This is a genomic window from Natronoflexus pectinivorans, assembly GCF_004345615.1.
Lineage (GTDB): Bacteria > Bacteroidota > Bacteroidia > Bacteroidales > Marinilabiliaceae > Natronoflexus > Natronoflexus pectinivorans.
The window spans coordinates 1-115,343 of record NZ_SLWK01000012.1; the positions used below are offsets into that span (position 1 = coordinate 1).

91 protein-coding genes, 1 tRNA gene, 1 other RNA gene and 1 riboswitch (1 of these 94 running past the window's edge) are annotated in these 115,343 nt (G+C 39.7%); of the genes, 72 read left to right on the forward strand and 21 right to left on the reverse strand.

Annotated features, from left to right (window positions below):
* Positions 1-97: 97 nt before the first annotated feature.
* The 3 genes from EV194_RS13545 to EV194_RS13555 all read left to right on the forward strand — a co-directional run bounded on the left by EV194_RS13545 (position 98) and on the right by EV194_RS13555 (position 3,993).
* A complete protein-coding gene (locus EV194_RS13545; protein WP_262708676.1) occupies positions 98-736 on the forward strand; it encodes a DUF5020 family protein in 639 nt (212 codons plus the stop codon).
* A 25-nt stretch (positions 737-761) separates the two neighbouring features.
* Positions 762-2,054 (forward strand): NCS2 family permease, encoded by a 1,293-nt coding sequence (locus EV194_RS13550; protein ID WP_132434578.1) that lies wholly within the window; start codon positions 762-764, stop codon positions 2,052-2,054.
* Between the two features lie 139 nt (positions 2,055-2,193).
* On the forward strand, positions 2,194-3,993 hold the full coding sequence (locus tag EV194_RS13555) for a MutS-related protein (RefSeq protein ID WP_132434579.1): 1,800 nt from the start codon (positions 2,194-2,196) through the stop codon (positions 3,991-3,993).
* 14 nt (positions 3,994-4,007) lie between these two features.
* Here the strand turns inward: EV194_RS13555 and EV194_RS13560 are convergent, their stop codons facing one another.
* Entirely contained in the window at positions 4,008-4,973 is a 966-nt protein-coding gene (locus EV194_RS13560) for a pectinesterase family protein (protein ID WP_132434580.1), read from the reverse strand.
* Positions 4,974-5,145: 172 nt separating this feature from the next.
* Here EV194_RS13560 and EV194_RS13565 point away from each other — a divergent pair, with 172 nt between their 5' ends.
* Positions 5,146-5,895: a DNA alkylation repair protein gene (locus EV194_RS13565; protein ID WP_132434581.1), complete on the forward strand. Its 750-nt coding sequence runs from the start codon at positions 5,146-5,148 to the stop codon at positions 5,893-5,895.
* A gap of 5 nt (positions 5,896-5,900) precedes the next feature.
* Here EV194_RS13565 and EV194_RS13570 read toward each other — a convergent pair whose 3' ends face one another.
* A complete protein-coding gene (locus tag EV194_RS13570; RefSeq protein WP_132434582.1) occupies positions 5,901-6,722 on the reverse strand; it encodes an ABC transporter permease in 822 nt (273 codons plus the stop codon).
* Positions 6,723-6,746: 24 nt separating this feature from the next.
* Positions 6,747-7,709: an ATP-binding cassette domain-containing protein gene (locus tag EV194_RS13575; protein ID WP_132434583.1), complete on the reverse strand. Its 963-nt coding sequence runs from the start codon at positions 7,707-7,709 to the stop codon at positions 6,747-6,749.
* Between the two features lie 230 nt (positions 7,710-7,939).
* Here EV194_RS13575 and EV194_RS13580 point away from each other — a divergent pair, with 230 nt between their 5' ends.
* Both EV194_RS13580 and EV194_RS13585 read left to right on the forward strand, forming a co-directional pair.
* The gene (locus tag EV194_RS13580; RefSeq protein WP_132434584.1) at positions 7,940-8,404 is read left to right on the forward strand and encodes a DUF1905 domain-containing protein; all 465 of its coding nucleotides are present in this window, start codon (positions 7,940-7,942) and stop codon (positions 8,402-8,404) included.
* Positions 8,405-8,531: 127 nt separating this feature from the next.
* Positions 8,532-9,548 (forward strand): pirin family protein, encoded by a 1,017-nt coding sequence (locus EV194_RS13585; RefSeq protein ID WP_132434585.1) that lies wholly within the window; start codon positions 8,532-8,534, stop codon positions 9,546-9,548.
* A 7-nt stretch (positions 9,549-9,555) separates the two neighbouring features.
* Here EV194_RS13585 and EV194_RS13590 read toward each other — a convergent pair whose 3' ends face one another.
* A complete protein-coding gene (locus EV194_RS13590) occupies positions 9,556-11,946 on the reverse strand; it encodes a DUF5686 family protein (protein ID WP_207916053.1) in 2,391 nt (796 codons plus the stop codon).
* A gap of 15 nt (positions 11,947-11,961) precedes the next feature.
* Entirely contained in the window at positions 11,962-12,804 is an 843-nt protein-coding gene (locus EV194_RS13595; RefSeq protein ID WP_132434587.1) for a pseudouridine synthase, read from the reverse strand.
* A gap of 373 nt (positions 12,805-13,177) precedes the next feature.
* Here EV194_RS13595 and glmM point away from each other — a divergent pair, with 373 nt between their 5' ends.
* From glmM to EV194_RS13645, 10 genes are all read left to right on the forward strand, one after another.
* On the forward strand, positions 13,178-14,563 hold the full coding sequence (gene glmM / locus EV194_RS13600; RefSeq protein ID WP_132434588.1) for a phosphoglucosamine mutase: 1,386 nt from the start codon (positions 13,178-13,180) through the stop codon (positions 14,561-14,563).
* A gap of 571 nt (positions 14,564-15,134) precedes the next feature.
* Positions 15,135-16,556: an efflux RND transporter periplasmic adaptor subunit gene (locus EV194_RS13605; protein ID WP_132434589.1), complete on the forward strand. Its 1,422-nt coding sequence runs from the start codon at positions 15,135-15,137 to the stop codon at positions 16,554-16,556.
* 42 nt (positions 16,557-16,598) lie between these two features.
* The gene (locus EV194_RS13610) at positions 16,599-17,948 is read left to right on the forward strand and encodes an ABC transporter permease (protein WP_132434590.1); all 1,350 of its coding nucleotides are present in this window, start codon (positions 16,599-16,601) and stop codon (positions 17,946-17,948) included.
* 49 nt (positions 17,949-17,997) lie between these two features.
* The gene (locus EV194_RS13615; protein WP_132434591.1) at positions 17,998-19,491 is read left to right on the forward strand and encodes a TolC family protein; all 1,494 of its coding nucleotides are present in this window, start codon (positions 17,998-18,000) and stop codon (positions 19,489-19,491) included.
* Positions 19,492-19,535: 44 nt separating this feature from the next.
* On the forward strand, positions 19,536-20,789 hold the full coding sequence (locus EV194_RS13620) for an efflux RND transporter periplasmic adaptor subunit (protein WP_132434592.1): 1,254 nt from the start codon (positions 19,536-19,538) through the stop codon (positions 20,787-20,789).
* 438 nt (positions 20,790-21,227) lie between these two features.
* Positions 21,228-22,157: a malate dehydrogenase gene (gene mdh, locus EV194_RS13625; protein ID WP_132434593.1), complete on the forward strand. Its 930-nt coding sequence runs from the start codon at positions 21,228-21,230 to the stop codon at positions 22,155-22,157.
* A 259-nt stretch (positions 22,158-22,416) separates the two neighbouring features.
* Entirely contained in the window at positions 22,417-22,896 is a 480-nt protein-coding gene (locus EV194_RS13630) for a hypothetical protein (RefSeq protein WP_132434594.1), read from the forward strand.
* Positions 22,897-22,960: 64 nt separating this feature from the next.
* Entirely contained in the window at positions 22,961-23,704 is a 744-nt protein-coding gene (locus tag EV194_RS13635) for a head GIN domain-containing protein (RefSeq protein WP_132434595.1), read from the forward strand.
* Positions 23,705-23,898: 194 nt separating this feature from the next.
* The gene (locus EV194_RS13640) at positions 23,899-25,356 is read left to right on the forward strand and encodes a hypothetical protein (RefSeq protein ID WP_132434596.1); all 1,458 of its coding nucleotides are present in this window, start codon (positions 23,899-23,901) and stop codon (positions 25,354-25,356) included.
* Positions 25,357-25,367: 11 nt separating this feature from the next.
* Positions 25,368-26,414, forward strand: coding sequence for an endonuclease/exonuclease/phosphatase family protein (locus tag EV194_RS13645; protein WP_132434597.1), 1,047 nt, complete (start codon positions 25,368-25,370; stop codon positions 26,412-26,414).
* Here the strand turns inward: EV194_RS13645 and EV194_RS13650 are convergent.
* Both EV194_RS13650 and EV194_RS13655 read right to left on the reverse strand, forming a co-directional pair.
* Positions 26,401-26,922 (reverse strand): TrmH family RNA methyltransferase, encoded by a 522-nt coding sequence (locus EV194_RS13650; protein ID WP_132434598.1) that lies wholly within the window; start codon positions 26,920-26,922, stop codon positions 26,401-26,403. The two genes, EV194_RS13645 and EV194_RS13650, sit on opposite strands and share 14 nt — an antisense overlap.
* Before the next feature lie 12 nt (positions 26,923-26,934).
* Positions 26,935-28,347 (reverse strand): CCA tRNA nucleotidyltransferase, encoded by a 1,413-nt coding sequence (locus EV194_RS13655; RefSeq protein WP_132434599.1) that lies wholly within the window; start codon positions 28,345-28,347, stop codon positions 26,935-26,937.
* 281 nt (positions 28,348-28,628) lie between these two features.
* Here EV194_RS13655 and trxA (EV194_RS13660) point away from each other — a divergent pair, with 281 nt between their 5' ends.
* The 3 genes from trxA (EV194_RS13660) (at position 28,629) to EV194_RS13670 (ending at position 32,773) form a co-directional block, all read left to right on the forward strand.
* A complete protein-coding gene (gene trxA / locus EV194_RS13660; protein WP_132434600.1) occupies positions 28,629-28,988 on the forward strand; it encodes a thioredoxin in 360 nt (119 codons plus the stop codon).
* Between the two features lie 246 nt (positions 28,989-29,234).
* Positions 29,235-29,699 carry a thioredoxin gene (gene trxA, locus EV194_RS13665; RefSeq protein ID WP_132434601.1) on the forward strand — a complete coding sequence of 155 codons (465 nt, stop codon included), beginning with the start codon at positions 29,235-29,237 and terminating at the stop codon, positions 29,697-29,699.
* A 521-nt stretch (positions 29,700-30,220) separates the two neighbouring features.
* A riboswitch (TPP riboswitch) is annotated at positions 30,221-30,315 on the forward strand.
* A 46-nt stretch (positions 30,316-30,361) separates the two neighbouring features.
* Positions 30,362-32,773 (forward strand): TonB-dependent receptor, encoded by a 2,412-nt coding sequence (locus tag EV194_RS13670; RefSeq protein ID WP_132434602.1) that lies wholly within the window; start codon positions 30,362-30,364, stop codon positions 32,771-32,773.
* Between the two features lie 75 nt (positions 32,774-32,848).
* On the opposite strand, the gene EV194_RS13675 is transcribed toward EV194_RS13670, so the two are convergent.
* From EV194_RS13675 to EV194_RS13695, 5 genes are all read right to left on the reverse strand, one after another.
* A complete protein-coding gene (locus tag EV194_RS13675) occupies positions 32,849-34,234 on the reverse strand; it encodes a TolB-like translocation protein (RefSeq protein WP_207916055.1) in 1,386 nt (461 codons plus the stop codon).
* A gap of 39 nt (positions 34,235-34,273) precedes the next feature.
* On the reverse strand, positions 34,274-34,957 hold the full coding sequence (locus EV194_RS13680; RefSeq protein WP_132434603.1) for an RluA family pseudouridine synthase: 684 nt from the start codon (positions 34,955-34,957) through the stop codon (positions 34,274-34,276).
* A 158-nt stretch (positions 34,958-35,115) separates the two neighbouring features.
* Positions 35,116-35,934: a 3-methyl-2-oxobutanoate hydroxymethyltransferase gene (gene panB / locus EV194_RS13685; protein WP_132434604.1), complete on the reverse strand. Its 819-nt coding sequence runs from the start codon at positions 35,932-35,934 to the stop codon at positions 35,116-35,118.
* 242 nt (positions 35,935-36,176) lie between these two features.
* Positions 36,177-36,449: a cupin domain-containing protein gene (locus EV194_RS13690; protein WP_132434605.1), complete on the reverse strand. Its 273-nt coding sequence runs from the start codon at positions 36,447-36,449 to the stop codon at positions 36,177-36,179.
* A 181-nt stretch (positions 36,450-36,630) separates the two neighbouring features.
* Positions 36,631-38,439, reverse strand: coding sequence for a hypothetical protein (locus EV194_RS13695; RefSeq protein ID WP_132434606.1), 1,809 nt, complete (start codon positions 38,437-38,439; stop codon positions 36,631-36,633).
* Between the two features lie 509 nt (positions 38,440-38,948).
* Between EV194_RS13695 and EV194_RS13700 the strand changes: the two genes are divergently transcribed.
* Entirely contained in the window at positions 38,949-41,453 is a 2,505-nt protein-coding gene (locus tag EV194_RS13700; RefSeq protein WP_132434607.1) for an endonuclease MutS2, read from the forward strand.
* A 163-nt stretch (positions 41,454-41,616) separates the two neighbouring features.
* Positions 41,617-45,984, forward strand: a complete 4,368-nt coding sequence (locus EV194_RS13705; RefSeq protein ID WP_132434608.1) for a M6 family metalloprotease domain-containing protein — start codon at positions 41,617-41,619, stop codon at positions 45,982-45,984.
* Here EV194_RS13705 and EV194_RS13710 read toward each other — a convergent pair.
* A tRNA-Thr gene (locus EV194_RS13710) sits at positions 45,976-46,047 on the reverse strand. The two genes, EV194_RS13705 and EV194_RS13710, sit on opposite strands and share 9 nt — an antisense overlap.
* Before the next feature lie 425 nt (positions 46,048-46,472).
* Between EV194_RS13710 and EV194_RS13715 the strand changes: the two genes are divergently transcribed.
* From EV194_RS13715 to EV194_RS13735, 5 genes are all read left to right on the forward strand, one after another.
* The gene (locus EV194_RS13715; RefSeq protein WP_132434609.1) at positions 46,473-47,324 is read left to right on the forward strand and encodes a LytTR family transcriptional regulator DNA-binding domain-containing protein; all 852 of its coding nucleotides are present in this window, start codon (positions 46,473-46,475) and stop codon (positions 47,322-47,324) included.
* Positions 47,325-47,578: 254 nt separating this feature from the next.
* Positions 47,579-48,085 (forward strand): YfiR family protein, encoded by a 507-nt coding sequence (locus EV194_RS13720; RefSeq protein WP_132434610.1) that lies wholly within the window; start codon positions 47,579-47,581, stop codon positions 48,083-48,085.
* A gap of 379 nt (positions 48,086-48,464) precedes the next feature.
* The gene (locus EV194_RS13725) at positions 48,465-48,851 is read left to right on the forward strand and encodes a hypothetical protein (RefSeq protein ID WP_132434611.1); all 387 of its coding nucleotides are present in this window, start codon (positions 48,465-48,467) and stop codon (positions 48,849-48,851) included.
* Positions 48,852-48,909: 58 nt separating this feature from the next.
* Entirely contained in the window at positions 48,910-50,016 is a 1,107-nt protein-coding gene (locus EV194_RS13730; protein ID WP_132434612.1) for a GRAS family protein, read from the forward strand.
* Between the two features lie 26 nt (positions 50,017-50,042).
* Positions 50,043-50,468 carry a hypothetical protein gene (locus EV194_RS13735; protein WP_132434613.1) on the forward strand — a complete coding sequence of 142 codons (426 nt, stop codon included), beginning with the start codon at positions 50,043-50,045 and terminating at the stop codon, positions 50,466-50,468.
* On the opposite strand, the gene EV194_RS13740 is transcribed toward EV194_RS13735, so the two are convergent.
* On the reverse strand, positions 50,460-51,149 hold the full coding sequence (locus EV194_RS13740) for a Crp/Fnr family transcriptional regulator (protein WP_132434614.1): 690 nt from the start codon (positions 51,147-51,149) through the stop codon (positions 50,460-50,462). The genes EV194_RS13735 and EV194_RS13740 overlap by 9 nt on opposite strands.
* 245 nt (positions 51,150-51,394) lie before the next feature.
* On the opposite strand from EV194_RS13740, the gene EV194_RS13745 reads away from it, so the two are divergent.
* The 10 genes from EV194_RS13745 (at position 51,395) to EV194_RS13790 (ending at position 66,462) form a co-directional block, all read left to right on the forward strand.
* On the forward strand, positions 51,395-54,250 hold the full coding sequence (locus EV194_RS13745) for a PAS domain S-box protein (protein WP_132434615.1): 2,856 nt from the start codon (positions 51,395-51,397) through the stop codon (positions 54,248-54,250).
* Positions 54,251-54,274: 24 nt separating this feature from the next.
* Positions 54,275-56,587 carry a hybrid sensor histidine kinase/response regulator gene (locus EV194_RS13750; protein WP_132434616.1) on the forward strand — a complete coding sequence of 771 codons (2,313 nt, stop codon included), beginning with the start codon at positions 54,275-54,277 and terminating at the stop codon, positions 56,585-56,587.
* A 273-nt stretch (positions 56,588-56,860) separates the two neighbouring features.
* On the forward strand, positions 56,861-57,250 hold the full coding sequence (locus EV194_RS13755; protein WP_132434617.1) for a response regulator: 390 nt from the start codon (positions 56,861-56,863) through the stop codon (positions 57,248-57,250).
* Between the two features lie 114 nt (positions 57,251-57,364).
* Complete coding sequence (locus EV194_RS13760; protein ID WP_132434618.1) at positions 57,365-59,440, forward strand: chemotaxis protein CheA; 2,076 nt, start codon at positions 57,365-57,367, stop codon at positions 59,438-59,440.
* A 99-nt stretch (positions 59,441-59,539) separates the two neighbouring features.
* Positions 59,540-60,085: a chemotaxis protein CheW gene (locus EV194_RS13765; RefSeq protein ID WP_132434619.1), complete on the forward strand. Its 546-nt coding sequence runs from the start codon at positions 59,540-59,542 to the stop codon at positions 60,083-60,085.
* 34 nt (positions 60,086-60,119) lie between these two features.
* A complete protein-coding gene (locus EV194_RS13770; RefSeq protein WP_132434620.1) occupies positions 60,120-62,186 on the forward strand; it encodes a methyl-accepting chemotaxis protein in 2,067 nt (688 codons plus the stop codon).
* 367 nt (positions 62,187-62,553) lie between these two features.
* On the forward strand, positions 62,554-63,411 hold the full coding sequence (locus EV194_RS13775; RefSeq protein ID WP_132434621.1) for a CheR family methyltransferase: 858 nt from the start codon (positions 62,554-62,556) through the stop codon (positions 63,409-63,411).
* Between the two features lie 31 nt (positions 63,412-63,442).
* Entirely contained in the window at positions 63,443-64,525 is a 1,083-nt protein-coding gene (locus EV194_RS13780) for a protein-glutamate methylesterase/protein-glutamine glutaminase (RefSeq protein ID WP_132434622.1), read from the forward strand.
* Positions 64,526-64,864: 339 nt separating this feature from the next.
* The gene (locus tag EV194_RS13785) at positions 64,865-66,013 is read left to right on the forward strand and encodes a PAS domain-containing sensor histidine kinase (protein ID WP_132434623.1); all 1,149 of its coding nucleotides are present in this window, start codon (positions 64,865-64,867) and stop codon (positions 66,011-66,013) included.
* A gap of 101 nt (positions 66,014-66,114) precedes the next feature.
* On the forward strand, positions 66,115-66,462 hold the full coding sequence (locus EV194_RS13790) for a hypothetical protein (RefSeq protein ID WP_132434624.1): 348 nt from the start codon (positions 66,115-66,117) through the stop codon (positions 66,460-66,462).
* 285 nt (positions 66,463-66,747) lie between these two features.
* Here the strand turns inward: EV194_RS13790 and EV194_RS13795 are convergent, their stop codons facing one another.
* Positions 66,748-67,554 carry a type 2 periplasmic-binding domain-containing protein gene (locus EV194_RS13795; RefSeq protein WP_132434625.1) on the reverse strand — a complete coding sequence of 269 codons (807 nt, stop codon included), beginning with the start codon at positions 67,552-67,554 and terminating at the stop codon, positions 66,748-66,750.
* 292 nt (positions 67,555-67,846) lie between these two features.
* On the opposite strand from EV194_RS13795, the gene ssrA reads away from it, so the two are divergent.
* Positions 67,847-68,247: a transfer-messenger RNA gene (gene ssrA / locus EV194_RS13800) on the forward strand.
* A gap of 53 nt (positions 68,248-68,300) precedes the next feature.
* Here the strand turns inward: ssrA and rpe are convergent.
* Together rpe and EV194_RS13810 are read right to left on the reverse strand one after the other, a co-directional pair.
* A complete protein-coding gene (rpe, locus tag EV194_RS13805; protein WP_132434626.1) occupies positions 68,301-68,954 on the reverse strand; it encodes a ribulose-phosphate 3-epimerase in 654 nt (217 codons plus the stop codon).
* Positions 68,955-68,990: 36 nt separating this feature from the next.
* Complete coding sequence (locus tag EV194_RS13810) at positions 68,991-69,857, reverse strand: sigma-70 family RNA polymerase sigma factor (protein ID WP_079558523.1); 867 nt, start codon at positions 69,855-69,857, stop codon at positions 68,991-68,993.
* A 729-nt stretch (positions 69,858-70,586) separates the two neighbouring features.
* Between EV194_RS13810 and rho the strand changes: the two genes are divergently transcribed.
* The 5 genes from rho to def all read left to right on the forward strand — a co-directional run bounded on the left by rho (position 70,587) and on the right by def (position 78,043).
* Positions 70,587-72,353, forward strand: coding sequence for a transcription termination factor Rho (gene rho, locus EV194_RS13815; RefSeq protein WP_132434627.1), 1,767 nt, complete (start codon positions 70,587-70,589; stop codon positions 72,351-72,353).
* A gap of 328 nt (positions 72,354-72,681) precedes the next feature.
* Positions 72,682-73,692: a dihydroorotate dehydrogenase-like protein gene (locus EV194_RS13820; RefSeq protein ID WP_132434628.1), complete on the forward strand. Its 1,011-nt coding sequence runs from the start codon at positions 72,682-72,684 to the stop codon at positions 73,690-73,692.
* Positions 73,693-74,049: 357 nt separating this feature from the next.
* Positions 74,050-76,761 (forward strand): pyruvate, phosphate dikinase, encoded by a 2,712-nt coding sequence (gene ppdK, locus EV194_RS13825; protein WP_132434629.1) that lies wholly within the window; start codon positions 74,050-74,052, stop codon positions 76,759-76,761.
* A gap of 139 nt (positions 76,762-76,900) precedes the next feature.
* Positions 76,901-77,314, forward strand: a complete 414-nt coding sequence (gene ruvX / locus EV194_RS13830; RefSeq protein ID WP_132434630.1) for a Holliday junction resolvase RuvX — start codon at positions 76,901-76,903, stop codon at positions 77,312-77,314.
* Positions 77,315-77,488: 174 nt separating this feature from the next.
* Positions 77,489-78,043, forward strand: a complete 555-nt coding sequence (gene def, locus EV194_RS13835) for a peptide deformylase (protein ID WP_132434631.1) — start codon at positions 77,489-77,491, stop codon at positions 78,041-78,043.
* On the opposite strand, the gene EV194_RS13840 is transcribed toward def, so the two are convergent.
* The gene (locus EV194_RS13840; protein WP_132434632.1) at positions 78,040-79,197 is read right to left on the reverse strand and encodes a lipid II:glycine glycyltransferase FemX; all 1,158 of its coding nucleotides are present in this window, start codon (positions 79,195-79,197) and stop codon (positions 78,040-78,042) included. The genes def and EV194_RS13840 overlap by 4 nt on opposite strands.
* A 3-nt stretch (positions 79,198-79,200) precedes the next feature.
* Positions 79,201-80,343 carry a lipid II:glycine glycyltransferase FemX gene (locus tag EV194_RS13845; protein WP_132434633.1) on the reverse strand — a complete coding sequence of 381 codons (1,143 nt, stop codon included), beginning with the start codon at positions 80,341-80,343 and terminating at the stop codon, positions 79,201-79,203.
* A 391-nt stretch (positions 80,344-80,734) separates the two neighbouring features.
* On the opposite strand from EV194_RS13845, the gene EV194_RS13850 reads away from it, so the two are divergent.
* From EV194_RS13850 to EV194_RS13860, 3 genes are all read left to right on the forward strand, one after another.
* Entirely contained in the window at positions 80,735-81,517 is a 783-nt protein-coding gene (locus EV194_RS13850; RefSeq protein ID WP_132434634.1) for a hypothetical protein, read from the forward strand.
* A 127-nt stretch (positions 81,518-81,644) separates the two neighbouring features.
* The gene (locus EV194_RS13855; RefSeq protein ID WP_132434635.1) at positions 81,645-82,706 is read left to right on the forward strand and encodes a GNAT family N-acetyltransferase; all 1,062 of its coding nucleotides are present in this window, start codon (positions 81,645-81,647) and stop codon (positions 82,704-82,706) included.
* Between the two features lie 38 nt (positions 82,707-82,744).
* The gene (locus EV194_RS13860) at positions 82,745-83,815 is read left to right on the forward strand and encodes a GNAT family N-acetyltransferase (RefSeq protein ID WP_132434636.1); all 1,071 of its coding nucleotides are present in this window, start codon (positions 82,745-82,747) and stop codon (positions 83,813-83,815) included.
* Here EV194_RS13860 and EV194_RS13865 read toward each other — a convergent pair.
* A complete protein-coding gene (locus EV194_RS13865; protein ID WP_132434637.1) occupies positions 83,812-84,981 on the reverse strand; it encodes an NAD(P)-dependent oxidoreductase in 1,170 nt (389 codons plus the stop codon). The two genes, EV194_RS13860 and EV194_RS13865, sit on opposite strands and share 4 nt — an antisense overlap.
* 546 nt (positions 84,982-85,527) lie before the next feature.
* On the opposite strand from EV194_RS13865, the gene EV194_RS13870 reads away from it, so the two are divergent.
* The 27 genes from EV194_RS13870 (at position 85,528) to EV194_RS14000 (ending at position 112,716) form a co-directional block, all read left to right on the forward strand.
* Positions 85,528-87,324 carry an ABC transporter ATP-binding protein gene (locus EV194_RS13870; RefSeq protein ID WP_132434638.1) on the forward strand — a complete coding sequence of 599 codons (1,797 nt, stop codon included), beginning with the start codon at positions 85,528-85,530 and terminating at the stop codon, positions 87,322-87,324.
* A gap of 88 nt (positions 87,325-87,412) precedes the next feature.
* Positions 87,413-87,808, forward strand: a complete 396-nt coding sequence (locus EV194_RS13875) for a sugar 3,4-ketoisomerase (RefSeq protein ID WP_132434639.1) — start codon at positions 87,413-87,415, stop codon at positions 87,806-87,808.
* Positions 87,780-88,229: a sugar 3,4-ketoisomerase gene (locus EV194_RS13880; protein ID WP_132434640.1), complete on the forward strand. Its 450-nt coding sequence runs from the start codon at positions 87,780-87,782 to the stop codon at positions 88,227-88,229. Before EV194_RS13875 ends, EV194_RS13880 begins: the two co-directional genes overlap by 29 nt.
* Entirely contained in the window at positions 88,216-89,130 is a 915-nt protein-coding gene (locus tag EV194_RS13885) for a DegT/DnrJ/EryC1/StrS family aminotransferase (RefSeq protein ID WP_132434641.1), read from the forward strand. The genes EV194_RS13880 and EV194_RS13885 overlap by 14 nt, the downstream gene beginning before the upstream one ends.
* The gene (locus EV194_RS13890; protein ID WP_132434642.1) at positions 89,127-89,624 is read left to right on the forward strand and encodes an acyltransferase; all 498 of its coding nucleotides are present in this window, start codon (positions 89,127-89,129) and stop codon (positions 89,622-89,624) included. Before EV194_RS13885 ends, EV194_RS13890 begins: the two co-directional genes overlap by 4 nt.
* Before the next feature lie 4 nt (positions 89,625-89,628).
* A complete protein-coding gene (locus EV194_RS13895; RefSeq protein WP_132434643.1) occupies positions 89,629-90,111 on the forward strand; it encodes an acyltransferase in 483 nt (160 codons plus the stop codon).
* A gap of 10 nt (positions 90,112-90,121) precedes the next feature.
* A complete protein-coding gene (locus EV194_RS13900; protein WP_132434644.1) occupies positions 90,122-91,063 on the forward strand; it encodes a GNAT family N-acetyltransferase in 942 nt (313 codons plus the stop codon).
* The gene (locus tag EV194_RS13905; RefSeq protein WP_132434645.1) at positions 91,054-92,163 is read left to right on the forward strand and encodes a DegT/DnrJ/EryC1/StrS family aminotransferase; all 1,110 of its coding nucleotides are present in this window, start codon (positions 91,054-91,056) and stop codon (positions 92,161-92,163) included. The genes EV194_RS13900 and EV194_RS13905 overlap by 10 nt, the downstream gene beginning before the upstream one ends.
* Before the next feature lie 6 nt (positions 92,164-92,169).
* On the forward strand, positions 92,170-93,111 hold the full coding sequence (locus EV194_RS13910; protein WP_132434646.1) for a glycosyltransferase: 942 nt from the start codon (positions 92,170-92,172) through the stop codon (positions 93,109-93,111).
* Between the two features lie 27 nt (positions 93,112-93,138).
* On the forward strand, positions 93,139-94,041 hold the full coding sequence (locus tag EV194_RS13915; RefSeq protein ID WP_132434647.1) for a glycosyltransferase family 2 protein: 903 nt from the start codon (positions 93,139-93,141) through the stop codon (positions 94,039-94,041).
* Positions 94,038-95,027 (forward strand): glycosyltransferase family A protein, encoded by a 990-nt coding sequence (locus EV194_RS13920; RefSeq protein WP_132434648.1) that lies wholly within the window; start codon positions 94,038-94,040, stop codon positions 95,025-95,027. Before EV194_RS13915 ends, EV194_RS13920 begins: the two co-directional genes overlap by 4 nt.
* A 183-nt stretch (positions 95,028-95,210) precedes the next feature.
* On the forward strand, positions 95,211-96,242 hold the full coding sequence (gene neuB / locus EV194_RS13925) for an N-acetylneuraminate synthase (RefSeq protein ID WP_132434649.1): 1,032 nt from the start codon (positions 95,211-95,213) through the stop codon (positions 96,240-96,242).
* Positions 96,243-96,257: 15 nt separating this feature from the next.
* Positions 96,258-97,391, forward strand: coding sequence for a UDP-N-acetylglucosamine 2-epimerase (gene neuC, locus EV194_RS13930; RefSeq protein ID WP_132434650.1), 1,134 nt, complete (start codon positions 96,258-96,260; stop codon positions 97,389-97,391).
* Positions 97,392-97,422: 31 nt separating this feature from the next.
* Entirely contained in the window at positions 97,423-98,166 is a 744-nt protein-coding gene (locus EV194_RS13935) for an acylneuraminate cytidylyltransferase family protein (protein WP_165921900.1), read from the forward strand.
* Between the two features lie 32 nt (positions 98,167-98,198).
* Positions 98,199-99,620, forward strand: a complete 1,422-nt coding sequence (locus tag EV194_RS13940; protein ID WP_132434652.1) for a glycosyltransferase family protein — start codon at positions 98,199-98,201, stop codon at positions 99,618-99,620.
* A gap of 3 nt (positions 99,621-99,623) precedes the next feature.
* The gene (locus tag EV194_RS13945) at positions 99,624-100,769 is read left to right on the forward strand and encodes a glycosyltransferase family 4 protein (RefSeq protein ID WP_132434653.1); all 1,146 of its coding nucleotides are present in this window, start codon (positions 99,624-99,626) and stop codon (positions 100,767-100,769) included.
* 12 nt (positions 100,770-100,781) lie between these two features.
* A complete protein-coding gene (locus EV194_RS13950) occupies positions 100,782-102,194 on the forward strand; it encodes an O-antigen ligase family protein (protein WP_132434654.1) in 1,413 nt (470 codons plus the stop codon).
* 15 nt (positions 102,195-102,209) lie between these two features.
* Positions 102,210-103,340, forward strand: a complete 1,131-nt coding sequence (locus tag EV194_RS13955) for a glycosyltransferase (protein ID WP_132434655.1) — start codon at positions 102,210-102,212, stop codon at positions 103,338-103,340.
* Positions 103,337-104,437 carry a glycosyltransferase gene (locus EV194_RS13960; RefSeq protein ID WP_132434656.1) on the forward strand — a complete coding sequence of 367 codons (1,101 nt, stop codon included), beginning with the start codon at positions 103,337-103,339 and terminating at the stop codon, positions 104,435-104,437. Before EV194_RS13955 ends, EV194_RS13960 begins: the two co-directional genes overlap by 4 nt.
* Positions 104,434-105,513, forward strand: a complete 1,080-nt coding sequence (locus tag EV194_RS13965; protein ID WP_132434657.1) for a glycosyltransferase family 4 protein — start codon at positions 104,434-104,436, stop codon at positions 105,511-105,513. The genes EV194_RS13960 and EV194_RS13965 overlap by 4 nt, the downstream gene beginning before the upstream one ends.
* Complete coding sequence (locus EV194_RS13970) at positions 105,503-106,789, forward strand: phenylacetate--CoA ligase family protein (RefSeq protein ID WP_132434658.1); 1,287 nt, start codon at positions 105,503-105,505, stop codon at positions 106,787-106,789. The genes EV194_RS13965 and EV194_RS13970 overlap by 11 nt, the downstream gene beginning before the upstream one ends.
* Positions 106,786-107,823, forward strand: a complete 1,038-nt coding sequence (locus tag EV194_RS13975; RefSeq protein ID WP_132434659.1) for a glycosyltransferase family 2 protein — start codon at positions 106,786-106,788, stop codon at positions 107,821-107,823. Before EV194_RS13970 ends, EV194_RS13975 begins: the two co-directional genes overlap by 4 nt.
* Before the next feature lie 135 nt (positions 107,824-107,958).
* The gene (locus EV194_RS13980) at positions 107,959-108,843 is read left to right on the forward strand and encodes a DUF488 domain-containing protein (RefSeq protein ID WP_132434660.1); all 885 of its coding nucleotides are present in this window, start codon (positions 107,959-107,961) and stop codon (positions 108,841-108,843) included.
* Positions 108,843-109,670, forward strand: a complete 828-nt coding sequence (locus EV194_RS13985; RefSeq protein WP_132434661.1) for a hypothetical protein — start codon at positions 108,843-108,845, stop codon at positions 109,668-109,670. The genes EV194_RS13980 and EV194_RS13985 overlap by 1 nt, the downstream gene beginning before the upstream one ends.
* 237 nt (positions 109,671-109,907) lie before the next feature.
* The gene (locus EV194_RS13990; RefSeq protein WP_132434662.1) at positions 109,908-110,501 is read left to right on the forward strand and encodes a sugar transferase; all 594 of its coding nucleotides are present in this window, start codon (positions 109,908-109,910) and stop codon (positions 110,499-110,501) included.
* 17 nt (positions 110,502-110,518) lie between these two features.
* Positions 110,519-111,526 carry a glycosyltransferase gene (locus tag EV194_RS13995; RefSeq protein WP_132434663.1) on the forward strand — a complete coding sequence of 336 codons (1,008 nt, stop codon included), beginning with the start codon at positions 110,519-110,521 and terminating at the stop codon, positions 111,524-111,526.
* A 23-nt stretch (positions 111,527-111,549) separates the two neighbouring features.
* On the forward strand, positions 111,550-112,716 hold the full coding sequence (locus tag EV194_RS14000) for a DegT/DnrJ/EryC1/StrS family aminotransferase (RefSeq protein ID WP_132434664.1): 1,167 nt from the start codon (positions 111,550-111,552) through the stop codon (positions 112,714-112,716).
* A gap of 296 nt (positions 112,717-113,012) precedes the next feature.
* Here EV194_RS14000 and EV194_RS14005 read toward each other — a convergent pair whose 3' ends face one another.
* A protein-coding gene (locus EV194_RS14005) for a M1 family aminopeptidase (RefSeq protein WP_132434665.1) crosses the window boundary here: on the reverse strand, positions 113,013-115,343 show its 3' portion. It continues 1,557 nt past the right edge of the window; 2,331 of the gene's 3,888 nt are visible here — the last part of the coding sequence; the start codon falls outside the window, past its right edge; the stop codon is at positions 113,013-113,015.

Below are 115,343 nucleotides of genomic sequence, written 5' to 3' on the forward strand. Positions count from 1 at the left end.
AAAAAATTAATTCCTATTTTTGAAAAAAATGCAGACCTAAAAAGTGTCCGGATAAATCCGGAATGGGTGTCCGAATAAAACAGAATGTGCAGCAAAGATCAATTCGCAAAACATTCAATTACATTATGATATGGGAAAGGATCGTGGCTATTTTACCACAACCCTTGAAATGTTTAAACCTGACCGATGGGGGAGTACCTTTTTCTTTGTTGACTTCGACTACAATGTAGGAGATGTGGAAGGAGTTTCTTTGGCCTATATGGACGTTTCAAGAGCATTGAGATTCTGGGATTCTCCATGGGCATTACAGGTGGAGTATAACGGAGGATTTGGACAATATGCACCTGGATTAGCATACCAAATTAACGATGCCTGGCTCACTGGTGCTCAATATACCTGGAATAATGCTGATTATTCAAGAATTTTCACCTTGCAGGGTTTGTATAAATATATTCAGGGTAAACATGATGCTTCTTTCCAGATAACGGGAGTGTGGACCATGCATTTTAAAGACAGAAAATTTACTTTTATGGGATTTGCCGATTTTTGGCGTGAAGACCATACTTTTTTTGGTGAGGAGGGCAGTACTAAATTTGTTTTCCTGAGCGAACCACAATTGTGGTATAACGTTAATGAACATTTTTCGTTTGGTGGAGAAGTGGAGTTGGCGACAAATTTTGCAGGTCACAAAGGATTTAAAGCATGTCCAACCATCGCGGTTAAATGGACTTTTTAGACATTAATCTTATATACTTTACACCATGTTGGAGAAGTTTTTTAAACTCAAGGAGAATAAAACCAATATCCGAACCGAATTCATAGCCGGAATCACCACATTTATGACCATGGCCTATATTTTGGCTGTGAACCCGGGTATCCTTTCGGCAACGGGAATGGATGTCAATGCGGTATTTACAGCAACTGCTTTATCAGCAGTTGTAGCAACCTTAGTGATGGCTCTTTGGGCTAAATTGCCTTTTGCGCTTGCTCCCGGAATGGGTCTGAATGCATTTTTTGCTTATACCGTTGTTATAACCATGGGGTATAGCTGGGAATTTGCTTTGACTGCGGTTTTTCTCGAAGGAATTATCTTTTTATTATTGACTGCATTTAATGTGCGGGAGTTAATAGTAAATGCCATTCCCATGAATATTAAACATGCCATTTCAGCCGGAATTGGTTTGTTTATTGCCTTTATTGGAATGCAAAATGCAGGCCTGATCGTGGCTAGTGAAGCAACCATGGTTACCCTTGGGGACATGAGTTCTCATACAATTTGGGTTGCCTTATTTGGTCTTTTACTTATTGGGGTTTTGCTTGCTTTGAAGGTTAAAGGAGCACTGCTTATTGGGATTTTTGCCAGTGCAATTATAGGAATTCCATTGGGAGTAACCACTCTTCCTGAAGGGACATTGGTCTCTCTTCCACCATCGCTGGAGCCTATTGCTTTTAAATTTGACTTTAGTCAAATTTTATCGGTTGATATGTTGATTATATTGCTCACATTCCTTTTTGTGGATTTATTTGACACCGTTGGAACTTTGGTGGGAGTAGCATCCAAAGCCAATATGATTGACAAAAATGGAAAACTTCCAAGGGTAAAGCAGGCTCTATTTGCTGATGCCATCGGAACCACTTTTGGCTCAATGATGGGAACATCGACAGTTACCACTTACGTTGAAAGTGCATCTGGTGTAGCAGAAGGTGGAAGAACAGGACTTACTTCGCTTACAGTGGCAGGAATGTTTACATTGGCCTTGTTTTTTGCTCCATTGTTTTTGATGGTTCCCGGGGCAGCCACTGCGCCTGCTCTGATTCTTGTTGGTTCTTTCATGATGTCGCCAATTCTGAAAATTAATTTTGATGACTATACAGAATCCATCCCTGTATTCCTTACCATTATCATGATGCCATTGAGTTACAGCATTGCAGAAGGTATTGTGTTTGGAATGCTTTCTTATGTAGGTCTGAAATTATTATCAGGTCGCCACAGGGAAATTTCACTGGTAATGTACATTTTAGCACTTCTGTTCTTAGCAAGTTTTTTCTTTTAGAAAAAACTTATCATGTCAGAAAAAAAGTTGTTCTCTGCATTGCAGGGAGCAACTTTTTTTATTTTTGTACAGGCTAGTAGTTTCATTTCAGCCATTATTCACTAACGATTAACACACATCTTTTTAAAATATAAAACCGATGACGCAAACTTCAATCAGCTATTATAAATCCCGAATTATTCTGTTAGAACAGGAAACAGAAAAACTCAAACGACGGTTTAAATTCCTCTTTTTTGCACGCATCGGTTTTTTCCTGATCTCTATAGTCTCTCTTGTATGGTTTACCACTCGTCCTGAATCCGCTTGGTTAATTGCTCTGTCAGTCCTGTCTTTTCTGTTGTTTCTAAGAGCGGTGGTTGTTGACCTGAAATTGGTTAAGCAACAGAAAGTTTTATCTAACAGGTTGCTCGTAAATCAGCGTGAACTTCGATTTTTATCATATGATTTTGATGATATGGATAATGGAGAGGATTTATCGAAGATAAATCCTCATTTGGCGGGAGACTTTGATTTATTTGGTGCTCATTCTCTGTTTCAGTATCTCAATCGTTCAGTTACCAAAGAGGGTCGAAAAAAGCTGGGGACATGTCTTTGCAAATGGTCAAAAAATGAAGAAGAGATTCTGCAAAAACAAAAAGCTGTCAGGGAACTATCAAAGAAGAGTGAATTTTTGGAGAATTTCCAGGCATTTGGCTTGCTTAATAAAGAAGTCGGCAATGAGCAGGATAAGCTGATAAAATGGCTTAATGAGCCTGAGTCAGGCGTAAGAAAACTCAAATGGCTGTTGATGCTCTATCCTTTTTGTGTATTTGCTTGGGTCGCATTGACCATTTTTGCTCTTTTGCCTGCATCTTCATTATGGTTGCTGGTGGGGATTGGATGGTGGTTAACGACCCGAAAATCAAAAGAAGTTCAGAGTGCTCACAATAATCTTGGTAAAAGTGCTTCAATTTTCCGCCTGTATGAGCGGTTGCTCATACAGATAGAAAATGAGAATTTTGATGCTTCATTCCTGAAGCATCAAAAAGAGAATTTAATCAATAATCATAAAAAGGGAGCCTCATTCTCTTTGAAAATCTTTTTCAGATTGCTCGAACGTTTTGATTACCGCTATAATTTGGTTGTAGGCTCTATCTTGAACATCCTGTTTTTGTTTGATTTACAGATATTGTATCGTTTAGAAAAGTGGAAGGAAGCGCATCGGGCATTGGTTCCGAGATGGTTGGAAGCCATGAACACTTTTGATGCGATGATTGGTTTTGCGCGTTTTGATTTTAACAACCAGAGTTATCTGGTTTACCCTGAAATCGCAAATGGTGATTTTAGTATTGATGCTAAAGATGTAGGCCATCCGTTAATTCCCGGTGATGAAAGAGTTTGTAATGATTTGGACATGCAGGGGCAGCCTCGTATCCTGGTGGTGACAGGCGCAAATATGGCCGGAAAGAGTACCTTTTTGCGCACGTTGGCTGTTAATTTAATTCTTGCAATGAATGGTGCTCCTGTCATGGCTCGTTTCATGCGTTTTACTCCGTGCGATATCATGTCGAGCATCAACATCCGTGACTCACTTTCGCATAAGGCGTCCTACTTTTATGCTGAACTAACCCGCATTCGTGAAATCATTGACCATGTTCAGTCTAAACCGAGAACATTGGTGGTTTTAGATGAAATACTGCGAGGCACCAATACGAAGGATAAACAGGCGGGCTCTATCGGGTTACTCGAAAAAATGATGGGACTTAATGCCGTCGTGGTTATTGCAACTCACGATTTGGTGATTGGTGAACTGGAGCAAAAATACCCTTCTGTTGTAATGAATCATTGCTTTGAGGTTGAGCTAAATGGTGACGAACTAGTATTTGATTATAAGTTAAAAACTGGTGTGAGTAAAAAGCTGAATGCATCTTTTTTAATGAAGAAAATGGGAGTGATTTAGTTTTGATTGTTGTTTTATTTGTCTGGAGTCCACTCACCAATGCCAAAGCTGAATATATTACCGATGGTGTAATCGTTTGCCTCCTCTTCGGTAAGAGCTATTACCCATTTTGCTCTGTTGGTTAAATCTGCACCTGGTCCTGTATTGCCATATTCTGCATAGAAGGCTGATTCGTCGCGGTTGGTTCCTGACCAGTTTGACCAGCCTTCAGGAAGAATGTGACTGCCAAGTTCACAATTCATAATTACTGTACGGGCATGGTCGCGCCAGGGGCGACCAAGAAAAACTTTGTCAACATTTTGATTCGCTGTGAGAGTGCAACTTATAAAAACAAACCCGAAAGGGATGTTTTTCGGAGTGCTTGCTGCAGTAATGTATGAGTTACTTTTGCTGTGTATTTGGCACTTGTGAAAAATGGCTGTTCCCTCACCAAAAATATAATCGGTCGTTCCATCAATATAGCATTGATAAAAATAATGTCTGCGACCTTCACCTGCTGAATATACTGTGTCCTGATGACCAAGCAACCGACAGTTGATGAAAGAACAACGGTCGCCTTCAACATGCAGGGCAACTGCTTGTCCAACAGGTCCGGCACTGTTTTCAATGGTCAGGTTTTTGGCCGTAAAATCATTGGCTTCCACTTTAAGCGTGTATGTATGAAAAGTACTGTTACGTCCCAGATTAATTTTATCAAAATAATTATCGTATGTGATAATGGTTTTTTCTGCTGATTCTCCTTTAAGGGTAAGTTTGGTATTCCATGAGTAAACCCGCACTTTTTCATTATAAACACCATTTTTTATGAAAATGGTGACGGGCTCATCAGGAAATGCCTGGGTGGCATTGATGGCTTCCTGAATTGTTAAAAAATCACCTGTCCCATCTTTGGAAACAATAAAGTTATAAGCTGTTTGAGAATTTGCTGTACACGAGAGCAGGATTAATATATATAAAGCGAAAAAGTATCTGGTAAGCATAGCTGTAGCGTTTTAGTTTAGTTTCTATATTTTAGTTGAGCCTGGAAGGTTATCTTCTAAATGACTTACAAAATTAGAAATATTCGCCAATAGTAGTAGCTTCTAAGTTTGTTTGAGATGAACAAACAAAAACAGATGATGTTAAATTAAATAGTTTTAAAACCATTTCAATATGCCTACAGATTATAGCATAACCAATAAATTTGGAGGAAACTTGGCCGGGATTTTGTCTGAAAAGATAAACCTTGTTTTTCCCGAATTTAATGATTCCCATTTTATCCTTAATGTAGAGAAGAAGTGTGTAGGGAAAACCTACACACAAAGGGTTGAATTGTTGGCAGATGAGTTGAAACACTTTTTACCGGATAATTATCAGCAATCGCTATTCATTTTGACGCAAATATTGGGTGAAGAAAACCCCAACGAAACAGGCATGTTCACAAATTATTACTGGATATTGCCAATTGGGAAGTTTGTTGAGAAATACGGGTTGAACCATCTGGAGATTTCACTGAATGCCATAGAAGAAATTACAAAACGCAATACTGGAGAGTATGCCATTCGGCCTTTCATCAGAAAATATCCGGAGGAGTCATTGAAGAGAATGAAGCAATGGGCGCGTTCAGATAGCTTTCATTTGCGAAGGTTGGCCTCAGAAGGACTCAGACCTAAACTGCCCTGGGCACCAAAGTTGGATGTTTTTATTGAAAAACCGGAACCGGTTTTTCAAATTCTGGATTTGTTGAAAGAAGATTCTGTGAAGTTTGTGAAGAAATCTGTCGCCAATCATCTAACCGATTACATAAAGGTGAATCCATCACCAACCAAATCATTGATAAGGCAATGGGCAAAAACTGATAATCCACATACCATGTGGATTATCAAGCATGCCACAAGAAAATTTCCGGAAATATGGGAATAGCCTATCTACTTTTTGTTTCTGAATAAAAACATGGTAATTGGACCAAAAATTCCAACCAATGTGGCCGATATGATGAGGACAATTCCGATGCCTTCAACTTCGGGTGCACCGTGCATTAATCCGCGCATTGCGGTGACAAGCCAGGTTACAGGATTTGCGCTTACAAACGCTTCGAGCCACGACGGCATTGTTTCAGGGTCAACAAAGATGTTGCTGGCAAAGGTCAATGGAAACAGAACAACGAAACTCAGAAAGAATAAAGATTCCTGTGAGCGCGCAATGAAACCGATGGATGTCCATATCCACGAGAGGCTAAATGAGAATACCAACAATAGTGCAACTGCCAGAAAAACCCCAATGAATCCGCCTTCGGGTTTAAATCCAAGAATCATTCCCAGGCTGATAACAATTGACGATGCAATGGTGTATCGGGCAGCATCTCCAAGTAATGCACCTACCAAAACCGAGGGTTGCCACACAGGCAGCGACCGGAAGCGGACAAAAACTCCTTTTCGAATGTCATTATTGACTGCCACTCCTGTGTACATTGTTATCATGGTCACTGTTTGAGCCAGAATGCCGGGTAAAAGAAATTGAAGATACTCCTCGGTGGAACCTGCAATGGCTCCTCCAAACATGTAGGTAAACAACAAAGTAAACATGATGGGGAAGGCGGTTACATCGAACAGTTGTTCGGGTACATGCTTGATTTTAAGCAGTGCGCGCCAGCCAAAAATGAGCGATGCTGTTACCGCATTTATTGGATTGGGGCGTGCTCCATGAGCAAGAAGAGACTGTATGCTTGCGGATTGGTTATTATTGTCCATTTTGTGTAACTTCAGTAAGTTGGTTTATTCTTCATTATTCTCTTCAACCGGTTTCCCGGTTAAGGCAAGAAAAACCTCGTCGAGACTTGGTTGCCCGAGCGAAAATCTGGATATTTCAATGCCTGCCGATGTAATTTCTGTTATAAGATTGGTTGCAGCCGAAACGTTCTCGGTTTGAACTGTTAGTAAATATGGGTCTGAATTGGTTTGTACATCGAGGTTTATTTTTTGTGTGATGATTTGGCGTGCTTTTTCAATTTGAGAGGCATCGTTAACGTTTAACCTCAGTACGTTTGAACCAACCGAAGCTTTTAGCTGAGATGGCGTACCTTCTGCTATGACTTTGCCATGGTCAATTACGGCAATTTTTTCTGCAAGCTGGTCGGCCTCATCCAGGTATTGAGTGGTAAGCAGCACTGTGGTTCCATCTGCAACCAGCGAGCGAATAATGTCCCAAACTTGATTACGGCTGCGGGGGTCAAGTCCTGTGGTCGGCTCGTCCAGGAAAATCAAAGCTGGACGAACCACAATACTTGCTGCGATATCCAAGCGTCTGCGCATTCCGCCGGAGTATGTTTTTACTTGTCGTTTAGCAGCATCCGAAAGTCCGAAACCGCTCAACAACTCCAAAGCTCTCTTTTTTGCGTTTTTTCCTGTGTATCCCAAAAGTTTAGCCAGAAGCAATAGGTTCTCAAGGCCGGTGAGGTCTTCATCTACAGAAGCAAACTGACCGGTAAGACTTACCAGCCGGCGGATGGTTTCTTTTTCCGTCACAATGTCATAACCCATAACTTTTCCACTCCCTGATGTGGGGTTGAGTAATGTTGCGAGCATTCTGATAAGTGTGGTTTTACCAGCTCCGTTGGGTCCGAGAATACCATAAACTCCACCTCTTTCTATTTTTAGGGAGATGCCGTTTACCGCTTTAACATCTTTAAAAAAACGTGTAATATTTTCGGTTTCTATGGCCAGAGGTATTTTGTTCATTTGTCTGTTTTTAACGTTGGGGTATATGATGCAGATTTTTGAGAATGGTTGCTCAGATGGGTTCTTCTTTTTTAGTCCTTTTATTTATAACTTACGTACCGAATTTCCCTGGGATATGTTTTAGGTACGGATTCCAATTTTGGGTATTAGTCCATTTTAATAGAGAAAAAACAGTCAAATTTAAGCAGGTTTATTAAATAGTTCAAGTGATTGAATTAAAAGGCTATTCAATGGCATCAATAAGCGAGGTAAGCGGAACATACTTGTTGCAAAAGTTTTCCGGAAAGGGAGGATGGACTTATTTGGAGGTTCCCGAAGTTGAACCTGATAAACATGCCTGGTTTGGAGAAGTAGAGGTTTCTGGTCGGATAGATAATTTCCGGTTTTCAAACCGGAAATTATTACCCATGGGCAATGGACGTCTTTTCCTGCCTGTGAATTTAAAAATCAGAAACGAAATACAAAAGGAAGCAGGAGAAACGGTTTATCTGGAACTGCAAATACATGCCAATGACGTGGTGACACCCGAGGAAATTCTTGATTGTTTTCAATACGAACCGCCAAATACATACAAGAACTACTTAAATCTCTCTAAAGAAGAGAAAAAAACATATTTAGATTTTATTCTGGAAGCCAAAAGTGATGACGTAAAAGTTCATCGCATCATTAAAATGATGAATGACTTGTCAGAGTAATGATGCTTTAATTCTATGGATAATTGCATAATAAGGTTTATCTTTATTACAACAAGAGTTCATCCATATTTGGGTGAATTGAAATGAAATCTGCTGATTTTTTATTCATCGACTAAATCAAACCAATATGTATAACAAGCTAATCACCGACATCAAACCATTAGGATTTAAATGGGAAACGCAGGACCCTTTTCTTTTTTGTGTTCATCACGATGATGATTATCCAAAAGGGAATGAGGAATTTGGACCGGATGCTTCTTTGGAAGGTCGAAATCTGGGGCAGGATTTTACGACAAAGGATGGATGGCGAATGTACCATGGCGAGAAGGTTCCCGGTTTTCCGGCGCATCCGCACAGAGGTTTTGAAACGGTAACCATTGTACTTACCGGTTATGTTGACCATTCCGATTCACACGGTGCTTCGGGGCGATATGGTGAGGGAGATGTACAATGGATGACAGCCGGTGCAGGGTTACAGCATTCTGAAATGTTTCCATTAATCCATAAAGACAAACCAAACCCCCTGGAACTTTTTCAGGTTTGGCTCAATTTACCCAAAAAGAGCAAATTTGCCGAGCCACACTATAAAATGTTATGGGCCGAGGATATTCCGCTGCATATAGAAAAGGATGAAAACGGGAAAGCCATAGAAGTGACCGTAATTGCAGGTAAAATTGGTAAAGTTGCAGCTCCTTCTCCGGCGCCTGATTCATGGGCTGCTGATTGCGATAATGAGGTTGGCATTTGGCTGATTAAAATGGAGGCAGGAAGCCAATGGACTTTGCCTTCAGCTTCGCTGGAAGTTAACAGGTCGCTCTATTTTTACAAGGGTTCGGAAATAAATATTGCCGGAATTGATGTAAATGCTTATAATTCCATTGATTTATTGGCAGACCAGCCGGTGGTGATTAAAAATGGAGATGCCGATGCATATTTATTATTGCTGCAGGGAATGCCAATCAATGAACCTGCAATTCAACACGGACCTTTTGTTATGAACACAGCAGCCGAAATTCAACAAGCTTTTTCTGATTACCGGAGAACTCAATTTGGTGGTTGGCCATGGAGTAGATACGACAATGTTCATGACAGAAATTCTGGTAGATTTGCCAAATATGCCGATGGAAAGGAGGAATCCCGGTAAAAGCAACTTAAAATCCGATTTCGGCGCCAATGGTAAAACTCCAGTTGTTAATGTCTTTATCGTGGCTGTACGGGCCATATCTGTAATGAATGCCCAACCCGTATTTTAAAATCATTTGGCGAAACAAATTCCCGAAATAGATTCCACTTTCAAAATACCCTTTGTTGAAAGTGTTAACTGTTTCTGAATATTTTGATGCGACATCACTCCAGCCTGCGGAAGTGGAAAGAGTGATTTCAGGCTTAAATCTACCCGGCCGGTTCACACGGGTAGGTATTGTTGCACCAACAAAAACAAGTCCGAATGTGTTGGCTGCAAATTCGTTGGGAGCCATGGTCGCAAATGAGTAACGTGATTCAATACTCAAGCCTCTGTTGTAGGTTCCGAAAGCACTGTATAGATGCGTTGGAGTATGGTTGCCCCACAAATGTGCTCCCGTTAACCGAAAATGCCCTTTGACGACGGGTGAAATTCTGAAGTGATGTTCAACTTGAGCTTCGGTTTTCTGGTAGGAGATGGACGCATCTGAGTTTCCATGACCTGTTGCAAAATTTGCCCAAATTGAAGGCATCTCACCTCCGGTGGAAGTCAAACCAAATCCAGTGTATGCCAACCTGATACGAGGTTGCCATTTCAGCCTGATGCCGGTTTCGTGTGCAGTGAATTCAGGAACAATTTCATCGGTAAACATGTAAGGATAGTGCATGACGGGAGTAACTTCCTTGTATTGATAAACCAGTTCTGTTTTTAGTCGACTGAAAATACGGCTTGTAAAAGCCGTATTGATTTGCCGTGAATGGTCGGCAGTTTCCATGGCCATGTTTTTAAATCGTTCCGAAGAAGTTGGTTCGTATCCATCTAAAAAGCTGAAATTACCGGTTGGTGCAAGACTCTGTTCTGCAGAAATTTTCCAGGATTGTTCATGAATCCGGTTGAACCGAAAACACAAATTTGCACCGTAATTGTTATCCCGCGATTTAAAACTCCGGGTATAAAACCCTCCTGTACTCACGTAGCGCGATACACGGTCGCTGGTTTGAAGTCCAATTCCTGCGATAAGTCCTTCGTACCTGTTGAAATCCAGCAGTTTGGATAGGTTCAGGTTGACATATCCCAACGGAATAAAGCCTTCCATCAGGTTTCTCTGGAAATTTATAAGCCGGTCCAGATTATGAACCCTCCCCAGGCTGTCGAGCAGATGATAGGTTGCCGAATCGCGTGCTGTCAAAGGCCGATATCGGTGCATGTCAATGGGTGGAGCGTTAGTGCTCCCTGATTCATCAATAAGGTACAGATTGCTGAAATCCCTTGAAGTAAACTCCGGTTCTAAATTCACCGCGGTAACCATACTTCTTCCTTCTCCTGTAACAGGAAAAGGGAATGCTTGTCCTAAAGCCGTTTCTCGCATGATTAATCGTGTTTCCAACTGTTCCGGAAACCAATGATGATGATTATACAGCTTATAATTTTGGCGTATTGATAGTTCATAAAGCAACTGGTTCTCATCGGCTGTTGCAGAAACTGTTTGTATTCCCCAGGTTGGTTCATGTATATGCAAAGAGCCTGTCATTCCCCTTATATTTGACCCCTGTCGGGGTTCAAATGAGATGTAAAAAATGGTGTCGCCATTGTTTTGAATCAGGGTGTCTTCAATAAGAAACAGATAACTTCTTAAGCCTCGGTTTGAGACGGGATTGAGAAGGTCAGTATCAAGCAGCCTGATATAGTCATCATAGAATGTGAAAGGTTGAAGCTGGCTTGGCAGAACGGCCAATGCTGGTTGTTGAAATCCGCTCACTCTACCTGATATGACTCTCTCATTGGTTCTGGAAGGCGGCATGTGTTTGCGTTCCGACACGGATTCAATCAGCAAAAGGTCGTTGTCGCGGTTAAATTCCCATAGACGACGGGTTTCTTCGTTGGTGGTTATCAGTGTATCGGGAATTTCCATCCCGAATGTCATTTTATGGTAAACAATGCAACTGTATGGTGTTTTGTTGTCAGGATTATTGTTGTTCCTGTTCTCAACGGCATTTCGAATAATCCTCAGCGCTGGATTTTCATCAGCAAGAATGGTCACCTGCTCCAATTCTATATCCACAGGTTTTATCAGAACGGTTTGTCCATTCTGCATAGTATCGGTATTGATGGTCAGGGGTGCATATCCCAGAGAACTGATTCTGATGATATTGGAAGCCGCTGAATGGGGGATGGTAAAATTTCCGTTTATATCAGATACTGTACCTTGTTGTGAATCTCCAAAAACAATGTTGGCAAAAGAAACCGGTGAATGATTTTTAGCGTTTTTTACAGTAAAGTTTAATGCGTTTTGGGAAAACGCATTAAAAATACCAAAATTTAAGAGAAAGAAACAGATTAAGGCATTTGTTTTAAGCATCATTAAATGTTTAGGTTAGAACATTCCGGCTTTTAGAAATTTTACTTCATCGGGGGTTAGAAATCTCCATTTTCCGCGGGGCAGATTTTTTTTGGTGAGTCCTGCAAACCACACTCTGTCAAGTTTTTCTACATTGTAGCCGAGATGCTCAAAAATCCTGCGTACAATGCGGTTTCTACCCGAGTGTATTTCAATTCCAACCTGTTTTTTGTCTTCCTGGTGTGCGTAACTTACCGCATCAACCTTAATTATTCCGTCTTCCAGTTCAATGCCTTTGGCAATGGCATCAATATGTGCTTTTGAGACCGGCTTGTCTGTAAAAATATGGTATATTTTCTTGATTTCCGAAGATGGATGCGTGAGTTTTTTTGAGAGGTCACCATCGTTGGTAAGCAGCAAAACCCCTGTGGTGTTTTTATCCAATCGGCCAACAGGGTAAACTCTCTCATCGCAAGCCTCTTGAACCAGGTCGAGAACGGTACGCCGGCCTTCCGGGTCTGATGATGTGGTAACCATGTCTTTGGGTTTGTTTATGAGGATGTATACCCTGTGTTCGGGGTTGAGTTTCTTTCCATCATATTTTACAACATCATCTTTACTCACTTTCAACCCAAGTTCTTTCACCACTTTGCCATTTACGGTAATAAGGCCTTTGGATATTAGCTCATCGGCATCCCGGCGGCTGCATACACCGCTGTTGGAAATGTAGCGGTTAAGCCTTATCAAGTCCGAAGTTTCTGGTTCTTCGTACTTTGGCTTTTGTACTCTTTTGGGAAGTTGATTTCGTTTTGAGAAAGGTTTTACCGTTCTGTTTTTATCCTGATTCTGTTTGTTGAAGGTGCGTTTTTGATTTCGCATTATTTTTTTATTTGACTTGTGAACTGTTTTATTTTTTTGCAAAAATGCAAAAAAATAACCGGATAAACTTATTTTTCAATAAGGTAACTAATAAAAGATTCTTCATGTGCGGTAAAAGTAAATGTTGGCATGAGAATTAATTTTATGAAGAATGGGTTGTGCCGCCTACTTTATTTTGATTTATCTTTGAAGTTTGAGATACAATAGATCGTTAGACTTTTAGATTATTAGATACAATTAAGTTTCTTATTATCAACTGATTACACAACACCATGGTGAATTCATAAACGCTTGATAATTAGGTAAATAAAAAAGATTAACGAACTATTAAGATAAAAACAGGATTAAAAATTTAATAATTCATATCGAAAAAATGGCATTAATAAAATCAATTTCAGGAATACGAGGAACCATAGGAGGCAAACCCGGAGAAGGCTTAAGCCCCATAGATGTAGTACGTTTTACTTCGGCTTACGGGATGTGGCTAAAGGAGCGATGCGGTAAGGCACAACCATCAGTAGTGGTTGGTCGTGATGCCCGTATTTCGGGTGAAATGGTAAAAAATCTGGTGATTGGCTCTTTGCAGGGTTTGGGAATCAATGTGATTCACCTTGGTTTGGCTACCACGCCAACCACCGAAGTATCCGTTGTTGAACACAAAGCCGATGGTGGAATCATTCTTACAGCCAGTCACAATCCAAAACAATGGAATGCACTCAAACTATTAAATGAAAAGGGAGAGTTTTTGAATGCAGCCGATGGAGAACGTGTTCTTGCTATTGCAGAACAGGAGGCTTTTGTTTATGCCGATGTGGATGAAATCGGGAACATGGTTGAAGATACCGATTCATTAAAAAAACATATAGAAAGTGTATTGTCTCTGGAATTGGTGGATGTGGAAGCCATTAAAAAGGCCGAATTTAAAGTGGCCGTTGATTGCGTTAATTCAGTGGGAGGTGTTGCAATACCGGCCATGCTAAAAGCGTTGGGAGTGACCGAGGTTCTTGAGTTGTATTGCGAGCCCAACGGACAATTTCCGCACAATCCGGAACCACTCCCTGAGCATCTTACAGATATTTCTGAACTCATAAAAAAAGAGAAAGCCGATGTGGGTTTTGTGGTTGACCCGGATGTTGACCGTTTGGCCATCATCAGCGAAGATGGCTCCATGTTTGGTGAGGAATACACATTGGTTGCCGTGGCCGATTATGTGTTGGCCAATACACCCGGAAATAGTGCTTCAAATTTAAGTTCGAGCAGAGCGCTGCGTGATGTCACTGAAAAGCATGGCGGAAGCTATGCCGCTGCAGCTGTAGGGGAGGTGAACGTGGTTGAAAAGATGCATGAAATAAATGCCGTGATTGGCGGGGAAGGCAATGGGGGAATCATTTATCCTGCCAGCCATTATGGTCGCGATGCATTGGTAGGCGTGGCTCTTTTTCTGACACATCTTGCCAAAACCGGTAAGAAATGCTCTGAATTGCGTAAAGAATATCCTTCCTATTTTATGTCGAAAAATAAAATTGAACTGACTCCGGAAATTGATGTGGATGGCATTCTGTTAAAAGTAAAAGAGAAATTTCAAAATGAAAAGGTTACTGATATTGATGGGGTGAAAATTGATTTTGCCGACCGTTGGGTTCATTTGCGAAAGTCGAATACAGAGCCAATCATTAGAATTTACTCCGAAGCACCTTCAATGAAAGAGGCAGAAAGCATTGCTCTTGAAATCATTGAAGTGATAAAAAGCCTGGCATAAAGTGTAATTGCAGGTTAAGTGTTGATCATAATCTGTATATGGTTGAAACAGTATAGAAAATAGGAGAGTTATAATTTGCAGAGGAGGTTTTGGAGTTAGAGAGCTCTGATGATTCGTCATGCTTTTTTAAAGTCGATTAATCCGACATCCGAGAATGTTATACTCAAATGATTTGAACCTGTTTTAATGTATAAAGGCGAACTTCGCGTCATAAATTATCGTTATGGATAATTCTTGGATGCTAGCAGGTTAGATAAATCACCTTTATAAACGCACTTTTTGATAGGATGCCTTTGTGATTATAAAGAATGACGGTTTGTGAAATTTGATATTTAAATCCTAAAAAAGGTTTTGATTAATATTTGACACGAAGTTTGTCCTTCCATGATTCGGTTAAAGTTGGTTGTGGCGTTTGTCCACATATGCAAGCAGTTATAATGATATTAATTTTGGGTTGATGATGTATTTTATGTTTTATTGATGATTTTTATCAATTAATTTTAAGGTTGGATTTAAACTTTAACTTAAACGTTGTGTCATATAGAAAAATCATATTTGTTATATATAAAGCATGCAAAACAGGAATTCTATTGTCAAGAGAGTAGCCATTGGAGCGGCAGTGGTGATTGTGTTGATTTTTGGTTTTTGGATATTTCGCGGAACAGCACTAACAGGAGATATTTTAATTGAGGCACATGTACAGCGTGGAGCCTTTGTAGCCGAAGTATATTCCACCGGACAATTACAGGCTGAAAATGCTACATTTATTGAGGTTCCCTCTGAGTTATCAAGCCGTCGTATTAATATTTTCGAAATTCAGGTTACCGACCTGGTAGAGGAGGGTACAGTAGTTGAAGAGGGGGACTTTGTAGCTTCGCTTGATCATAGTGCCATTGAGGAGTTACTCAATGACGCCAGAGATGAACTGGAGCGTTCGCTTCAGGCATTGGAGGATGCACGCATTGATACCAATATAAACATGAGTAATCTGAGGGATGGCCTTGTGAATGCTCGTGTAGCTGTTGAAGAGCGTAGATTGGTAATGGAGCAATCCATTTATGAATCACCTGCAGTTCAACGTCAGGCTCAATTGGATTATGATCGTGCTGAACGAAATCTTGCACAAGAATTAAGTAATTACAGTCTCAAGGAACGACAGGCAAGGCATAGTGTTGAGAGAGCTTTGGAAGATGTTCGTCGTAACCGTGAGAGTGTTGAAGATATTGAACGACTGTTCAATGCTCTTGATGTTCGGGCTCCCAAGCCGGGAATGGTGATATACAGTTATGACCGATTAGGAAGTAAAATCAGGGTAGGAAGTACAGTAAGTCGATGGGCTCCAAGAATAGCTGAGCTGCCTGACTTGTCATCCATGATCTCCAATACGTTCATCAATGAATCAGATATTTCCCGTATAAGACCCGGCCAAAAAGTTGTGGTTGGGGTAGATGCTTTTCCGGAAAAGCGTTTTGATGGGGAAGTTATCACTGTGGCAAACATCGGTCAGATTTTGCCCAATAGCGATGCCAGAGTTTTTGAAGTCACCATTCGGCTTTTTGGAACCGATCCAGAACTTCGTCCAGCAATGACTACCAGTAATATTATAACGGTTGATAGGATGGAGGATGTCTTATATATACCGCTTGAGGCAGTTTACAGAACCGATAGTACCAGGTATGTTTTTACTCGAACCAATCAAATAGTTCGTCAGATTATCGATCCCGGAATGGAGAATTCGAACCACGTAGTGGTTCGCAATGGATTGGAAGAAGGTCAGGTGGTATTCTTAAACCCCCCGTCTAATCGAGAAGAATTGCCCCTCCTTGGAGAAGAAATATATAAAGAGATCCTTCAGCGCGAAGAAGAAGCAGCTAAAGATTCTTTGGAGCAGCATATGCAGGAAGAGCCGCGAAGGCGTGGTCCGAGAGATGGTGATGGAGAAAGGCGAAGAAGATCAGATGGTGAGGGAAGACGCAATCCAATGCCTCAATAACATTATTGCGTATTTCTTTCAATACGAAAAACAAGATTTGAGATGAGACAGATTAAGAGACTTTTTACAAGATATATTCATGATGTCATTATAGCTGTTGAAGCCATTTTGGCCAATAAAATGAAATCCATGCTTACTGCATTGGGTATCATGTTTGGAGTAGCAGCAGTAATTAGTATGCTGGCCATTGGTCGGGGTGCTCAGCAAGAAGTGTTGGAGCAAATCAGACTCGTTGGTGTTAACAACATTATAGTGAGTCCTTCCGATATTGTTTTAGGCTCACCTAATGCCGGAGGGAGCGATTCCAGAAGGTTTTCACCGGGATTGACGCTTTTGGATGCCATGGCCATTGAAGAAGCCATTCCTACAGTCTCTCGTTTGAGCCCTGTTATAAGTATGAATTATCATGCCGTACTTGAGGGACGAAGTTATCCTGTGGTACTGGAAGGAGTATCTTCCAACTACTTTGATTTACTCAATATTAATCTGGTTGAAGGCAAAGTTTTTAATCAGGTTCAGAGTGAAGGTGGGTTTCCTGTTGCCATTATCGGGGATAATATCCGAAACCGTTTCTTTAGCACCCAGGATCCCATAGGAAGGTATATTAAATGCGGAAATACATGGTTAAAAGTTATTGGAGTAATAGAGCGCCGTGATTTTACCGCTTCTGCTTCAGATGAGATGGGGATCAGCAGTACCGATAATAAAATATTTATCCCCACCCAAACCATGTTAATGCGTTTCAGAGACAGAGCCAGAGTAAATCCTGAAGTTTTGGAAAGTATTGCACGCGGAGGTGGTAATGCCAATTCCGGAAATAACGGGAATGGCGTTGTAACGGCCAATCATCAATTGGATAAAATCATTGTTCAGGTTGATGAAACAGAGAATTTAAGTGTTACAGCTGATATCATTACCAGGATGCTGTTACGCAGACATTCTGATATTTATGATTTTGAAGTTACAGTGCCAGAGCTTTTATTAAAACAGCAACAAAAAACAAATGATATTTTTAATATTGTTTTAGGCGCTATTGCCAGCATTTCCCTCATTGTAGGAGGAATTGGGATCATGAACATCATGCTGGCATCGGTTTGGGAAAGAATCAGGGAAATTGGAACACGACAGGCCATTGGGGCTTCAAGAAAAGATATAGTTGTTCAGTTTCTGGCTGAATCTACCTTGATAAGTGTTACAGGTGGTATGATCGGAATTGTGTTGGGCGTTATTTTAGCTCGTTTAATTCATGTTATGGCTGATATTCAAACTATTGTGAGCCTATTTTCTGTTTTGGTGGCTTTTGGTGTGTCAGCAACAGTTGGAATTGTTTTTGGTTATATTCCTGCGAAAAGAGCTTCGGAACAGGATCCGGTTGAGTCTTTGCGTCATTAGAATACTAATACATTCACGGAGTTACGTTTTATTTAGAAATTTGAGAGTAATGAGAATAGTTTTTTTTCTGATTTGTTTCGGAATATTAGGAAGTTTGAGCGTGAAGAGCCAGAATGGTGAGGTGATAGAAGTTGATTTAACCTTGGATGAAGTGATTGATTTGGCGCATCAGCAGTCCCTTTTTAGCTTTCGGGCCAGAAATATGTATTTATCCCGGTACTGGGAGTTTCGAAGTTACAGAGCAGATCGTTTACCTAGTTTGGTGCTGAACTCAACACCCATTAATTTTGACCGTTCGGTTGTTGAGAGATGGGATCCGGAGCAGGAGCAGGATCGATTTGTTTCACTCTCTTCATTCTCTTCGAACGCAGCCTTGTCCGTGCGGCAAAATGTTACTTTAACGGGAGGTGTATTCGATGTTACTTCCTCACTGAGTCGACGCGAGGACATTGACAGGGGAATGGTTGAATATGCATCAGTTCCCGTGAGTGTCGGATTCACCCAGTCATTGAACGGTTATAACCGTTTCAGGTGGGAGTCGCGAATAGAGCCACTTAAGTTTGAACAGGCAAAGCTTGATTATTTACAATCCATTGAGCAGTTATCTGTTCAGGCAACCAATCACTTTTTTAATGTCGCAACAGCCGAAATCAATCAAAGAATTGCACGCGTTAATTATGCCAATGCTGACACCTTGTATCGCATTGGTCGCGGACGCTTTGAAATTGGAACTGTTACGCAGGATGAACTTCTGGATTTGGAACTGGGTTTACTTAATGCTGAATTGGCTGTAAGTCGTGCAGAGATTGACGTAAAGCAGGCTCATGCTTCTCTGAACTCATTTTTAGCTCTGGATGATGATATCCGTGTACGCGTTATTGTCCCTGATAATATTCCAGAATTGCAGGTTGATGTGGATTTGGCCTTGCATCTGGCGCTTGAAAACAACCCGGACATTTTGTCCTATCAACGACAAGTGTTGGAAGCTGAACAAAATGTTGCCAGAACCCGTTCTGAAACAGGTTTGAATGCCAATATCAGAGCAAATCTTGGTATAAATAAAAATGCGGGAGACATTGATCTGGCCTATCGCAGTCCTTTTCTGGAACAGCAACAGTTTAGGGTTGGCGTAAGTATGCCAATTGTTGACTGGGGCGTTCACCGAGGAAGGGTTCAAATGGCAAGATCTAACCAGGAGGTTACAGAGGCAACTGTTATGCAGGCACTTCAGGATTTTGAACAGGATGCCATCATCTCTGTATTGGATTTCAACCTTCAGAGAAACCAGGTAGCAATTGCTGCCCGTGCTGATACCATAGCACAAATGGGATACGATGTTACCATGCAACGCTTTATGATAGGTAAAGTGGATGTCATCCGATTGAATTCTGCACGGAATTCACTGGATGCTGCACGTAGAGCCTATATAGATGCTTTGCGAAGATATTGGGTGAGTTATTATGGTATCCGTCGAATGACGCTTTTTGATTTTATTGAAAATCGGGCTTTAATTGACGAACTTGACGAGTTGTTGCAAAGATAAAGTGAAGTTAATCTAAGTTCTGATAACAGACAAAATACAGACAGATGAAGAAAAATATTTGGCAATTGATAGCTCCGTTGGGTCTGGTTGTAGTTACATTGGTGGTTTATGCACTTGCAACCCGCGAATCCGATCGGGAACCTGATGTTGTCAGGGTTGAAAAAGGTACTTTTGAAGTTGTCGTATCAGCATCAGGAGAGTTAGAAGCATTAGAATACGAGCAGATTACTATTCCAGACGTGTTGCTTGACAGAACCATTCGCGTTCGTCACATACAAATTACTGATATGATCCGTGAAGGAACAGTTGTATCAAGAGGAGACTATGTTGCAACACTTGATCCGGGAGAAGTGGAAGATCGTTTACGACAAGCTCAGGATCGACTGGAGATGTATCTTAATAATCTAGAAAACAACAGGATAGATAGTTCTCTTGTTTTAAGCGATGCGAGAGATGCCATTCGTCAGGCACGTGACCAGGTTCTGGACATGCAAATCAGATTGGAGCAATCTGCTTTTGAGTCAGAAGCTGTTCAACGTCAGGCTCAGATTAGTCTAGAGCGGGCAGAGAGAGATTACCAGCAGCGACATCGTAATTATACTCAAACGCGTCGAAGACTTGAACTGCGTATCCGCAGGGCAATGGATAATGTTGAAGATACAGAAAAAGAGATACAGGTAATAGAGCAGTTAAAGCAAGATTTGAGAATTACTGCACCTGCCGACGGAATGGTTGTGTATGCAAGGGGCAATGATGGTCAAAAAATACGTGTTGGATCGCATGTTAGTCGTTGGAATCCTTTAATAGCTACATTGCCTGATCTGTCTACCATCCAATCTGTGGTTGATGTTAAAGAGATTGATATTGCAAAAATTCGTCCCGGTTTGCCTGTAAGGGTCAGAATTGACGCTTTTCCGGATGACCGATTTACTGGTGTTGTGAAACGAGTGGCAAACATCGGTCAGGAGCAAAGTAACGACTTTTTTAATGTTTTCAGAGTCGAAATAGAAGTTAATCCTGAAGGCAGAACACTTCTGCCTGGAATGACCTCTTCTAATAACATCGTGGTGGAGTCAGTGAGAGACGCTATTATTGTTCCACGACTGGCAGTATTTACCGACTCAGATAACATTCGATATGTATTTAAAAGGGAAGGGTTGTCCGTTGTAAAACAGCAGATTAGAACTTCTGGGGAAAATGATAACTTTTTTAAGGTGGTTGATGGAATTGAAGAAGGTGACCGGGTTATGCTGACACCTCCCTCAAATGCAGAAACTCTTAAACTGGTTTCCCTGTAAACATTATTCGGGATATGTCAATTTGTTCTTATGTCTGCTTTATTTTGAATAGAGAAAGGTTCATGAAATTGTAAAATTGATGGTCTAAAAATGAGATCGCAGCCTTGTTATAAATACAAGTTGCGATTTTTTTGTTTTTTATTGGGATTGCATACCTGTGTTTTTTTGTTCTGATGCATTTGTTGTGAGTATATTCGTTTTGCGAATAAGGCTTTGAATCTCTAAATAAGATGTTAAGATTTATGAACTTTATCTCATAATAAACTGTTATCAATCTGGACTTGTTAATTCTTTATAAAATAATGAAGAAATTTTTCTTTAATTGATAGCGGAGTTATATATTTGCGCCTAATTAAACGGAATACAGAATTATTCAGGTGATAAAATAGAGGCATTTAATTGCAGTTTTGATCAATAACTTTTAAAAAATATATACGGATGAAAGTAACAGTTGTAGGAGCAGGAAATGTTGGAGCAACCTGTGCCGATATATTGGCTTACAGGGAGATTGCCAACGAAATAATTTTGATTGATATTAAAGAAGGCGTTGCTGAAGGTAAAGCACTTGATATATGGCAAAAAGCTCCGGTTGATTTATACGATTCCAAAACAATAGGCGTAACCAGTGATTACAGCAAGACAGCAAATTCTGATGTTGTTGTGATTACTTCCGGTTTACCACGAAAACCAGGAATGACTCGTGATGATCTGATTGAAACCAATGCCGGGATTGTTAAATCAGTAACAGAACAAATCATCTCTTTTTCTCCAAATGCCATTATTATAGTAGTTTCTAATCCTTTGGATGTGATGACTTATCAGGCACATATCACCAGTAAACTGCCACGTACAAAAGTAATAGGAATGGCTGGAATTTTGGACACAGCTCGTTATCGCGCTTTCCTTGCTGATGAGTTAAACGTTTCACCTAAGGACATTCAGGCCATTTTAATGGGCGGACATGGGGATACCATGGTTCCTCTTCCTCGTTATACCACCGTTGGGGGAATTCCTGTAACCGAATTGATTGATGCCGATAAACTTGATGCAATCATTGAACGCACGAAATTTGGAGGCGGTGAATTGGTTAAATTAATGGGTACTTCAGCCTGGTATGCTCCCGGTTCTGCTGCAGCTCAAATGGTTGAAGCAATAGCTAGGGATCAGCGCAGAGTTTTCCCTGTATGTGTGAAACTTGAGGGTGAATACGGAATTAAGGACTGTTACCTTGGTGTTCCTGTAATTCTTGGTAAGAATGGCGTTGAGAAAGTCATTGAATTGGATCTGAATAAGGATGAGATGGCATTGTTAAATGAGAGTAGAGACCATGTCCTTGAAGTAATGAGTGTATTGGACAGATTGAAATAATTGCGACAGTTTAAAAATCAATATATGATAAAAGAGTTCGTTTTACGAACTCTTTTTTTTGTCCGATATCGTACATTTTATTTCTCATTATCGAACAAAATGATGAGTCTGGGATTTGTTGGGTGCTTGTGTAAGTAGCAGTAATACAGTTGGATGGAAGTTTTGGCATTGTTTCTGTTTGATGTGTGATAAATCAATCAATGGAGGATTAGTTATGAAAACAAAAGTTAATCAACTAAAAGGCAAGAAACTTAATCTGATGAATAAGTTTCTAGGAGGTGTAGCACTAGCTATCCTTTTGATGGGATGTTCTGCATTGCATAATGGAAATGTTTCTGTGTACGATATAGATACAAAAACTGGTATTTACGATTATACCGATGGTTTGAATATTCCAGAACATCACGACCCTATGCTTGTTTTAGAAGATTGGATGATAAGCCTTGATTGGGCGACACAATATGAGGATGAAATTATCATAGTAGAGGATTGGATGTTGAGTCTCGATCAATGGAATTACACTGGGATTCATTTCAGCAGAATAGAGGAAAATTGTCTGGAAAATTGGATGTTAGACATTAATTTTGCATCAAATATGATTCAAACCGACTACATCGAAGATACCGTTCAGAACGTGAGTCCGTGGATGTTAAGTACAGATGGTTTTTCAACTGAGAATGAAACTCCAGATTCCCTAATGTTTGAATCTATTGTTGCAATGGACGTAATGCTGTTTTAATAAAACAGCATTCGTTTGAATACCAGAGTTAAGATTATCCGATTCAGAATACAATAATTCTATCATGAAACGAGTTTATAATTATATCATTTTAGTGTTCGCAGTCTCATTGTTGTCAGGTTGTGTTATGGACTCCGGAAGCAGCCGGTTTTCTCATCACTCCTTTGATAACAGCGACAAAGTTGAAGTTAGGAGAACCGGAGATTTTACGGCCGTTGACCTGGTTGGTGACTTTGAAATCTTTTTGCAAAATGGAGATGAAAACCGACTGGAGTTGAAAGGTGATAAAAATATGCTCGATCGGGTATTAATCAATCATGATGATGACAGACTTGTCGTGGAGTTGTTAACTGATAATATAAGCAGAAGATCTGCTTCACGTGTAGGGATTAGGCTTACTGTTAGGGAATTAAAACATTTGACTGCTGTTAGCAGAATCAGTTTACATACACCTTCCGAGTTTACATTTGATTCTCTGGTAATGAATTTTGCAGGAGCTGTAAATGTGAATTTAGATTTATCAGGCAAATATTTGGAATTGAATTTCGCAGGAGCCACCTCAGCGGACATAGAAGGAAGCGTTGAGCGGTTGAAAGTAAACATGCCTGGTGCCGGGAAATTAAACGCGTATGATCTGATGGCAGAAAAAGTGGAATTGGTGTTGGCCGGTGCAGGAAGCGCAAATATTTTTGCATCAGAAGAGTTAAAAGTAGAAGTTGCCGGTGCCTGCGTTGTAAATTATAAGGGAAACCCACGAAATTTGTATTCCAATGTAAGTGGAATTGGCCGTGTTCGTGCTGTTGATTAAATTCTAAATGGGCATTTATCAGGGTTTAAGAGCTTTTTGGTAACTATGTTGTTTTTTTTTGTAAATAGGAGTCACTGTTAATTAGTGTAAAATAAATATTTAAATTGTGAAAACATTTCTTGAGTGTTTGCGTTATATTTAATATATTGCGATTATAATACCACGTTGCACCCTGAAAGGTATATGTATTGTAAATGAAGAGATTGGTTCAGATATTTGTTGTGTTGGCAATCCTTGTTGCTGGTTGGTCATGTGAGCGTGACTATCTTTTCCGTGGAGGGAGCGACGGGGTTAAACTATCTGCTGATACCATAATGTTTGATACCATCTTTACAACCATCGGTTCTACTACTCGCCAATTCCGGATTTACAATCCTTATAGCGCCGATATGACTATAGATGATATTAGGTTGGCCGGTGGTGATGATTCAAAGTTCAGAATAAACGTCAGTGGGCTTCCCGGACCTCACATCAGTGATGTTCCTATTCGTTCAGGCGACAGCATATTTGTTTTTGTTGAGGTTACAATTGATCCGGCAGGAACAGATGCCCCTTTTGTCGTAATGGATTCAATAATTATTTTCACCCGTGAACGAATGCAGAGTGTAAAGCTTATTGCATATGGGCAGGATGTGGTATTAATGAAGGGTCAGGTTTTAAATACGCAGACATTTACCAGTAATAAGCCTTACCTGATTTATGATTATATACACGTTGACACCACTGCAACTTTAACAATTGAATCAGGAACACGGCTGCATTTTTACAAAAATGCAAACTTGATCGTATCCGGTTCGTTAAAAGTTCAGGGGACAAAGGAGGAGCCTGTTTTGTTTACAGGTTCAAGGCTTGAGGAATGGTATGCTGATAAACCGGGTCAATGGGGTACCATTTGGTTAATGCCGGGCAGTCGTAATCACGAAATTAATTATGCCATTATAAAAAATGGAACCCGCGGATTAGTAGTAGATTCGGTAGGGATGAACGGAAGTGAACCGGTTTATATCTCAAATTCACGAATCGAACATAAAATGCTTCAGGGATTGTTGGCTCAAAGTTCGTCTCTTGTAGTGAGTAACTCTCTGTTTGCAGACTGTGGAAGTGCATCGGTAGCTCTTACTGTTGGTGGAAATTATGAGTTTTACTTTTCTACCATCGCAAATTATTATCAATGGGCCTTCCGAAATCGTCCTGCTCTTATCGTTTCCAATTATTATCCTGATGGCGCAACCGGGGCTAAAGTTCCTCATGCCCTTGAAAATGCACTTTTCAGTAATTGCATTATATATGGCCAGTTGGAAAATGAAATTGAACTGGATTTTTACGAGGGGGAAGCAGGGGATCCTGAAGATCCAGATTATGTTCCTCCGGTCATCAACTATCAATTTGAGCATTCATTGATTAGAATGCGTTCAATGCCAACTACTTTCAATGATCCTTATAATGATTATCCACATTATAGAAATGTATTGATAAACCGAGATCCTTTTTTCAAAGCTCCAAGGGATTATGACTACCGTTTGGATTCTTTATCGGTTGCCATTGGAGCTGGAGATGTTACTGTGGCCAGACAGTTTCCCGTGGATATCAACGGAAACAACCGCGAAAAGAAACCTGATATTGGTTTTATGCAGAGAGTTAACTCCGAATAAACTCAAACCTAATGAGACCCTCACCCAAAACTCTATTGCCTTTTCTAATTCTTCTTCTATTCTGGTTTAATCAGAGTGTATGTTGTCAGTTTCGAGCATCCGATACCGACACAATTGCTGGTATCATGTTTTATAATGTGGAAAACCTTTTCGATACAAGGAATGATCCGGATAAGCGTGATGATGATTTTACTCCGGATGGCGTTCGAAGGTGGACTTATTCCAGAATGCGGGAAAAGTTCAACAACATCGGTCGTGTAATATTGAATGCCGGAGGATGGAATTTGCCCGTTTTGATTGGGCTATGTGAAGTTGAAAACAGTTGGGTACTAAATGCCATGCTTCGGGAAACCGGATTGGATAACTTGCACTACCGGGTTATTCACTATGAATCTCCCGACCTGCGCGGTATTGATGTGGCTCTATTGTACCGACGGGATCGTTTCAAGGTTTACGAATCCCGACCCATTCCTGTTGATTTTGGCCCGAACGAGCGTCCCTCTCGCGATATTTTATATGTTAAAGGAGTTCTTGACCAGTCAGATACGCTTCACGTTCTTGTCAATCATTGGCCATCAAGATTTGGAGGTGCAGCGGTTACGCAATGGAAGCGTCAGTATGCGGCTCGACTTACGCGACAAATATCCGATTCTATTCGTATGGTCAATCCACAAGCCTTGTTAATTGTTATGGGCGATTTTAATGAACCGCACAAATCTGATCTGTTTCTCAAGGATCTTGAAGTGGGGCTTCTGGAAGATGATGTGTGGCTTATCAGTCCGGCTTTAAAGATACCTCCCGATGTCGGAACGCTTAAGCATCAGCATGCATGGGAAATTTTCGACCAGATCATTATTTCTCGCTCTTTCTTTGATGGCTCTTCACCAATTTATATGAGTGAACCTGAAATGCGAATTATATCGTTACCCTTTTTGCTGGAGAGAGATGAGCAAATGGGAGGAGTGAAGCCGTTTCGTACTTACGTGGGTTTTCGCTATGCCGGAGGATACAGCGACCACTTGCCCGTTTGGATTGATCTGGTGGTTACGCCCCGGTGATGTGCTGCGTTGTCCAATGAAACAGACAGATGGCGGCAGCATGCGAAACATTGAGAGATTTTATTGGACCAGATACCGGAATGTGCAGATGGGTTTTTGCACTACTGAGTAGCCTGGGTGAGATGCCGTTGCGTTCGCTGCCTACAATAAGAGCCATTTTGCGTGGTAAATTGGCCGAAAACAGATTTGTTGAGCCAGGTGAAGTCTCCAGGGCAACAAGGGAATAGGTTTCAGGGATGAGTTGTTGAACTTCATCTTCTTTACAAAATTTCCAGTTGATGACATCTCCTGAAACTTCAGCCACACGTTTTATCTTAGATAGACGAGGCAACTCATCCTCAACAACCACCAGAACCTTTCTGCATCCTGTATTCCCTGCAAGCCGAATAATATGACCAATGTTTTCAGCCGATTTTAACCTGTCTGTAATGATGATTGGACCTGTATCCGGATTTGTTTCAGGATATGTTGTGTTGCTGAAAAACTGGTTGGCATTGTTCCCCGTCATATGACTTTTAATTTAAGGATTTGCCTGAGGTGTTAACCCCATTTCTTTGCCTTTTTTTAGCATGAACTGCCACGCTTCTTCACGATCATTGTGAATGATGCCATCAAGGATGGCATCTTTGATGGCAGACTTTATGACACCAATCTCCTGACAAGGTGGCAGATTGAAAATCTTCATAATCTCTTCTCCCGATACAGGTGGCTGGAAGTTACGGATTTTATCTTTTTCTTCTATTTCTTTCAGTTTGCGGCGTACAATTTTGAAGTTACGTAGGTGCCGGTCAACTCTTTCCCGATTTTTAGATGTGATGTCTGCTTCACATAGAGTCATGAGGTCATCAATGTCATCGGCTGCTTCAAAAAGCAGTCTTCGAACTGCCGAGTCTGAAACTTCCTCCTCAATTAGAGCAATGGGTCGCATATGAAGGAATACCAACTTTTGAACGTACTTCATCTTTTCGTTCAATGGCAACCGGAGTCTTTGGAAAATACCGGGTATCATCTTTTGTCCCACATGGTTGTGAGCGTGGAATGTCCACCCATGAACCGGATCAAATCTTTTTGTGACGGGTTTTGCAATGTCGTGCAACAGCGCCGTCCACCTTAACCACAAATTGTCGGTTTTGGGAGCTATCTGATCCAACACTTCGAGGGTATGATAAAAGTTGTCTTTGTGCGATTTTCCTTGTTTGGTTTCAGTTCCTTTCATGGCCTTTAACTCGGGCAGAATCATGTCGAGCATGCCTGTTACGTCCATCAACTTAAATCCAATGGATGGCCTTGGTGAGGCCATTATTTTATTAAGCTCTTCGGTAATTCTCTCTTTCGATACAATTTCAAGCCTCTCTTTATTGGTGCGGATGGCTTCAAATGTTTTCTCTTCTATTTTGAATTGAAGCTGGGTGGCAAACCTGATGGCACGCATCATTCGCAAAGGGTCATCGGAAAAGGTAATGATGGGATCCAGGGGGGTGCGAATAATCCCATTTGCCAAATCCTCCATTCCATTAAAAGGATCAACGAGTTGTCCAAAAGTTGGTTTGTTCAGGCTGATGGCCATGGCATTGATGGTGAAATCCCTTCGGTTTTGGTCATCTTCAAGCGTGCCGTCCTCCACAATGGGTTTTCTGCTGTTTCGGTTGTATGATTCTTTTCTGGCGCCAACAAATTCGATGTCCATGTTTCGGTAGCGAAACATGGCTGTTCCAAAGCTTTTAAATACGGAAACCTTCATGTTTCCCATGCGGGATGCTACTTTTCGGGCTAAATCTATCCCACTGCCAATGACAAGGATATCAATATCGGTGGTGGGTCTTTCCAAAATTAAATCTCTTACATATCCACCAATTACATATGTTTCAAATCCTTCTAATGAAGCTATTTCAGATACGGTTTTAAAAACCGGATGTGTTAGTTTTTCTTGCATGCGCTTTTTCTTGCCACTGGTTTGGTGTAGTCATCCAGGGGTTTTATTGACCAACAAAAGTACAATTTTTCCCTGTAATTATGGCGTTTTGACTGTCGCCGTTTTTTTGGCACAATGATTGTATTAAAACATGTACAAATATAGATATTTGGATTTTGATAAAAGAGTTTTTATATTTGTACCATCAAAGGATATTAAATGTGAACAAGATTACATTTAAGAGGTTGTACAACAATAGAAGTGATGATAATTTAAAAAACAATAATTTAAAATTTAAAGTTATGGTAGAGCATTTAACAGCAGAAACATTCAAGGAAAAAGTTTTTGACTACGCAAATAATAAGGAGTGGAGTTTTTCGGGCGATAAGCCTTGTGTAATCGATTTTTATGCCGATTGGTGTGGCCCCTGCAAAATGGTTGCTCCTATTTTAGAAGAGTTGGCTCAGGAATACGATGGGAAAATAGATATATATAAGATTAATACCGAAAAGGAACAGGAGCTTGCTTCAGTATTCGGCATACAGAGTATTCCATCGCTTCTTTTTGTGCCAAAAGAAGGACAACCCCAAATGGCTGCAGGCGCATTGCCAAAGGATAGTTTCGAAAAAGCATTTAAAGATGTGTTAAATGTGGAGAAATAGATTGAAGATTAATCTTTTCCCACTATTTTTGAATTCTGATAGAGATTAGAATGCAGCGTTAAATTAATAATCAACGCTGTATTTTAATTCAGATATTGATGAATAGTCAGATGTCATTATTAAAAAGGTCTGATTATTGCACAGATTTTTTTCAGGGCGTTATTCCCTGAGATTTTAAATTTTCCGTTTTCTCTTAGGCACATAAGGTGCAAAACAGAAGTTGACAGCGGGGTAAAGAGAATTATTATGAAGAATGTTTTTTTATCATTACTGGCAGGATTGTTTTTAATCTGGTCAGGAAACTTAGCAGCTGAGGCAAATCCTTCATCGGCACCTGCTGCAAACGCCAACCGCGTTATTGAACTTAACGAAGATTCGTTTATTCAGAAGGTTTTTGATTTTCGAAACAGTGAAACCTGGGAATATAAGGGAGACCGGCCTGCCATTGTTGATTTTTATGCCGTTTGGTGCGGGCCTTGTAAGCAGTTGGCTCCAATTTTGGAAGAGTTGCAGTCTGAATATGGCGAGAAAATTCAGATTTATAAGGTTGATGCTGAGAAGAACAGGGAGCTGGCAGCTGCTTTTGGAGTATCTGCATATCCAACAATGATCTTTATACCAATGGATGCTGATCCCGCCGGTGCCAGAGGTCTGTTGCCTAAGGAAGAACTGGAGCGCATCATTGCAGATTTTCTAAACGTGGAAAAGTAGTTTTTTATTGAATTCGGATTTATACCAAACAGGGGTTGTCTCGTGAGAGACAACCCCTGTTTGGTATAAATGAGAGATGTATTATATATTTCATAAAGAGGCTGTTTAAATTTATTACAAATCTGCATTGAAGATTTGTAGATGTTAGAAATTTAGACTGATAGACAAGATTAAACAGTGAATAAGAACAGTCTAATCATCTTTCTCAACTACTCTATCTGTCTTAAATCTAATTGTCTTCGAGTCTATAACATGTTTTATAAATTAAATTTAACAGATCCGAAGAGTAAGACTGATTTATGAGATCGTAAAAACACACATGAGTAGTATGATTAATTTTATTGAGGTAGATGAATGCTTAAAATATAAATTCTATATTTGCACCGACAATTATTTCTGCATTATAGAGGGTGATAATTGATGTGTCTCTTTTTTTTGGCAGAAATTATTTGAGCTCATGTAATAAATTGTCATATTTTGAACAAATATCAACCCATTGGGTTGATATGATATTGATTTAGTTTCCTACAATGGGGTGCCTTAATACAAAGGGCTGAGATCATACCCTCTGAACCTGACCGGGTAATGCCGGTAAGGGAAAGTATATCTCCTAATATACCTCATTGCAGTTTTACTAATCATTTAAATTTAAACTGCTGACGATGAGAAAAATTGTTTTTATTTTATTACTGATTTGTACCGTTTCATTTTCTATGGCTGGTCAATACCGGTTTGAAGGAAGCGTGGTTGATGAGAACCGGGAGCCTCTGTCAGGAGCTGTTCTCATATTGGATGGACAACGCTCTGCTGTTTCAGGTAACGATGGGCGCTTTACTTTTGGCCGGATTACTGCTGGCAATTATAATCTGTCTGTTTCATTTCTTGGATTTGATACCTATTCGGCTGTCATCAACATCACTGGTGATGTTGATAGAGAGATCCAGCTTAATCCACGATCGCATCTGACTTCTGAGGTGGTGGTTTCAGCCTACCGAGCCGGCTTAAATTCTCCTGTTGCTCATACCAATATTCGCGGTGAGGATTTAAGACGTATTTCGGTAATTGATGATTTGCCATTTCTTTTACAGATGAGTCCTTCGCTTGTGGCAACTTCTGAAACAGGAATAGGGGTTGGTTATACAGGTTTTCGGATTAGAGGTTCGGATCCTACGCGAATCAATGTGACTGTAAATGGTATACCATTGAATGATTCAGAGAGTCAGGGAGTTTTTTGGGTGAACATGCCAGATTTTGCAGGTTCTGTTGAGGAGGTTCAGATACAGCGCGGGGTGGGAACATCTTCGCATGGAGCCGCTGCTTTTGGAGCCACTGTTAACTTCAGAACCACAACTGATGCCTTTGAGCCGTTTGCCGAAGTAGCATCAACCGCCGGATCATATAATACCTTTAGAAATTCTGTGCGTCTTGGAACCGGATTGCTAAATGACAGGTTTTCTTTTGAAGGCCGATATTCAAACCTTCAATCCGATGGATATATTTATAATGCCTTTTCCGACCATGAATCCATTTACCTAAGTGGAACTTATCACATGAATCACAGTTTCTTAAAGTTCAACGTGATTCATGGTGACCAAAAAACAGGAATCAGCTGGTGGGGTGTGCCTCAGGAAATGCTGTCTGTTAATCGTCGATACAATCCTGCCGGAGTATATACTGACTTAGATGGGAACGAGCAGTATTACCGAAATCAAACCGATAATTATATTCAGACGCACTATCAGTTGTTTTACAGCCATGCATTCAGTAACCGCACAGATATGACCGCAGCATTGCATTATACACGCGGTGATGGTTATTATGAGCAGTATCGTCAAAACCAGAGTTTTGCAAATTATGGGCTGCCTAATGTTTTTATTGGTGATGAGGAAATTACCCGTACAGACCTTGTTCGTCAGAAATGGCTGGGTAATGATTTTTACGGAACAGTTTTCTCCATTAATAGTCAATTGTTACCGAATGTTTCTGTTTCGGGGGGAGGAGGTTGGAACCGTTATGATGGAGACCATTTTGGAAACATCATATGGGCAAGGCACGCTACCAATATGGAGAAAGACCATGAGTGGTATTTTAATAACGGAACGAAAACCGATTACAATGTTTTTGGTAAGCTCAACTATCGGATAAACAACCTGAACACCTTTATTGATTTGCAGGTGAGGGGCATTGATTATGAAATGACAGGGATCGATGACAATCTTGATGATTTGTCTCAAAATCATAGCTTTGCATTTTTCAATCCCAAAGCAGGTGTTTTTTATGAAATCAATCCCAATCATCAGTCGTATGTTTCGTTAGGTATCTCTAACAGGGAGCCAACCCGAACAAACTTTAAAGATGCTAATTTGGATCCTGATGCCACTCCACTTCCGGAAAGACTATACAATGTGGAGGCAGGTTATAACTTTTTGACTCCTTCTCTGTCGGCAAATGTCAACTTCTTTTATATGTACTATCAAGATCAGTTGGTCCCAACAGGTGAAAAAAGCAGTGTTGGTTATGACATCATGACCAACGTGGACGAGAGTTATCGTGCAGGTGTTGAAGTGCAATGGGCTTGGAGACCTTTACCTTCTTTTCGTTGGGATGCCAATTTTACTTTGAGCAGGAACATTATCAGAGATTTTGTAGAAACTGCAACTGATTACGATGATGATTGGAATGAAATTGAACGTGTTACTCAACTGGGAGATACTGATATTGCCTACTCGCCATCTGTAATTGCCGGAAGTATATTAACCTGGAATTTCTTCGGAAATGCATCATTGGGTTTGAATTCGAAATATGTAGGAGAGCAATATTTTGATAATACATCAAGTTCCGCCAGGCAATTGGATGCTTACTTGGTACACAACCTCAGTTTAAAATATCAATTAAAGACATCCTGGTCTAAAGGAGTTGAGTTTCAGTTAATGGTTAATAACCTCACGAATTTGAAATATGAAAGCAATGCCTATGGTGGAAATTGGTATGAGCAAGGAGTAGAAAATACCTGGGCTTATTACTATCCCATGGCTCCCCGCCATTTGATGGGGCAGATGGTGATTAGGTTTTAAAAACCGTCATTTAGTATTCAAAAAAAAGAGTTGGTAATTCTCATTGCCAACTCTTTTTTTGCTTGTGTTGTTTAGTTATTTTGGTATAAAATGACTTTCATAGGTTTTGTTTAACCACTCTTCAGGCACATGTATGACACAAATATTCATTGATCGATTATCTTCGGATAGCATAGCTGATTGAATTTGAAACTTAGTGCCACAAGTGCTAAATGTTGGGTGAGGATGATCTCTTGCTGTTGTTTTATGCCCAGTTGAAATCATCATCATTTCTCGGGTTGTGCGGTCAACCAGATATATGCTTCTCGAAAAGTCATCACCCACTGCCCACCTTCCATCTGGCGAGCCATGTACATGCCAAAAGCCACTACCACTATTGGTTTGGGCTTCAATTCGCATTTCACGTGTACGGATATTAACAATGGCTAATCCGGTTGGTTTTTCTCTTGTGCCGGATGGTCCCCAGGCAGCTTCCTGTCCGGGGTTTTCGGGGTCAGAATCAATTTCTTTTAACTCATCACTAATTATAACTGGTCTATGCCCCATAATAGCCATGGCAACTTCATCTTTTGTAATAATAGCTTCGTGAGTAACCCATTCATAATCTGCTTCAGGATATAATGGGCGCAGTCCTGTTCCATCACCTCTTACGGTCCATGTGCGTTGAGGAGATTTTCCTCCGGTTTCCCAACAAAAAACAATTTCTCCTGGTATCCATGGATTGGTTTGGATATGTCCAACTTGAAATGGGACAGATATTACGTGCGCCGACTTACCAGTTAATAGGTTGATTTTTCCAATTCCACCAGGGCCTGCTCCCATATTTCTTGGTCCAAAGTTTTGTTCTACATTTGTCCCCGATGGGAGATGTTTCTCTGCCTCCTCACGACTCGTACGAAAGTATATGTACTCTTCGTTTGCATCCAGAGCCATATCCCCATGAGCGCCAATTTTGGAAGGAATCTGGCCAAGAATCTCTTCATAGTTTTCTTTTGGTTGAATTTGGCCTTTTTCACTATCCCGGAATAACTTGTCAAGATCAATCTTGATGATGTTCATTGCAGTATTCTGACCACGTGATTGTTGTGGAGCAGCTCTTCGCATAACATAGATGTGCATTGAGCTCCAGCCTATAAGAGGAGTTCCGACAAACCCACCTTCGGTTATTTGAACCATATCGCCAGATCTTTCGTTTACCGCAATGAGTTCTCCTCTTACCCTATTGGACATAAAGATCAACCAATTCCCATCTACAGTCCATTGCGGATGAGTGGGATATATTTTACGATCCCCATGTGATGCACTGGTTAAGAAAATTAGTTGATGGCCCGTAACAGGATCGTCAATAACTTTTTTTTCTGATGGGAAACGATTCCCAATCTGACTCTGAAGTTGTCCCATTCCCGTTAGAAAGAATATCAAAGGAATCAGAAATAATTGGCATGGAAGTTTTGCTTTCATGATAATTAGTTGTTTGTCTCTCTAACGGAAGGTGCTGTTTTAAGTTACATTCCCGAACTCTTTCCAAAGGTTATCGTCGGAATGAACGGGGGCTGTAATCATTATGTTTTCTTTGGTGACAGGATGTACAAACTCAATTTTTCGGGCATGAAGAGAGATGCCTCCATTTTTATTGGAGCGTGGATATCCATATTTTAAATCGCCACGAATTGGACACTCAATCTTTGCAAGTTGTGCTCTGATTTGATGATGACGGCCGGTTTCCAGGTTTACCTCCAACAGGTGGTATTTAGCCGAGCTGGATATCATTTTGTAATGCAATATGGCTTCTTTTGCACCGGAGCGCATCTTAGGAAAAGCATAGCTTTTATTCTTTTTACTGTCCTTAAGCATAAAATGCTTAAGAGTGGCCTCATCTTCCTCCGGAAGATTTTGTACAATGGCCCAGTAGGTCTTTTTTACCTCTTTTTCCTGAAACATTTTATTCAATCTACTTAGTGCTTTGCTGGTTCGGGCAAAAAGAACTACACCTGTAACAGGTCTGTCAAGTCGGTGTGCCACGCCAAGATATACTTCGCCGGGTTTGTTATATTTCTTTTTTATATAGGCTTTAACTTTATCTGATAATGGTTCATCACCAGTGTCATCGCCCTGAACCAGATCATGTCCGGTTTTATTTACGGCTATTAAGTGATTGTCTTCGTATAGAATATCTAATTTCATTACTATCTAATTTATGTATATCTTATATGGGACTGAGATTTAAGGCTTGATCAACTAAAAAAGCTAAAACCCATTCCATCTCAGCTTCAAATCTTATTTTTTTAAGAGCACGTTACTATAACCTCTGAACCTTATCACCTTTAACCTTTAGCCCTCATCTAATATTGCTCTCTTTCATTAGGGAAATCGCCAGATTTAACATCGTCTATGTAGTTTCCGACTGCACCGGTAATTTCCGCATAAAGATTGTGGTATCTGCGTAAAAATCTAGGGGAGAACTCCTGATTAATCCCCAGCATGTCATGTAGAACCAGAACCTGTCCATCCACACCGTTTCCTGCACCTATTCCAATAATCGGGATGTGCAGATCAGATGCAACTTGTTTTGCCAATTTTGCCGGTATTTTTTCCAATACAATGGCAAATACTCCTGCTTCCTGTAGCAGGTGTGCATCTTCGATTAGTTTTTTCGCTTCTTCCTCCTGTTTTGCTCTTACCGTGTAGGTTCCGAATTTATGAATCGATTGTGGGGTAAGTCCCAAATGTCCCATAACAGGGATGCCTGCAGATAAAATGCGCTGAATGGATTCAATGACTTCGCTGCCACCTTCAAGTTTTACAGCATCAGCAGCAGATTCTTTCATTATGCGTATGGCCGAGATGTTTGCTTCACGGCTGTTTCCCTGATAGGTGCCAAAGGGAAGGTCAACTACTACCATTGCCTGGTTAACAGCTCTCACAACTGATGCCCCGTGATAAATCATCTGGTCAAGTGTGATCGGAAGCGTGGTTTCCCATCCGGCCATCACATTGGCAGCTGAATCACCCACCAATATGACATCAACTCCAGCCTTGTCAACAATTCTGGCAAGCGAATAATCATAAGAAGTGAGCATACTGATCTTCTCTCCTCTCATTTTCATCTCACTCAATACATGAGTGGTTATTTTTTTTGGTCTCTCTTTTGCTACAGACATGATAAATTGATTTAAACAGCAAAGTTAGTAATTAATGAATCAAAGCCGTTTAGTTAAGTCATTTTTCCTTCCCGCTCCCCTTAATCCCCCAAGTTAAAGTCTTACGCGCGGGTTGGCATCCCCTTGGGGAATAAAAGGGTGAGCGCAGGCGAATATAATTTTTCATTAACTAAACGACATTTATTAATGAATAGGAAAAAGACTTATTGTTCGAACTTTGCTTTGGCATAAGAATGATGGCTTTATTCCTTAAAATGGTAATGCTTTTTTATATCTTCCTTTATATCCCATATACATTTTAAACCTTGACTGAATGTAACAAAATCTCCCTGCTTTAAATGGAAGATTCCTTCATCGGTTTCAACCACGACCTTGCCTTTCAGAATAAGGCACTCTTCCTCTGCTTCGTAGAACCAGTCAAATCTGGATCTCTCTTTCTCCCATATGGGCCAAGTTGATATGTTCCTTTTATTTTGTTCTTCAGAACTGAGTTTCTCAATTTTTACCTTGCTCATGATTCTGTTCTTTTGTTGTGATTGACTTTGTTTTAGAAGTACACCTAAAACTTTGAATTTTCATTTGAAGTTTCAATTAAAAATAACAAAAAATAAGATAGTCCCTTATGATAAATCCTCTAAAACAGAACAAGCACTCCTTAACGCGGAGTGCTTGTTTATACTTCTAAATACATTTATGTTATAGGCTCTCAACGGGAGAACTTAATTTTGCAAGGGTGTTTTTTATTTTGAAGTGTCGCTTATTATACTCAGTTAATGTTGAAATAGCTTGTTTAGTAACTGTTTCACTCCAGTTTTCTTTAAATGAGAATATATCATGGTAATAATTCATCCCATTTTGTAGGTTGGCTAAGTACTCATTCCAAGATTTAATTTGCCTTGCGTCAGGTGATTCAATGCTCTCCATCTCTTCTTCGATGTAATCTAGATACATCGAAAGCTCCTTCATGAATAAGTTTGGGCGATCTGTATTTCCCAGCAGATCGGCTCGACCATAAATGTGATTCACCATCTCTGCAAGTGTTGCTTCCCTGATGAAATATGCCAAATTTGGTCCTGGGCAAATAGAAACTCCGTCACCTTCTTTTTTGGTGTCCATTCCGTGTGAACGCAATGTGGCAACTCCCAGTCCATTACAAATGCAGGATTTTACGGTGATGTCCTTGTATGCTTTTTCGTACTCTGCTCCTGATTTGTCGCTGTTGTTCAACTCATCGATTTTAATCTTTTGATACTCTTTGGACGCTTTACAAATGGGACGATCAGTATACTCTTTATTAAGCTTTATAAACTGTTTGGTGCAGTTGGCTCCCGGTTTGTTATTCGCAACATTTAACTGTTGTTCTGTGTCACGCGAAGCTCCACGGATATTATTAAACCTTACACCAACCGGTGAAACATGGCTGAGAAAATAATCTTTCTCTGTTCCTTTTGCTAATAGTTCTATGGTATCCTTGTCAATAGAAACTGCTTCGGGTACCAAAAGAAACGGCGATCCCCAACCAATGCTGTCCAGATTGTATTGTTTCATCAGAAACTGATGTTCTTCATGGGTTCCAAGGCCACCCTGGGCTGTTAATTTCATTTCAGGTGCTTCAGAAGGAACCGGCTTTTGTTTTGCCTCCAGTGCTTTGGCATAAATTTCGAATAATTCATCACGAAGATGGTCTCTGTTATTACTGAACTCTTCGAGAATGGGACCCATTAAGTAACCTTGCGTCGCAAATGCGTGTCCTCCACAGTTCAGGCCTGACTCAACACGGAACTCTGAAATCCATAATCCTTTCTTTGCAAATATTTTTCCTTGAACAATAGCTGAACGATAATCAGATACCTTCAAAATGATTTTCTTTTTGCAACGACCATTTTTATTGGGGTAAAAATCATCAAACTGCTCCATGTAAGTATATAGTCGTGCATTCATCCCAGCTGAAAGTACTATAGATGAAGATAAGCTACTGTTAGCAAAACCTCTTAGCGCAGCGTGAGCATCATTGAATTCTGCAGGCAGTTTTTCGCCATTCTTGTAGTTCTCTTTATCCAGTTTCGTCATGATGTTTACATCAATACTTCCCGGATGTAAGTATTTTTCAATGATGCTGTTAATTGAATCAGAACATCTTTTTTGAATGGCTTCTTCAAGTTGAAGCCTTAATTGAGATGAAGTGGGCAGAAGTGCCATGTAATTTCGAAGCTCTTCTTGTTTCCCGATGATTAGTGCCTTGAATTCAGAGAACTTTTGGTTCACTATCGTATTAACTATGTCAAGATAGGCTGTAATGCGTTTTGCCCGGGAATCTTCCTGATTGTGGCTGATGCCTTGGAATGGTAAATTAAACTTAATGCTGTAAAACTGACGCATTCTTTCTGCTAGAATATCGTCAACCAACGATATGGCAGATGAAATTCCCAAATGCGCAACCTTTACAGGTGTGTCAATCGTGAAACCAATTCCCATAACAGGAATGTGAAATGAATGTACTTGCATAAACTAACTAAAATATTTGATTTCTTATTGTGATTTGATAAATACTGATAAGCAGCGAAACTATGATTTATGATTGGATGAGGAGGCTTTTAATAAATTATACAACTTCAAAGATATACCTAAATAAGCACTTTGGATGTTTATTTCTGTTAATAATTGGGAATAAGGGATGAATTTGATGCCAAAGGGGTGATTGACATTAATTTTTCCGGAATAGAAGAATATATTAGTCATTTATTCGTAGAATAAATGAATGTAAATAACGAATTGGTTAATGGATTTAGGTTTTCAAATTTTGAACTGAAGCGATTTGTGTTCCATAGTTCTATTTTAAATTGATGTTTGCCTGATGGCAAACATCACCTTCACACTCATGATGTTTGTTAAATTTAGACTGTCTTTGAAATCTTGAGTTCTATTGTCTTTTTAAATGGTTACTTTTGCAAATGTTTTACCGGATATCATAATCCGGTTATTGAACTGATTATAGAATTTTTAAAAACTGAGAAGTGATATATCCTGATACTTTTGAGGAGAAGTTGAGTTTTGGAAAGATACGTGAACTTTTAGCAGAGCATTGTTTGAGCACGCTAGGCAAAGAATGGGTTGATAGAATGACCTTTTCTGAGAACTTTACACAGGTGCAAACGTGGCTGGGACAGGCAGCCGAGATGTTGCGTATTGAGCAAGAGGATGCGGAGATGCCGGCATCTTGGTTTATTGATTTGCGGGCACCTCTTAAACGCATCCGGGTTGATGGTTTGTTTTTGGAAGAGACAGAATTGTTTGATTTACGCCGTTCCCTTGGAACCATACGTGATCTCATACGTTTTATAAAATCCCGCGAGGCTGAAGAATATCCTCATTTAAATTCGTTGGTTGCCAATGTGATGATTTACCCCGCTGTCATCGATCGGATAGATGCCGTTTTAAATCGACAGGGAAAAATTAAGGACAACGCGTCTCCTGAACTTGCCCGTTTGAGAAGGGAAATCATCAATCAACAGCAAAATGCTACCCGTCGAATGGCTTCAATTCTGCGGGCTGCCCAGAAGGATGGATTGGTTGAGCAGGACATCAGCATCAGCATTCGGGATGGAAGGGCTGTAATTCCTGTTCCATCGGCCAATAAACGCAAACTCCCCGGTATTGTACATGATGAATCGGCAACAGGAAAAACCACCTACATTGAGCCTGCGGCCATTGTTGAAATCAATAATGAAATTCGGGAATTAACCTACGCTGAAAGACGCGAAGTGACAAAAATACTAACCGAAGTATCTGATTTTATTCGGCCATATATTGATGATCTGCTTTTTGCCTACAATTTCCTGGGAATCATTGATTTCATTAGAGCAAAGGCCCGGTTTGCATTAAGGATTGAGGCCATCGTTCCACAGGTTAAAGATGAACGGGCTTTTCACTGGATTGAAGCCCGTCATCCCTTGTTGTACTTGTTACTGAAAGCCCAAAACAAGGCCATCGTACCATTATCTATACAATTTACTCCCGATGAGCGAATTGTGCTTATTTCGGGGCCCAATGCAGGAGGAAAATCTGTTTGCTTACAAACCGTTGGTTTAGTGCAGTACATGTTGCAATGTGGTTTACCGGTTCCGGTGTTAGAAGGGACTTCTATGGGATTTTTTAAAAATATTTTTCTTGATCTTGGAGATGAGCAATCAATTGAGAACGATCTGAGTACCTACAGTTCTCATTTGTTGAATATGAAGAACTTTGTTCGTAACAGCAATGAGCATACGCTCATGCTCATTGACGAATTTGGAACCGGTACCGAGCCCATGCTGGGAGGAGCCATTGCAGAAGCTGTTCTTGAACAGCTTAATCAGCAGGGAGCTTATGGAGTTATCACCACTCACTACACAAATCTTAAGCATTACGCATCGCAAACAGATGGCATTGTGAATGGTGCCATGCAATTTGACACCCATCAACTTCAGCCATTGTTCAGGCTGGAGGTTGGTTCACCGGGGAGTTCCTTCGCTTTTGAGATTGCCAGAAAAATAGGTTTGCCTGAAACCATTCTTGAGGCGGCCAAAGACAGATTGGGAGAGGATCATATCAATTTCGATAAGCATTTACGGGAAATCATACGGGATAAGCGATACTGGGAACAGAAACGGAGAAGCATTAGAGAGAGAGAACGCAAACTGGAAAGCGTGTCTCAGAAATATGAAAAGGAGCTGGAGCAATTAACCCGTGAGCGAAAAGATATTATTGAAAAGGCAAAACAAGAAGCCGCCGGTTTGCTTGCAGGAACTAATAAAGAGATAGAGAAAACCATTAGAACCATCCGTGAAGCACAGGCGGAGAAAGAAAAAACACGGAAAGCACGTGCAGAACTGGATTATTTTAGAGAATCTGCGATTGATGGAGCTGGTGATAATGAGGAGTTGCAAAAGCAGTTGCAGGCCAAAATGAATAAAATCAGGCAACGCAAGGAGAGGAAAAAGAGCCAGAATCAGAATAGTAATGCAGGGGAAATGGAAAAACAGCCTGCAATACCTCCGCAGTCTGTCATCGATGAGATTGTTGAAGGTGATGTGGTTATGCTGGAAGGACAGCCAATTCCGGGAGAAGTGATGGAGGTAAAAGGACGTGATGCGCTGGTGGCTTTTGGTCAGCTCATAACCAAGGTGAAAATTAGTCGTCTGGAAAAAATAAGCAAAGGAGATTACAAAAAGGCCATGCGCACTGAAAGTAAAGTAGCTGCAGGTCTGGCCGAGAGAATCAGGGATAAAAAACTTAATTTTAAACCTGATATAGATGTGCGCGGATTGCGTGCAGAAGAGGCAATTGATCGAATTTCGGTACACCTTGACGAAGCTGTAATGTGCGGAGTAGATCAAGTGAAAATTCTCCATGGAAAAGGTACCGGCGCACTGCGTCTAATGATTCGTGAATATCTCGGAACCGTTCCTTTTGTGAAAAACTTCAGGGATGAACACGTTCAATTTGGAGGTTCAGGGATTACTCTGATTGAAATGGATTGATTTTTTTTATCTATGCAGAACTATTTGGTGCATAATTGCGTTAAAACTATGAGGTTGAAATGGAGATTGATGGTTTGAATCATAATTGTTTGTTGAATAATTGTGGTTGTGAGTTTTGTTAGTCCCATATGATACCAGATGTCTTAAGTTATTTTTATGTCATATGGATAATATAAAACTTTTCTTTAGGAATTCCCTGATTCTGCTTCTACTTATATCTTCAGTTAAAGTATTTGGCGTTGGCGCATACCCATATCCCCAGGATATTGAACAACCCGATGGGAGTATTCTAACCATTCGTCTGCATGGAGACGAGTGGTTTAATTGGGTTTCAACCATGGATGGATATAGGATAACCAGAAACTTAGCCGGTGTTTTTGAATATGCAACGGTTTTAAAATCAGGAGAGGTTACTGCATCCGGAATTGCAGCGTCAAACCCGCAAAATCGTGCTTCAGATGAACTTGATTTTTTATATACCATTGAGACTGGTTCATTGGTCAGTCCTGAACGTATCCAGGAAATCAGGGAGTCTTTTATATCTCCAATGCTTAAAAACAGTAGTCTTGAATCTTATTTCCCGGCTTCAGGTGAACGTAAGCTATTGGTCATTTTAGCCACTTTCCCTGACAAATCGCCTAGTTATAGTCAGGAGGATTTTTATCGTTATATGAATGAGGAGGGATATAACGGTACAGGTAGTTTTCGGGATTACTATCTTGAGAACAGCAACGGAACGTTGGATATTGAATCTACGGTGACTGTGTGGGTAATAGTTCCTTATGAAAAAGATTACTACGGACCTCGTGAAAACTGGGGGGAATTTGCATATCACGCTGTGCAGGCTGCTGCAGCGCAAGGGGTTGATTTTTCTATGTTTGATAACACAGGCAATGGTCTTGTTGAGGGTGTTGCCATTATTCATCAGGGCCCGGGACAAGAGGTGACTGGAAATGAAACTGATATTTGGTCTCATGCCTGGTCTTTGTCTTCAGCAGGTTACTCCCGTAGTGCCAGAACAATTAATGGCGTTGAGGTGGATAGATATACTGTACAGCCTGAGACCCGAAATCTGGCCGGGCATAAGAATACCATCGGAGTAATATGTCACGAATTTGGTCACAATCTTGGTATACCCGATTATTATGACACCAGCGATAACGGTGTTAGAAATCCCGGGACAGGACGATGGGATATTATGGCCTCCGGTACGTTTAATGGAAGTCCATCCGGATCTTCTCCTGCTCATCATAATGCATTTTCAAAAATTGAATTGGGCTGGGTCTCGGAGCTTTCTATTGGGTCTGTTGGCCGATATGAACTTTCTCCGGTTATTTCGTCCCAGAAAGTTTATCGTGTAAACAGTCCGGTGGAGAACGAATATCTTTTGCTTGAAAACCGACGCAGACAGAATTTTGATTCTTTTTTGCCTGGTGAGGATATGGTAGTCTTTCACGTGGATGGAAATAGAATTGCAGAAAAAAGAAATACAAATGATATCAATGCTGGTGACAGGCAGGGTCTTTATGTTATGGCAGCAGGTGGCTCTGTGAATACTTCTTCTGCTACGTTCCCCGGTTCATTGGGTATATCCATGTTAACTGATGAAACCAATCCTGCCACTTTAACCTGGTCGGGAGAACCATTTAACAGAAGTATCACCGGGATTTATGTGGAAAACGAGATTGTGGTTTTTGACTTTATGGCCATTCAGGACGGAAGTCCTTTAAGTATTCAAGCCACAGCCATGTCTCATGACGAAATAGACATACTCTGGACTCCATCAGGCGAAGAACACCCTGTTTTACTCGCTTTTAATACAGACCCGGTGTTTGGTCAACCTCAGGATGGCGGCAATTATAGCCCGGGAGACGCTATCTCGGGAGGTGGAACTGTTCTTTTTGCAGGTGATGATTCCGATCATTTTACCCATGATGAACTAGAACCTTCTACCCGCTATTATTATAGGATTTGGAGCAAAATAGGAGATGAGTGGTCTGGAGCTTTGTCTGCGAATGCTTTGACAAACGCTGCCCCTGTAATTGAATTCCCTTGGGCTGATAATTTTTTAGGCGGGCTGATAAACTGGCGGCAAAAAGTTGTTACTGGCAATTATTCATGGCAAGCCGTCTCTTCAGGCATTCATGGAAATCCAGGTGGACCATGGTCTGAAGATAAATTTGCACGATTCTATGTAAATTCAAGCACTTCCGGTGTCACAAGGATGGTCTCACCTATTTTTCATATGGATGAAAATGAAGATTTTTTACTGGAATTCAGGCATTTTCAAAAACCATGGGACAATGATCAGGATGAATTAAGACTATTGGCCAGAAATAGCGGAGACGAAGAATGGGCGGAGATTGCTTATTTCCAACAACCTGCCGCCGGTTGGGTTCAACGAAGAGTCGCAATACCTTTTTCAGGATTGGTGGAGATCGCTTTTGAAGGCATAGGGAATTACGGCTATGGCATAGGAGTTGATGATGTTGTGGTTAAAACCGGAAGCCATTGCGGAGCTTCGATGGTCGCGGTATCAGATGTTTCAGTTTCGGATGTATCCGAAACTGAAATGCGTATTTCATGGAATAATCCTAATGAAGAGTCCTCGGTTATGGTATTGGCCCGAAGGGGAGGCGTGGTGACAGAAATTCCGTCTGACGGAATTTCTTATCAAGGCAATTCTGTTTACGGAGAAGGTGATGAATTGGGTAATGATGTTTTCGTGGTATACTCCGGTAGCCATGAGGAAGTATTCATTACAGATATGCATCATTCTTCCAACTTCTATTTTTCATTCTTTACCTATAATGATGATTTATGCTATCAGTTTTATTCGGAGGATTATCTCTTTTCAACAGATCAACGGTTTTATACTATGACATTTAATGTGAGTGACTTTTATGGACCTGTTGAGGGAGCGTTAATTAATATAAATGGTCAAAGTGTTGTGTCGAATCATGAAGGTGTTGCTTATTGGGTTCAAGGTTACACTGAGAATTATGTTTCAATTTCAGTTTCTAAATTGGGTTATGAAGAGAGATGGGTTCGAATTGTTCCGGATGATGAAAAAAGCATTGATTTGTTCTTAAATCATTTTGAAATACCTGCCATTACAGGATTATCTCATACCAATGACTATAAGCAAATAGATCTTACCTGGAACCCATTTCTTTATGAAAATTTTGATCGTTTCAGCGCATTTTCGCTTTCTTTACCGGGATGGACATTGTTTGATGGTGATCAGTCACGAACTTGGAGTATAACCGGGATCGATTTTCCAAATCAGGGTTATACCGGATCTTTCATTGTTTTGGATCCTCACTATGAAGGTTTGCTTCAGGCTGATTTTGATTTGATTGCTCCTTCCGGACGTCATGTGTTGGCTGCTTTTAATGCGGTAAACGGCCCGAATGATGATTGGTTGATTTCTCCACCTTTAAATATTAATGAGCAGCATGCATTATCGTTTAAAGCAAAAACGTTATCAGCACTTTACCAGTTGGAGAGAATACGCGTTTTGGTGTTGATAAATGGAGAACAGCATCTTATATCTGAGGGAGATTACGTTGAAGTTCCTCGTGAATGGACGGAATTTTTGTATTCGTTGGAAGAGTTTGCAGGACAAACTGTTCAATTGGCTATTAATTATGTTTCTGATGACGCTTTGGCCATTCTCATTGATCAGTTAAAGTTGGAAACATTAGAGTTGCCCCTTGCTGACACGGCTGGTGCGAAATCCTCCAGGGTTTCTGAAGTTACTGAGGTTCATCGTGAGAAAGACTCGTTTGTTCCAAAGGGAAGCATGAAAGAATCTTTACAAATGGAGGTTTCCGGTTCAGATTCTGACACCAATCTTGTTTATTATGTTTTGCTCGATGGAGATGTTGTTGGTTCTGTTTCAGGAATATTTAATTCAGGGTTTCAGGTAGAGGTGGATCAGTGTAAGGATAACCAATTTGCAGTCTATGCTGAATATCCAATATATGGTGCAGTTTCGCCGTTGTCGGATTTTTATTTTGCAGATGCATGTCATACTGTTACTTTTAGAATTACTGATTCTGAATCTGAACCCTTGAGCAACATTCCGGTTTCATTTAATAATGAAACCGTTGAAACCAACTCATTAGGAAAGGCCGTTTTTTATGGTGTTGATATACTGTCTGATTCTGGTTATATTGTTGATGCTCCTGGCTATATCCCTGTGTCGGGTTCGCTTGATGTAAACAATGACATTGAACACTTACTGGTTTTGACATGGATTAGTACCGATTCAACTCAATTGAATAAAAAACACATCTCATTATATCCAATTCCGGTGTTGAACGATTTGCATATACAAGGCATTACTGAAGGTGAGATTCGTATCGAATTGTATGATTTTAGCGGTAGATTGGTGAAAAGTTTGGATACCAGAGGAGGAAACTCTTTAAAACTTGATATGGGATTTCTTCAGGATGGTGTGTATCTTTTAAGAATGGTGAGAGAAAATTCAGTGCTTACTTATAAAGTTTTGAAGAAGAGCCAATGATGGGAATTGAACCCATGACCTCTTCCTTACCAAGGAAGCGCTCTACCCCTGAGCTACATCGGCTTTTAGATGTTTAAACCACGTGGTGGTTTAAAGTTTCGCGGTGCAAAAATAGAAAAAAAGCGGGGAGAACAAAATCTTTCGGGAAAAGAATAAGAATGGCTCTTGAAAAAATGACAAAAGTGCGCCTCAGCAGAGTTTGTGAATGTTCTTAAACCGGAGAACAGACTGGCGGGATTGGTTTTGAAACACTACTCTGTGAGGCCGACACTTTTAGCGATAAAAACTCCGTTGAGAATTTATTCTGTTGCAAAGTAAATTATTAGTCCGATAAGTTGAATTTAATTGCAGTGCTTTTCAGATAGTTGGGGTGAATGACTTTTTATGTGGGGTGAATTTTTTCATGATGGGGTGAATTGATATTCTCTTTTCTTTCTGTTACTTTTGTGTTCTTGCAAAAAAAAGAAGAGTAATTTTATCTTATTTCAATGGCAATAAAACAAAGGGTAATTGCGGAGTACTTTGTTTCTCCCCGTAACACCATAATACAGATCGTATTTACATCTTTATTTGCTCTCTTTTTTATAAATCTCTACAAGCCATTTGGTGCTAGAGAATGGTACGATGTAAATCCATGGATCTTTTTGTTGGTATCAGGTCTGCTTGTGGTTGCCGGAATGTGTGTGGTGTTTATCAGTCGCTTTACCATGTTGATGATCAAGCGAAAAAGGAAAATTACCATATCCGGGTATTCAGTAATGATTGCTGCAGAAGTTTTATTAATGGGGCTTTTATATGCCATTCTTGAAAGGGTGGTTTTGGGAGATGTGCGACCTTTTAGCGTGCTGGCTTATTTGGCAGTACAAAATACGTCACTTATTTTATTGATTCCCTATCTAATTACTTCACTCTATTTTGCATGGCGTGAAAAGAAGGTGAGTTTTGAACAACTTTTACGACAAATTCGCACCCGCCCTGCTTTTATTCCTTTTAAAGACGAAAATGGAACCTTACGCATAACCGTAAAAGCAACAGATGTATTATATGTTGAGGCGAGCGATAATTATGTGGATATCTACTATAAAAGTGGAGGAAAAACTAAAAGTTATTTGCTCAGAAATACCTTGAAACGCCTTGAAATCTTGTTAAAAGATTATCCGCTCGTTAGATGCCATCGTTCGTTTATGATTAATTTAAATCAAGTAAAAATGTTGCGTCGCGTTAAGGGGCAATTTCAGTTGTTGCTTGATGATGCCGGCGATCTGATTGTGCCGGTTTCACGTAGTTATACGGAAATGGTTGTAGGTTATTTTGATGAATCGACTGAAGATATTGACTAAGTTCATGTTTTTATTGATTAAGAGATGCGTTTCTTTTTACACTATTTTAGTTTTTGTGTCTTTTGTATTCGATTACTTTTGCCATTAATAATTGATTTCTATCTTTAATTTTTCTTTGTTTTACTATGGTTTTGTACGCTACAGTGTGATAACTTTCAATATGTTATGATATTTTAACTGGTTAATTATATTTAATTTACGCACGATCATTTGGTAAACTGGTATTTTTGCATCGCAATCAAATTAATACCAGAATGAAAAAAGTTTATTTTACTTTATTTATGTTGTTTGCTTTTTTGTTTATTCAAAAGGCAGATGCTCAACTTGAAAGGTATCAGAGTACCTTTATTTACAATTTCACCAGACTGGTGCAATGGCCAAACTTGCAGAATGAATTGGTGTTTAAAATTGGTGTTTTAGGCCACAATCACCCGATTATTTCTGAATTGCAGGCTTCTGCTTCAGAGAGAAATGTTGGCGGAAGACCAATCGAAATTGTAGCTCTAAGTGCAAATGATGACCTTACTTCATGTCACATTTTGTTTGTTCCCAACAATCAATTAAGTGTTCTCAGGAGGTCGGCTTCTGCATTAAACAATTCTCCGGTTTTGGTGATTACAGAAAGCCATGGTCGTATGCCGGCTGAAGCAAGCATAAACCTGTATGTTGAAAATGAAAGGATGGTTTATCAGTTGGATGAAGAAGGAACCCGCAGCCGCAATCTAACTTTAAGCCGACAGATAGTCAATTTTGCAAGGTAGGTAAAGCCTGTAAAAATATTTTAGAAAGCCAACAGTAATTATTGCTGTTGGCTTTTTTGTGCTTTAAATGCACCTGCTTCAATTTTTGATTCTTTTTCTAGTTATCTAAATCCACTATACATATTTGCTGTTAAAATACTATTTATTGGATAATGTATAACAATATGATAAAAAGCACGTATAAGCAACATGATGTAAAATATTGCTTTTCCCTCCAAAATTTATTGTTTTAATAAAAAAATGCTATTTTGTAAGTGTTATTTATCCGGCATTATAAGGTTTTTGTGGGTATGTCTGATGACAGAATGTTTTAGTGAGTTGTTTTATAGCGAATTTGAAAAAGAATCATTGTTTAGTTTCACATAAAAATATTATGGTTATGGAAATTTATTCGTCTCCTGTTGTACGAATTGAATTTGATACAACAAAAAAGCTGTTATTACAAAAGTGGATTGGTTTTGCCTCTTCAGTTCAGTTTCGTGAGGCCATTGACAAAACCGTGGAATTTGTTAAAGGCAATCAGGTTAAGTATATGATGTCGGACACTACTGAACAAAAGCCTGTTGGACCCGAAGAATCAAAATATGCTGCCTCAGTGATGCCGCAACTTTTTGGTGGAGGAGTAAAAGCGATGGCTTTTGTAATGCCAAAGAATGTAATCACAAAACTCGCTCTTAGCTCTTTTGCCAAGGAAAAAGGAATGCCCGACAATGTACAATATTTTGACAACGTAGCAGAAGCAGAAACCTGGCTTCTAAAGCACTAGCATAAATCAGTAACCATAGCCCTGCCTGATATTATAAATTCAACCAACCTGTTAAAGAATGCAGACATTTCCGGTACCTACTGTTTATGAAGCCTTGAATCTAGTAATGAAGAATTTCCCTGATAATATTTCTCAGGAAACCCGGGTCGAAGTTGAAACCCTGTTGGATCATTGTCTTGATGGATTGTCCGCATGTTCTGAAAAGTTCTTAACGACACTTTTCATCAAGGCCATCAGAAAACACATCGGCCCGTCCGGTACCGATGAACATATATACCTCAAGAAATTTGAGGTGCCTCAGATTGAACTGTTCAATTTATTAATCGAGCAATTCCCTTTTGTTAAAAAGTGTCATGAAATTATTAATGACACCATTCTTGAAGTGGTTGGTGATGCCTCAAATATCGTAATTATTGATATTGGAACAGGAATGGGAGTTCAAATGAACTCCCTTCTTAAAAAACTCTCCGCAAGTAAAACTCTTCGTAGAGTTACTCTGATCGGGATTGAGCCATTTTCAGAGGCATTGGATCATGCGCAGTCTGTTATTTCAAAAGTCTCGTGTTCCTTTGCACTGAACTTTATTCCCGTTAGGTCGTTTATTGAAGAGGTTGATTTTGAATGGATCGGGGTGATGATTCAGAGGTCTGGAGGAGATCTCGTAATTAACGAATCGTTGGCATTGCATCATATCAAGCAGCAAACCGACAGGCACAGAGTGATTAAAAAACTCCGGGGCTTAAATCCTAAAGCTTTTTTCCTGACAGAGCCAAATGTCGATCATTATGAACCTGATTTTCAAAGACGATTTCAAAACTGTTATCAGCATTTTTATCATGTTTTTCAGGTAATTGATCAGTTACCGGTGGATGAAGTGAAAAGAAACGGTCTCAAGTTGTTTTTTGGCAGGGAGATTGATGATATTATAGGTGGAAATGAAATGGACAGGGTTGAAAAGCATGAACCTGCATTCAGATGGATTGAAAAGCTTCTGGTTAATGGTTTTAAGCCGTTGAACCGTTTTTCAAAGGGGGCTTTTAATTTGGGCTACGGAATTAAACCTGAATTTGATGACTTCAGCGGGAGTCTTGGATTGCGATTTAAGAATGAGACCGTCATAAGTCTGATACATGCCGTTTGTGATGATGAGTTTTTACTTGATTAAATGTAATTGATATAAAGGACTTGAAAATGGAGCTTTACAAGGATCAGAACGTTGTTTTGCGATACGTTGATGAAAGAAAAGAACTCTTACAGGTTTGGAGTGGTTTTGTCCCTGCATCTCTCTTCAGGGTTATCATTGATATTTCCACTGAGTTTATAGCTAAAAACGATGTGGACTCATTAATCTCTGATGTAACCGAGCAAAAAGTAGTAAGTCCGGAAGATGCAGAGTATGCCGCATCTGCACTGCCTGAAATGATGCAGTATGGCTTAAAGGTGATGGCGTTTGTTATTCCTAAAGATGTGTTTACCCGATTGTCGTTGAAAAAGTTTTCAGATTTCGGAAAAGATAAACCAATTGGTTATTTCAACAGCCTTCCAGAGGCAAGGCAATGGATTAAAGTGCTTTTGGATACACCTGTTAATAAAACTTCAGGAAACGATCTATCCTAACCTGCTTAGGGTTTTTATAATTTCCATGCTGTTAATCTGTATGGCCTTTCCGTTTATGGATATGATTTTATCATTTTTAAACTCCGTTAGTGTTCTGATGAAACTCTCTTTGGTGGTACCTGCAAACTGAGCCAGTTCATTTCGAGTCAAAGGAAACTCGAGCGAGTCATGGCTTTCACCACTTTCCAGTTCCAAAAAGTAAAGAATGACATCGGCAACCCGTCCCGGTAATTGCTTATTATTGATGGTCACTAACCGGTTTATCGTTTTTTGTGAACTTAAGCAGCTTTCTGTGATGATTTTGTTGGCAAGATCACTGTTTTCATGCATGATTTGCATGAAAACATCCTTGGGAGTAAACCTGGCTTCAACATCAGTAAGAGCGATTGATGTATAATCGTGTATGGTACTGCTCATCACCGCTAATAATCCCATGTGTTGGCCTTTACCAATTATTTCCAGAATATTTGTACGCCCATTGGCACTCTCTTTTATGGTCTTTACCAATCCTTTATTTACGAAAATGGCATGTGTTGCAGGTGAACTTTGCTTAATAATAAGTTCTCCTTTATTATATTTTATAAACTGACTGTTTTCTTTAATATAGGTATCTGCAGAATCACATGATCCCTTATTCAGGGATGATGTTAAAAAATCATTTTGAGAAGGGGTGTGTGTCATATATAGTTAATCTTTCGGTATTTAAATGTACTGAAAAAATCTCGTTTTTTCAATTTGTCCCAGAAACTCTTTCTTTTGATGTTATTTTTGAGTTGATGTATTTTTTTCGTAAATTCATTTTGAAATAATCGGTTATCATGCTTAATTTAATTCGTTCCGGTTTTTGTCGTTATTAAGTTCAATATATGTATTATGCTTTGCGTGAAGTGCTCTTTTTTGAAAAATGCAATTAATCTTTTTTGCTGATGGAAAGCAAATATCAACCAATTATAGATCAGGCACCATACGGTTGTGTTTTGTTTTCAAAATGTACGTCTAATAGAAAGCATAAATTGGACTACCAGATAAAATATTTTAATCGCGCTTTTCTTCAATTCATATCACTCTCCGAGCCTACAGTTGATCAGGTAAACAGTTTGTTAGAAAGTCGCTTTGGCTTTTTATTTGAGATGATATCCACCCTCAACAAGGTTTCAGCTTCCGGAAAGGCTCTAGAGGTATCTCAATTTAATGATGTGAAAGATATCTGGTGTAAACTCATTTTTCATCCTCTGGATGAAAAATCTATAGTTCTTTACATCACTAAATCTGAAATGCCAGTTTTTGAGCAAGGTAAACAGTCAGAGGTCAACTTGAAAATTCTGGAATTATTGAATCAGATCTCCAATATTGCTCTTCAGGGATTTAACAAAAAAGGAGAGGTTGTATATTGGAATAAAGTTAGTGAGCGAATGTATGGTTATTCCAAACAGGAGGCAATAGGTAAACCCATCATTGATCTGACCATTCCGGATTCACTAAAACTCAAAGTAACTACAGATATTGAAGGCATGCTGATCACCGGAGAACCAATTGCTCCGGAGGAATTGGTATTACACAATAAGAATGGTGAGCCGGTAGCCGTATATAGTAACTATTTTATTTTGCGGAATTCTAGCGGTGGAAAAGACCTTTACAGCATGGATATTGACATCTCTGAGCTGAAGCTTAGGAACACCATGCTCAGTATGCTTTCTGTGGCTACATCGCAAAGTCCGGCTACAATTGTTATTACCGATGCAAATGGCGACATCCAGTATGTTAATGCAAAATTTTGTGATCTAACCGGCTATTCCCTTGATGAGGTAATTGGAAAAAACCCGAGAGTTCTAAAGTCAAATGAGACCGATCCTGAAGTGCATAAACAATTGTGGCTAACAATATCCTCTGGCGAGGAGTGGCATGGTGAGTTTATAAACCGAAAAAAAAGCGGGGAACTCTATTATGAATCGGCTGTAATAGCCCCCATTTTAAATGATTTTGGCAAGATCACAAACTTCATCGCGGTAAAAGAAGATATCACAGGACGCATAATGGCACAACGTGCCATTATGGAACACAGCAATAATTTAGCAGCACTGCTTGAAATCAGTCGCTCCTTTAGTTCAACTCTTGATCAGGAATTTCTATTGCCCATAATTATACAAAAAGGAGTTGAGTTGATTAATTTAGATGGGGGAGCAATATATTTAAAGGATGGTGATTTTATCAGCATAAAATCCATGTGGCCAGCGCCAAATCAACCTCTGCCCGGGTTTGTGGAAAGAGCAAGAATAACTGACCATTATTTTGCTTCTCAATGTATTGAAACAGGAGAGCCTGTAACTATTTCAAAGCAACACTCTAAGCAACTTTCATTTCAAGAACTTGCAATACTTGACCAACTTGGGGTCAATATCATGTTATACATCCCCTTGGTTAGTGCCAATGGTGTATTTGGATTATTGATATTATCAGGAGATGATGAAAACAGAACCTTCACACAATCGGAAATTGAAATCTGTCAGTCGATGGCTGCTCAAGCCTCCCTTGCCATTGAGAATGCCCGGCTTTACAAAGAGTCTGTAAACTATACCAACCAACTTAAACAACACAATGTTGAATTAGAAAATCTCAATAAAGAATTTTTTATTGCTAAGGAGAAAGCAGAACAGAGTGACCGGCTTAAAACAGCTTTCCTTCAAAACATGTCTCACGAAATTCGGACTCCAATGAATGGTATTCTGGGCTTCTCAGAGCTGTTAGGAACCCCCGGTTTGTCAGATCATCGAAAGGACTCCTATGTTCGATACATCTCTGAGTCAACAAATCAGTTGTTAAACATAGTTGATGACATAATAGACATCTCCCGACTTGAAGCAGGAGACCTTGTTCTGGTTCATGATGAGGTTAATTTGGCAGAAATATTGCAGAAAGTATTGATTCAGTACCGCGACAAAACCAATGAGGGTGTGAAGTTAAAAACATTATTCCCGGTAGGTGAAGAAATAAAATTTACCGGCGATACCCAGCATATTGAAAAGGTGATGAAAAAGTTGGTATGTAATGCTGTAAAATTTACTCGTGAAGGTGAAATCGTTTTTGGTTGCAAGAAGAGAGGAGATCAATGGGTGTTATTTGTAGAAGACACAGGAATTGGAGTTGATAAAGAACATAAGGAGTCTATTTTTCAACCATTTCGTCAGGCTGACATGCAGGTTAACCGGGAATTTGGCGGAAACGGACTCGGACTGTCCATAGCTTCAAGAATTGTTGAACTAATGGGAAGTGAGATTATTCTGGAATCTGAGCCAGGTAAGGGTTCTGTCTTCTACTTTGCACTACCTGAAATGCCTGTGTTGAAAGATGATTCTGCTTTAAAGGTAGATATAGGCTCTTTATACACAAAAGAGCATTACAATGTGCTGATCGCAGAAGATGATGAAATCAATTATCAGTTGATCAAGGACGCCCTGACGGGAAGTTTTTATGGGGAAAGATTTGATATATTTTGGGCCAGAAACGGAGTCGAAGCTGTAGAGTTGTTTCGAAGTCATGGATTTATTGATCTGGTTTTGATGGATATTAAAATGCCTCAAATGGATGGCCTGGAAGCCACCAAAATTATAAAAGAAGAGGATCAGGCGGTTCCGGTAATTGCTCAAACAGCTTTTGCAATGGGAGGAGAGCAAAAATGTGTATTTAATGCCGGATGTGATGATTACATTTTTAAACCTATAAACATTAGCTCTCTTTTGGAGAAGGTTTATGGTTTTTTGAAATTGCCATACGATAATCAATAGAAAAATTAACTGATTTGGTTTAAAATGGGAACAAAGTCAAAGATATTAGACCTTCTGCCGATTGGGTACATCTATCATTCCATTGACGAAAATGGTCGTTTAAAACTGGAGTCGATAAATCGTGCGTCTGAAACATTAACCGGGATATGTTTGAGAGGAGACGGTTTGGCTGACTATCAGTCCTACCTGAATCAGTTAATTCCGGAAAATGAAGAAAAACCAGATATTGCGAACCTGATTGAAGATTGCGGGAGAAGCTCCATACGATTTTACAATTCAATTACTTCCAGATGGCTTCGAATGGAGATGGATGTTGATGAAAAGGGATTTGGATTATTGATGACCTTAACCGACATCACCTTGGAAATGACAGAGAACAGTCGGCTAAAGAAATCAAAAGAAGATGCAGAGGCTGCGTCCAGAGCGAAAAGTGAATTTCTCTCTAATATGAGTCATGAAATTCGTACTCCCTTGAATGGTGTGATTGGTTTCTCAGAATTGTTAGTCGGAACAAAACTTTCAGGAATCCAGCGTAAATACATGGAAAACATCCATGTGTCTGCTAAATCTCTGATGGACTTAATAAATAATATTCTTGATTTCTCAAAGATAGAAGCAGGTAAGCTTGAACTCTTTCCTGAAGAGGTGGATCTGTTTCAAGTTCTGGACACTGTCGTAGAAATAGTCCGATTCAATGCGCATAAAAAGGATTTGGAACTTATTCTCAATATTGCTCCGGATTTACCCTTTAGCGTAAAGGCTGACGAACTCAGATTGCGTCAGGTGCTCATTAATTTGATCAGTAATGCCATTAAATTTACCGAAATAGGAGAGGTTGAGTTGCAAGTTAAACTTCTGGAGATAGACAAACCCAATTCAATTGCAAAATTTCGCTTTTTGGTAAGGGATACGGGAGTTGGAGTTTCTGAAATTGATAAACAAAAGCTATTTAAAGCATTTTCTCAGGTAGATAATTCAGCGAGTCGACGTTATGGAGGATCGGGCTTAGGATTGGTTATTTCCAACATGCTCTTGCAGAAAATGAACAGTAAAATTCGGATGGATAGTCATCCGGGAAGAGGAAGCAGGTTCTTTTTCGATCTTGCACTTGAATTAGTCAATCCGGAACCTTTGCCGGTTTTAAATTTAAAAGGATTGAAGAAAGTTTTGGTTGTGGATGATCACCCCGTTACCAGGTCTGTAATTGTGGAAATGCTGAATTACCATAATGTTAAGGTGTCCCAGTCAGAGGACGGAGTTGATGCCATCCGTATGGTATCAGAAGAACACGACAACGATCTGATCATTGTCGATTATCAAATGCCTTACATCAATGGTCTTGATGTGATTAGGAAAATAATGGATATGAGCAGTAAAAACTCTGCACAACAAACTTTTATTTTACTCTGTTCTTCATCTGATGATTTTACAGTATTTGAACAAGATGAGAAACTGAATATTTATGAGAAGCTTATAAAGCCGGTAAAACCCGATGAGTTTTACCGGGTGTTGTCAAAAATAGACGAGCTCTTAACCAATAAATCATCCGCATACATTAAGTTCCCTCACTCTGTTAAAAAGAACATCTATTCTCTGGACTCAGTTACCATTTTGTTGGCCGAAGATGATGATATAAATATGTTACTAACAGCAGAGGTAGTTTTACAGTTGTTTCCCAAAGCAACTTTGGTCAAAGCATACAATGGAAACAGAGCCGTAGAGTTGTATAATGAGAAGAATCCGGATTTGATTCTCATGGATTTGAATATGCCTGGTTTAGGGGGGTTGGAAGCAACACGGGATATACGAAACTTAGAGAGACTGAATGGGAAACAGATTCCCATCATAGCTTTGACTGCTAAAGTACAAGATGATACACTGACCGATTGCAGAGAGGCCGGGATGGATGCTTACGTCACCAAGCCAATTGATTTGGATAAACTATCAAAACTTTTGATGAAGCATATGCCGGCACTTAAATTTAATGAGGTACATAGTCCAATTGTTGATAAAATTTCCCAAAATCATCATTTTAACAGAGACCTCCTGATGGAAAAGATCGGAGGACGTATCGCCACCTATGACAGATTAATAGAAGCTGCAAAAGTAAGTATCCCAGGCTATTTGCAACGCATAAAAAACTCTATTGATCATGGGAGATACGATGAAGCAGCAGATGTTGCCCACAGTTTAAAAGGAGCCGCAGCGACTCTCTGTTTACCGGAACTTGAAAAAATGGCTATGCGTTTTGAGAAACGCAAGCATCGGACTGATGAATTGTTAAAAACGTTTGAAGATATGATATTGGAATGGAAATCTATTGAAGAAATGCTATAAGAGGCTGTTTAAATTTATAATAAATCTGCATTGAAGATTTACTCTTGGTTTTGCTTCTGTCTGTCAACCTTTGTGGCCTGAAGATAGAAGTGTATATAGTAATCAATAAGGTTGTTGTATGCAAAAGGTGATATATATCACCTTGCAGAGGTAATTCAAATCACCAAAATATATGAATCCTGCCTGTTATCTTTGGCGTATTAAGTATAAGTGTGAGCCACACACAAAAGTCCTTAAATGAGTTTGAAAAATTGAATCCAAAACCCTTCAGTTATGAAAATAAACGATGACTATATTCTGATTGTTGATGACTCCCAAACCAATAACGTTTTACTTGAAGCGGTATTGGCTGAGGAGGACTATCCAACACAAACTGCCATGTCCGCTACCGAGGCGTGGAATCTTATATATAAGCAACAACCTGCATTAATTCTTCTTGATCTTTTAATGCCTAAGATTTCAGGGTTTCATCTGTTGGAGCGCTTAAAATCTAAGGAGATTTATGGAAAGATCCCTGTAATCATAGTATCTGCACTCAACGACCCTGATACCATCAGGGTGCTAAAAGAGATGGGAGCAGACGACTTTTTTACCAAACCATTAAATATTCAAGGGTTACTGAAACGAGTGGCTCAGCTTTATCCCCGGCAAGAGACGGTTTAAAACTCTGTAATACATATTGATATATTTAACGTGGTGACGCGAACAGGATTTCTATGCTCTGATGTGAACCACTTAACTTAAATTCTTTACGCTAGAATTAAATCAGATTTTATAATGATACCGAATTTTGAAAATTTCCAGTCCAAGTTTATAGAAGAGGCGCTCGATAGCATCAGTGATTTGGAGCGAGCTCTTCTGGAGCTCGAACTGTCGCCCAATAATAAAGAACTTTTGGAGCAGGTATTCCGCGTAATGCACTCTCTCAAAGGTGGTGGAGCAATGTTTGGATTTGATAAACTGAGTGAGTTTACGCATCGACTTGAGAATATTTATGATATGATCAGGTCGGGAAAATTATTGGTATCGCAGGATTTACTTACGGTTACTTTAAACTCGGTGGATCTTTTGCGGGATTTATTGGATGTTTCGCAGGTGGACGACGTGAATACATTGCAGAAGTATAAAGATTTAGTCTTTGAAATCGATCAGGTATTGCAAAGTGAAACACTCAATATGATCAACTCGGTAAAGAGTTCGGTAGGAAACATCAAAGTCTCGGGTGTTGAAAACGATGATATTAAGCAGATGACGACTTACTACATCCATTTTTATCCCGGACCGATGGTGTTAAAATATGGAACCAATTTATTATATCTGCTTGAAGAGTTGAAATCCCTTGGAGATCTTTTTGCCATTCCCCGAATGGCAAAAGTTCCTGATTTGGAAGCTTTCGATTCTGATAAATCATATGTTTACTGGGATCTGTTTATATCAACAGATATGGGACAGAATGCCATTATTGATGTGTTTATGTTTGTGGAAGATGAAAGTATCATTGAAATCCATTCCATAGGAAAACATGATCTGTTTAAAAACAAACGCTTTAAGAAGCGTTTGGATGAAATCCTGAAAACCAGCGATGAAATTGAGTTGTCAGACTTTACCGGCTTTGCCGGAGAAGAAAGTGTCGCATCTCATTCTCGTGAGAATATGGTTGGAGGAGAAGCTTTGAATGGTGTGAAAGAGAGCAATGGTAAAGGTCGATCCACATCTTCCATCAGGGTTTCAGCTGACAAAATTGATGGACTAATGAGTCTGGTCAGCGAGTTGGTTATTACGCAGGAACGTTTAAACTCAATATCTTCAAAATACCAGATTCCGGAACTGAAAATGGTTACTGAAACAGTACAGAAGCTTACAGGAAACCTACGGGACAGCGCATTCAGTATGAGTTTGATTCCCATTGAAAACATGCTGACACGTTTTCAAAGATTGGTGAGAGATTTAAGCGGACAACTCGGTAAAAAAGTGCGGTTTGTGGCGACGGGTGCCGAGACGGAGCTGGATAAAACAATGATCGACAGTCTGACTGATCCACTGTTACACATCATCCGAAACAGCATTGACCATGGCATTGAGTCTCCTGAGGTTCGCCAGAAGCAGGGTAAATCTCTTGAAGGTGAAATCAGACTTGAAGCAGAGTACTCAGGAGCCAATGTGGTTTTGAGAATTAAAGATGATGGAGCCGGTATTGATCCAAAAAAAATCAGACTAAAAGCCATTCAAAAAGGATTGATTTCCGATGGTCAAATTCTCTCCGATCAGGAATTGCTGAATATGGTGTTTTTAGCCGGATTTTCAACTTCGGATCAAATCACCGAGGTGTCAGGCCGAGGAGTGGGGATGGACGTGGTAAGCCGCAATATTTTGGCAATACGAGGCGAGACAGCCATTGAGTCAACTCCCGGACAAGGGACTACCATTACCATCACTTTGCCTTTGGTGTTATCCATTATTGATGGATTGCTGGTGCGAATTGCTAACACTCAATATGTCATTCCGTTGTCTTTAACCGATCGCATCTATCCCATGGATTCCGAAAAGCTTGATAACAACTTTTTAAATGTGATGACTCTTGATGGCATTCAGTATCCATTCTTCAACTTACGAAAGGAGATGCAGATTAACGGAGAAATTCCCAGACGTTGCCAAATGGTGGTTGTAAACCATTCCGGTTTTAAAATAGCGCTCTCTGTTGATCAGGTTATTGGAAAGATTCAAGCAGTGCTGAAACCTCTGGGGAAACTCTACCACAGCCAAAAAATGATCTCGTCAGCTACCATTATGGGGGATGGAACCATCGCCCTGGTACTTGATGTTAACACTTTTATCCGCGAAGCGATGGAATAGAATTCCGGTAGTTAGCATGCCATATAGTTTTGGTGTGTTTTATTTCAGCACCCGCATGTTATAATCCCTGAATTTAATGAACTAAAATAAATTCTGATTATGAGCAACAACGACGCAAACAAAAACAATTCTTATCTCTCATTTCGATTGGGAGAGGAGATATTTGCACTCCATGTCAGCAAAGTACATAAGATTTTGGAGGTGACAAATATTACTGAAGTGCCCCGGTCTCCTGACTATATGAAAGGAGTCATTAATTTGAGAGGAAACGTTCTTCCGGTAGTGGATGCCAGAGTGAAATTTGGTATGTCGCCAATTGAAAAAACAAAAAGCACAAGCATTTTGGTAACCGAAATCAACGTTGGAGGAGAGGATGTTATGGTAGGTTTGATGGTGGATGGAGTACACTCCGTGTTAAAGCTTGAGAGCGAAGATCTGTTACCTCCACCAAATATTGGAAACCGATACCGTTCGGAATTTATTTCAAATATGGCCCGCGTTAAAGACAAATTTTTTATCGTGCTTAACATGGATGCTGTTTTTTCATCTGAAGATCAGGTTAGTATTAAAGAACTTTCGATGGTTAAGGAGCATGTAATAAATGAAAACGCTACAGTCGAAACCGACCCCGCTTCAATGAAATAGACTTTATACCAAAATTTAACAGGAGGATACAAAGATGAAATTCAGAGATTTAAAAATAGGACAGAAGATCATTACCGGATTTGCCATTGTTTCAGGAGTGGCTCTTATTGTTGGAATTATTGGATTGGTAAGCTTAAGAAATGTCGGCAATTCTTTTCATGAGGTTGCAGACGAAAGAATGCCAGCTGTAGTTTCTCTTCAAGAAGTAGACAACTCAATTGAGTCCTTGATGGTTTCAATGCGCACCATGCTAAACCCTAGCCTGACAGTTGAACAAAGAAATGAACAGATGCGAAATGTGCAGGCGGCAAGACAAAGATATGCCACCGCTATTGAACGTTTTGAAAGTTTGCCGATGGAAGATGATGTATTGTTAGTTTGGGAGCAGCTCAGAATCGCAATTCTTGATTGGCGACAAATAAATGAGCAGTTTGAAGCTGATTTGGATCGCCTGAATCGCTTAGATATACACTATCCGATGGAGTTTCTGAAAGATTTAGAAATGTTCGAAAAGGATCATTATGCTTTACAGGTAAGAGTTGCCAATGCCATTCAAACTATGAGACCTTTCGATGGAGGAGATGATCATACTGCTTGTAACCTGGGAGTATGGATCCCAAACCTTACTACATCAAATAGTGTAATCACCTCCGGAATTACTGCCATGAACGAACATCATAACCGCTTTCACAGATCAGTGGCTGAGATAATGAATCACATTAGGGCAGGTAACCAGAGTTCAGCTCAAAATGTATATATGCAGCAAATGATGCCAGCTGCCGATGAAATATTCAGATATTTCAGCATTTTGAATGACCAAGCAATGATAGCTGTAGAGTTGTTTGCAAATATGGATCAAATTCAAATGGAAGATGGAGCCAGGTATTTGGGGATTGTAAATGGATTGATTGAGCAAATGGTACAAATGAATATTAGAAATTCTGAAATTGCAGTGTCTAATGGCGACCGAATTATAAGAGCCAGCAACTTACTAATGATTTTTACATTGCTTGCAGGTCTGGGATTTGCTTTTTTCCTGGGGTTTATGATTACCAGATTAATTACCGGGGGAATTAACAAAGGAGTGAATTTGGCAACCGAAGTTGCCAATGGAAACTTAACCATTGATGTAGATGGGGATCTGCTTGATCAGAAAGATGAAATTGGACAATTGGCTCGTTCTTTACAACAAATGATTGAACAATTACGTGATATCATTGGGGATATTCTTGGTGGTGCAGACAATATTGCCTCTGCAAGTCAGGAGATGAGCAGTACTTCTCAACAAATGTCCCAGGGAGCCAGCGAGCAGGCTTCATCGGCAGAGGAGGTCTCTTCGTCAATGGAAGAGATGGCTGCCAATATTCAGCAAAATACCGACAATGCCATGGAAACTGAAAAAATTGCAACCATGGCTGTTAACGGAATTAGGAAAGGAGCCGAAAGCACAAGCATCGCTGTGATGTCCATGAAAGATATTGCTAAAAAAGTATCTATCATTGGTGATATTGCATATCAAACCAACATGTTGGCACTAAATGCTGCTGTTGAAGCAGCACGTGCCGGAGAACATGGAAAAGGCTTTGCCGTAGTGGCCGAAGAAGTGCGCAAATTGGCCGAGCGCAGTCAGATTGCTGCCGAAGAAATTGATGAATTGTCTGAAAATGGAGTCAGAATTTCGGATGAGGCAAGCAAACAATTGGCTGATATTGTACCTGAAATTGAAAAAACGGCCAAGCTTGTTCAGGAAATTGCAGCAGCCAGTATGGAACAAAATACTGGAGCCGATCAGGTGAATAATGCCATCCAGCAACTGAACCAAGTAATTCAGCAAAATGCAGCTGCATCGGAAGAGATGGCAAGCAGTTCTGAAGAATTGTCAGGTCAGGCAGAACAAATGAAAGAGGTGGTCTCATTCTTTATTCTTGAAAACAATGATCGCCGCAAACAGCTTAAAAAGAGCAGTAAGAAAAAATCCAATGGTTTTTCTAATCATACATCAGGACAGAAAGCAATTCATGAGCCGTATAAAGAGATTAAAGGTGTGGATCTGAAAATGGCCTCATCTGAAGTGACTGACGATGATTTTCAAAGATTTTAGTTCTTGATATATTAAGTCACTTTTATAATTTGAAATAGCCACAGGGATCACAAAGAAATCACAAAGTTGAATTGAGGTTAAATTTTGATTTATCCTCCTTTGCGAACTAGGTGAAATGCTTTGTGTTCTTTGTGGTATGTTTTTAATGCATATTTTAAACCTCATTGCTTGTTTTTATTGTCGAATCAGATATCTTTAATCAATGCCGTTTAGTTAAGGAATTTTTCCTTCCCGCTCCCCTTAATCCCCCCAAAAAACCTTATGCGCGCGGGTTGGCATCCCCTTGGGGAATAAAAGGGTGAGCGCAGGCGAATATAATTTTTCATTACCTAAACGACATTATATCTTTAATTACTTATATTAGTATATGGCAATAGTTAATCTTAGGGATATATATAAAGCAGAACTGTCTGAGGAGCATTTCGATAAGCTTGCGCGGTTAATTATGAATGAAACAGGAATAAAAATGCCTCCTGTTAAGCGTGTCATGGTTCAATCGCGTTTAAAGAAACGCTTACGTGAACTAAACATGAGTTCTTTCGACGCTTACGTAAAATATGCTTTTAGCGATGAAGGTTTTCAAACTGAAGTCGTTCACATCTTTGATGTGATCAGTACCAATAAAACAGATTTTTTCAGAGAGCCGGTTCATTTTAATTTTTTGAGAGATGCTATTCTGCCTGAGTTTTCATTGAGTCATAATGGAAAGACTTTTAAGGTCTGGAGTGCAGCTTGCTCAAGTGGGGAAGAAGCGGTAACAACCGCGATGGTAATCAATGAGTTTTTAAGCGAATCTCACAAGTTTGACTATACTATTCATGGAACAGACATCTCTACCCATATACTCAGGATGGCCGGAAATGGCGTTTACACTGAAGAACGAGTGAGGCCCGCAGTGCCGGAAAATCTCCTTCGAAAGTACTTTATGAAAAGCAAAGATCCTGCCCGGAAAACCTACAGGGTGGTTCCTGAATTAAGGCAAAAAATAAAATACAGCCGGTTAAATTTCATGGATGATGGTTATAATATGCCTGAAAAATATGACCTGATTTTTTGTCGGAATGTGTTGATTTATTTTGACAGACCAACACAAGAGTCGGTGGTGAATAAACTTTGTCACTATCTAAAGCCGGGAGGTTACATCATTCATGGCCATTCAGAGTCTTTTATTGGAATGCAGCTTCCGTTAAAAGCAATTAGGCCTACAATATTTAAAAAGGTATAAGTAGTTTGGTTAGTTGTTTAATACCATTTAATTGAAACAAGGCAAAAAAATACGGGTGCTGATAGTGGACGATTCAGCGGTTGTGAGGCAAACGCTCGCTTCCATAATTGATTCCAACTCTTCAATGGAAGTAATGGCAACGGCCTCTGATCCGTTTGTGGCTGCGCGCAAAATGCTGGATGAGGTTCCCGATGTCATAACACTTGATGTTGAAATGCCCAGAATGGACGGGCTTACATTTCTTCGTCGGATCATGAGTCAACATCCCATACCGGTTGTCATCATTTCTAGTTTAACTGCCGAAGGCACCGAAACCGGGTTAAAAGCACTGGAATATGGTGCCATTGAGATTATTACGAAACCTAAAATGAACACCAAAGAGTTCATAGAGGAGTCTAAAATAAGAATTTGTGATGCCATTAAGGCTGCTTCGCGCGCAAAGCTTAAACGAAAAACCGGTTTTGCTGTTCCCTCCATTAAGGTTGAACCAAAATTTTCAGCCGATGCTGTTATCCCTTCCCTAAAAGGAAGCAGCATGATACAAACCACCGAGAAAATAATTGCAATGGGTGCTTCTACTGGTGGTACAGAGGCATTGACTGTTTTTTTGCAATCCATGCCTGCCGACAGTCCCGGAATAGTTATTGTTCAGCATATGCCGGAAGAGTTTACCCGTTCGTTTGCCAACAGGTTAAATGAATTATGTGCCATTACTGTTAAAGAAGCCTCTAATAATGATAGTGTGATCAGAGGGCGAGCTCTGATTGCTCCTGGGAACAAACATACCCTTTTAAAAAGAAGCGGAGCCCGTTATTACGTGGAGGTTATTGATGGTCCTCTGGTGAATCGTCACCGCCCAAGTGTGGATGTTTTATTCCGATCTGTTGCCATTAATGCAGGAGCAAATGCGGTTGGGGTTATTATGACTGGTATGGGTGCCGATGGCGCAAAAGGGTTGCTGGAAATGAAAAAAGCCGGTGCTTTCACCATTGCGCAGGATGAAGCAAGTTGTGTTGTTTTTGGCATGCCGCATGAAGCAATTAAACTGGATGCGCATAGTAAAATTTTACCTCTGGATTCGATTGCCAGTGCCGCTCTCAAAGTCGCAAGATAGCAAAGACTCTCCGTGTCATTAAGCTGTTCGTTATACTGACTCATGACATCAAAGCATGTGCTGTCTAATTTTTCTTCTACCCATAAATTATATTTTCTATTACCATAAGGTCTTCATATGAATGCAATGTCATTGATTATAAGTGGATTTTTTCTAGTATAGAAAGAAGTCGGGCTTGTAAGTTATATTGTGAAATATTTGAATAAATGTAGTTAAATATCGAATAAGTATTTCATTTTGAATATAATTGGGATGTTTTAGTTTAAAATATTAATTTTGTCATTGAATGGGTTTGGTCAATTTGTATCAAACATTTCTTTTTAAATTAAAGCCGGTTCGATGTTGGAATATAGCAGAAACCGATTGCCAGAGAATGAATTGCTTGCCATATTTGATAATGCAGCAATTGTTCTGATTCTTGTAGATCGGGAGGGAAGGGTTGTGAGGATTAATCGTGCAGGTAGTGAGTTAGTTGGTGCCGGCAACGAGAAGGTAATGGGATTGCTTGCAGGGGAGGCTCTTAGGTGTGTTAACCTTCATGAAAATATAAATGCTGTATGCGGCTGCACCGAGGAATGCGCCAGATGTGATCTCAGGAATTTGTTTTCCCAGGTTTTTAGCACTTCAATTGATATTGAAAAACAAGAAGGGTCCATTACCGTTGTCCGGGATGGAATTCCATTTACCTATAAATTGCTGATTTCTGCCAATCGGGTTGTAATTGAGCAAAACCCCTATGTTTTGCTCACAATCGACGATATAACAAGACAAAAAGAGCAGGAACAGATGCTCAGAAAACTTGTAGAAACCCGCGATAAACTATTTTCTGTCATTGCTCACGATCTTAAAAGCCCGTTATCTGTAATTATTGGATTTGCCGATTATATGGTGGCAAATTTTGATTCAGTTGATAAGGAGCAGATAAAAACTTTTCTTGAACACATTCAGCAATCTTCGCATGATGCCTACAATCTGCTGGATAACTTGTTTGAATGGACCTCAAACCAGTGGAACAAAACCTCCATGATTCCCAAGGCCGTCAAAGTGGGTGATATGTGTAACGAAGTGCTTGATTTCTGTCGTTCAATGGCAAAAGGTAAGGAAGTACGCGTTGAATTAGCTGATCATTATTCCGGCTTCTGGGTTCTCGATGAGGATATGATTAAAACCACATTACGCAATTTAGTCATCAATTCCATTAAGTTTACCAACCGAGGAGGGGTTGTGCAAATTGAAACCACCAAAAATGGTAACGCTCTTAGGTTTATTGTTTCAGACACCGGTATTGGTATATGTAAGGAAGCTTTAGAGAGCTTGTTTGAAGGAAATGGGAATGGCTCCTCATCAGGAACAGAGTCTGAGAAGGGCAGTGGTTTAGGTCTCTTAATATGTAAGGAATTTGTTGAAAAGCATGGTTCACAATTGGAAGTTGCCAGTGAGGTTGGAAAAGGAACCAGCATCAGTTTCTCCATTCCATCTGCAAAATAATTCAATTCATCCTCTGAACAATTTCTTGATTCTATCGGTTTATAGCAGACTGAACCTTCCTCCGCATGTAGATTTACTTACATTAAATAAATTGTATAAGAATGAAAGCACATAAAATCAGCTTAGTCAATGCGTTTGTACTCATAATTTTCGGTATTTGGGCGTATGTTCAATCCGATAATCCTTCTTTTACTGCTTTGATTCCTGTTTTTCTTGGAGGGTTATTGTTAGCATTTAATCAACAAGTTTACAGAGAAAGCACGAAGTGGCTCACATTTGCTGTGGTTTTAACTTTTCTTGCTTTCACAGGTTTGTTTATGCCATTGATTGGAGCCATCTCCAGATCAGATTCCTTATCCATTTTCAGAGTTGTGACCATGCTCGCAACCTCTTTCATCGCTTTAGTATTTCTGACCCGTCGGTTGATATTGGTTTTAAGAAATAATTAGTAACTGTTTAATTTAGTTTCTAAGGATTTTTATAGATTATAGATCTATAGAATTTAGACAGATAGAATAGTTAAGAAAGATGAAACGAGCCATGAGAACCAATTCTCAAATAGGGGTATGACTATTATGGCGAGTTCCATGTGGCCATTGAAAAACAAATTTTTAGACACATGAATAGACACAACTGGCTTTCTATTTTGGCTTGTCTGTCGGTCTAATCCCGAAACCCTCGGGATAGTATCTAAAAATCTATTAATTTTATTAGATACAAATTTAAACAGTCTCTTAATGACCATTGTAAAGTGGGAGAAGATCCGATTTGAAGTCTTTTAATTCGGTGGGTAGTTTTGGGTTCTCTAATTCAAAAACAACTCTTGATGTGAAATTAATTGATGACAGTATCTCACTGTAATGTTTTTCGAATATCAAGTTTAGTGTCCCATTTTCAGAGATGATCTCCAATCCTCTTTTGACTCTTTCGGCCAGCAGTTTGTTATTTGGATTGATGTAGAACAGCAAAGGGAATGGATAATAAATTATGATGTTGTCCTCAATTTTTAATCCGCTAGTTTTTGCAGCTCTTTCTTGAAATACATCATTCACCTCATTAGCTCCAAATGCAGTATAATCAAATTTTCTGCTTTTTAGATCATCGAATAAGCCATCGAAATCCCCTTCCTCTACCACAGAAAAGCCATTGCTTCTAAAAAGTTCTGCATCAGCCCATGTTAATGGAATTCCATGTCTGAGGTTTTTAAGATTTCTGGCATTTGAAGCCTCGCTGAAAGTGGTCTGATCCTCTTCGTTTATAATTAAAACTCTAAAACCCAATAAGCCTTTCATAATGGGCTTATGTATCACGATTTTCTCTCTGTTTTCAAATTTAACATTCCCGGCAACGGTAACAGTCAAATCATGTTTGAACTCATCAAAAATATTTGATTCTTCAATTTCTGTGTAGTCTTTCGTTGTTTCAACGATTTTCCAAATCCCAAATTCTTCGCGGGTGGCTGTAAGTATGGCAAACAGGACATCTCTTTCGTATGTTTGCCTGGAAGTGGTTCTGTTCCCACTCCATAAATCAATGGTCATTGTGTCAGTTATTTTATAGTTCTCTATTGTTGATATTTGTGTTTCTGATTTGAAATTACATGCAACTGTTAAAATCAAAGATGTTGCGAGAATGAGTATAGATGGTTTCATAAGACTTTTGATAAATATTTTACAATTAAAGATAGTTATTTCCTGATTATGTATTTACCTGTAAACATAAAAATTGCATCTCTGAATCTTTAATGTAAATTAATTTTTGGCATAATTTCTGATGAATAGTAGTTGATGCGAATGTTTTTTGTAATTTTGCATCTCTGACCAACATAACATTGGGGCTGACATGGATTTGACAGCATGACTAAGTGGTATGTAAGCATGTCGAGCAATGGGATACCGGCTCGTAAATCCAGGATCTCAACTTTTTTAACTGGCGAAACTAATTACGCTCTCGCAGCCTAATCGAAGCATAGTAGATTGGCATTATCCCAGGCTCTAGGAGCCGGGACGAGACATCTCCCGGGTGCCAATTCCTGAGGCGGCCCGATCCGGAGGTGTGGGAATTTCGGGAATAGCTGAAACATTGCCTTGGTGTCTCGGTAAAAATTAAAAGGCTAAGGGGTCGTCCGGGTGTCTGTTCCCAAACGGCTCACGAAAACCAATAACCGACTAAACATGTAGAAAGCATATGGCTTGCTTGTTTGGACCGGGGTTCGATTCCCCGCAGCTCCACAATTTATTCATAATCAGAGAGGTAGTTAAATACACCTGGATGGTTGACCTGAAGATTAAACCGGGTATTTGATTTTTTTGATTGCTTCGGCCGGGTTCTCTGATTTAAAAACATAGCTACCTGCAACAAAAACATCTACTCCGGCTTCTGCCAATGCTTTGGCATTGGTATCATCCACGCCACCATCAACTTCAATGAGTGCTTTGCTGTTTCTTTTCAGAATCAGTTCTTTAAGTTTTCGAATTTTTTCGAAAGACCCGGGTATGAATTTTTGTCCTCCAAATCCGGGATTTACAGACATGATCAGCACCAGATCAAGATCTGTAATAATCTCTTCGAGGAGGTGAACCGGGGTGTGCGGATTCAAAGTTACGCCGGCTTTCATTCCTGCATTATGAATGGATTCTATGGTGCGGTGAAGATGAGAACAAGCTTCGTAATGAACATTTAAAAGATGAGCTCCTGCGTTTTTAAAGGTTTCGATGTATCTTTCTGGTTGTACAATCATAAGATGTACATCCAGCGGCTTTTTTGATATGGAGTGAACGGCTTCAACCACGGGGATTCCAAACGAAATGTTCGGAACAAAAACTCCATCCATAATATCCATGTGAAGCCAGTCGGCTTCACTGTTATTAATTATTTCTATGTCCCTTTTTAAATTGGTGAAATCTGCGGCCAATAGAGATGGTGCTACCAATCGTTGCATGTCTGTTATTGATTGTGTTTTTTCTGAGTACTTAATTTATTCTCCCAAATAGGATCTGAGAATTTTACTTCTGTAGGTATGTTTTAAACGTTTAATTGCTTTTTCCTTAATCTGTCTAACACGTTCACGCGTTAGATTAAAAAGTTTGCCAATCTCTTCAAGTGAGTATGGTGGCTCTCCATTTAGTCCATAATAAAGCTTTACAATATCTGCTTCTCGTGGAGAAAGAGTGGATAGTGAGCGCTCAATTTCTCTTCGAAGGGAATCGTCAAGGAGATGTGAGTCTGGGCTTGAAGCCTCAGTAGATAACAATACATCGTAAAGTGTATTTTCCTCATCAGATTTAAGTGGAGCATCCATTGAAACATGCCGGGATGAAACCTTCAGAGCTTCTTTTACCTCCTTTGGAGCCATATCTAAAATATCAGCTATTTCATAGGATGTAGGCTCTCTTTGGAACTCTTGTTCTAATCTTGAAAAGGTATTGTTTACCTTATTGATGCTTCCGATTTTGTTAAGAGGTAGTCTTACAATTCTGGCTTGCTCCGCCAAAGCCTGTAGAATGGATTGCCTAATCCACCATACGGCGTAGGAGATGAATTTAAAACCTCTTGTCTCATCAAATCTTTGTGCTGCTTTTATCAGCCCCAGGTTACCTTCATTAATTAAATCCGGAAGACTTAAACCCTGATTTTGGTACTGTTTTGCCACAGAAACTACGAAACGCAAGTTAGCGTTAATCAGTCTCTCAAGAGCCAACTGATCTCCTTGTTTTATTTTTTTTGCCAGGGTTACTTCTTCTTCTGCTGAAATTAGTTGCACTTTACCAATTTCATGGAGATATTTGTCTAATGAAGGAGCTTCTCTGTTAGTTACTTGTTTTGTTATTTTGAGTTGTCTCATATTCCAGCTAGGTCTTGTTCGGTTATAATAGGCTTTGTAATATTAACAAAAAAAAATAGTTCAGGTTTATTTTTTTCATGTTTTTTTAAGGTACACTTTGTTTATAGTAGTAACTTGTTTTGTAGCAGGCGGTTAGTTGTGTGGCTGATTTCGTTGTTTTTTTATTAGATGTAAAACTATTATTTTAGGTATTTGTTTCATCATTAAAGGCTCTTTTTACAGGCTTTAAACGGAGATTTGCCAATAATCAATATAAATAAGCCGATTTTTTCAATTAAAAAATAATATAAAATTTTGATGGTTAATTCATATTGTTTATGTTTGCAATGAAAATCGATAGGGTTTTCATTGTTCACACTGATATACATTCGTAATCTGATCATAACACATCGAAATATTCCCCTTTCTCTTTCCATTGTATTATTAACATTGCCGGACTGGGGATTTTGTATATCATTTATTTATAGTTCTATAGTTGCTTTCAATGACTTAATACTGTTTCCGTTATTATATTGTGGTTTCCTGCTGAATGATTAATCGGTATTGGAATGCGCATTGATAAGTGGGCAATATGACACACATCTTTAACCTTTGTTGGTAATTGTTTAAACCAATGCATCTGTTTTGCAGAAAATAGTTAATGGGGTTAAGAGTTAACACGAATTCTGAAAACAGATTCAAATTAAAAAATAGATTTTTTACGATTAAATAAAAGTACAAGAACAAGTTATGTATGATATTCTTGAATTGAATAAGAAGTTGCTTATGGATTTGCGCTCCATTGCCAAGGATCTGGGAATTAAGCGTGTAGAATCCTTTAAAAAGCAAGAGTTGATTTATCAGATCCTTGATACACAAGCAATTAAGGCGTCTGAAAAGAAAGCCAAAAGCCCAGGAGCTCCATCAGAAGGTGCACAGGATAATAGAAACCGCAGAACCAGAACTCCCCGTAAGAACAAGGAGAATGAAGGTTCAGAACAGAATGTCCGACAAGATGCTGCTGTTCAAGTGAAAAAACCTGATGTGCGAAATGTATCAGAAAAGCAGACACCTAAGCCGGACGCTGACAAAGGTGCAGAACCAAAGCCGGTGAATATGCCTGCTAAAGCACCTGAAAACGTAAAGAGGGATAAAGCACCTGAAAGTAAGGACGAGGTTGTGAAATCCGACAATGTCGTTGAATCAAAAGAGCCTCAACCTTCTAAGAAGGAGGGTGATGATAATCGTAAACCAGCTAAACGTCAGGACGACCCCTCAGGTCGCAAGTGGAACCGGAATGAGCGCTCCGATGATCGTGCACCACGTCAGGATAATCAGCCGCAAAATAAACGTCAGTCTGATAAACACAATAGGCGCGATGATAAATCCTTCGAGTTTGAAGGGATTATTTCTGCATCAGGTGTTCTTGAAATTATGCCTGATGGTTACGGTTTCCTTCGTTCCAGTGATTATAACTATCTCAACTCACCAGATGATATTTATGTATCCCAATCACAAATAAAACTGTTCGGTTTAAAAACCGGAGATATGGTTTTGGGATCCATTCGTCCACCTAAAGAAGGGGAGAAGTATTTTCCTCTTATTAAAGTGGAGTCTATTAATGGACGCACACCTGATTATGTGCGTGACCGGGTTCCATTTGATCATTTGACACCTATTTTCCCCGATGAGAAATTCAATTTGACAAGCGGTCCAAAGGCCAGTTTCTCATCTCGTATTGTGGATATGTTCTCACCGATTGGAAAAGGACAGCGTGGTTTAATTGTTGCGCAGCCCAAAACAGGAAAGACTGTTCTGTTGAAGGATGTAGCAAATGCGATAGCTTCTAACCATCCGGAAGTTTACATGATGATCCTTCTGATTGATGAAAGGCCTGAAGAGGTTACCGACATGGCTAGAAGTGTAAATGCAGAAGTGATTTCTTCTACCTTTGATGAGCCTGCTGAACGACACGTAAAAGTAGCCAATATAGTACTGGAAAAAGCTAAAAGAATGGTTGAGTGTGGTCACGATGTAGTTATTCTGCTTGACTCCATTACCAGACTTGCACGTGCATATAATACTGTTTCACCTGCTTCCGGAAAAGTTCTGTCCGGTGGAGTTGATGCCAATGCACTTCATAAACCCAAACGTTTCTTTGGAGCTGCTCGTAACATCGAAGGTGGCGGGTCATTGACCATACTTGCAACAGCACTTACCGAAACCGGATCAAAAATGGATGAAGTTATTTTTGAAGAGTTTAAAGGTACTGGTAACATGGAATTGCAGTTGGACAGAAAGCTTTCAAACAAAAGAATTTATCCTGCTGTGGATATCATTGCTTCAAGCACTCGTCGCGAAGATTTGCTGCTTGATAAGGAGTTCATGAATCGCATCTGGATATTACGAAACTACCTTGCCGATATGAACTCTATTGAGGCCATGGAGTTTATTCGTGATAGAATGTCCAAAACAAAATCCAACGAAGAGTTTCTTATTTCGATGAACTCGGAATAAGAAACTTAATATATGCATTTTAAAAAGGCTGCCTGATGGCAGCCTTTTTTATTGACCAATGAACGCTGAACCTTATGACTGTTGGTATATTGTTGAATGTATGTTGCTGGGTTTTGAGATGTTACATTTTCTAATTCAATTGAAACGAAATGTCGAGTTATTGTCCAAATAGGCAATAAGTTTCATTCGATTCCTGTACTTGTATTTTACTTTTCTGAATACCATTATTTTCCCTATATATTGGCATGTAAACTTTTTTGTTTGTAATTTGTTAGTTGTGTAGAGAAAAATCGCAGATTTTATCGTTAATCCCTTAAATTTATCAGATATGAATATTTCAACCAACTACCTTGGACTAAAATTGAAGAACCCAGTCATTGTGGGTGCTTGTAATCTTTCACTCGACATTTCGAAAGCCAAAGAATTAGAAGAGGCAGGAGCTTCTGCCATTGTGTTTAAATCCTTATTTGAGGAGCAGCTTAATCTTGAAGCCGCCCAATTGAGTGAAGATTTACATCAGTATGATGATCGACATGCAGAAATGTTGAATCTTTTTCCTAACATCGAGCATTCAGGACCCAAAGCGCACTTGCTTGCGTTAAAGGAGTTAAAGGAGAATGTTTCAATTCCTGTTATTGCGAGTTTGAATTGTATTTACAAAGAGAGTTGGGAAGAGTATGCATTGCATTTGGCAAATGCTGGCGCAGATGCTTTGGAACTTAATTTCTATGCCACTATAACAGATGCGGATAAGGATCCGCATGAAATTGAGAATTTGCAGGTTGAGGTACTAAAAAAGATAAAAGGTAAAGTGAAAATTCCTGTTTCTGTTAAATTGAGCCCATATTACACAAATCCATTGGCCTTTATTAAACGACTAGAGGAAATTGGAGCTGATGGATATGTGCTTTTTAACAGATTGTTTCAACCTGATATTGATGTATGGGAAGAGGTTCTGCAAATGCCATATAATTTAAGCAAAGATGGTGACAACAGATTGTCACTTAGATACATGGGGTTGTTGTCTGGTCAGGTAAAAGGGTCTTTGGTAGCAAATACCGGAATATTAAAAGGCACAGATGTTGCTGCTTCAATTCTTGCTGGCGCTGATGCGGTTCAAGTTGTAAGTACTTTATATAAGAATGGAACTTCTGCCATTAACACAATTCTTAATGAACTTTCGGATTGGATGAACAAAAAGGGATATTCATCAATTGATGATTTTAAAGGAAAAATGTCGAAAACAAGTTTGAAACAACCATATGCTTATAAACGAGCACAGTATGTTGACTTTTTAATGAAAGCATCTGAATTCGAAAATCATTACCCTGTTAAATAAAGTTGTGAAATTTATTTTCTGTTGGGCTCCAAACAATATAATTGTTTGGAGCTCTTTTTATGAAATTCAATTACACTTTGGTTCAAATCTTTGCTTGTAAACAGTTTTTAAAGTGATTAATGTGTAGTACTCTTTTTTTAAGATAGCTTAATTATTTTTAGCAAAAAGTGTTTGGCACTTTTATCTGTGGATTATTGATTAAGTTGCTCAATTATAGTGTGATTTGGTTAAATCACGATTAACTACAAAAGGTAGTTAAAAAGTGAGAAAAATTCAGTTAATTTGTAGTGCCAAAAAATCGATAATGAAATAATTAAGTAATCAACTCAATATAACCAACAAACAAGAAAAACAGTTATGAGTAAAAAACGTGTTTATACTTTCGGTAACGGACAGGCCGAAGGAAAAGCAGATATGAAGAATCTGCTAGGTGGTAAGGGAGCAAATCTTGCTGAAATGAATTTGATTGGAGTGCCAGTGCCTCCTGGATTCACTATCACAACTGATACTTGTACAGAGTATAACCAATTAGGAAAAGAGAAAGTAATTGCTCTATTAAAAGAAGAGTGTGAAGCTGCAATGGCTTATGTTGAAAAAATAATGGGAACCAAATTTGGAGATAAAGAAAACCCATTATTGATGTCCGTTCGTTCAGGAGCAAGAGTATCAATGCCTGGTATGATGGACACCGTATTGAACCTTGGTCTTAATGATGAGGCTGTTGAAGGTATTGCAAAAAAATCAGGTAACGAGCGTTTTGCTTGGGATTCATATCGCAGATTTGTACAAATGTACGGAGACGTAGTAATGGGAATGAAACCTGAGTCAAAAGAGGATATTGATCCTTTTGAAGAAATCATGGAAGAAATGAAACATTCAAGAGGAATTGAGAATGATACAGATTTAACTGTTGATGACTTAAAAGAATTAGTTTCTAAATTTAAGGTAGCAGTAAAAGCTAAAACGGGACAAGATTTCCCTGTTGATCCATGGGAGCAATTATGGGGGTCTGTTTGTGCAGTATTCGACAGCTGGATGAATCCTCGTGCAAAATATTACCGTGCCATGAACCAATTCTCCGAAGAGTGGGGTACTGCAGTAAACGTTCAGGCAATGGTTTTTGGTAACATGGGCGATAACTCTGCAACAGGAGTTGCTTTTACGCGTGATTCTGCAACAGGAGAGAACATTTTTAACGGAGAGTACTTAATTAATGCTCAGGGAGAAGATGTTGTATCCGGGGTTCGTACACCTCAGGAAATTACTAAAGAAGGTAGTTTAAGATGGGCTAAACTCCAGGGAGTATCGGAAGAAGAGAGACTTGCTAAATTCCCCTCATTAGAAGAGGCGATGCCTGCTGCTTACAAAGAGTTGAATGAAACTCAAAGAAAATTAGAGGAGTACTTCAAAGATATGCAAGATCTTGAGTTTACCATTCAGGATGGTAAACTGTGGATGCTTCAAACTCGTAGCGGAAAGCGTACTGCTGCTGCAATGGTTAAAATTGCAATGGATATGCTTAAAGAGGGCATGATTGATGAAAAAACTGCAATCTTGCGTCAAGATCCCAATAAATTAGATGAGTTATTACACCCTGTATTTGACAAAGAAGCCATAAAAGGAGCTAACGTTATAGCAAAAGGATTACCAGCTTCTCCGGGTGCTGCTACCGGGCAGATTGTTTTCCATGCCGATGAGGCGAAAAAATATCCGGTTTCAATATTGGTACGTATCGAAACTTCTCCTGAAGATTTAGAAGGTATGGATATTGCAAAAGGAATTTTGACTGCAAAGGGAGGTATGACTTCTCACGCTGCTGTAGTAGCTCGAGGAATGGGTAAATGCTGTGTATCTGGTGCAGGTGAATGTGTTATTGATTACAAAGCCAGAACTCTTAAACTAAAAGGTAAGACTTATAATGATGGAGATTGGATTTCTCTAAATGGTTCTACCGGTGAGGTTTATGAAGGAAAGATTGCTACTATTGATGCTGAATTAAGTGGCGATTTTGGCGAAATTATGGATTTATCAGATAAATTCCGTAAGATCGATGTAAGAACAAATGCTGAAACTGAGAGAGAGTGTAAAGTGGCATTGAAATTTGGAGCTGCAGGTATTGGTCTTTGTCGTACTGAGCACATGTTCTTCGAAGGAGAGCGTATTAAGGCTATGCGTGAAATGATTTTGGCTGACGATGAGACCGGAAGAAGAAAAGCTCTTGAGAAACTATTGCCAATTCAGCGCAAAGATTTTTATGATGTATTCAAAGTAATGGCCGGACTACCTGTTACCGTTCGTCTATTAGATCCACCATTGCATGAGTTTGTTCCTCACGAAGAGGCAAACCAGGCTGAAATGGCTAAAGAAATGGGTATTTCGGTTGAAACGGTTAAACAAAAGGTAGAAGACTTACATGAGTTTAACCCAATGTTAGGACATAGAGGTTGTCGTTTAGGTAACACTTATCCTGAAATCACTGAAATGCAAGCTCGTGCTATTATTGAAGCCGCTCTGGATCTTAAGAAGGAAGGAATTTCTACATTACCTGAAATTATGATTCCTCTTATTGGTAACGTTAAAGAGTTGAAATTTCAAGAGAGCATAGTAAGAGAAACCATCGCAAAAGTATTTGCTGAGCGTAACGAATCTATTGATTTCCTTGTAGGTACAATGATTGAAGTTCCTCGCGCTGCTCTTACTGCTGATGAAGTTGCAGAGGTAGCTGAGTTCTTCTCATTTGGAACAAACGATTTAACTCAGATGGCTTTAGGATATTCTCGTGATGATGCAGGTAAATTTTTACCAGAGTACATTGCAAAAGGAATTTTAAAGCACGATCCTTTCCAGGTGTTAGATCAAGAAGGTGTTGGTCAGTTAGTGAAAATGGGTATTGAAAAAGGAAGAAGCAAACGTAATAACCTGAAAATCGGTATTTGCGGTGAACACGGAGGTGAGCCTTCATCGGTTGAGTTCTGTGTAAAAGCAGGAATGAACTACGTTTCTTGTTCTCCTTTCCGTGTGCCTATTGCACGTTTGGCTGCGGCCCAGGCTAATATTAAGCAGTCGTAAGTAGTTATAGAGTTTTTATAACTGAGATAAATCAAAGCCGCCCCCGTTTAAGGGGCGGCTTTTTTGTGTCTGATTCAAAATTCTTCATTCTCCAATATTTTCTGTAATTTTGCACGTTCAATTATTTAAAATTAGGAATTTGGCACGTGTATTGGCCTTTGATGTAGGAAAAAAACGGGTAGGTATTGCAGCCACCGATCCATTGCAAATTATTGCAAATGGGATTACAACATTACAGGTGCATGATGTACTGCCGTTTTTAAAAGAATATCTTTTAAAAGAGGAGGTGGAGTTGTTCGTTGTGGGGTACGCGCGCCAGGCAAACGGTGAAGACTCTGAATCAATGAACTATATTCGCCCCTTTGTGAATAGTTTAAAGAACAAATTCCCGCAAATACCTGTTAAATGGGTAGATGAACGTTATACCAGTCAGTTGGCATTAAAGGCCATGATTGATGGAGGGATGAAAAAAATGGCTCGACGCGATAAAGCGATGGTGGATAAAATAAGCGCCACCATTATTTTGCAGAGTTATCTGGACGGGGGCAGGTAAAGTGAAAGTTTTCGAGCTATGTTTGGATTTAGAGAATGATTGAAGTAATACAAAGTGAAGAGATATTAGGTATGCTGTATGAGAAGGCGGTTTTGTATATGGCAGGTATGTTCTCTAAGTAAAAATTGCTAATCGCACTGTAATTAATATAAATAGCAGATTATATATTAGAAGATGATTTATCCGGTAGTAGTATATGGCCATCCGGTTTTGCGGAAAGTGGCAGAGGAAATTGACAGTGATTATGAAGGTTTATCTCAATTGATTGAAGATATGTGGGAAACCATGTACAAAGCTGATGGGGTAGGACTTGCTGCCCCGCAGATTGGCATCCCAATCCGGTTGTTTGTAATTGATGGTAATGACCTGGCTGAAGATTTCCCTGAGCTGAACGGATTTAAGAAGGTTTTTATTAATGCCGAAATTGTAGAGTTTGAAGGTTCAAAAGTAAATGAAGCCGAAGGATGTTTAAGTCTTCCGGGTATTCGGGAGGAAGTTTCCCGTCCCGGTAAAATCAGGATTCGTTACGACGATGAAAATTTTGTTGAACACGATGAGGTTTACGAAGGTTTTGCGGCTCGCATCATTCAGCACGAATATGATCATATTGAAGGCAAATTATTTGTGGATTATCTTTCGCCCTTAAGAAAGCGACTGATAAAACGACGATTGAATGCCATCTCGGAAGGCAAGGCAGAAACCAGCTATAAGATCAAACTTCCACGTTAAACAGGAACCTGTTTTTCTTTTCTGCGGTTTTTCCTGATTATGCGAATTGTTTTCCTGATAATCTGGTTGTGAATCAGATATTTTGACGAGAATAGTAACAACCATTTAATAAATGGTGATGAAAACCAGGTATAAGTTCCGGGGTAGAATATGGTTTCACCACCAAATCTCATTTTGTAAAATGTTGCGCCAAAACGAACCCTGTTTTTAATTTCCTGATTTATCTCCTGGCCTGATAAAATAGCCTTTGCAGAAACATCATCCAATTGAACCAGGTCATAAAACTCGAATCCGTTTTCCTTTGCCCATAGCATTAACTGCCATGTTATGGCATCTGAGAAATTTGCTGATGAATATTCTCCACTCCAGCCCCAAATTGTGTCGCGAAATGTGTTGCCAAATGTAAAGGCCAAAGATGCAGAAACGACTTCCCCGTTTATCTCTCCAATTAACATAGTCACCCAACCATTAGGATGCATTTTGTCCCATAAGTCGTAAAGATAGTTGATATCGGGGTAGCTGCTTTGAACACCAATTCTTTCGCAGGTTTTATTAACCAAAGCAAACAACAACGGAATATCTTCTCTTTTGCCGGGCTTTAATTGGATGGGATTTTTTAGTCCTTCTTTGACACTTTTTCTTCGATTCTTTTTAAAGCCGGCGAGGATTCCTTCCTCAGTTTGACGCAAATCAATGACCTGTGTGCTTTTTATGTTGGGATTAGGAGGGATATAATCCGGATGTCGTCTGAATCCATTTTTTTTAATAATATCTATAAATCTGGGTAATTTGTAATGTATATCAATGGTTAGATAGCGTAACTTTTGTTTTCTGGCAAACTTCTTAATTTCCTTTAAAAGTATTACAGCCCCATTTACCTGATTACCTGAAAAGCAAGGACCTTGAGAGATGTAACCCACCTTTCCAAAAAGCGGGATGTCCATAGTATATATTTGTGTTCCACAAAGAATTTCATCATCTCTTTTTACAATTAATCTTGTTGCTTTCCAACCATCCCAATGTTTTAAATCACCCCAAAGGGAGGTTTGTTCGTAACTTGCTCCGTCCATTAAACTTGCAAATTGATCCCACTCAGGGCTTGGAGTTGAGGTGCAAATTTCTGTAGATATTTTAAGCTTCTCCTTTTTGTTCATAAATCAGTTTTTATGAGACGCTTTGTTTCTGATTATTCTGATGATTTTTTTTATTAAAGAATTGTTCAACAGGTATTTTGCTGAGACAGTAAACAGCAGTTTTTTGAATTTCGAAGGGAAAAAAGAATAAACTCCAGGATAAAATATTACATCTCCACCAAATCGCATTTTATAAAAGGTTGAACCGTAATGGGGGCGTTCCTTTATTTCTTCTGTTACATGGTTGTTGCCTGCCAAAATAGCTTTGGCAGAGATGGTATCAAGATGAACAAAATCATAATATTTAAAGCCATTTTCTTTAGCCCAACAAATGGTTTTCCAATCGATAACGTCTGAAGCATTCAAATGCACATAGTCACCTGACCAACCCCAGATGCTGTTTCTGAAGGTATCACCAAAAGTGAAACTCAACGATGCGCATACCGGCTGTCCGTCTGTTTCTGCAATGTGCATGACTACCCATTTGTTGGGAGCAAATGTATCCCATAATTTATACAAGAATGAGATGTCCGGGTAGAGTGGCTTTGTATCTCTTCTTTTACAGGTTTGATCTATTAAATCAAAAAGTAGTTCTATATCGTTTCTTGTACCGGTTCTGATTTCCAATCCATGTTTTAATCCGGAGCGGATACTTTTTCGCCTACCCGATTTAAAACCTGCCATTATTGTATCCAATTCCTGAGTAAGATCCAGAATTAAAGTACTTGTAATTGGGGCTTCAGGTGGTAGTCGATCGGGATGTGGTGAGAAATCTTTATCTTCGGTAATTTGTGGTAATTCCTTAAGGTTGTAGGCCATATCAACCGTTGTGAATTGAAGTTTGTTCTTTTTTGTGAATTCTTTGATTTGGTCAATCAATAGTTTAACGGCATCATTCTCGGCGCTTTTTATACATGGACCTTGTTGGATATATCCAAATTGACCGAAAAATGGAATTTCAATGGTGAGTATTTGCGCTCCGCAAACAATCTTATCATTCTCTTTTACTATTACTCTGGCTGAACTCCAACCGGATAACGTCATGGTGTCGGCCCAAACCGATGATTGTTCATGACATACCGATGATATTCCGGATATAAATTGGTCCCATTCGGGGTTCGTCTGATTGGTACATATCTCAAAGGTCAAAGAGTTATTCTGACTCATACTGGAAGTTTTTCATGTTATATTATTATCAAATGTAGAAAGAATATGCTCCATATTCTCTCTTTTTATATCAATGGAATCCTTTTTTTGATTAACAGTGCATATTGTTATTCCAACTTTAAATGTAAACAAGCAATCATCACATTTGATTATGAAAATTGATCAAAGCATTTTATGTTTTGATCAATTAATTCAATTCGTTGGTGGAAGATGATATGAGAATATAGAACTGTTTTCTTAACTTGAAGTTCTCTTTTAAACTACTGTATAATCTCGAAGCGATTATACAGTTATCCTTAAAAATCCATTTTTGGAGTACATTTCTACTCCCCTTTAAATGTTCCTACAGTTCCTATGGTTTTTATATTAAAATCACCATAAATATATTGCTATGATTAAATTTTTTATTTTCATCAACAAAATTTACAAAAAGAATTGGGTGCCAAAACGAATATTCAGGTTTCCGTATAGTCTCCTAGTCGGGATGTGTCTTGGATTGTTTAAGCGCGATGATTTGGCTAAGATTGATCGTATTTTATATGATGAAAGAAAAGAGTACTTTAACGACGAGCACAATAAGCATTTGCATAAATGGGAAAAGCAGTTTGTTAAGAGATATTTTTCCAAAGTAAAAACCATTTATATTACCGCAGTTGGTGGTGGAAGAGAGTTATATGGATTTCATAAACTCGGGTTTAAAGTAGCCGGCTGTGAATACAATAGCCTTTTTAGAAAAAATGGCAATGAATTTTTTAAAAGGGAAAACCTGCCACTTGCCATTGAGCCTGTGGAGAGGGATGATTTTCCCGAACTCAATAAAACCTATGATGCAGTAATTATTGGTTGGGGATCTTACATTCACGTAAAAGGGCGCGATGTACGTGTAAATATGCTGCGTAAGGCCTCAAAGGTACTGGAAAAAGACGGGATTATTGTTGTTTCATATTGGCCTGCAAAATGGATGAGGCTTAACTCTAAACGGCTTGAAAAGGTTGGTAACTTTTTTGCCCGTATACGGGGCAATGAGACTGTGGAAAGGGGGGATTGTTTGGATCCTGAATTTGTGAAATTTTATCATTCCGATGAGATTAAGGAGGAGTTAAATGACGCAGGATTTGACCTTTTTGAGTACCAGGAAGATGAATTCGGAGTGGCGATTGGAAAAAAAAGATAATAGAAATAGGGCATATACATTGGTCACTTAATTCTTACTGTTAGTAAACATGATTTATGGAATCATGTAAAAAAAGTAAATATCTCCCTTTTATGAAGTAATTTCACTCTGTTAAGAATTAAAGTGTATGGAATATAACAGAGAGCAGCTTCCCAATCAAATAATAGTTCAATTTGTAGATGATACCCAATGGAGTTCTGACTTAAATAGTTTTAGATATAGTCTGTTTCTATCTCCCGAATGGGTTAACTCTGTTTGCAACAAGTCGGTTCGTCCCGTCTTTCTGAATTTTTTAATGGATGACACTATCGTTGCAAAACTATCCGGTATACTTATCAATGGCGGAAAAATTAAAGGCGTACAGTTGTATTGCTATGCTTCACCGGCATTAAAATCTGATGATGAGAAACTATATAACTCTGTTCATCTGGCTCTTTTAGAATTTGCAAAACATGAAAGAATTGCAAGAATTGTATTGGGCTCATACGACCAGCAGCATACTATGGAGTGCAATACAGCTGGTTTTTTTAAAACCCGGCGCTTTGAATATGTTGTGAACCTGAATAATGGCGAGAACTTGCATTTCAGCAAAGGTTTTAAGAAGAACGTAAAAAAGGCGTTGAATGCTGGAGTTAAAATATCCAGCAGTAATTCTCTGGAAGTTCTTGAGAAGTTGTTTGAATTACTTGAGAATACACGTCAGGTTCGCATCCAAAAGTATGGAAACGATTACAACCCTTTTTATCTGCAACTCATGAATAAGGGGTCAATAACTCGTTTGGTTCAAAGTAAAGCCGGCATGTTGCATTATGTGGTGGATGAAAATGAAGAAATTCACTGTGTTGTATTAAACATTGAACAGGATGGGCGGGTTTATGGTCTGTTGATGGGTTCAGATGATTTTGCATATCAAAATGGGCTCTCTTCACTGGTTGACCATTCCTTTATTGAAAAGTTTAAAAATGAAGGGTTTAAATATTATAACCCGGGTGGAGGAACTGGAGATGATGGAAATGCAGGGATTGAAAAATATAAAAGTTCAATGGGTGCTGAAAAGATTGAACTCAGTGGTTCTACGACCAATTTTCTTATTTATCCCCAAAAATTTCTGAACCCGTTATTAAATTTAGGACGCAAACTCCCTGCATCAGATAAGGGGGTAATTGGTTTCCTGAAGAGATTTATATAGAAATTATCTTTAAATAAATGTTTTAAAGTCAAAGAACTATGACCATGGTTAGGGTAAAAGATAAAATCAGGGTAAAAGAGGTATCGAAAGAGGAGTATGAATCAGGTTTGTCTGATTATTGTTATAGTCTTTTTTTAACGTCGGCTTTTATGGAATCTGTGGCCGATGGGAAGCAGATCATTTACCTGCATTTTGAACGAGGTGGCACTGTGGTAGCTAAAATTGCAGGACTTGTAGAGTACGGTAGCCGCATTACCGGTCGCTATTTTTATTTCTATGCAGGTCCGGCATTAATAGAAAAAAGCGAGGAGTTATACAATGAATGTCTCAGGCCACTATTAAAATTTGCCAAAAGAAAAGGCCTTTCAAAAATTGATATGCTATATTATGACCAGCAGTATCAATGGAAGTGTAAAGCCAAAGGTTTTTTTCATCGTACAAATCGTGAATTTGTGCGATTCCTGGAAAATGAAGAAGAACCGCTGAAGTTTAGCAAATCAATCAAGTACAATTCCAGAAAGGCCGCTAAGCTGGAACCAAAGCTGCATGAGGAGACTTCTCAACGCATTCTGGATAAACTACATGAGCTGTTGTCTGAAACACAGAGGATAAGGAATGAAAAATTTAACGGAAAATACTATCCTTACCCATATAAAAACATGAGTAAAGAAGCGGTAGATAAGCTGTTTGCTGCGGGGTTACTTCGACTTTATTATCTGGAGGTTGATGGAGAAATACACTGTGTAAGATGTGCATTGGTGCGTGACAAGAGGATGTATGGGATTATGATTGCTGCCGACGAGTTTGCCTATGCCAATGGATTGCAGCACTATTTACAGCACCATCTGATAACCCAAATCCATAAAGAAGGATATAAATATTATAATGTTTCCATTGTAGATTTTGGCGAGGATGGATTGGTGAGCTATAAGGAATCTTTAGGATGTAAGCTCCATAAGGTTCATGGAGCTTACACGCATTTTATAACTTTTCCACATGTGCTATTAAATCCGGTTATGAATACAGGCCGTTTCCTGGCAAAGAGTCCTTTATTTGCCAAAGTGGTTAAATTTGGCTCAAAGATAATTGCCGGTCGTGATGATGACTAAAAACGAGCAGTAATAATTGCTCGTGCAGCCATTGTTTCGTTCCAGGCATTAAGAGCCATTGATTCAGGAACCTCAACATCATCAAAAGTGACCATCTGTCCGGGTTCCAGTTTTCGCTTTATATGCACATGTTCCATGAGGCCAATTGGAACCATGGTTTCGTTGCCTTCCAATTCAACTACTTCACCACGCACGAAAAATGAACCAATTCCTTTATCAATAATGGTTCCCGGAGCAATTTCCTTTTTGGCTATGGTGGCAACTCCTGTGGTTGGGTTTTTTCCATTGTCCAGCAATACATTTCGGGTTATATAAAACTGCTTAATGGTTTTGGGAATTTCAAAATAGCACAAATGGATGGGTTTGTAGTGCAGGTAGAAAGGTCCGTCTCCCATTTTGTATGTCTTTAACCCTTTTGCAAGTTCGGGATGATGTGTTGCCACTATAAAAACCCCGGGAGGAGCCTGCGGAGAGATGATGTAATCGCTTAAAACTTTATTCTGTTTGATGGCCTCTGCAGCCAACGCCTTGGCTCCGTCGTCGAGGTTTGATACTCTTTCGCCGATAAGTCCCTGTTTAGCTATTTGAGCATTGAATCCATTGGCTACCAGGCACTGTTCTATTTGCAATTTTGTGCCATCGGTAAAGGATGTTACCGAATTTAGTGTAAATCCTTGTTTTTCGGCCCAGTAAGTCATTTCCTCTACTGGAGGATTCTGATTTAAAAAACCTTTTATATTGCCATACACCAGGGGTGTGAAGCCCATTTCAATAATTTCATTGTGAAGAGCAGCCAAACATCCGGGTTGGTCGCCTTCTGCTTCGGTAATTTGTCCTTTTTGCGATAGCCATGAACCGGACAGAACCTGGGTGTCGGCATCCATGGTCACCACAGGGAGGTTAAATGTAAATGCAATGGTGGCAATTTCGGTGGAGTAGAGTGGGTCTCCGGTGCTGATGACAATGATGTCAGAATTTTCCATGAGTCTCTCAGGCTCGTGGGTTAATAAACTCTGGTCAACTTCCAGACCGGGTATATTTCCTTTTCGCCGCGTCAGTATACCTGCGATTTTCATGTCGTTCCTTTTCGACAACAGAAGTGCCAACCCCCGTCCAATACATCCGGTGCCAACGATACCTACTCTTATAATCGGATATGTAGTCATAAATAATACAGTTTGTGAATTAAATTTTGGACTTTTTCCATTTTGTACTCACAAATTAGCGCCATTTATTTCATAAAAACACCTTGTTTTGATGGTTGGTATAAACAGGGTGATGAACAGCAGGTTTCGAATGATGGAGAGTTGATGTTTTCAAAAACATCAATTGAAACCTTTACGTTTCATATAAAAAATGCATTTTTCATTCATCTTATAAATGTAGTTTTTCGGCATTGATTTACCGTAATTAATCACATTTTAAAAAAAGTTTGTGTTGAGAGTACTAAATTAGTACTCTCAACAGCATTGAAATCGACTGAACACATCCATCTGTAGAATGTGACTCAGGAGGCGGAGCCGTGATGAACGGCGTCGATTTTTAATAAAATGAAACGAGCCATGAGAATCGTCAGATCGACGAAGTCAAAGCTTTTCTCACACAGGTGAAGTACTGAGCCTAGTCGAAGTAAGAATGATTATCTGGCGAGTTCTCCCGAGTACTCGGGAACCTTAAAATACAAATTATAGACACATGAAATTCCTATATTAATGCTTAAACACATAAAAAACACAAGTCAGATTCGCTACTTTCTTTTCTATTATGAAAAATTGGGATGGCGCATTCCTCTTCTATTATTTATGAGCGCCATTGTGGCTTTTTTTGATGGCCTCGGACTGGCTTTGTTTATACCCTTGTTTCAGGTTGCTGAATCGGGAGATGCATCTGCCTCTGATATGGGAAACCTGGATTACTTAATCCGGGTTTTTGATTATCTGGGTATTGATTTAACGGTTGGGGTCATTCTGGTTTTTCTTTTGGGGATGTTTGCTTTTAAAGGGATTATCGGGTTTATCAATATGTATTATTTCACGCGCATACGGGTGAAATTTATGAAGGAGCTCCGCATAAAACTGGTTCAGGGACTATGTAATATTTCTTATCCGGGCTTTGTAAATATTGACCTGGGTCGCATCCAAAATGTGATTACTGCCGAAATTGGAAAGGCCGGTGGTGCACTTTTGGGTTACCTTAGTACATTGCAAGCAGCCATTATGTTGGTGGGATATTTGGCTCTGGCATTTATGGCCAACTTTAAATTTGCTTTGCTTATTACACTTGCTGGTTTATTGTCCAGTTTTATCTATAGATACATCAACAGAAAGGTTGAAACTTCATCTCTGGAGCAATCATATATAGGTAATGGTTTGCAGGGAAAAGTACTGGAATCGGTGTGGAACTACAAGTATTTAAAAGCCACAGACTTAATCTCGAAGTACCGAAGCATGTTAATTGGTCTCATTAACGAAGCCGAAGATTTAACCATGCGCATGGGCAAACTCAATGCCATTTCGGCAGCTTTGCGCGAACCGGTTTCCATTGCTATGGTGGCCGGGGTTATATTCGTTCAGGTGGTTCTGTTCGATGTTTCTATGTTTAGCATAGTGTTAAGTCTGGTGTTTTTCTATCGCTCGTTAACCAGCCTAATGTCAGTTCAGAACTCATGGCAAAGCTTTTTGGTCAGTTCCGGAGGGATTAAAACGGTAAGGGAGCTGTATGAAGAGTTCGACCGCAAAGTTGAAAGCACCCACCACGAGGATTTGGAGCCTTTAAATACTGAAATTCGCTTTGAAGATGTTTACTTCTCATATGGAAAAAATATTTCGCCGGTATTAAACGGCATATCCCTCTCCATTCAAAAAAATCAGACCATTGCATTTGTGGGTGAGAGTGGCTCAGGTAAAACCACCATCGTAAACATGATGGCCGGACTGCTTCTACCTGAAAGAGGAAAGCTATTAATTGACGGAGTGCCTTTAACGCCTGCACGAGTACGCAGCTTCCGGCGCATGGTTGGATACATCACACAGGAGCCGGTGGTGTTTAATGATACGGTGTTTAACAATGTTACCTTTGGTTCTGAAAAGTCGGAGGAGAACATTAAGCGATTCTGGGAAGTGATGGAAAAAACAGCACTTACCGCTACCATTAAAAATATGCCTGAAGTAGAGGACTCCATGTTGGGCGATAACGGTGTATTGATTTCTGGCGGACAAAAGCAGCGCATCTCTATCGCGAGGGAACTCTTCCGTGATTGTTCTCTTTTGTTGATGGATGAGGCCACATCGGCTCTCGATTCTGAAAACGAGGGAATTATTCAGGCTAATATCAATGCACTGAAAGGAAAATATACCATTGTCATCATAGCGCACCGTTTATCAACGGTTCGCAATGCCGATGTGATTTACCTGTTGGATAAGGGGCAGATTGCCGCTTCGGGCACCTTTGCCGAACTTCAGGAAAAATCCCCCCGTTTCCGTAAAATGGTTGAACTACAGGAATTCTAAGTAATTGTTTAAATTTAGGTTCTAAGAATCTAATATCTAAAAATCTATTTAATTGATTCGATATAAAATTTTAAACAGTCTCTAAAACATGGAACAACTGATTGATTTACCCAAGATTCCCGACAAAAGGGGAAATCTCACTTTTCTCGAAAACCAAAAACAATTTCCTTTTAAGGTAAATCGTGTTTATTGGACGTATGATGTTCCAGGTGGAGAGTTACGCGGAGGGCATGCATATCATGCGCAGCAGGAGGTCATCATTGCGCTTTCAGGAAGTTTTGATGTGATTATTAAAGATAAAAACGGACAAGAAAGGAAATACCATCTCAACCGCTCATATAAAGCACTTTATGTGCCGCCACTTACGTGGCGTCACATGGAAAATTTCAGTACCAATGCACTTTCATTGCATATTTCCTCACATCCGTTTTCAGAATCCGATTATATAAGAGATTATGAGTTATTCTGCAAACTTAACCGGTAAAGAGACCCTTCCTTCAGTTTTTGATTGCCACATCTATCAACTGAGGCAAATTTCGGCTGTTTCCGGCAGGATTACGCCTGTTGAGAATGGATTTGATTTGCCTTTTGATGTGCAACGGGTGTTTTATCTATATGATATTCCAGCAGGCGAAAATCGCGGAGCTCATTCGCATATTGCCTGTCACCAGTTTTTAGTGGCGGCAAGTGGTAGTTTCGAAGTCATGGTGGAAGATGGCATTCACCGCAAAACACTTTTTCTGAATCAGCCATTTATGGGGCTGCACATTCCTCCCGGAATATGGGCAAGGGAGCAAAACTTTTCTTCGGGCTCCATTTGTCTTGTGTTAACTTCACACTCTTATGATGAGTCGGACTATATTCGTTCTTATGATGATTATCTGAAATTCCGTGGATTGGAGTAACGGCTATATCATAAATCCCGATGATTTCCGGAACGGTCAGCTTCTGATGTCACCGTTTACAAGTGGTTATCAATTCAGAAATCATAAATTGTGGAGCAATTTTCTGGATGATGGTCTGCCGTATGTGACTGTTGACGACAGAAAATTCTACATCACACCATCAGGTACATCAGCGCTGGAGGCTGTGTTGAATCAAATCAATCCTGCTCCCGAGAATGAGGTGTGGATTGTTACTACCAGCGGAAATCATTATATCAGCGGGTGCGTTACGCGTACCATTGAGAAATTTTGTCGGTGGAGTCGTCAAAAAACTGAAAAAACCAAAGCCATTTTGGTGAATCACGAATTTGGGTTTGTGCATGATGAGGTAGAAAAGCTGACCGCTCACCATCTTCCTTTAATCGAAGATTGTGCCTATTCAATGTATTCAGGCAAAAATGGCAAAAAGGCCGGAACAGTTGGCGATTTTGCCATTTTCAGCATGGCAAAAATGTTTCCGGTTCAGGCCGGAGGTTTGATTGTTTCAAACAGGGGGCTGGAATTCTCCGGAGTTTGTGAAACAAACAGCCGGAAATACTTCAAGGCATGTTTTCATTATTATCAGCAGCAAAGCGAACAAATTATTGATGGGCGGCTGAAAAATTTCAGATTATTCGAAGAAAAATTCGGAAAGGCAGGTCTGGAAACTCGTTTTGAGCCACAAGTTGGAGAAGTTCCCGGTGCATTTCTGTTTAAAGCTCCCGGATGGCCGCTTGACGAGCTGAAAATATTTCTTCAGAAACAAGGCATTGAATGCAGTGTTTTTTATGGTGAAGATGCGTTCTATCTGCCTTGTCATCAAAACATGAATGTTGATCATATAAATTATATTCTGACATTGATTAAATTTTTCAAAAAATGATACTTTCCAACATTTCCTTTGGCGAAAATGTGGTTGTTCATCCATCAACTTCCATCAATAATGTGGCGTTTGGCAATGATGTAAAAATTGCTAAAGAGTGCACCATTCATGGTAGTGAAGAGCATGTCGTTAAAATTGGTTCAGGTACCATTTTCGGAATGTATGTGACTCTTGACGGAACCGAAGCAGATGTTAAATTGGGCAAAAATGTTTCCATTGCTCAGCACAATGTTATTGTTTCTAATTGGGGATTAGCTGAAAAATCTGCCATCAATGTACTTTTTGAAAAGAAATCTGCACCTATTTCAATCGGAGACCATTCATGGATTGGCTCCGGATGCGTTATTGCACCGGGTGTAACCATTGGAAAGTTTTGTATTGTAGCTTCAAACAGTTATGTTGATACTGATGTGCCTGATTATACGATTGTAGGAGGAAACCCCGCGCGTTTTATCAGGAAAGTTGAACTTCCGGAGTTGGATGTAAATAGTTAATGGCATGATTCATTCTAATATTATTACAGGTAAGAATGTTTCTGTTCATCCTTCTGTTTCACTCAACAATGTGAAGTTGGGCGATGACGTAAAGATTGGAAAACGGACCACCATTTTTGGACATCCTTCAAGAATCCTTCAAATAGGAGATGGAACGCGTATTGGCAACAACACCATCATCAACGGGTTTGCAGCGTCTTTATCCATAGGTAAGCGGTGTTCCATCGGAACGTTTTGCCATTTTATTGTGGATACGGGACCTACAGCAAGTCCACAAATGTTAAAGAAATATCCTATAACGGAGGCTCCAATAGCTGTTGGGGATGACTGTTTTATTGGCCACGGCACCATGATAATTGCCGGTGTTACCATCGGTGATGGGGTGATTATCCGTCCTAAAAGTTTTGTAAATCGTGATATTCCATCTTTTTCGGAGGTGGGAGGCTCTCCGGCAAAAATAATCAGGTCGCTGGATATGCTTAAATAACAAGAAGTTTATGCAATTCGATATTGTCAAATATAAAAAGGAGAATCATAAAGCATGGGATGAGTTCATCCAACAATCCTGGAATGGCGTTTTTCTATTTAACCGTTCGTTTATGGATTACCACCAGGAGCGTTTTACCGACCACAGTTTGATGGTTTACAAAGGCAAAAAGCTAAAGGCTGTTTTGCCTGCCAATGAAAGCGATGGCGTGCTCTACTCTCACCAGGGATTGACCTATGGAGGCTGGGTGTTGTCGCCGCGCTTTTCCTCCTCCGATTTGGATACGTTGTTTATTGAGTTGGAAATATACCTACATGAAGCAGGATTGCAAGGGATTGAGTATAAACAAAAACCATATGTGTTTGACAAACATCCAAGCGATACCGATTCATGGGTTTTATGGAAAAATGGTTACGAGTTATGGCGCCGGGACCTCTCTTTCTTTATTGATTTGAGAAACTTTACCGGTTTTGCACGTGATAAGCGATACCGGTTTAATAAGGCTGGCCGTAACGGGTTACGAATTGATGAAAAGGGAGATATACCCACATATATGGCTCTGGTTAATGAAAACCTTTCCAGAAAATATAACACGAATGCAGTTCATTCCACCGATGAGGTTTTGCTGTTGCAAAACCGTTTTCCGAAAAATATTAAGACCATCCTCGTTTACCAGGAAGACCTTTTTTTAGGTGGAACGTGGATGTTTACCGACAATGATTTTATTCACACACAATATCTTCATTTTAACCATACGGGCCGCGATTTATGTGCTGCCGAGTTTTTAATTAACTACCTGATGGAAACTTATGAAGATAAGCGGTATTTAAGTTTTGGAACTTCCACCGAAGAAAATGGCACCGTGCTAAATGAAGGTCTCGCTTCCTTTAAAGAAGGGTTTGGTGCCGCAGGTTTTTGCCACGATTTTTACAAAAAAGAGATATGCAGGTAAAGTTTCTTGATTTGCTAAAGGTTAATGAACCTTATTTTCCTGATTTAATGCGCGCCACCCAAGAATTTCTTGAGGGGGGATGGTATATATTGGGTAACGAGGTAAAGGCTTTTGAACAGGAGTATGCCACTTATTGTGGAACTCCATTCTGTGTTGGAGTTAGCAACGGCTTGGATGCTTTGCGGTTAATTTTTGAAGGATATAAAGTGTTGGGAAAGTTACAGGATGGGGACGAGGTTATTGTTCCGGCCAATACTTATATTGCTTCTATTTTGTCGGTCACACAGAGCCGATTAAAGCCGGTGCTTGTTGAACCGGATTTAGATACCTACAACATCAGTGTTGAAAATGTGCTGAATGCCATTACACCAAAGACCCGTGCGGTGCTTGCCGTTCATCTTTACGGACAGTTGGCCGATATGGAGGCTTTGCAGGAGATTTGCAAAAATCATTCGCTGTTGCTGGTTGAAGATGCGGCGCAGGCACATGGAGCAGCTTGCCGGAATGGCAAGTTAGCAGGGAATTTGTCCCATGCTGCCGGTCACAGTTTTTATCCCGGTAAAAATCTGGGGGCTTTGGGCGATGCCGGAGCCATTACCACCGCTGATGAAGAACTCGTAAACGCTGTTCAGGCGCTTCGGAATTATGGTTCCCACAAAAAGTACTACAATATGTACGAAGGATTTAATATGCGGTTGGACGAAAATCAGGCGGCCTGGTTACGCATTCGGTTAAAGGGTTTGGATGATGAGAATAATCGCCGAAGAGAGTTGGCAAAAATCTATAACGAAAAACTTAACAAGGAGAAATTAATTTTGCCTCAAGAGGCAAAATATGGTAAACATGTTTACCATATTTATCCGGTTCTGCATCCCAATCGCGATAAATTGCAAAAATATTTATTGGAGAATGGCATTCAGACCATGGTTCATTACCCTGTACCTCCTCACAAACAAGAAGTATTTAAAAATTGGCAAGATTTTTCTTTTCCATTAACTGAGAAGATACATGAACAGGAACTGAGTCTTCCAATGAGTCCGGTGCATACCAATGAAGAGATAGAGTATGTTGTTAAGGTGATTAATCAATTTCAGGAGTAAAGAACTATGACAGAAAGATCCCTTCCAAACAGATGTGATGAGCTGGTAACCTTTGTGGCTTTGTGTTACAATCAAAGCCGTTTTTTAAGAAAAACTCTGGACAGCATTATTAACCAGACATGGGCTCCCGGACATTTTTACATCATTGATGATTGTAGTACAGACAATTCGGTATCTGTTATAAAAGAATGGCTGGCTGAAAATAACAACCCGGCCACACTGATTGTGCATGAATCCAATCAGGGTATAACACGAACAATGAATCATGCATTAACGCTATGTAAAACAAAATATTTTCATCCATGGCCTTGTGACGACATTATGATGCCGGATAAGATTGAAAGTCAGGTTTCATATATGGAATCACTGGATTGGCAGCCTGGCTTTTTGTATGGTGATATTCAGTGGATTGACAATGATGACAACCTTTTGCGTGAATCGGTAGTGGCCGATAGAAAGAAACTTTTTTCTGATCATCAAATGCCTTGTGGGTTTATCTTTCCGGAGTTGGTTCAGCATGGCTGTTTTATTCCGACAGCCTCGGGTTTGTATGTAACTAAAGTTTTGAAAGACCTTGGCGGTTTTGATGAGGAGTTGTTTGCTGAAGACTGGGACATGTTCATGCGGATTGCCTTGCATTCCGGAATTGCCTATAAAGAGCAGGTTTTTAGTAAGTACCGAAGGCACAATGGCAGTGCAGAAGTTTCTAAAGGAGAACGTTATTGGCAGGGGCATTTTAAAATATTACCAAAGTATTTGGGTGTAAACCCAAATTATGACACCATTATTTGGGATAAAATTGGACGTGATGCTTTACAGGCAGCACGTGATGGAGCTAAAAACAGCTGGCGATGGTTGTGGCAGTCTATTTTAAGAACCCGCAACTACAAAATGTTATATTCGTTTCTGCGAATAAAAATGAGAGTAGCGGTTGGATTGGTTTTGTAATTTCATGTCAGCAGATAATCTAATGTTATGCCAACCGTCTCGGTAATTGTAACAACATATAACAGACCGAACTATCTAAAAGAAGCGTTAGATAGTGTTTTCAAACAAACGTACAGAGACTTTGAGGTCATTGTGATTGACGATGGTACACCCGGGGTTGAAAACGAGCAGATTTGTGATGCCTATTCCGACATAAAGTACCATAAAATATCCAATTCCGGCAGTCCTATCGTTCCTCGTAATACGGGAATTTCCATGGCTAAAGGCAAATATATTGCCTTCCTGGATGATGATGATATATGGCTGCCTGAAAAACTTGAAGTGCAGGTTGAAATTCTTGATAACAACCCTGATTTTGGTCTGGTGCATGGATATTGTGCTGTTATTGATTCCAAAGGGAATAAAACAGGAGAAATTGAGGGTAGATTAAAAAATCCTTTTCTGAAACACGGTTATGTATTTGACCGCATGGTGGGGAATTTTACCGTGATGATGTCCACTCCTTTAATCAGGCGTGAAGTTTTAGAAAAGACCGGAGGGTTTGATGTTAATATTCCGGCAGCCGGCGAGGATATGGAGTTTTATACTCGTTTGGCATTTTATACACAGTTCTGGTTTTTAGACCAACCATTGGTCTTATATAGGGTTCATGAAGCAGGCATTTCAGTAAATAATTATAATTACAACCATTTACCGGTGGTTCTTTACCGCACGGTAAAAAACCTGAAACAAAAAGAAGGACTTGAAGCAAGGAGATTCAGGTTAATAGTTCGTCGTCTTTTGCTTCAACAGCTAGCCATGGCAAATTCAAACCGGACTTTCCGGACAGCGTTTCTAAATTCTTTTAAAATATCCCCTCTGTTTTGGATTCATCCTATTGTTATTTGGGGGTTAGTTCTACGTCTTCCTAATCTTTTTAAGTTTAAATGAGAATTGGTGTAAACCCTCAGAAATCAAACATTCAGGAGCTTTCACACAAAAGGCACAGAGTGATTTTGCCTTTTTGGATTCCAAATGTTATTGACAGCTATTTTAAGAACCAACCGGAAGTGTTGCACTGGTGCTTAAAAAGTCTTACTGAAACCATCAACCCCGAAACCACAGCCATTACGCTTATAAACAATAACTCATGTGACGAAGCATCTCAGATTGCTGAATCATTTGTTAAGAAAGGAGTGATTGACAAATATGTGGTTTTAAATGAAAATCGGGGGAAATTGGAGGCCATCATTTCGGAGGCACGGGCTTCTTATGAGGAATATATTACCTTTTCAGATGCAGATTTTTTGTTTTACAGTGGATGGGAGGATGCTGTTATTGATGTTTTTAATAATTTTTTACGTGCAGGGGTGGTAACTTGTTATCCTTGTCCTCATTTAACTTTTCACTATAATTCTGCATGGATTTGGAGCCGGAAGCGGCAGTGCGGGAAAGTCGTTGCTGATGAAGACCTGGAAATGGTTGAAATGGGCTTTGGAAACGAAAAAGGGGCAGGAGTCTTTTCCGGATTAGGCATAAAAAGGGATGTGGAATGGAGAGAGATGCAATATTTTCTGAACAATGATGGAAATAACGCATGCGTTGGAGCCACGCATGCTCTGGCTACCATGAAACGAGATATCATTAAGAATTTTCCCGATAAAAAGGTGAAATATGTTTTTAAAAACGGCTACGAACACGATTACATTGATTTTGTTCCAGAGAGGTTAGGCTATTATCGCCTTTCAACCACTCGTTGCCTTGCATATCATTTAGGGAACTCTGTTCCTGATGAGGTGGTTTCCAATCATAAGGTGGCCGAGCGCACACAGAAATCCTTTCCGGAATACAAACCACGTTGCATATTCCTGAACAGGTTGCTTTATTATATATTAAATCCGGCTGTTCGGTTTGTAAGGAAGTATCGGTTGATTTGAATTGTTTTGTGCACTAAACTTGTTCTCTTTGTTCTTAAAATAGATTAAGTCTGAGTGGGCAAATAGGCCGATTAGGAAAATTTTTAAAGCAAAAAATTTCGGTTATCACCAATACGAAAAAACAAATTCATGAAACGAGTTCTACCGAAATATAGGAAGCCATTGAATAACAAATTATAGTATATGAAAATATTACATCGTGAAATAGGTGAGAATTTTAAACCACTGGTTATTGCCGAAATAGGAATTAACCATGAAGGAAGTCTTGCTGTCGCCAAAGAGATGGTGGATGCGGCACATCGTGCAGGAGTGGAGGTTGTTAAGCATCAAACGCACATTGTGGAGGATGAAATGGCTCCGGCTGCAAAAAACGTGATACCTGGAAATGCCGATGTTTCCATTTATGAAATAATGGAGCGTTGCGCACTGAATGAAGCCGATGAAATGGCTCTAAAGGAGTATGTGGAAAGCAAAGGGATGATTTTTATAAGTACTCCTTTTTCCAGGGCTGCTGCCGATAGGTTGATGCGTATGGATGTCCCGGCATTTAAAATCGGTTCAGGTGAGTGTAATAACTATCCATTGCTGGAACATATTGCAGCTTTCGGGAAACCGGTGATTTTGAGTACAGGTATGAACACCATAGAAAGTATCAAAAAGGCGGTAGCCATTTTTGAAAAGTTTAAAATTGATTATGCGTTGCTGCATACCACCAATCTTTATCCTACTCCAAATCACCTTGTGCGTTTGGGAGCCATGACTGAAATGGCCGAACATTTTTCTGTAGTTCCTTTCGGACTTTCTGACCATACATTAACAAATCATGCCTGTTTGGGTGCGGTTGCTTTAGGTGCTTCCATTCTCGAACGCCATTTTACCGACCATAAAGAACGCACAGGGCCTGATATTGTCTGTTCAATGGACGAAAAAGAGTGCAAGGAACTAATCGAAGGTGCAAACATCATTTTTGAACAGCGCGGTGGTAAAAAAGAGCCGGCCAAAGAGGAGCAGGTAACCATCGATTTCGCTTTTGCTACGGTATGCTCAATTAAAGAGATAAAAAAGGGAGAACAGTTCACCATGGAGAATATCTGGGTAAAGCGACCCGGTACGGGCGAAATTCTTGCTGAAAAATTTAAAGATGTTTTGGGAACAACAGCCGCAAGAAACATTGAAGCGGGTGAACAGTTAAGCTATCAGGATATAATAAAATAGAATATCGGATATCAAATGAAGAAAATTTTGTTTTTAACGGGTACCAGAGCTGATTTTGGAAAACTGAAATCGCTGATGTATGCTGTGGAGGAGAAAGAGGGGATGGAGCCGCATATTTTCGTGACGGGTATGCACATGCACCGTAAATATGGTCTGACTGCGATCGAAGTTGAGAAATGTGGCTTCAAAAACATATACCGCTACTATAATTCAACGCAGGAATCTACCATGGATTTAACGCTGGCTAAAACCATTGAGGGCCTTTCCAATTACATTAGGGAGGAACATCCTGACTTAATTGTGGTGCATGGTGACAGGGTAGAGGCATTGGCAGGAGCCATTGCCGGTGCTTTGAACAATATCTTGGTGGCACATGTGGAAGGCGGAGAGGTTTCTGGTACCATCGATGAACTCATCAGGCATTCGGTTTCAAAAATGAGTCATGTTCATTTTGTGTCCAACGAACTGGCCAAGAAAAGATTAATTCAAATGGGAGAGTTGGAGGATGCCATTTTTACCATTGGTTCACCTGATATAGATGTGATGTTTTCTGATAACTTGCCAAAACTGGAGAAAGTGAAGGAGTACTATGAAATTCCGTTCTCTCAATACGGAGTACTTATGTTTCATCCGGTCACTACTGAGTATGAAGCACTGGCTCAATATGCTGATAATTTGGTGAAAGCTGTCATGAAATCCAACATAAATTACGTGGTGGTTTACCCCAATAACGATTGGGGTTCTGACATCATACTCAAAGCTTATGAAACTTTCACAAATCAGCCAAATTTCAGGGTGTTCCCTTCCATCCGGTTTGAATATTTTCTGGTGCTGATAAAAAACGCAAAGTTTTTAATTGGGAACTCAAGTGCAGGAATCAGAGAAGCGCCATACTACGGTTTGCCCAGCATAAACATTGGTACCCGGCAAAATAACCGGGCGTTAAACGATTCAATCATCAATTGCGGTTACGGCCAATCCGACATTGAAAAAGCGATACAAGATGCATTGGTACAGAAACATATTGATTCTTCCTATCAGTTTGGTTCCGGAAACAGTGCGCAACTTTTTATCAATGAGTTGTCAAAAGAGGCTTTTTGGGATATTCCCAAACAGAAATTGTTTCATGACATTGTGCCGGCCATTTAGTACTTCAATCCCAAAAAAATATTACAACATAATGTCAAGTGAAATTATCGGTTTTGTAGCATTTCGGAAAGGTTCAAAAAGACTTCCTCAAAAAAATGGAAAACTTTTGGGAGGGAAGCCATTGTACCAGATTGCTCTGGATAGACTGGTTAGATTAAAGGAGAAGGGCTTAATCCATAAAATTGTGGCTTCAACTGATAGTGAGGAGTGGCAGGAAGCTTGTCGCAATGTTTACGCCGATGAGGTGATTATTCATAAAAGAAATGAAGCCATCAGTGGTGATTTGGTCAATGAAGGAGAAGTCATCCTGGATTTTTTTAGTCAGGCTCCACATTTACGGGGTTCTGCCGTCTTATTAACCTTATGCACTTATCCGTTTTTAAAAACGGAGGTGCTTACAGAAATTGTGGAAAAATACAATGCTGTTTTAGCCAACGTATATGCTATAAAGGAGGCTCACCATATGCCGCAAAAGCTTTTACGGTTAAATGAAAATGGCGAACTTCGTCCATACTTATTTGATTCAATGCAATCCTTCGAGGCCAACACAAAGAAACTTAAAGAGAAGCATCCGGTATCATTTTATTCCACAGGCGCGTTTTTAATTCATAATGCCTGTGAGGCACTGTCAAATGACATGAATTTATGGAACAGCGATAAAATATACGGTGTTAACGACGACAGCTTTCATATTGATGTGGATACACCTGAGGATTTTGAGTTGGCCGAAGTTTACATGGAATATTTATTACGAAAAAAGATAGCTAACTACTAAACGTAGTAACCATCTGCATAGTTTATTAAAGAATGAAGAAAGTTGCAATATTTTTACCTGATGGCGTCGGAATTAGGAATTATCTCTTTTCCCGGTTAATCAGCAATCTTATTGAGCAACAAGCACAAGTTGTGCTTATTGCTTCATTATCAGATAAAGCGATAAAAGAAGCCGAAAGGGTTCACGGACTAAAGTTTGAAGTGGTTCAGATTCCTGAGTATCGCGAAGGAATTCTTGAAAAATTTTGCAGAGAACTTGAAAACATCTCTCGTTTAAGAGTTTTTCAGCGAAAGCTGAAAAATCCAACCATCATCCCCGACCATGAATGGGGGCATCTGACAAAATACAGAGGGATTGTATGGCTTTTCTATTTCTTAATTCGTTTTGTTTCAAATTTTACTGCCAATTACTCCATCATAAAATTCATCAATAATAAGTACTTAAATCGGGTTTCAAAATCACCTTTTATGGCAGGATATAACACGCTTTTAAGTGAAGTTAAACCTGATGTTATTTTGTGTACGCACCAGAGAGCCATCACGGCTTCTCCATTGTTTGTAGCTGCAAGCAAGGCTGGAATTGAAACTGCTACAGCCATTTATTCCTGGGATAATTTACCCAAAGCGCGCATGGCCTTCAGAGCTGGTAAATACCTGGTTTGGTCGCAATATATGAAGGATGAGGTTTTGTTTTATTATCCCGACATCAATCCCGATGATGTTGTGATTACAGGAACTCCCCAATTTGAATTTTACAGGCAGGATGAGCTTTTGATGAGCCGTGAGCAGTTTTGTGAGCAGTATGGTTTTGACCCCGGCCGGCCAATTGTTTGTTATTCGGGTGGCGATCGGCTTACAAGTCCTTACGACCAGGATTATCTGGAGGATTTGGCAGCGGCCGTAAAGGCACTTCCCGAAGAGGAGCGTCCACAGATACTTTTTCGTCGTTGTCCGGTAGATTGGAGTCCACGATTCGACCCTGTAATAGAAAAACACAGTGATGTGATTAAAGCAGTGGACCCGCTTTGGGCTTTTGAAAAAGATGAAGCAGAGAAATGGACTTTAACGTACCCTCTTTTTTCGGATGTTAAATTGTTGGCTAATGTGGCGCGCCACTGCGATTTGGTTTACAACGTTGGTTCCACCATGGCGCATGATTACAGCATGTTTGATAAGCCTGCCTGTTACATTAATTATAACCCTGAGAATGCCAATGGAACTTATTCGGTAGAGAAAATATATAAGTATCAGCATTTCAGGAGTATGCCATCGTCTGAGGCTGTTATTTGGGTGAATTCAAAACAGGAAATTTCAGCTTTGGTAGCCAATGCGGTTCGGAATCCGCAACAGGTTGCCACACAACGCAAAGCGTGGCTTCAAAAAGTTATTTTGCATCCGGTAACAGAAGCATCCGCCAACATTGCGGGTGTTTTATTAAACGGAAAATCTGAGTAGTTCATGCACATCTGTTTTCTTTCTCACGAATACCCAATATGGGCCACCGGCGGAATTGGAACTTTTATCCAAACCACAGGTCGGGCTCTGGTTGCAGCCGGACATCAGGTTTCGGTTGTAGGTATTGGTTTTAAAGATGAAGAGGAGGTTTTTGATGATGAAGGAGTGACCGTTTACAGATTAGCATATCCCCGTTTTTTACAGAAACGGGGAAGGGCAATCAGTCGTGGTTGGGTTATGCGAAAACGGGTATTAAGAATTCATCAACAAACTCCCATTGATATCCTTGAAACTCCCGAAGCAGGTTTGTATTACTGGTTTGGCAGGCAGTCATTTGTGAAAGTTGTACGAATGCACGGTGGCCATCATTTCTTTGCTGAAAGTGAGAACAGGGAAGTTAAGTGGGGACGAGGCATGCTTGAAAAAATATCATTCCGAAACGCAGATGCCTTTATTGCAGTTTCGAAATATGTAAAGAGCCACACTTCGAAGTATCTTTCAACCGGTAAAAAGCCGGTTGAAGTGATAAGACTTTCGATTAATGACAAGTTATTCAGGCAGGCAGACCGTAGTAAATCAATCAAACATCGTTTGGTGTTTGCGGGTACAGTGTGTGAGAAAAAAGGCATCAGGCATTTATTGATAGCTTTGCAACAGGTCATTGTTAAATACCCAAAAGTGCATTTGGATGTTTATGGGCGGGACTGGAGTTATGCGGATGGGACATCATATACCGCAACATTAAGACATTCTTTTAGTGAAGATTTATTGTCACATGTCACATTTCACGGGCCGATAAATCTTTCCGATATTCCTGCGAAGTATGAACAAGCTGAGCTTTGTGTGTTTCCATCTTTGATGGAAACACAGGGATTGGTTGCTCCCGAAGCCATGATGATGGGAAAACCGGTGCTGTTCAGCAATACAGGACCCGGAATGGAGACCATTGAACACATGGTAACCGGATTGCTGTGCAATCCATACGAACCTAAAGATATTGCAAGGCAGATTGTTTTCGCATTGGAAAATCCCGAACGAATGAGCGAAATCGCTAATTCAGGTCAACGTTTTGCTCAAAAAACATTTAATTTGAACGAAGTTACTGAGCGAAATATTGATTTTTATCAAAGGCTTTGTAAATTGCATTAAATATATCGGTTTATGGTTGATTTGATTCATACAAAGAGGGGACACATTTTTCTTATTGGATTTCATTTGATGCTTGGCGTTTTGGTGAAATATATGCCATCGCTTGTGGCGATGGCTTATGTGGGGTTGTTTTTGTGGTTTGTATGGGATGTAGTTTACACTTACGACCGAAACAGCAGAGCCGGTTTTTATGCCATTTACCTGATGGGTTTAGAGATGGTTTACCGAATGGCAGGTGCACAATTTTCGTGGGAGTTAGGGAAATACGTCTGTATCATCATGTTCATTATCGGTTTGATTATTGGCCATCGCAAGTATATCGCCTGGACATTTGTACTTCTTCTCATACTTCTGCTTCCGGCTATGTTTTTGGTGGAAGGGAGCAGTTCAGTTGAAATCAGAAAAAGCATACTTTTTAATATGTCGGGACCCTTAACTTTGGTCATGGCTGGATTGTACTTTTTCCGACGTCCTATTGAGGAGGATTTATTTTATCATCAAATGCGGATGGCGTTTCTACCTGCATTTACAATTATTGCAGCATTATCGGTGATGGCTAATATTTCCCATTTGGAGTTTGCCAGCGTGCAATCCAGTGGTGCTGCTGCCGGAGGTTTTGGACCCAACCAGGTTTCCACTGTATTGGGCTGGTTCATTTTAATGGTGTTGTTGTTTAAGATAAATAAAAGACAAATTACCGTCTGGAATTGGCTTGATTGGGTTATGTTATTCTATTTGGTATTAAGAGCTTTGCTGACTTTTTCGAGAGGAGGGGTGTTTGGTAGTTTGTTGGCGTTCACTGCAGCTGTTATGGTTTTGGTGGTTACATTCCCGAGTTATAGGAAGCAATTACGAAAGGCTGCTCCGTATATTCTGGTAGGAATTCTTTTCTTTATCGGGGTGTTTTTCGTGGCTAACCGCATAACCAATAATTTTCTTCTATATCGGTATCAGGGGTTAACTACAACAGAGGTTCAAACAGGTGTCCGACATGCCAATCGAAGTGTGCTCACAGGTCGGGATGCCATAATTCGTGCCGACGTTCAGATATTTAAGGATAATCCTATGCTGGGGGTGGGGTATGGAATGGCTGAAGGACACCGAGCCCGTTATTACGGGCAGTTTGCAGCTGCGCACACAGAATTTGCACGACTTCTTTCGGAACATGGTATCTCAGGTGTAATTTTTATGTTGTTGGGGATGATTTGGTTGCCCATAACTTTTTTTATGCGGGTGCGTTCTCCAATGACGCGGTTCTATTTTTTGGCATTCTACCTGTTAAGTATGTTCACCATGTTTCACGCTGCCATGCGTTTGGCTTTGCCTGGCGTGCTGTTTGGTGCAGCTTTTATGATGATTAAGATGCAACCAAAAATTGAATCTAAAACGAAGGAAGAGTTTCATCAATTAGAGATGGCTGGCTAGTTTTTTAATTTTTATATGCGATTCTTAATAGTATCTCCCGTTATTCACAAATCTGCATCAAATGGTTTTGCCGGATACACACCCTATATCAGGGAGATGAATTTGTGGTTGAAGCATGTGGACGAAGTTGTTGTAGCAGCTCCATCTATCAAGCAAAATCCAGACCCTCTTGAGTCTTTTTATGACCATCCCCGGTTAAGATTCGTAGAATTGCCGGAGATTGATACAACCTCTTTTTTAAAGCTTCTTAAATCCTTATTAGCAGTTCCTCTTATATTACTCAGGTTGTTTCGTGAGATGTATCGTACCGACCATATTCACTTGCGTTGTCCTTCGAATATGGGTTTGCTTGGCTCTTTTGTTCAGTTGTTCTTTCCAGGAAAACCCAAAACAGTAAAATATGCCAATAACTGGGATTGGCAAAGCGTTCAGCCTTTGACTTATCGTATTCAGCAAAGGATTTTAAGAAACTCTTTGCTGACTCATAACGCAAAAGTTTTGGTATACGGTGACTGGAATGAGCGAAGTAAAAATATCGTTCCTTTTTTTACAGCATCTTATTCGAAGAAAAAGGCTCACCCTGTTGAAATTCGGGAGATAAACAAAGAAGAGCCTATGAAAATGTTGTTTGTCGGCACATTAACATCCAACAAACGACCAATGCTAGCTATTCAGGTTTTGGAGCAACTTCGGAATAGTGGCATTGAGACTCAGTTGATCTTGCTTGGGGATGGCTTTCAAAGAGATGAAGTCGAGGATTATCTTCAAACGAATAAGTTGACGTCTGTTGTTCATATAAAAGGAAAAGTTGCTCCCGATGATGTGATTGAATATTTCAAAGAGAGCCATTTTCTGGTTTTTCTGTCGCAATCGGAAGGGTGGCCTAAAGTTGTGGCTGAAAGTATGTGGTGGGGATGTTTACCGGTAACTACCAACGTTTCGTGTGTTAAGCAGATGATTGGTGATGGAACGAGAGGTGTTTTGGTAGAACCTGAGCAAGAGATGGTGGTAAAATCAATTGAGGAACTCATTAACAATCCTGAAAAGTATAAATCAATGTGTGAAGAGGCGATGACATGGTCGCGACAATACCATCTTGAAAGATTTGAGGAGGAGATTGTTAAATTTTTAAATGCAGCCTCATGAGAGTTCTTTCCATGATTGACTCCCTGATAGCAGCCGGGGCGGAACGTATGGCTGTAAATATTTCCAACGGACTATCAGAGAAAGGCATTGAGAGCCATTTGTGTGCCACTCACGCCGGAGGTCCACTGGAGGAGTTTGTTTCTCCAAAGGTTCCGTTGTTCATTCTTGAGAAAAGAAATGCTTTGGATTTTTCCGCTCTTCGTCGGCTGAAAAAATATATCAGAGAACATCGTATTGACATTATTCATGCACATTCATCATCGGTTTACTGGGCTGTTTTGGCTAAGTGGACGGGCAGCAGGGTAAAAGTAATTTGGCACGACCATTATGGGTTTAGTGAACAGTTGCACGAGCGAAGTTCCTCAGTTTTAAAACTGATGGCTTCATCCATTTCGCATGCATTTGTGGTGAATGATAAACTTCGGAATTATGCCGTGGACAGCTTAATGATGCCCGAAAATCAGGTCTCCTTTTTAGCAAATTTTGCGGATATAAATATTGATGGGAACGTCAATCGAGAAATAAACTTACCGGGATTGGATCAATATCCGAAACTGGTTTGTCTGGCCAATTTGCGTCCCCAGAAGGACCATCATAATTTGTTGGATGCTTTTATTTTGATGAAAAAACAGCATGAAAATGCTGTTTTATACCTTGTAGGTGGTCACTTTTCTGATGATTATTATTTCTCTTTGATTGAACGAACTAAAAGCGATGAGAATTTAAAGGGAAGCGTTCATATTTTAGGTTCAAGAAATGATGTGGCTGAAATCCTAAGTGCCTGCGATATTGGAGTGCTCTCTTCATTGTCGGAAGGTTTGCCGGTTTCACTATTGGAATATGGTTTGGCTGGTTTGCCTGTGGTTTGTACAAATGTTGGGGATTGCAAATTTGTTTTGGATGGCGGAAAACTTGGAAAACTTGTAGAGCCAGCTAATTCAACAGAACTGGCTGAAGCATTGAAGTCTATGTTGGTAAATCCCCAAACGATGAAGGAGTTTGGGAGCGCGTTTAAAAATCATGTTCACAAAGAGTTTTCAAAAGATGGTGCAATGAACAAAATCATTGATGTTTATAAATCTGTTTTGGCTGTATGAAGAAAAAATCGGTTAAAACTTTATTCGTAGGGCCTTTTTCACCGCCTTTTACAGGGGATGGTGTTAAGAATAGTTGCTTGAAAGAGGGTTTTGAATCCCTTGGTGCAAAAGATTTTATCTGGTTCGACTCTATTTGCCGAAAGGGCAACAGGTTTTTACACCTGTTGCAACTTATTCCGCTGATGTGTAAAAGCCGACAAATCATACTCTCACTGAACAGAGAAGGTCGTTTTTTTACCATCTGGCTGTTTTTCCTTATCAGGATTTTTTTCCAAAAAAAAGCGGCACTGTATGTGGTAGGAGGGACGTTCGACCTTCAATTAATGGATATGCCTGTTTTTAACCGTCGTTTATACATCAATGCCATTAATAAGTTGGATGGGATATTTGCTGAATCTGCAGCGTTGAAAAAAGGCCTGGAAAATCTGGGGATTAAAAATGTTGAAATAGTTTATAATCCCCGAAAAGATAGTGGTGATAAATGGCAATTGACCAATGAAAATAGCGGGAAAGTGCTTTTTATCTCCAGAGTGACCGAAGTTAAAGGAGTTACAGTATTAATGGATGCTTTTGAAAGTCTGGCTGGAGATGATTCCGATTTAACTCTGGATATCTATGGTCCGGTTGACGAAGGTTACCACGATTATTTTGTGAAAAGGGTGAATGCCTCAAAAGGAAAAATCAAATACTGTGGCATGATTGACCCCCTAGAGGTGCAATCTGTTTTAGTTAACTATCACTTTTTGGCTCTGCCAACATTTCATTTTGGAGAAGGTTTACCGGGCATCCTGGTGGAGGCTGGAATGGCCGGAACACCTATTGTAATCACTCGATTTAATGCGCTTCCCGAATATTTTGAAGATGAAAAAAGTGCTCTTTTCGTGGAGCCGCAGGATGTTTCTGACTTGCAAAATGCCATGGGGAAATTGTTGAAAAATCCTGATTTGTCAGAAACTCTTAGTGATGGCATACAAAAGGTGGCTGAGCCATTTCGGGTTGAAATGGTAATTGAGCAATCTTTGGATTTATTTAGAGGTTATGGCTGGAACATTATAACAGAGGGAGATGGGTATTGATTTTTTTCGAGTTTTGAAAGTTTTGGGCTTCCCCGTTAGGGAAGCTTGTGATATGTTTTCACAAATCCCCTTCGAGGGGGATTTGCTGCAGTGGCAAAGAGAAAAAGCAGATGAAATATTCAGGTTTCATTATAAAGAAAACGAATTTTATCGAAATTTTGTTGGATTCGAACCAAAAGAGTGGACAAAGATTCCCGTTATAAAAAGAGCTGATTTAAAAGGAGGTTTCAGGGGTAAACTGCCAGCATCGGTTCAAAATCAAAAACTTTATCTAAGCAGCACGTCAGGCTCATCAGGCGACCCGCTTTACTTTGCACGCGACAGGATGTCTCATGCTCTGGTTTGGCTGAATGTGGAGCGACTATATAATCAAGTCGGGTTATCGGTGAATCATCGACAGGCACGGATGTTTGGTATATCCCGGCAGCCTGTTGGAAGGTTAAAAGCCAGACTTAAAGACAACCTCTCTAATCGTTATCGATTCAATGTATTTGATTTGTCAGATGAAGCATTTGAAAAGTGGGTGCAGAAATTCAGAAGGGGCAGGTTCACATATATTTATGGATATACAAATTCATTGGTGGCTTTTGCTCGTTTTCTCAAAAACAGCAACATCACTCTTGCCGATGTTGCAAAGTCATTGAGAGCCTGCATTGTGACATCAGAAGTATGCACAGAAAAAGATGCTCAAACTCTCAGGGAAGCTTTAGGAGTCCCTGTCTACAATGAATATGGTTCGTCTGAATTGGGTGTGATGGGATTTAAGCAAAATGGCTTTTGGTGCGGTTCAGATGGATTGTTATATTTCGAAGTTCTTGATGAAAACGATGAGATTGTTCCGGATGGTGAGACAGGTTATTTAACCTGCACGGCATTGTTTAATCGTGCGACTCCTTTTATCCGTTATAGAATAGGCGATTTGGCAGTTATAAATAGAAGCAGCGGCATCACCAAAATAGAGAAGGTAATGGGTAGTCTGAACGATATGGCTCTTTTGCCTTCAGGCAAAAGAGTTCCCGGAATCTCATTCTATTTCGTAGCAGAGGAGCTATTAGATAAATCGGACATTGTTAAAGAGTTTCTATTCAGACAAACATCTCACGGATTTGTGTTTGAGTATGTGGCTTCAAGAGATTTAAACGGGGTGGAGTTTGATGCTTTAAAGCGTGGCTTTGACGCAATTGTAGGCAAAGGAACTACTCTGATTTTAAAGCGGGTAGAACAACTTCAGAGAGGGTTAAACGGTAAGTTCAAACACTTTATTTCAGAATTATGACGGAGCAGCCTTTTGTTTCAGTGGTTTTGCCCATCAGGAACGAGGAGAAATATATAGCAGCTACTTTAACAACAGTCTTAGAACAGGATTATCCTAAAGAAAAGCTGGAAATCATCATTGCCGATGGCATGTCAACCGACAACACCCGACAGGTGGTTGAGCAGTTCATTTCTGAAAAGAGTGGTTTAAAAATAGAGTTGGTGGACAATCCGGAACTGACTGTCCCTTTCGGTTTGAACCGAAGCATTACCTCCTCAACGGGAGACGTCATTGTGAGAATGGATGCGCATTCTGTATATCCGTCAAACTATATTTCCAGGCTTGTAAAGGCGCTGTTTGCCTTAAATGCTGATAATGTAGGTGGAGTGGTGGATACTGTGCCTGCAAATGATAAAGTAAAGAGTAAAGCAATTGCCATTGCTTTGAGTCACCCTCTGGGAGTTGGAAATTCTTATTTTAGAATTGGTAGTGACAAGATAAAAGAGGTTGACACGGTGCCATTTGGTTGTTTTAGAAGAGAGGTGTTTCAAAAAAATGGCATGTTCGACGAAGACTTGGTTCGAAATCAGGACGATGAGTTTAACGGCCGCATGAAAAATGCCGGAATGAAAATTCTTCTCATTCCCGATGTCGTTGTGAAATATTTTGCCAGAGACTCTTTTTCGAAACTATATAAAATGTATTTTCAGTATGGCCTTTATAAGCCATTGGCAGGATACAAACTTGGCGGAATACCTACGGTGCGTCAGTTGATTCCATTTTTCTTTGTGTTGTTTCTGTTTGGTGGTCTGCTGTTGTCGCTGCTACTAAAGCCATTGTTTTATGTTTATTTCGTTGGTGTTTTGACCTACCTTACCTTGCTGGTTGGAATTTCCATAAAGCTAAGCTTTAAACACAAACAGCCATTGATGTTTCATTTGGTTTGGAGTTTTTTTATACTCCATTTTTCATACGGGGTTGGCTATTTGCGAGGACTAACAGCACTGGTTTTAGGTCAGAAAGGCAGGTTCCGGAAGAGCAGCCTGTCGAGGTGATGGATATAGCTTGGGAAGGTATTGTTTATTCAATCTGAGGGAACTGTTTGTTTTTGCGGTTTGCTGTAAATGAGTCGGTTATTAATTAATTTGCGAAAAATTTAGCATTGCAAAATCAAATTGTATCTTTGTTTCATGTATTATAGAAGAAAGATATTATTGGCATTGCTACGCCAGTTTGGAGGAAAGCTTGATAAGATTAGCCTTCAAAAATTGTTGTTCCTTTTTGTAAGGCAACAAGATAAAAAGTCGTTTTACTTTGTTCCATATCGTTTTGGGTGTTACTCATTTCAGGCAAATGCTGACCTGAAAACACTAACTAAATACAATCAAACGGAAGAGACGGAAAATGATTGGATATTAGTAGATGAAAAAGACTATTGCCAAGAACTTAACACTAAAGATACAGCTGCATTAAGGAATATAAAGGTCGAATTTGGTGATTATGATAGCCGTAAGTTAATTGAATTAACATACAAAAACTTCCCCTTTTTTGCTATTAATAGTACGATTGCAGATAAATTCTTATCAAAGGATGAATTGTTAAAAGTTGAGAGCCAACGAATCCGGAAGACGGAAACAATTTTGTTTACCATTGGATATGAAGGGATAACATTGGAACAGTATATCAATAAGTTGATTGTTAATGATATTAAAGTTCTTTGTGATGTTCGTAAGAATCCAATGAGTATGAAGTTTGGGTTTAGTAAAAGTCAACTTAAAAATGCTTGTCAGGGTGTCGGTATTGAATATAAGCATATTTCAACCGTTGGCATTGAAAATGATAGAAGACAAGAATTAAACACTCAGGCTGATTATGATAAGCTGTTTGTTTTTTATAAGGAGAGTATTTTGCCAACAAGGACAATGGAACAACAAGAATTACTTGATTTATTAATTGATAAAAAACGAATTGCTTTAACCTGTTTTGAAGCCAATGTAAGACAATGCCATAGAAAGCATTTAGCTGATTCTATTTCAGTCATGAAGGGTTTTAATTACGAAATTAAGCATATTTGATGACTCGAAAGAAAGTCCTCATAACTGTAACAACATATCCGTTGCCATCAAGAAGTTATGATGAGTTGGTTTGTACTGCCGGAGTTCTGGAGAATGGTGATTGGATTAGAATTTATCCGGTTCCTTTAAGTTTCTTAATCGACTTGAAAGGAACAGGAACTGTGAAAAATGTAAAATATACATGGATTGAACTTGATTTGATTAAACGGCAAGATGATTTTCGCCCCGAAAGTCACTCGCCTGTAAATTATGATTTCAAAGATATTGTTGTAGGTGATACAATCAAAACCGATGGGAATTGGATATTAAGAAAGGATTATTGTTTAAAGACTATTTTCACTAATAAGAAGAAACTACTCGAAGAATCTAAAGCTCCTAAGAATTTATCCTTAGCTACATTTAAACCCACTAAAGTGATTGGAGTCGAAATTGAAGAGGACGATAGAGAGTGGAAAGATGAGTGGAAGGAACTAAGAAATCAAGGTAGCCTTTTTGAAACAGTAAAGCCAATTGAGGATTTGATACCAAAGCTTCCGTATAAGTTTTTCTATCGATTTATTGACGATGAAGGTGTTGAAAGTAGGTTAATGATTGAGGATTGGGAAATTGGAGCTTTATATTGGAATTGTTTGAGAAGAGCCGATGGAGATAACGGAATTGCATTGAGAAAAGTGAAAGAGCAGTATGAAGATAATTTTATCAGAAATAAGGATTTGTACTTTTTCCTTGGAACAACAAAAGAATGGCACAGAAGAAGAGCCAATAATCCATTTGTTATAATTGGTGTTTTTTATCCGAAGAAAGAATTGCAAGGAAGATTGTTTTAGTTGCAAGATGTGTTTTTTACCACTTAAAAAAACTAGACAGAGTTTAATTTACACTCCCCTAAGAAAACCAGTAAGTCCCACAAATCCAGTTGTATAATCAAGGTTTTGTAAGGGGTGTTTCTGTCCGAATAACCTTTAGCGAATCTTCTTTGTCTTCAATTTGGCCATGTAGCTATAAAGTTTAAAGATAAACTCATAACACTTTGCACTTCCAAAACGTTCAATTTCTAAATTTTTATGCTCAAAAGAATATTTGATTTTCTCCTTTCTCTGTTTTTGTTGTTGATTTTTTCTCCTCTGTTTGTTTTGGTGGCTTTGGCTATCATGCTGACGGATGGCTTACCGCTTTTCTTTATTCAAAAGAGAGCGGGAAAAAACGGGACATTTTTCAGAATGTATAAGTTTCGTACCATGAGTGTGCGAAAAGAAGCAGCTGATGGAAGTTTTGATGCAGGTGATGTCAGTCGGGTGACAACCATTGGCCGGTTGCTGCGGAAAAGCAAGCTTGATGAATTGCCTCAATTGTTTAACGTTCTAAAAGGTGAAATGTCCTTTATTGGACCTCGTCCCGAAGTTGAAAAATGGGTGCAGACTTACCCTGAGCGTTGGTCGGTGGTATTGTCCGTAAAACCCGGGATTACAGATAATGCATCACTTGAGTTCAGAAATGAAGAGGAGATTCTTATGGCTGCCGAAGATAAGGAGGGTACCTATCGCAACGAAATTTTACCCCGGAAACTTGATTTGTATGAAGATTATGTGAGGAATAACAGTTTCTTTGGCGATTTATTGATAATTGTCCGTACTTTTTGGGCCGTACTTTTTAAATAGTTTAATCATAGTTAAATATGCAAACCACCGTTTACGTTGACCGTGCCTGCGACATCCTTTATTCGTCGTATTATATCTATGGACTGAAAAAGATTTTTGGGAAGGTTAAATTTTCAGGGAAATTTTTCAGCCAGTTTAAGCATAATAACACTTTTGTGCCGGTTGTTGTAAAGACCGGCAAAAACCTGACAAAGTTGGTTTTCGATTTTGGCGATAGTTACGTCATTGATGAGGCGGCAATGGATTGGTGTGATGCATACGGGAAAATAAACATCAACCCTGAAAAAACTGATTTGTCGAAATATCCGAAATTGGTTTCCGTTGGTCCCGGGTTTGCTATTCGTTTGTATTCAAAAGCAGGCACAGCTTTAAGAGCCGTTTTTAATTATCTTTTAACCAATAAAAGAGTTCCGGATAAGCGTCGATTTTTTGCCGACTATTATGCGCAAATGAACCGGCAATATTTAAGCTATTATCAGAAAAAAGAGACAACCGGCGATTATATCTTTTTCGCCGGAGCCTTATGGAAAAAGGAGGAGCAAACCAACCAATACCGAGCAAATTACATCAGAGCATGTAAGAATGTTGACGGCGTAAAATTTGAAGGAGGTTTTGCTCCGCGTTCCCGGAATGACATTCCGGGATATGATGATTTAACCATGGAAGAAAAAGTTCCCATGTCTGATTATCTCACAAAAATTAAGGATTCGGCAGTTGTTTTTAATACACCTGTTATATTGGATTGTCATGGATGGAAATTAGGAGAGTTCATGGCTTTGGGAAAGGCCATGATTGCCACTCCCATCAAGAATCTTTTGCCGGTTCCTTTGGAACACGGCAAAAATGTTCATTTTATCAATGGCAATGAAAACGAAGTGTTTGATGCTGTTAAAAAGCTTACATCTGACCATTCATATCGCCATCAAATTGAAAACAACATAAAAGAGTACTTTAACGCCCATGTTACTCCCGAAAGGAGCGTGGAAATTGTATGTGAGAAGGCTGGCGTCAGTTCCGGCAAGTAGTACCAAATTAATGATTTTATACGATGTTGAAAATTCCATTCTCCCGTGTCTCATGCAGTGGCAATGAGTTTAAATATTTAGAGGAAGTAATAAACAGCGGATGGCTCACCACTGCCGGAAAGGCTATGAAGTTTGAAGAGATGTTCAAGGAACGAACCGGTGCAAAGTATGCCTGTTCTGTAAACAGTTGTACTGCTGCGCTTCATTTAGGTTTGGAGGCGTTGGGGGTGCAGCCAGGTGACAAGGTGTTTGCTCCGGATATGACCTTTACAGCTACGGCTGAGGTGATTCGTTATTTAAACGCCGATCCGGTATTTCTGGATGTTGAGTACGAAACTCAGCTGATTACTCCTGAAATTCTTTCGGAAGCCATCAAAAAGCATCCCGATGTAAAATATCTGATTGTGGTTCACTATGGCGGCCATGCTGCCGAGATGCTGAACAGCCGGGGGACAGGGATTCTTGATATTTGTAAAAAACATGGAATCCGGGTGATGGAGGATGCTGCGCATGCTTTTCCGGCATCTTTGAACGGGAAAATGGTTGGGAATATGGCTGATGTAACCTGTTTCAGCTTTTACGCCAATAAAACCATAACAACCGGCGAAGGCGGTATGCTAACCACCAATGATGAGGATATTTACAAGCGGGTTAAAACCATGCGTTTGCATGGTATTAACCGAGATGTTTGGGACAGATTTACATCGGATAAACCGTCATGGGAATATGATGTAGTGGCTCCAGGGTATAAATATAACATGCCTGATATAAATGCGGCTATTGGTATTGCCCAAATGGAATATGCCGAAGAGATGAGATTGGCGCGCCAAAAAGTGGCAGAGATTTATTATCGGGAGTTGAGCGATATGCCAATGATTGACTTGCCTGCATGTAAAGTGCCTCTGGAGAATCATGCCTGGCATCTGTTCCCTGTGGTTTTGAATGAAAAATCACCTGTTTCGCGTAATCAGTTTATTGAGTTAATGTCGGAGGCAGGAATAGGTACTTCTGTCCATTATAAACCCATGCATCGCATGAGTTACTATCAAGATAGATATCAGCTTAAACCGGAAGATTTTCCTGTGGCGGAAAAAATCTGGAAGGGGAATGTATCGTTGCCCATTTATCCGCTTTTAACTGGTGAAGACATTGACACAATTGTGGCAACAGTGAAGAAAATCCTCTCATAAATATCATATCTGAAATGAACCAAACAACAACGGCTGCCTTTTTAGGCAGCCGTTGTTGTTTAGTCATCCCACGAGTCAAGTGGGTTTTTTTCAAACATCCTATCCCTAAAAGGAGAATTGTTATTTGCTTTTTGTGGTGAGGTCTCTTCAAATGCAGATGGAAAAACGGGAGGTCTAGATTCTCCAAGCAAAGTAATGGTAAAATCACAAGGGACTATTGTGATTTTTGGTGAATGATATTCTTTTTTTAATATACAGTCCATTCCAACACCTCCAGCTTATACCGTTCTACCAATTTAAAAGACAATTTTTCTATTCTTCACATTATTCTCCCATATTATTGAAATAATATAAATGCCTCTCTGGGGAAGATTTATATTGTTTTCTGCGTAAGGTTGGAGTGTTCCGGTTGAAATTCTCCTTCCTGTTGAATCATAAAGCAGATAGAAAGGTGATGATTTGGTTTCGGGGTAAACGATAATTCCATTTTCAGAGTTATAAACATGTACGTCATCATTGCTTGGGTTTTGTATCTCTGAATTCAATTCCTCTTCAAACCCGGTGGCGGTTGATTTGGTGATAATGAGTTCGAAACGGTCATCAATGAATGTTGGAGTCAACTCCTCCTTCTCAAATTCAGAATTCTCATCATCATCAATGCTGATTAAAACCCTGTGTATTTGTCCGGAAGTTAATTCGGTAATATTTCCGGTAAGTTTGTCATTGAGAAAAACTATGGTGTTTTCAGGTAATTGATAATCGCCTAATTTTATGATTAGGACTCCGGATTTCCTAATATAAACACCAATTGGGATGGTCATGTTATCCTCAGGTGGCAATGCATTTATTGCTAATTTTCTTGATTGGGATAAACTATAAATTTCTGCCATATCCGGATTACTACCAAATAGTTTCTCGCTGTCAAATCTATCAGAACCGTTTTTGGTTGCTTCAGCAACCAAAGCAATGGCGGCTTCGTCTGTGTAGCCACCAAATAGAGATTGAATTTTCAAATAAGGGTAGTTTAGTATTTCTTCTGTTTTGAGATATGAAAAGGGGTTTTCAGTGATTGCCTCTGGAGTGAATGTGACTGAGCCATTGGTTTGGCCCTGTGTGATTCTTACCCAGATTGCATGGGATGACGGTATAAGATATGGAGGTGAATTTAATCCCACTCCTAATCCTGTATGGTTGTTATAAGCGGCATAAGTTCCTGTTTCATTCTTGTAAATCCAGAAAAGGTCGTCAATATTCTCCTTTTCAAGAAGTCGCCAATCCACCGCTGCTGTGTATGGATTCCCGATGAAATTCCATCCCAGCCCTGCGGAAGTTCTTGTTACAGGAACCATTATTGAACCCGAATTCAGAACTCCTGAGAACAGGATTGGGGAGTTGTTTTTAAAAACCATACCTGTACCCGGAACAAAAGTTGTTTCATCATCCATTATGACAAATGTACCTGTTGGGTTATGATATGTATATGTTGTGCCGGTAATACCTGTAAAAGTTTTTGTTGCCAATGAGCCTGAAACCGGGGAACTCATGGCATAATTGTATCCAGCGTTTGTAATAATTTGCTCAATTTTCACATTTTCAGGCGACACTATCAGACTGCCACCTTTGGCTACATACGAAGCATTTACATCGACAGAAGATTTAAGGCTGAATTTATCTGTTATGGTTAAAACACCGCTGTTGTGAATCAAACTTGCTCCCGCAGCAATGGTTATATTGCTTATGGAAATGTCGTTATTGACGACTGGGAAATTCTGGCTTTGAGCACTAATATAAACGCTCATACCTGGTAGTGGTACTCCGTGACTCCAGTTTCCTGCGTGACTCCAATCCCCGGAAACGGCTCCTGTCCATTCATTTATTATTTCTGAATCGTCATCTGTCTCAACTATTACTGTATAGCTTTTTTGAGTGCCATTTTCAGCAGTTACAGTATAAACTACCGGAATTGAAAAATCCTGTGATTCTCCTGATGCCGGGTTTATGGTGGCGTTTAAAGATACAGATATTTCAGGTGTAAGTGAGTTAATGTTTGTGCCGGGAGGCATCAGCACAAGGATGGTTTCTTCTTCATGATTGATGTTGGAGCTAATCTGACCGGAAATAACGAAAGATGAAATTTGTTTATTATCGCTTGCGACAGTTGACACATAAACTGTATATACTCTTTGGCTATTATTGACTCCTGTTACAGTGTATTCTACAGGATCAGTGAAGTCCTGATTAACTTCAGAAGCCGGTGAAATGATGGTGTTGCTAGTTAACCCAATGGTAGGGCTTAGAGAACTGATGTTGGTGCCAGTCGGCATGGAGATGTGAATGGTGCGATTCGATTCGTTAATAAGAGTGCTGTTTTCCTGTCCCGGAATGGTAAATGATGTGATCATTGGTGCTGGTGGAACTGCCAGGGAGTTTTCCCTATAGGCATGATTAATCAGCCAATTGTCCGGGTCAAACTGTATGCTGGAAACGGGTTTGTTGTGATTGAAATGGTACGATTGCAGTTTATGTGTATTGTAAATACGCTCCCTTACATATGTCCCATCATTAAAGTTTATTTTTAACTCTACTCTATTGTCAAAGATTTCCCGGAATCCATGCCATTCTTTTTG

Coding starts and splice junctions, on each gene's coding strand:
- EV194_RS13670 (WP_132434602.1), top strand. CDS start 30,362: ATGAGAAAAATTGTTTTTATTTTATTACTGATTTGTACCGTTTCATTT.
- EV194_RS13615 (WP_132434591.1), top strand. CDS start 17,998: ATGAGAATAGTTTTTTTTCTGATTTGTTTCGGAATATTAGGAAGTTTG.
- EV194_RS13950 (WP_132434654.1), top strand. CDS start 100,782: ATGGTTGATTTGATTCATACAAAGAGGGGACACATTTTTCTTATTGGA.
- EV194_RS13645 (WP_132434597.1), top strand. CDS start 25,368: ATGAGACCCTCACCCAAAACTCTATTGCCTTTTCTAATTCTTCTTCTA.
- EV194_RS13790 (WP_132434624.1), top strand. CDS start 66,115: ATGAAAGCACATAAAATCAGCTTAGTCAATGCGTTTGTACTCATAATT.
- EV194_RS13890 (WP_132434642.1), top strand. CDS start 89,127: ATGATACTTTCCAACATTTCCTTTGGCGAAAATGTGGTTGTTCATCCA.
- EV194_RS13610 (WP_132434590.1), top strand. CDS start 16,599: ATGAGACAGATTAAGAGACTTTTTACAAGATATATTCATGATGTCATT.
- EV194_RS13580 (WP_132434584.1), top strand. CDS start 7,940: ATGGCATCAATAAGCGAGGTAAGCGGAACATACTTGTTGCAAAAGTTT.
- EV194_RS13725 (WP_132434611.1), top strand. CDS start 48,465: ATGGAAATTTATTCGTCTCCTGTTGTACGAATTGAATTTGATACAACA.
- EV194_RS13650 (WP_132434598.1), bottom strand. CDS start 26,922: ATGACGGGGAACAATGCCAACCAGTTTTTCAGCAACACAACATATCCT.
- EV194_RS13845 (WP_132434633.1), bottom strand. CDS start 80,343: ATGAGTCAGAATAACTCTTTGACCTTTGAGATATGTACCAATCAGACG.
- EV194_RS13915 (WP_132434647.1), top strand. CDS start 93,139: ATGCCAACCGTCTCGGTAATTGTAACAACATATAACAGACCGAACTAT.
- EV194_RS13920 (WP_132434648.1), top strand. CDS start 94,038: ATGAGAATTGGTGTAAACCCTCAGAAATCAAACATTCAGGAGCTTTCA.
- EV194_RS13655 (WP_132434599.1), bottom strand. CDS start 28,347: ATGCAAGAAAAACTAACACATCCGGTTTTTAAAACCGTATCTGAAATA.
- EV194_RS13840 (WP_132434632.1), bottom strand. CDS start 79,197: ATGAACAAAAAGGAGAAGCTTAAAATATCTACAGAAATTTGCACCTCA.
- EV194_RS13940 (WP_132434652.1), top strand. CDS start 98,199: ATGAAGAAAGTTGCAATATTTTTACCTGATGGCGTCGGAATTAGGAAT.
- EV194_RS13585 (WP_132434585.1), top strand. CDS start 8,532: ATGTATAACAAGCTAATCACCGACATCAAACCATTAGGATTTAAATGG.
- EV194_RS13970 (WP_132434658.1), top strand. CDS start 105,503: ATGGGTATTGATTTTTTTCGAGTTTTGAAAGTTTTGGGCTTCCCCGTT.
- EV194_RS13955 (WP_132434655.1), top strand. CDS start 102,210: ATGCGATTCTTAATAGTATCTCCCGTTATTCACAAATCTGCATCAAAT.
- EV194_RS13690 (WP_132434605.1), bottom strand. CDS start 36,449: ATGAGCAAGGTAAAAATTGAGAAACTCAGTTCTGAAGAACAAAATAAA.
- EV194_RS13855 (WP_132434635.1), top strand. CDS start 81,645: ATGGAATATAACAGAGAGCAGCTTCCCAATCAAATAATAGTTCAATTT.
- EV194_RS13630 (WP_132434594.1), top strand. CDS start 22,417: ATGAATAAGTTTCTAGGAGGTGTAGCACTAGCTATCCTTTTGATGGGA.
- EV194_RS13960 (WP_132434656.1), top strand. CDS start 103,337: ATGAGAGTTCTTTCCATGATTGACTCCCTGATAGCAGCCGGGGCGGAA.
- EV194_RS13575 (WP_132434583.1), bottom strand. CDS start 7,709: ATGAACAAAATACCTCTGGCCATAGAAACCGAAAATATTACACGTTTT.
- EV194_RS13935 (WP_165921900.1), top strand. CDS start 97,423: ATGTCAAGTGAAATTATCGGTTTTGTAGCATTTCGGAAAGGTTCAAAA.
- EV194_RS13900 (WP_132434644.1), top strand. CDS start 90,122: ATGCAATTCGATATTGTCAAATATAAAAAGGAGAATCATAAAGCATGG.
- EV194_RS13945 (WP_132434653.1), top strand. CDS start 99,624: ATGCACATCTGTTTTCTTTCTCACGAATACCCAATATGGGCCACCGGC.
- EV194_RS13975 (WP_132434659.1), top strand. CDS start 106,786: ATGACGGAGCAGCCTTTTGTTTCAGTGGTTTTGCCCATCAGGAACGAG.
- rpe (WP_132434626.1), bottom strand. CDS start 68,954: ATGCAACGATTGGTAGCACCATCTCTATTGGCCGCAGATTTCACCAAT.
- EV194_RS14000 (WP_132434664.1), top strand. CDS start 111,550: ATGTTGAAAATTCCATTCTCCCGTGTCTCATGCAGTGGCAATGAGTTT.
- EV194_RS13730 (WP_132434612.1), top strand. CDS start 48,910: ATGCAGACATTTCCGGTACCTACTGTTTATGAAGCCTTGAATCTAGTA.
- EV194_RS13695 (WP_132434606.1), bottom strand. CDS start 38,439: ATGCAAGTACATTCATTTCACATTCCTGTTATGGGAATTGGTTTCACG.
- EV194_RS13985 (WP_132434661.1), top strand. CDS start 108,843: ATGACTCGAAAGAAAGTCCTCATAACTGTAACAACATATCCGTTGCCA.
- EV194_RS13810 (WP_079558523.1), bottom strand. CDS start 69,857: ATGAGACAACTCAAAATAACAAAACAAGTAACTAACAGAGAAGCTCCT.
- EV194_RS13745 (WP_132434615.1), top strand. CDS start 51,395: ATGGAAAGCAAATATCAACCAATTATAGATCAGGCACCATACGGTTGT.
- mdh (WP_132434593.1), top strand. CDS start 21,228: ATGAAAGTAACAGTTGTAGGAGCAGGAAATGTTGGAGCAACCTGTGCC.
- EV194_RS13980 (WP_132434660.1), top strand. CDS start 107,959: ATGTATTATAGAAGAAAGATATTATTGGCATTGCTACGCCAGTTTGGA.
- EV194_RS13570 (WP_132434582.1), bottom strand. CDS start 6,722: ATGGACAATAATAACCAATCCGCAAGCATACAGTCTCTTCTTGCTCAT.
- EV194_RS13715 (WP_132434609.1), top strand. CDS start 46,473: ATGGCAATAAAACAAAGGGTAATTGCGGAGTACTTTGTTTCTCCCCGT.
- EV194_RS13720 (WP_132434610.1), top strand. CDS start 47,579: ATGAAAAAAGTTTATTTTACTTTATTTATGTTGTTTGCTTTTTTGTTT.
- EV194_RS13865 (WP_132434637.1), bottom strand. CDS start 84,981: ATGACTACATATCCGATTATAAGAGTAGGTATCGTTGGCACCGGATGT.
- EV194_RS13770 (WP_132434620.1), top strand. CDS start 60,120: ATGAAATTCAGAGATTTAAAAATAGGACAGAAGATCATTACCGGATTT.
- EV194_RS13995 (WP_132434663.1), top strand. CDS start 110,519: ATGCAAACCACCGTTTACGTTGACCGTGCCTGCGACATCCTTTATTCG.
- EV194_RS13555 (WP_132434579.1), top strand. CDS start 2,194: ATGACGCAAACTTCAATCAGCTATTATAAATCCCGAATTATTCTGTTA.
- EV194_RS13755 (WP_132434617.1), top strand. CDS start 56,861: ATGAAAATAAACGATGACTATATTCTGATTGTTGATGACTCCCAAACC.
- EV194_RS13750 (WP_132434616.1), top strand. CDS start 54,275: ATGGGAACAAAGTCAAAGATATTAGACCTTCTGCCGATTGGGTACATC.
- EV194_RS13680 (WP_132434603.1), bottom strand. CDS start 34,957: ATGAAATTAGATATTCTATACGAAGACAATCACTTAATAGCCGTAAAT.
- EV194_RS13640 (WP_132434596.1), top strand. CDS start 23,899: ATGAAGAGATTGGTTCAGATATTTGTTGTGTTGGCAATCCTTGTTGCT.
- EV194_RS13560 (WP_132434580.1), bottom strand. CDS start 4,973: ATGCTTACCAGATACTTTTTCGCTTTATATATATTAATCCTGCTCTCG.
- EV194_RS13735 (WP_132434613.1), top strand. CDS start 50,043: ATGGAGCTTTACAAGGATCAGAACGTTGTTTTGCGATACGTTGATGAA.
- EV194_RS13870 (WP_132434638.1), top strand. CDS start 85,528: ATGCTTAAACACATAAAAAACACAAGTCAGATTCGCTACTTTCTTTTC.
- EV194_RS13875 (WP_132434639.1), top strand. CDS start 87,413: ATGGAACAACTGATTGATTTACCCAAGATTCCCGACAAAAGGGGAAAT.
- rho (WP_132434627.1), top strand. CDS start 70,587: ATGTATGATATTCTTGAATTGAATAAGAAGTTGCTTATGGATTTGCGC.
- trxA (WP_132434601.1), top strand. CDS start 29,235: ATGAAGAATGTTTTTTTATCATTACTGGCAGGATTGTTTTTAATCTGG.
- glmM (WP_132434588.1), top strand. CDS start 13,178: ATGGCATTAATAAAATCAATTTCAGGAATACGAGGAACCATAGGAGGC.
- EV194_RS13785 (WP_132434623.1), top strand. CDS start 64,865: ATGTTGGAATATAGCAGAAACCGATTGCCAGAGAATGAATTGCTTGCC.
- EV194_RS13905 (WP_132434645.1), top strand. CDS start 91,054: ATGCAGGTAAAGTTTCTTGATTTGCTAAAGGTTAATGAACCTTATTTT.
- EV194_RS13635 (WP_132434595.1), top strand. CDS start 22,961: ATGAAACGAGTTTATAATTATATCATTTTAGTGTTCGCAGTCTCATTG.
- EV194_RS13740 (WP_132434614.1), bottom strand. CDS start 51,149: ATGACACACACCCCTTCTCAAAATGATTTTTTAACATCATCCCTGAAT.
- EV194_RS13820 (WP_132434628.1), top strand. CDS start 72,682: ATGAATATTTCAACCAACTACCTTGGACTAAAATTGAAGAACCCAGTC.
- EV194_RS13675 (WP_207916055.1), bottom strand. CDS start 34,234: ATGAAAGCAAAACTTCCATGCCAATTATTTCTGATTCCTTTGATATTC.
- neuC (WP_132434650.1), top strand. CDS start 96,258: ATGAAGAAAATTTTGTTTTTAACGGGTACCAGAGCTGATTTTGGAAAA.
- neuB (WP_132434649.1), top strand. CDS start 95,211: ATGAAAATATTACATCGTGAAATAGGTGAGAATTTTAAACCACTGGTT.
- ppdK (WP_132434629.1), top strand. CDS start 74,050: ATGAGTAAAAAACGTGTTTATACTTTCGGTAACGGACAGGCCGAAGGA.
- def (WP_132434631.1), top strand. CDS start 77,489: ATGATTTATCCGGTAGTAGTATATGGCCATCCGGTTTTGCGGAAAGTG.
- EV194_RS13705 (WP_132434608.1), top strand. CDS start 41,617: ATGGATAATATAAAACTTTTCTTTAGGAATTCCCTGATTCTGCTTCTA.
- EV194_RS13590 (WP_207916053.1), bottom strand. CDS start 11,946: ATGCTTAAAACAAATGCCTTAATCTGTTTCTTTCTCTTAAATTTTGGT.
- EV194_RS13895 (WP_132434643.1), top strand. CDS start 89,629: ATGATTCATTCTAATATTATTACAGGTAAGAATGTTTCTGTTCATCCT.
- panB (WP_132434604.1), bottom strand. CDS start 35,934: ATGTCTGTAGCAAAAGAGAGACCAAAAAAAATAACCACTCATGTATTG.
- EV194_RS13990 (WP_132434662.1), top strand. CDS start 109,908: ATGCTCAAAAGAATATTTGATTTTCTCCTTTCTCTGTTTTTGTTGTTG.
- EV194_RS13795 (WP_132434625.1), bottom strand. CDS start 67,554: ATGACCATTGATTTATGGAGTGGGAACAGAACCACTTCCAGGCAAACA.
- EV194_RS13760 (WP_132434618.1), top strand. CDS start 57,365: ATGATACCGAATTTTGAAAATTTCCAGTCCAAGTTTATAGAAGAGGCG.
- EV194_RS13605 (WP_132434589.1), top strand. CDS start 15,135: ATGCAAAACAGGAATTCTATTGTCAAGAGAGTAGCCATTGGAGCGGCA.
- EV194_RS13910 (WP_132434646.1), top strand. CDS start 92,170: ATGACAGAAAGATCCCTTCCAAACAGATGTGATGAGCTGGTAACCTTT.
- EV194_RS13965 (WP_132434657.1), top strand. CDS start 104,434: ATGAAGAAAAAATCGGTTAAAACTTTATTCGTAGGGCCTTTTTCACCG.
- EV194_RS13850 (WP_132434634.1), top strand. CDS start 80,735: ATGATTAAATTTTTTATTTTCATCAACAAAATTTACAAAAAGAATTGG.
- EV194_RS13765 (WP_132434619.1), top strand. CDS start 59,540: ATGAGCAACAACGACGCAAACAAAAACAATTCTTATCTCTCATTTCGA.
- EV194_RS13620 (WP_132434592.1), top strand. CDS start 19,536: ATGAAGAAAAATATTTGGCAATTGATAGCTCCGTTGGGTCTGGTTGTA.
- EV194_RS13565 (WP_132434581.1), top strand. CDS start 5,146: ATGCCTACAGATTATAGCATAACCAATAAATTTGGAGGAAACTTGGCC.
- EV194_RS13550 (WP_132434578.1), top strand. CDS start 762: ATGTTGGAGAAGTTTTTTAAACTCAAGGAGAATAAAACCAATATCCGA.
- EV194_RS13595 (WP_132434587.1), bottom strand. CDS start 12,804: ATGCGAAATCAAAAACGCACCTTCAACAAACAGAATCAGGATAAAAAC.
- EV194_RS13775 (WP_132434621.1), top strand. CDS start 62,554: ATGGCAATAGTTAATCTTAGGGATATATATAAAGCAGAACTGTCTGAG.
- trxA (WP_132434600.1), top strand. CDS start 28,629: ATGGTAGAGCATTTAACAGCAGAAACATTCAAGGAAAAAGTTTTTGAC.
- EV194_RS13860 (WP_132434636.1), top strand. CDS start 82,745: ATGACCATGGTTAGGGTAAAAGATAAAATCAGGGTAAAAGAGGTATCG.
- EV194_RS13880 (WP_132434640.1), top strand. CDS start 87,780: ATGAGTTATTCTGCAAACTTAACCGGTAAAGAGACCCTTCCTTCAGTT.